Origin of the sequence: Luteimonas rhizosphaericola (assembly GCF_029888045.1) — a bacterium.
Taxonomy (GTDB): Bacteria; Pseudomonadota; Gammaproteobacteria; order Xanthomonadales; family Xanthomonadaceae; genus Luteimonas; species Luteimonas rhizosphaericola.
Genome location: NZ_JARXRN010000016.1, coordinates 228,547 through 342,685 on the forward strand (window position 1 = coordinate 228,547; position 114,139 = coordinate 342,685).

The window sequence follows — 114,139 nt, forward strand, 5'->3', positions numbered from 1 at the left end:
CCTGGCCGGTGGCGGTGGTGGTGCACGCCAACCATGCCCACGAGTTCGACCCCGCCGTCGACGCGGCGATGGCGCGGCTGCGAGGCGCCGGCGCCAGCCTGCTCAACCAGGCGGTGCTGCTGCGCGGGGTCAACGACAGCCTCGACGCCCAGGCCGACCTGCACGAGCGCAGCTTCACCGCCGGGGTGCTTCCCTACTACCTGCACCAGCTCGACCGCGTCGCCGGCGCAGCGCATTTCGAGGTGCCCGACGATCAGGCACGCGCCTTGCACGCGGCCATGCGCGCGCGCCTGCCGGGCTACCTGCTGCCGCGGCTGGTGCGCGAAGTCGCGGGCGACGCGTCGAAACGCCCAATGTGAGCCACGCCATGGACGCGACCGGCGGTGCCGTGGCATAACCCCGCTTCCACGCGGAGGACTGCATGTCGAAGAAGCCTGACAACGCGCTGCGCCTGCTGATCGTCGACGAACGCGTCGAGGATGCCGAGGCGCTGGTCAGCGGGCTGCGCAATGCCGGGATCGCGGTGCGGCCGGTGCGCGCGGCCACTCCGGAGGAACTCTCCGCGGCCCTGGCGGGCCCGTCGGACCTGGTCCTCGCGGCGCTGGCGACGCAGTCGCTGGCGTTCGAAGACACCATGCAGCTGGTCACCGCCACCGGCAAGGACCTGCCGGTGATCGCCATCGCCGAACAGCTGGACGAGGCGCAGTACGACGCGGTGCTGACCGCCGGCGCGCGCGCGGTCGCACTGCGCCACCGTCCGCAGCAGGTGCTGTCCCAGGTCCGCAACGAGTGGGACGACCTCGAGGCGCGGCGCGCGCAGCGCCGGCTCGAGGCCCGGGTGCGGGAGACCGAACGCCGCTGCGACGCGCTGATCGAGTCCTCGCGCGATCCGATCGCCTACGTCCACGAAGGCATGCACATCCGCGCCAACAGCGCCTACCTGGAGATGTTCGGCTACGACAGCTTCGAGGACATCGAGGGCATGTCGCTGCTGGACATGGTGGGCCCTCAGCACGTGGACGAGTTCAAGCAGCTGCTCAAGTCGCTGGCCAGGGGCGAGGCGCCGCCGCCGCGCTACGAACTGGAGGCGCGCGACCTGGAGGGCAACGCGTTCCCGGCCTCGATGGAGTTCACCCAGGCCCAGTACGAGGGCGAGCCCTGCCTGCAGGTGGTGTTCCGCCGCCAGGAGTTCGACCCCGAACTGGCGCAGGAGCTGGAGGAGCTGCGCCAGCGCGACCAGGTCACCGGCCTGCTCAACCGGCCGACGTTCCTGCGTTCGCTGGAAGACGCGGTCGACGACGCCGGCCAGCACAAGGGCCACCACGGCCTGCTGCTGATCCAGCCCGACCACTACCAGCGCCTGCTGCAGGACATCGGCCTGGATTCGGCCGACGCGCTGATGGCCGCGATCGGCCACCGGCTGCAGGACGTGCTGCGCGACGAGGGCCTGGATGGCCGCGCGACCGGTGCCCGCTTTGCCGAACACACCCTGGCGGTGCTGCTGCGCGGCAGCGACTACGCCGCGACATCGGCGCTCGCGGAGCGCATCCTGGCCGCGTTCTCGGCCGACGTGTTCTCGATCGGCACCCGCTCCAGCGTGATCACCGCCAGCATCGGCGGCGTGCAGATCGGCGAGAAGATCGCCAGCGTCTCGCAGGTGCTGGCCAAGGCCACGCAGGGCGTCGAGTCGTCGTCCGGCGTGGGCGGCAACCGCTACGAGATCTTCGACCCCGCGGCGATGGACCGCGCCGAGGAAGAACACGTGCGCGCGTGGGTGGCGCGCCTGCGCGACGCGCTCGACCACCACCGCTTCGTGCTGCATTACCAGCCGATCATCAACCTGCAGGGCGACACCGGCGCCACCTACGAGGCGCTGATGCGCCTGGACCCAGGCGACGGCCAGCTGATCTCGCCCTCGAACTTCATGCAGATTGCCGAGGACCATGCGCTGCTGAGCGAGATCGACCGCGCGGTCATCGGCCAGGCGATCTCGGTGCTGGGCCAGCGCATCGCCGCCAACCGGCCCACCACCCTGCTGGTGAAGGTGACCCAGGCGGCGCTGGACGACAGCGGCCTGGCGGCCTTCATCGGCGAACAGCTGCAGGCGCACGGCGTGCCCGGGGAATACCTGGTGCTGGAGCTGCCCGAAGCCAAGGTGTTCACCCACCTCAAGGCGACCCAGGCCTTCGCCGACGCCATCGGCCGCTACGACTGCCGCCTGGCGCTGGAGCAGTTCGGCGTCGGCCTGGACTCGTTCCAGCTGCTCACGCACCTGAAGCCGAACATGCTCAAGGTCGACCGCAGCTTCATCGAGGACCTCCCGCGCAACGAGGAGAACCAGGCGCGCGTGCGCGAGATCGCCAAGCGCGCCCGCGAGCTCGGCATCCGCACCATCGCCGAATACGTGCAGGACGCGGCCAGCATGTCGATCCTGTTCTCCTCGGGCGTCGACTACGTCGAGGGCCACTTCCTGGCGACCGCCAGCCCGGTGATGAACTACGACTTCGAGTGAGCCCGGCGCGGCCGCCGGCCGGCGCGCCGCGAATCGGGACATCGACAGCGGAAAGGCGCGGAACCCCGCGCCTTTCCGCATTCCGGGGCGACCGGCGCCAGCGACCGGACGCTCCCGTCACGTGTCGCCGGCCATCAGGCAGCTCAGGCCAGCACGCCCTCGCGCAGCGTCTCCGGCGGCGCGTTGCGCAGCGCGGCGATGCGCTCTTCCAGCGGCGGGTGGCTCATCAGCAGCCGCTTGAGGCCGTGGCCGATGCCGCCGCTGATGCCGAACGCGGCGATCTGCTTGGGCAGCGTGTTCTGGCCGTGGTTCTGCGCCAGGCGCTCCAGCGCGGCGATCATCTTGGGCCGGCCGGCCAGCGCGGCACCGCCGGCGTCGGCGCGGAACTCGCGTTGGCGCGAGAACCACATCGCGATCATGCTCGCGAACAGGCCGAAGATCATGTCCAGCACGAACACCACGGCGAAATAGGCCATCCCGCCCATGTCGCGGCCCATGTACTGGCTCAGCGCGCGTGCCACGACCCGGGCCAGCACGATCACGAAGGTATTCAGCACGCCCTGCAGCAGGGCCATCGTGACCATGTCGCCGTTGGCCACGTGGGCCACCTCGTGCGCCAGCACCGCCTCGGCCTCGTCGCGGTCCATCGAGCGCAGCAGCCCGGTGGAGACCGCGACCAGCGCGTTGTTGCGGTTGGCGCCGGTGGCGAAGGCGTTGATCTCGGGCGCGTCGTAGACCGCGACCTCGGGCATGCCGATGCCGGCGGCCTGCGCCTGGCGCTTGACCGTCTCGACCAGCCAGCGTTCGACCTCGTTGCGCGGCTGCTCGATCACCTGCGCGCCGCTGAAGCGCTTCGCGGTCCACTTGGACATGAACAGCGAGATCAGCGACCCGCCGAAGCCGAACAGCGCGGCGAACACCAGCAGGCCGCCGAAGGTGGAGGGGTTCACGCCGAAGATGGCCATGACGATGCTGACCAGGGCCAGCACCGCGAGGTTGGTGAGCAGGAACAGGGTGATGCGCTTGAACATGGGGGTTCTCGTCGGGGCGGGCGTCGTCGGGCGCCCGTCCTGTTCCATTATGGTTGGCGCAGATGAATTTCAAGTCGCGCCCGGGCCCCGTCGCCGGGGTGTCCCGCCCCCGCATCCTCCCGTCCACCCGCCCGCATGCCCGCACCCGTCCCCTACCGCGGCCGATTCGCACCCTCGCCGACCGGGCCGCTGCACCTGGGATCGCTGGTCGCCGCGCTCGGCAGCTGGCTCATGGCACGCCTGGCCGGGGGCCAGTGGCTGCTGAGGGTGGAGGACCTGGACCCGCCGCGGGAAGTTGCGGGTGCCGCGCAGGCGCAGCTGCATACCCTGGCCGCGTTCGGCCTGTGGCACGACGACGGCGTCGAATACCAGAGCACCCGTGGCGCGTACTACACGGCCGCTCTGGCGCGGCTGCTCGACGCGGGGCACGCATTCGAATGTCACTGCAGCCGCGCCGACCTCGCCGCGCGCGGCGGCATCCATCGCCGCTGCTCCGCCGGCGCGCGGCGCGCCCATCCCGCGGTCCGGCTGCGCGTGCCCGACGGCAGCGTGGTCGGCTTCGACGACGCGGTGCACGGGCGCGTGGTCCAGGACGTGGCGACCGCGGTCGGCGACGTGGTCCTGCGCCGCGCCGACGGGCTGTGGGCCTACCAGCTGGCGGTGGTGGTGGACGATGCCGCGCAGGGCGTCACCGAGGTGGTGCGCGGCGCCGACCTGCTGGACTCCACGCCCCGCCAGATCCTGCTGCAGCAGTGCCTGGGCCTGCCGACGCCGCGCTATGCCCACCTGCCGCTGGTGGTGGACCGCGCGGGCCGCAAGCTGTCGAAATCGCTGGCCGCGCTGCCGGTGGACGCGGCGGCGCCGCTGCCCTCGCTGGCCGCGGCGTGGCTGATGCTGGGCCAGGATCCCGACGCGGTCGCCCCGGCCACCTGTCCAGCCGGATTCCTCGATCGCGCACTCGCCGCGTTCGATCCGGCGCGCATCCCGACCGGCCCGGTGCGCCTCCCCGCCGCGATGCACAACGCACCTGCCACGCGCGGCGACTAGACTGTCCCGGTGCCGCGGGTGGCGGCGAAACACAGGAAGCAAGGACATGACGACTCGGGTGGCTCTGGTGACCGGCGGTACCGGCGGTATCGGCACGGCGATCTGCAAGAAGCTCGCGGACCAGGGCCACAAGGTGGCCACCAACTACCGCAGCGAGGAGAAGGCCCGCGCGTGGCAGGCGCAGATGAAGGCCGACGGGTACGAGTTCACCCTGGTCAAGGGCGACGTCACCTCGCCGGAGGAGGCCGCGGCGATGGTGCGCGAGGTCGAGAAGACGCTCGGCCCGGTCGAGATCCTGGTCAACAACGCCGGCATCACGCGCGACGGCACCTTCCACAAGATGACCGCGCAGCAGTGGAACGACGTGATCAACACCAACCTCAACTCGGTGTTCAACGTCACCCGGCCCGTGATCGAAGGCATGCGCGATCGCAAGTGGGGCCGCATCATCCAGATCAGCTCGATCAACGGCCTGAAGGGCCAGTACGGCCAGGCCAACTACGCCGCCGCCAAGGCCGGCATGCACGGCTTCACCATTTCGCTGGCGCGCGAGAACGCCAAGCTCGGCATCACCGTCAACACGGTCTCGCCCGGCTACGTGGCCACCGACATGGTGATGGCGGTGCCGGAGGAAGTGCGGGCCAAGATCGCCGCCGACATCCCGACCGGGCGCCTGGGCAAGCCGGAGGAAATCGCCTACGCCGTGGCCTTCCTGGTCGACGAACAGGCGGCGTGGATCACCGGCTCGAACCTGGACATCAACGGCGGCCACCACATGGGCTGGTAGCGCCTGACCCAACGGAGTGCACCCGAAGGCCGGCCATGCCGGCCTTTTTGTTGGATCGGCCTGTGGACCCATGCCCACGGCAGGCGCGTCCACCCGTCCGGGCCGCGCCGCTTCCGCGGCAATCGCGACCCGCCGCGCACCCGGCGTCCCGCGCACGCCCCGCCGCGACCATGAACGACCCGGACGCCCCGGCGCTGCAGCGCCGCCCGCCCCCGGCACGGCCGGAACTCGGCTTGCAAGCCGTGCTGCGCTGCGCCATGCTGCGCGGCACCATCCCTCGGGCACCTGCTCCATGGCCGCGACCCGGATCATCAAGAAGTATCCCAACCGTCGTCTCTACGACACCGAGATCTCCAGCTACATCACGATCGAGGATGTGCGCCAGCTGATCGTCGACGGCGAGGAGTTCGAGGTCCGCGACGCCAAGTCGGGCGAGGACCTGACCCGCTCGGTGCTGCTGCAGATCATCGCCGAGCACGAATCGGACGGCGAGCCGATGCTCTCGACCCAGCTGCTGAGCCAGATCATCCGCTTCTACGGCGATTCGCTGCAGGGGTTCATGGGCAACTACCTCGAGCGCTCGATGCAGGTCTTCCTCGACCAGCAGCAGCAGTTCCGCCAGCAGATGGGCGGGATGCTCGGGCAGACGCCGTGGGCGATGATGAACCAGCTCACCGAGCGCAACATGGAAATGTGGAAGGAATTCCAGAAGAACCTGACCGGCAGCGTCGGCCAGAAGCCCGATCCCGACCGGCGCCCGCCGGACAAGCGCGGCCGCTGAGTCCCGCCCTGCGCATCCCGGCACGCGCACGTCGCTGCGCCGCGCCCTTCTTTCCAGCTCCCGGATCCACATGGACAAGCGTACGGCCGTCGTCACCGGCGGCATCGGCGGGCTCGGCACCGCCATCTGCATCGCGCTCGCGCGCGCCGGCCGCCGCGTGGTCGCCGCGGACCTGGGCGGGCATCCCGAACGCGTGGCGCGCTTCCAGGCCGAAGTCGACGGGCTGGACGTGCGCTTCGCGCCGCTGGACGTCTCCGACTTCGACGCCTGCGGCGAGTTCGTGCGGGGGATCGAGACCGCGGGCCAGGGCCCCGACATCCTGGTCAACGCCGCCGGCATCACCCGCGATACCACCCTGCGCAAGATGGACCGCGGGCAGTGGGAATCGGTGCTCTCGGTCAACCTCGACAGCGTGTTCAACCTGTGTCGGCACGCGATCGACGGCATGACCGGACGCGGCTTCGGCCGCATCGTGAACATCAGCTCGGTCAACGGCCAGACCGGCCAGTTCGGCCAGACCAACTACTCCGCGGCCAAGGCCGGCATGCACGGCTTCACCATGGCCCTCGCCCGCGAGGTGGCGCGCAAGGGCGTGACCGTCAATTCGGTGTCGCCCGGATATTGCGAGACGGCGCTGGTGGCGGCGATCCCGGACGAGATCCGCCAGGGCATCGTGGACAAGGTACCGGTCGGACGCCTCGGGCACCCGGACGAGATCGCGCGCACCGTCGCCTTCCTCAGCGACGACGAGGCCGGCTACATCACCGGCGCCAACATCCCGGTCAACGGCGGCCTGTACATGGCGTTCTGATCCCGGCCCGGGCTGCCGAGACGGGGTCGCATCCGGACTTCGCGCGGCAACCGTCAGCGCGCGGCGCCTGCCGTGGTCGCGGCCCCGGTGGCCGCGTTGCCGCAGAAACGTTCGCGGTACTCCAGCGCCTTGGGCATCAGCGATTCCAGGTTCGCGATCCGGGTGCCGGGATTGGGATGGGTCGACGAGAATTCAGGCGGCGCCTGGCCGCCGCTGGCTTCGCCCATGCGCTCCCACAGCGGCACCGACTCGCGCGGATCGAAGCACGCCGCCGCGGCCAGCATCAGCCCGACCTCGTCGGCCTGGGTCTCGTGCTTGCGCGCGTACGGCAGCAGGTAGCCGTAGCCCATCGCGGCCATGATCATCTGCTGCTGCTGCGGATCCATGCCGCTCATCGCGCCGGCCATCTGCCCGACCTGGCTCAGCTTCTGCTGCGCCATGCGCTGGGCGCCGTGGCGCAGCAGCGCGTGCGCGATCTCGTGTCCCATCACCACCGCCATCGCGTTCTCGTTCTGCGCCACCGGCACCAGGCCGGTGTAGACCGCCATCTTGCCGCCCGGCAGGCAGAAGGCGTTGGCCTGCTCGGATTCGATCACGTTGACCTCCCACTCGAAGCCGCGGGAGAAGGTCGGCGCCGGCTGCCCGTTCTCGGCCGCCAGCGCGGCCTCCACCTCGGGCACCTTCGCCACCAGCCGCTCGGCGATGCCGCGCACCTGCTGCGCGATCGGGGAATTCGGGTCGACCGGCTGCTCCTGCTGCAGGATCTCCTGGTAGGCCTGCAATCCGAGCGCCTTCTCGTCCTCGATCGACAGGCCCTTGTCGATCAGCACCGACTCCCCGGTCACCGCGTCCACCGACTGGTTGGAAAACCAGTAGTACACGCCGTAGCCGGCGAACAGCAGCAGGATGATGAAGCGCGGGTTGATCCCGCGCCGGCGCGTGGCCGGCTGCCCCGCGTGGCGCCCACCGAACGGATCGCGTCGCATCAGTGTCTCTCCCCGGTCCTACAGATCGCGGACGACCCGGAACCCGAGCCGCGCATTGGTGGTGTCGACGTTCGCCGGGGCGCGCCACGCCGAACGCGTCTGCGCCGGCGAGCTTGCCCAGGAGCCTCCGCGGATGACCTGGTCGCGACATCCGGGGTTGACCCACGCCGAACCGTCCCCGGGCGCCCGCCGGTAGCCATCATGCCAGCAGTCGGCCACCCACTCGCTGACGTTGCCAGCCAGGTCGTGAAGGCCCCATGCATTCGGTTCCATCCGCCCGACCGGGGCCGGACCCCAGTAGCCGTCGCCGTAGCCGCCGAACGCATTGGCCCAGGTGCGCCCGGCCGGGGACCGGTCCAGTGCACCGGTGGTATTGGCCACCCGCCGCGGCGGCTCGCCCTCGCCCCAGGGATAGCGCCCGCGGCTCCCGGCGCGCAGCGCGTACTCGAATTCCGCCTCGCTCGGCAGGCGGTAGCGCTGGCCGGTCTGCGCCGCCAGCCATTCGGCATAGGCCTGGGCGTCGCGTGCGCTCACGTGCAGCACCGGCAGGCCATCGTCCGCCGGGCGCCCGAGGTAGTCCGAATGCCAGTCGACACCGCTGCGACGGACGAAGTTGCCGCTGCGCTCGTCGTACACCATCGAGAACCCGCGCCGCGCGGCACGCGTGCGGTGGCCGGTGGCCGCGATGAAGCGGCGGAACTCGCCGACCGTGATCTCGCGGATGGCCATGCCGAAGCCGCGCTCGAAGCGGATCGGATGGGCGGGACGCTCGTAGTCGCTGGCGTCCACCTCGCCCTCGGGCGCGCCCATGGTGAACGCCCCGTGCGGCACCACGGCCATCTGCGGGCCACGTCCGCCGTTGGCCAGGGCATCGGTGAACACCTGCCCCGGCGCGTAAAGGCCGTAGTGCACCGCCAGGTCGATGCGTTCGCGCAGTTCGGAGGCGGCCGGATCGCCCGGCCGCGCAATGCGCAGCAGTTCGGCCAGGTGCCGGCGCGCGACGTCGACGCCGCCGAACTTCGGCAGCGCCATGATGCCGAGGTCGCGCAGGCGCGCGATGCGCGTGGCGCGCAGCCGGTCCACCCGCGCGTGCGCGTCGACCACGGTCTCCAGTCCCTGGTCGGGGCGGACCTCGGCGGCGAACGCGAGCCAGCGCCGGGCGAGTTCGAACTCTCCCTCGTCGGCGGCGTCTTCGGCGCGACGGATCATCGCGCTTTCCACCGCCGCCATGCCCTGCCGCGCGCGCGGCTGCGCCGGCTGCAGTTCGAGCGCATCGCGGAACGCGCCGAGCGCGCCGCCGCCACCTTCGCCCAGCCGGCCCTCGGCCAGCGCCCGCTCGCCGGCGACGTTGAGCGCGGTCACCCGCTCCGCCAGATCGACGCGCTGCAGGAAATCGACCACCCCGGGATCTTCGCCGTCGACCGCGCGGGCCACGGCGGCCAGCCCGCGCGCGCGCGCAAGCGCATCGGCCTCGTCGTCCACGGCCGCCAGCGCCGCGTCCCCCTGCCGCAGCACGCGCTGCAGCGCGCGGCGCAACCCGGCTTCCGCGTGGCGGCTGTGCTCGGGCAGCGTCGAGAGGGCCAGGTAGAGCGGGATCGCCGCATCCGCGTCCTCGTGCAGTCGCCCCGCCTCGAGCGCGTCGTCGGCGCGGCGGCGCAGCGCCTGCGGGTCCGCATCGGACAGGTCCACCGCCGGCACCTGCCAGGTCAGGCTGCCGGCGGCACTGTCGTCGCCGCTGATGGTGACACTGCCCGAGCCGGCGCCGGCCACGTCGGCCGCCGCAGGCGTGGCGCCGGCATCGGTGTCCGCGCCGGGTTCGCGCGAACATCCGGCCACGGACACGGCGCACACCGCCAGCGCGATCCAGGCCCCACGCAAAGCGGACATCGTCGACGGCATCGGCACCAGATTAAGCCATCGCGACCGGCGAGGCGACGCGCGCGCGGGGCATCGCGCGGCTGCGCAAGGATTGCCACCGCGCCCCGGCGGCCGGTAGGCTGCCGTCCATGTCGTCATCGCCCGTGCACTGGGTCACCGAACCCGCCGTCCTGCGTCCGCATCTCGAAACCGTCTCCACCCGGGTCGCGATCGACACCGAATTCATCCGCGAACGCACCTACTGGCCGCAGCTGTCGCTGGTCCAGGTCGCGCTGGAGTCCGCCGCGCCCGCGCCTCCGGTGATCCTGCTGCTGGACATGCTCGCGCCCGGCATGCCCGAAGCGCTCGCGCCGCTGCTGCGCGACCGCGCCGTGACCAAGGTGATGCACAGCGCGAGCGAAGACCTGGTCGCGCTGCGGCGCAGCTGCGACGCCCTGCCCGAGCCGCTGTTCGACACCCAGATCGCCGCCGGCCTGGCCGGCATCGGCGCGGGCCTCGGCTACCAGCGGCTGGTGCAGGAACTGCTCGGCGTGGCCGTGGACAAGGGCGAAACCCGCTCGGACTGGATGAAGCGGCCGCTCTCGCCCTCGCAGCTGGCCTACGCGGCCGAGGACGTGCGCCACCTGTTCGCGCTGCACGACGCGTTGTCCGGACGGCTGGACGCACTCGGACGCCGGGAATGGTTCGAGGAGGACTGCGCGCGTCTGCTGGAGAACGCGCGCGACGACGAGGGCGAGCGCTGGCCGCACCTGTCGCTGCGCAGCGCACAGTTCCTCGACGCCGCCGGTCAGCGCCGCCTGCTGCGCCTGCTGCGCTGGCGCGACGCCCAGGCGCGGCGCAGCGACCGTCCGCGCACCTGGGTGCTGGACAACGATCTGGCCACGACGCTCGCGCGCGAGGCGCCCGCGGACCGTGGCGCGCTCGACCGCCTGTTCGAGACGCACCCGAAAGCGCCGCGCAAGCTGGCCGGCCCGGTGTTCGAAGCGCTCGGGACACCGCTGCCCGACGAAGCCGACGCGCCCGCGCCGCGCACCAGCGAGCGCGACCGCAAGGCGCTGCGCCGGCTGCAGGACGCGGTCGCCGCCCGCAGCGGCGAACTGGGCCTGCCCGACGGGGTGCTCGCCTCGCGGCGCTGGCTGGAATCGCTGCTCGACGGCGAGGACTGGCCCGGCGTGCTCTCGGGCTGGCGCCGGGCCGAGCTCGAACCCGCGCTGGCGCCGCTGCTGGAACCGGCTGGCGACGGCGCCGCGACATCCGTATAATCGCCGTCCTCACGTGGGGCCATAGCTCAGCTGGGAGAGCGCGTCGTTCGCAATGACGAGGTCGGGAGTTCGATCCTCCCTGGCTCCACCACTCGATCCGCATGGAACAGGCCGGCCGCAAGCCGGCCTTTTTCATGGCTGCGCCAGCGCCCCGCGCGACGTGGGCCGCCTGCGCCCGCGGCCGCTTCAGCTGGCGACAGGACGACGGCCGCTATGCTCGCCGCGGTGCCCTCCGCCTCACGCCAGATGCCTTCGACTCCCCGCCGGACCCGCCTTCGCCTGGGCGCGCCGCTGCTGGTCACCCTGCTTGCCGCCTGCGGCGGCGGCGCCGCGGTGCAGGAGCCGCCGCCCGCCCCGCGCCCGGTCGCGCCCGAAGCGCCGGTTCCGGCCCCGAAGATCGGATTCGCGCTGGGCGGCGGCGCGGCCAAGGGGTTCGCCCACATCGGCGCGATCAAGATGCTCGAGGCCAACGGCATCCGCGCCGACGTGGTGGCCGGCACCAGCGCCGGCAGCGTGGTCGGCGCGCTCTACGCCAGCGGCATGGACCCGTTCCGGATGCAGGAGCGCGCGGTGGCGCTCGACGAATCGACGCTGCGCGACGTGCGCCTGTTTTCCGGCGGCCTGGTCCAGGGCCAGGCGCTGCAGGACTACGTGAACACCGAAGTCGGACGGCGGCCGATCGAACGCATGTCCAAGCCGTTCGCCGCGGTGGCCACGCGCCTGGATACCGGCGACCGCGTGGTGTTCGTGCGCGGCAACACCGGCCAGGCGGTACGCGCCTCGAGCAGCGTGCCGGGCGTGTTCGAACCCACCCGCATCGGCCAGCACGCCTACGTCGACGGGGGCGTGGTCAGCCCGGTGCCGGTGGATGCCGCGCGCCAGCTCGGTGCCGACCTGGTGATCGCCGTCGATATCTCCAGCAAGGCCGGCGGCCGCACGCCGACCGGGATGGCGGGAATCGTCAACCAGTCGATCACCATCATGGGCCAGACGCTGGGACGGCAGGAGCTCGAACGCGCGGACGTGGTGATCCGGCCGCAGGTCAACGAGATCGGCCCGGTGAGCTTCGAGCAGCGCAACGCCGCGATCCTCGAGGGCGAACGCGCCGCACTCGCGGCCCTGCCCGCGATCCGGACGCGCCTGGCGCAGATCGAACGCACGCGCCGCGATACCGCCAGCCGCGAGGCCGCGGCACGCGCCGCGCGCGAAGCGCCGGCGGACATCGACTGCGGCGACAGCTGGGTGCGCAGGCTCAATCCGTTCGCCAAGGAGCAGCCCTGCGGCTGACGCGGACGCGGCTTGATCCAGGTCAAGCGCTTCCGCGATCGGGTCCGCGAAACAGGCCCCGGCCCGGAGCCGGTTGACGCCGGTCAAGGGAACCGCGTGCATGCGGCGCCACGATGCCTCCAGACCCACGGAGGACATCGAGGAGAGCCTCTCATGACACTGCTGACATCCAGCCTGATGGCGTCCGCGCTCGCACTTGCGCTCGCCGGCGGCGTTCCCGTTCCCGCATCTGCGACCGACGCACCCGAGCTGGTGACCGCCACGCTCGACCAGGCGTCCGACCTCGCCGCGCTGCCGCGCCAGCAGGTCGCGCTCAAGCGTCCTCCCCTGGTGCACGACCATGACCAGGTCGCCAGCGGTGGGCCGAAGGTGGTGCAGTTCACCTTGCCGATCGTCGAACAGGAGATCACCATCGACGGCGAAGGCACGAAGATGCACGCCATGACCTTCGGCGGTTCGATCCCCGGGCCGATGATGGTGGTGCACGAGGGCGACTACGTCGAGGTCACCCTGGTCAACCTGGCGGGCAATTCGATGCCGCACAACATCGACTTTCATTCCGCCACCGGCGCGATGGGCGGCGGCGACCTGACCGTGGTCCAGCCGGGCGAGCAGGTCACCCTGCGCTGGAAGGCCACGCGTCCGGGCACCTTCGTCTACCACTGCGCGCCGGGCGGCCCGATGACGCCGTGGCACGTGGTCTCGGGCATGCATGGCACGGTGATGGTGCTGCCGCGCGATGGCCTGAAGGACGGCGACGGCAAACCGCTGCGCTACGACCGCGCGTTCTACATCGGCGAAACCGAGTTCTACATCCCGCGCGACGCGGACGGCGGCTTCAAGTCGTACGGGTCGCACGCCGAGTCGCTGCCGGAGACGCTGGCGGCCATGCGCGGACTGGCGCCGTCGCACGTGGTGTTCAACGGCGCGGTCGGCGCGCTCACCGGCGGCAACGCACTGCGCAGCAAGGTCGGCGAGACGGTGCTGTTCGTGCACTCGCAGGCCAACCGCGATACCCGCCCGCACCTGATCGGCGGCCACGGCGACCACGTGTGGGAGGAAGGCAAGTTCAACAACGCGCCCCTGCGCGACCTGGAGACCTGGTTCATCCGCGGCGGTTCCGCGGGCGCGGCCCTCTACACCTTCCGCCAGCCGGGCATGTACGCCTACGTCAACCACAACCTGATCGAGGCGGTGCTGCTGGGTGCGGCGGCGCACATCATGGTCGAAGGCGATGCCTGGGACCACGACCTGATGACCACCCCATCGCCGGTCGGCGCGATCGCGGCGGACACGGACCTGGCGCTGCCCTCCAGCGACTGATCCGGCGTCTCCCCGTCGCCGGAAGCCCCCGCGCACGCGGGGGCTTTTCTTTGCGAATGCCTGGCCGCCGCCGCGCATGCCTCGCGGCGCCGGGTGCGTGACAGGCCGGGGGGCTCGCGATCGCCTTCCGCCGGACTGTCCGCAGGCGCTTCCCCGGGACCCACCGAGCGCCTACCCTCGTCGCCGAGCCCCGGCGAACGGACCATGACCTCCACCTTCATCGCGATCATCGACTTCATCGGGACGTTCGCGTTCGCGATCAGCGGCGCGCTGGTAGCGGTGCGCCACCGGCTGGACCTGTTCGGCGTGCTGGTGCTGGCGTTCGCGGCGGCGACCGCCGGCGGCATCGTGCGCGACGTGCTGCTGGGCGCGACCCCGCCGGTGTCGGTGCTGGACTGGCGCTATCTCGCGGTGTCGAGCGCCGCCGGCCTGCTGACCTTCTACCGGCACGAACAGGTCGAGCGGATGCGCAACCCGGTGCAGCTGTCCGACGCGGTCGGGCTGTCGCTGTTCGCGGTGCTGGGCGCGGACAAGGCGCTCGACGCCGGCCTGGGCGCGACCGGGGCGATCATGCTCGGCATCCTGTCCGGGGTCGGCGGCGGGATCGTGCGCGACGTGCTGGTGGCGCAGGTGCCGAGCGTGCTGCAGCGCGAGCTGTACGCGATCGCCGCCTCCGTCGGCGCGACCGTCGTGGTGGCCGGCGACGCGCTGGAGCTGCCGCCGGCCCCGGTCGCGGTGGGCGGCGCCGCGGCCTGCTTCGTGCTGCGCTGGCTGGCCATCCGGCGCGGGTGGCGCTTGCCGGTGTCGCGCGGGGGCGACGCCCCGTAGCCGACGGACGCGCTCCGGAACCGATCCGACGACGTCACCCAATCGCACTCGCTGAAGGCCCACGCATCTTCGCAGCGCGAAGGCCCGGGCCCGCGCCGTCGGCCGCCCGCGCTCAGCCCTCCGCGGCGGCCTGCCGCGGGATCGCGACCGGCGGCAGCGCACGGACGACCAGCGCCGCCAGCACGACGAACGCGCCGGAGATCGCCAGGCACGCGCCCAGGCCCGCCGCCTGGAACACCCAGCCCGACAGCACCGTGCCCAGCAGCCGGCCCATCGCGTTGGCCATGTAGTAGAAGCCCACGTCCAGCGACACGCCATCGCGCGCGGCGTGGCCGACGACCAGGTAGCTGTGCAGCGAGGAATTGACCGCGAACACGAGGCCGAACAGCGCCAGCCCGCCGACCAGCACCGGCTGCGCGTCGATTCCGGCCGCGAGCATGGCCGCCATCATCAGCGGCACCACGGCGAGCGCCAGCCCCCACGCCGCCGCCGCACCGCCGCCCGGCATGCGCGCGTCGCGCGCCCCGGTGAGCGCGGGCGCCAGCGCCTGCACGACCCCGTAGCCCATCAGCCACGCCGCCATGAACCCGCCCACCTGCCAGAAATCCCAGCCCAGCGTGGTGGACAGGTAGACCGGCAGCGCGACCACGAACCACACGTCGCGCGCGCCGAACAGGAACATCCGCGCCGCCGAGAGCCGGTTGATCGCGGCGCTCTTGGACAGCAGGTCGCGGAACTTCGGCCGTGCGCTGGCACGGCCGAGCGAACCGCGCAACAGGAACAGCCCCGCCACCCACACCAGCAGCAGCACGGCCGCCATCCCCGCCACCGAGGCCCGGAACCCGAACAGCGTCAGCAGCGCGCCGCCGAGGAAGAAGCCCACGCCCTTGAGCGCGTTCTTCGACCCGGTCAGCGCCGCGACCCAGCGGTACAGCGCGCCCTGGCGCGCATCGGCCACCAGCAGCTTGATGCTGCTCTTGGCGCTCATCTTGTTGAGGTCTTTCGCAATCCCCGACAGCGCCTGGGCCGCCATCACCCAGGCCACCGTCAGCCACGGCGCCGGCACCAGCAGCATCGACAGTGCCACCACCTGCAGCGCCAGCCCGATCTGCATGGTGCGCTCGAGCCCGATGCGCGCACCCAGCCAGCCGCCGACGAGGTTGGTCACTACGCCGAAGACCTCGTAGAACAGGAACAGCATCGCGATCTGCAGCGGGCTGTAGCCCAGCTGGTGGAAATGCAGCACCACCAGCATCCGCAGCGCGCCGTCGGTGAGGGTGAAGGCCCAGTAGTTGCCGGTGACCAGCAGGTACCGGCGCACCTCGGGCGACAGCTGCCTGAGCATGGTCACCCTGCCGCGCCGACCAGCCGCACCAGTTCCACCGTGCGGTTCACGTAACCCCACTCGTTGTCGTACCAGGCGTAGACTTTCACCTGGGTGCCGTTGACCACCATGGTGGAGAGCGCATCGACGATCGACGAACGCGGATCGTGCAGGAAATCGATCGAGACCAGCGGCCGCGTCTCGTAGCCGAGGATGCCGGCCAGCGGACCCTCGGCCGCCGCGCGCAGCAGGCCGTTGACCTCGTCCACGGTGGTCGCGCGCTCGAGCTCGAACACGCAGTCGGTGAGCGAGGCGTTGGTGAGCGGCACGCGCACCGCGTGGCCGTCGAGGCGCCCGCGCAGCTCGGGGAAGATCTCGGCGATCGCGGTGGCCGAACCGGTGGACGTCGGGATCAGGCTGCTGCCGCAGGCGCGCGCGCGCCGCAGGTCCTTGTGCGGGGCGTCGACGATGACCTGGGTATTGGTCAGGCTGTGGATCGTGGTCAGGCTGCCGTGGCGGATGCCCAGGCCCTCGTGCAGCACCTTGACCACCGGCGCCAGGCAGTTGGTGGTGCACGAGGCGGCCGAGACGATGCGGTGCAGCGCGGGATCGAAGCGCTGGTGGTTCACGCCCATGACGATGTCGAGCGTGCCGGCCGCCTTGATCGGCGCGGTCACCACCACCCGCGCCACGCCCTGGTCGAGGTAGGGCTGGAGGACGTCGGGTTTGCGGAACTTCCCCGAGGCCTCGATGACCACGTCGCAGCCCGACCAGTCCGTGGCGGCGAGTTCTCGGTGGCGCGTGACCGGGACGCGCACGCCGCCGACGAGCAGCGCCTCATCGGCCGCCTGGACGTCCACGTCCCAGCGCCCGTGCACCGAATCGAACTGCAGCAGGTGCGCCAGCGTGGCCGGATCGCCGGCCGGATCGTTGATGTGCACGAACGACAGCGCCGGGTCGCCCCACGCCGCGCGCAGGGACAGGCGCCCCATCCGTCCGAAGCCGTTGATGCCGATGCGAATACGCATGTGTCCCCCGTTGGATGGAAAGAAGCGAAAAAGTGGGTTCGGTGTTCAGCCGCGGCCGATCTCGCGCACCCGGCGTTCCAGCACCAGCCGGTCCAGCGCGTCGATCCTCAGCGCCGCCAGCAGGTGGATGCGCTGCTGCAAGGCGAGCAGGGTCTGGGCGAACGCCTTGCGCACGGCCTCGTCGCTGCCGGTGGCGGCGACCGGATCGGGGAGGCCCCAGTGCGCGATGACCGGTTGCCCCGGCCACGCCGGGCACGCTTCGCCCGCCGCGCGGTCGCAAACGGTGATGACCAGGTCCATCTCCGGGGCGCCCGGCCGCACGAACTCGTCCCAGGACTTGCTGCGCAGTCCGTCGGTGGGGAAGCCGGCTTCCCGCAGCACCTGCAACGCGATCGGATCGACCTGCCCGCGCGGACGGCTGCCCGCGCTCCAGGCGGTGAAGCGCCCATGGCCCAGTTCGTTGGCCAGGACCTCGGCCATGATGCTGCGCGCCGAATTGCCGGTGCACAGGAACAGCACGTTGTAATGCCCTTGCATGACCGTCTCCACGTGCAGGGAAAGGGGCTAACCGCGCGCCTCGTACCAGCCACGGGACGCGTTGACCACGCGCACCAGCGACAGCATCACCGGGACTTCGACCACCACCCCCACCACCGTCGCCAGTGCCGCGCCCGACTCGACGCCGAACAGCACGATCGCGGTGGCGACGGCGAGTTCGAAGAAATTGCTTGCGCCGATCAGCGCCGAGGGACCGCCGATGCAGTGCGGCGTGCCGAACCTGCGGTTGAGCCAGTAGCCGACGCCGAACGTGAGGTAGGCCTGGACCAGGATCGGCACCGCCAGCAGCACGATCATCAGGGGCTGGCGCAGGATCTGCCCGCCCTGGAAGCCGAACAGCAGCACCAGCGTGCCCAGCAGCGCGCCGATCGACCACGGACCGAGCCGCTCCAGCGTCCGCTCCAGCGCGGGAGCGCCTCCCCGGCGCAGCAGCGCACGCCGCAGCCAGACCGCGGCGGCGAGCGGGATCAGGATGTAGATCGCCACCGACAGCAGCAGCGTGTCCCACGGCACCCGGATCGCGGAGATGCCCAGCAGCAGCGCGACGATCGGTGCGAACGCGACCACCATCACCGTGTCGTTGAGCGCCACCTGCGACAGCGTGAACTCCGGATCGCCGCCCGACAGGTGGCTCCACACGAACACCATTGCCGTGCACGGGGCGGCACCGAGCAGGATCAGCCCGGCAACATAGGCGTCCACCTGGTCGGCCGGCAGCCAGCGCGCGAACAGCACCCGCAGGAACAGCCACGCCAGCAGCGCCATCAGGAACGGCTTGAACAGCCAGTTGACCCCGAGCGTGACCCCGATGCCCCGCCACTGCCGGCCCACCTTCCCCATCGAGGCGAAGTCGACCTTCAGCAGCATCGGCACGATCATCAGCCAGACCAGCACCGCGACCGGCAGGTTCACGCTTGCGAGTTTCATCCTCCCCATCGCGGAGAACGCGCCGGGCAGCAGCCATCCGGCCGCGGTGCCGACCACGATGCACACCAGCACCCACAGGCTCAGGCCCCGCTCGAACGGGCCCATGCCGTGACCCGCCTGGCCGGGCCCCGCGTCGTTGGGCGCGGGTGCGCTCATGCCGCCGGCGACTTTCGACGCCCGACACCCGGCGCGGATCGTGCCGGCCGACACGCCGCCGCGTCGCCGCCGCAGCAGTTGTGGGTCAGGAACCCGATCAGGTCCTGCATCGCATCGAAGTCGGCGCGGTAGTGGATCGAGCGGCCCTGCGGCATCGCGACCACCAGTCCCGCGGACCCCAGTTCCTTCAGGTGGAAGGACAGCGTGGCCGGTGGAACCGACAGGGTGTCCGAGATCACGCCGGCCGCGAGTCCGGCGGGGCCGGCTTCCACCAGCAGGCGAAACACCGCCAGCCGGGTGTCCTGGCCAAGCGCGGCCAGTGCGGTGGTTGCATCTTTCATTTCCATATTTCTAGAATAGTCGAAACATCATGACCGCTTCAACACAGCCATGCCCATGACCGACCTGCCCAACCTCGCGTTCGACACGCTCGAGCGCCCCGACCCGGCCCGGCTGGATCCAGCGGGCACAGCCCACCCGCCCCGGATCCTGCTGCTTTACGGGTCGCTGCGACCGGCGTCCTACAGCCGCAAGCTCGCGCTGGAGGCCGAACGCCTGCTGCGCGCGATGGGCGCCGAGACCCGCGTGTTCGACCCGCAGGGGCTGCCGCTCCAGGGCAGCACCCCGGCCGACCATCCCAAGGTGCAGGAGCTGCGCGCGCTCTCGCTGTGGTCCGAAGGCCAGGTGTGGGTGAGCCCGGAGCGCCACGGCAGCCCGACGGCGGTATTCAAGAACCAGATCGACTGGCTGCCGCTGGAGGAAGGCGGGGTGCGCCCGACCCAGGGGCGCACGCTGGCGGTGATGCAGGTCTGCGGCGGCTCGCAGTCGTTCAACGTGGTCAATGCGCTGCGCGTGCTCGGGCGCTGGATGCGCATGTTCACCATCCCCAACCAGTCCTCGGTGCCCAAGGCCTGGCAGGAGTTCGACGAGGACGGGCGAATGAAGCCGTCGCCGTACTACGATCGCGTGGTCGACGTGATGGAGGAGCTGGTGAAGTTCACCCTGATGGTCCGTGGCCGCAGCGACTACCTCACCAGCCGCTACAGCGAGCGCAAGGGCGCAGTTGCGGCCACGGCCCTCGCCCAGGCCTCGGACGCGGTCGAACGCCCACCGGTCGTGCCGGCGCCGCCCGCCGTGGCGGCGCAAGCGACGGCCGGTCCGGCCTGCTGCCGCTGACGGCCGGCATGATGCGCGCCGTGATCTATCACAACCCCGCCTGCGGCACGTCGCGCAACACGCTGGCGCTGGTCCGGCACGCCGGCATCGAGCCGCAGGTGATCGACTACCTGCGCGAGCCGCCCACGCGCGAACGCCTGCGCGAATTGATCGCCGGCGCCGGACTGTCCGTGCGCGACGCGCTGCGCCGCAAGGGCACGCCGTGGCTGGAGATGGGGCTCGATGACCCTTCGCTGGACGATGAGGCCCTGCTCGACGCGATGCTCGCAGAACCGGTGCTGATCAACCGCCCGTTCGTGGACACCGACCGCGGCATCCGGCTGTGCCGGCCCTCGGAGACGGTGCTCGACCTGTTGCCGCCGGTGGCCCGCCCCTTCACCAAGGAGGACGGCGAGGTGGTGATCGACGCGCAGGGGCAACGCGTGCGTTGAACGACGTCGCGCCCCTGCCGCAGACCGCGTCGCCGCCGCCGGGCTCCGCTCGCGACGTGTTCCGGACCTTCCTGCGCCTGGGCCTGACCTCGTTCGGCGGCCCGGTCGCGCACATCGGCTACCTGCGGCGCGAATGCGTGGGCCGGCGCGGGTGGCTGGACGATGCGCGCTTCGCCCAGCTCGTCGCGGTGTGCCAGTTCCTGCCGGGACCGGCCAGCAGCCAGCTCGGATTCGCGCTCGGGCTGGTCCGTGCCGGCTGGCGGGGTGCGCTGGCGGCGTTCGTCGCGTTCACCCTGCCCTCGGCGCTGCTGCTGTTCGCGTTCGCGACCCTGCTGCCGCGGCTGGCCGGACAGGCCTGGCTGCCGACGGCGCTCCATGGTCTGAAGCTGGTCGCGGTGGCGGTGGTCGCGCACGGGCTCATCGGCATGGCGCGGCGGCTGACGCCGGACGCGCCACGGATCGCGATCGGTCTGGGCGCGGCGGCGCTGGTGGTGCTCACCGGCAACGCCTGGTCGCAGCTGGCCGCGATCGCGCTTGGCGGAATCGCCGGATGGCTCGCATGCCGCGGCGAGGCGGCAGTCCCGTCGCCGCCCCTGCCGCTGCCACACCGCAGGCGGATGGGAGCATGGCTGCTCGCCGCCTGGCTCGCGCTGCTCGCGGTCGCGCTGTTGGTGCCCGCGCTGGGCGTGGACGGCACCGCCGGTGTCGCCGCCGCGTTCTACCGCGCCGGCGCGCTGGTGTTCGGCGGCGGGCACGTCGTGCTGCCGCTGCTGCAGGACGCGGTGGTGACGCCGGGCTGGGTCGATGCCGACACCTTCCTCGCCGGCTACGGCGCCGCGCAGGCGGTGCCGGGGCCGATGTTCACCCTCGCCGCATTCCTCGGCGCGCAGAGTCCGTCGGCGCTCGCACCCGGCCTGGTCGCGAGCCTCGCGGTGCTGGCGATCTTCCTGCCGGGCCTGCTCCTGCTGGCCGCGGTGCTCCCGTTCCAAGCGGCGTTGTCGCAACATCCGGCCGCCGCGCGCACCATGGCCGGCATCAATGCCGCGGTGGTCGGCCTGCTCGCCGCGGCCTTCATCGATCCGGTCCTGCGCGAAGGGATCCGCGGCCCGGTCGACCTGATGGTGGCCGCAGTGGCGCTGGCGCTTCTGGCCAGCGGCAGGGTGCCGGTGCTGGTGGTGGTCGCCGGCTGCGTGACGGCGGCGCTCGCGGCGCCCGCCGCCGCGTGAGGCGCAGCGATCAACCGAGCAGGTACAGCGCGCCCAGCGGATGATGCGTCCGCGCGATGAAATACACCTGCGCGAATACCAGCAGCGCCGCGGCATAGCACGCCGCCCGAATGCCGCCGGTGCGCCCGCGCCGGAACGCGAACACGCCCAGCACGACGTACAGCACGATCAGCACCAGCTTCATCGCCAGCCAGCCGTTGGCGTACAGGGCGCCGGGCAGGATGGTCAGCAGCATCAGCGCCGCGGTGAGCAGCGCGGTGTCGACGATGTAGCTGAGGTAGCGCACCGGCGCCGCATCGGGCCAGCGCATGCCGGCGAGCAGCATCATCCCGCGCAGCGCGAACAGGCCGCCGCTGAGCAGGGCCAGGCCGATATGGGCGTGCTTGATCTGGGGGTAGTACTCGATCATTCGACGGTCCCTTGTGACGCGGAAGGCGATTGTCGCCTGTCCCGCGGATTGCCGGAGCACTGCCGGGCGCGGCCGCGGTCGCAGCCTCATCCAGGCTTGCCATCGACGCGCGGCGCCAGGTAGATGCGCCCGATCCGAAAAACCCACGGCGACAGCGCCACAAGCCAGGCGATCGCGGACAGCGCCTGCCATGCCAACGGATCCGGGACCAATTCGGCAGCGACCCGCATCACCGCGGCCACCTGGATGCCGACGAACGCCCACCAGGCCAGTCCGTACATCCGCAGAGGCCGCCCCGAGTGCCCCTGCGTCACCCGGCTCACCATCGCCACCAGCACGCTGCCGAACAGACCGATGAACAGGGCGTGCGCCGGCGCGCGCCCAAGCAAGAACGCGCCCGTCACCAGGTACAGCAGGCTCTGCAGCGAGAACAGCGCGAACGTCACCGGCCACCAGGCCAGCCCCACGAACAGCACCTGCAGCAGGCCCGGTGCGCGTCCGCGCGGCCACCAACGCCACAGCGCCAACAGCGACAGCGCCAGCATCGGCGCGTCCGCCAGCCACAGCCAGGCGTATGCGTGCAGCAGTTCCAGGGCCAGGTGCGCCATCGCCAGGGTCCACACGGCCGCGAGGAGCCACATCGGCCGCCACGCCACATAGCCCGGGACCGCATTGCCGGCGAAGAACGGGAACATCCGGTGGGCGACCGTCAGATACACCGGCAGCAGCAGGCCGAAGGTGCCCAGCTTGATCGCCACCATCGCCCACCACGGCGAACCGGTGAGCAGGAAGGCGCCGAAGCAGAGCACGCCCAGCAGGCCCAGCCCCATCGCGGCCAGGCATGACCGTGCATGCCAGGTGCGCCCACGCTCGGCCAGCACCAGCCGCGCCAGGATCGACGTGCCGCTCAGCCATCCGGCCAGGGTCATGAGCAACCCCGCCACCAGTGCCGCCTCCAGCCCCAGCGCGCCCAGCAGCATCGCGGCCTGGCCGCCGAACATGCCCACGCCGACCGGCACATAGCGCCAGCGCGGCACCTCCGGCAGTGCCATCCAGCGCGGGAAGACGGTCAGCAGGAAGCCTAAGAAGAAGCTCGGCAGCACCTGGTACTGCATCACGAAGGCGTGCAGCCAGCCCGGAACCGTGGCGGCCTGCGGCACCTGCAGCAGGCCGGGCCAGCGCTGCGCCGCCAGCCACGCCGCCCACCAGGCCATCGCCAGGAGCAGGTTGCCGGCGCCGATGAAGAACATCAGACGGTGCGGCGCGGCCGCTAGCAGGCCGGGAGATGGAAGTGCGGGCGTGGTGGTCGTGCTGTTCATGGCGCCATCTTCGATCGCACTCGCGCCGCGGGCGATGACATGGATCAAGCGGGATCGCGCCCGTCGCCGTGGCTGTGCCGGCCGCGCCGCTGCATCGGCCTGGGGAGGTCAGTCACCTCGCAGGAGTGCGGCTGCAGCGCGCCATCGCGATCGACCACCAGCCGCACCCGCCGCTGGCCGTGATAGAAGCTGGCGCGGTACAGGCCGGCGTCGACGCCCGTCCCCCGTTCGCACAGCACGGCGATGCGATGCGTGTCCATCAGGCGCCGGAAGGCTTCGGGCGCGAGGCCGAGGCCGCGCGCCACCAGGGCCGCGTCGATCTCGACCTCGGGGGCGTCCGCCACGGCGATGGGAATGGTCCGGAGCGTCATCCTGGTGTCCGTTTGCGGGCGCGCGCGGCGCCGTCCCCGATGCGGGAGCGCCGTCCGTCCCTGCTCAGGCCGCCGCCTCGGCCGCGTCGACCGTCGCCGGCGCGGGCACCGCAAGGCGCGGCGCGATCCACAGCCGCAGCATGAACCACGCCAGCGCCAGCGCGCCCACGCTGAAGATCGTGTCGCCCGGCACGCGCAGCCACACCAGCAGGTCGATCAGCGGCTGCTGCATGAACTCGGCCGAACGCGCGTACCAGTAGCCGTGCGTCAGCGCCGCGCGCAGCTGCAGGATGCCGATCGGCAGCAGGGTCAGCAGCGCCATCCCGGCCAGGCCGATGTTGAAGGCCCAGAACGAGAGCTTCAGCGCGCCCTCGTTCCACTGCGCCTCCGGCCTGATCCCGCGCAGGCAGAACAGCATCAGCCCCACGCCGAGCATCCCGTACACGCCGAACAGCGCGGTATGTCCGTGCAGCGGCGTCAGGTTCAGGCCCTGCATGTAGTACAGCGGCAGCGGCGGATTGATCAGGAAGCCGAACAGCCCCGCGCCGACCAGGTTCCAGAACGCCACGGCGATGAAGAACATGATCGGCCAGCGGTACCTGGCCATCCAGGGCGTGGCCTTGCCCAGCTTGTAGCTCTGGTAGGCCTCGAAGCCGACGTAGGCCAGTGGCACCACCTCCAGCGCCGAGAAGCTCGCGCCCAGCGCGATCACCGCCGTGGGCGTGCCGGTGAAGTACAGGTGGTGCAGGGTGCCGAGCACGCCGCCGGCGAGGAACACGATGGTGGCGAACAGCACCGCGATGGTCGCGGACTTCACCTGCAGCAGCCCCAGCCGGGTGAACAGGAAGGCGATCACCGCCACCGCGAACACCTCGAAGAAGCCCTCCACCCACAGGTGCACCACCCACCAGCGCCAGTACTCGACCATCGACAGGTGGGTGTGCTCGCCCCACATCAGCCCGGCCGCGTAGAAGATGCCGATCGCCACCACCGACAGGAACAGCAGGCTGACGATCGACTTCGATTCGCCGCCGCCACGGATCGCCGGCCACAGCGCGCGGCCGACCAGGGTGAGCCACAGGATCAGCCCGACGAACAGGAACCACTGCCAGAAACGGCCGATGTCTACGTATTCCCAGCCCTGGTGGCCGAACCAGAAGTTGTGCGCCAGCCCCAGTTTCTGCATCACCGCGAACCACTGGCCGGCGAAAGATCCCACCACGATCACCAGCAGGCAGGTCCAGAGCACGTTCACGCCCAGCCGCTGGAACCGTGGCTCGTGCCCGGAGATCGCCGGCCCGATGTACAGGCCCATGCCCAGCCACGCGGTGGCGATCCACAGCACCGCCAGCTGCGTGTGCCAGGTGCGGGTGAGCGAGTACGGAAGGATGTCCGCCAGCGCGAAGCCGTAGGCTTCCTGGCCCTCGACCTGGTAGTGCGCGGTGGTCGCGCCGAGCAGGATCTGCACCAGGAACAGCGCCATCACCACCCAGAAGTACTTCGCGGTGGCGCGCATCGACGGCGTGATCGTGATGTTCGCCAGCGGGTCGGACGCCGGCAGCACCGGCGCCATCTCGTCGCCGTGGCTGACCGCGTAGTGCCAGCCGAGCAGGCCGACGCCCGCGATCAGGAACAGCACGCTGAACACCGTCCACAGCAGCGCGCTGGGCGGCGGCGTGTTGCCGACCAGCGCGTCGGCGGGCCAGTTCGCGGTATAGCTGATCGCCTGGTCCGGGCGCTCGGTCACCTGCGACCAGGCGACCCACCAGAAGAACGCGGTGAGCGATTCGCGATGCGCCGGGTCGGCGACCGTGTCGTTGCGCATCGCGTAGGCCTCGCGCAGCGGGGCGGTCTCGGGCGCGTTGCCGAACAGGCTGGTGTAGTGCGCGGCCACCGCGGCGATGGCTGCGGCGCGGTCGGCACCGATGGTGATCGTGCCGGCTCCGGCGTTCCACGTGTTGGGCCGCAGCAGTGCCTGCACGCGCGCGGCGTAGGCCGCCTGCGTGGGCGCATCGAGCGCGCGATAGCCGTCGAGGCCATGTTCGCGCGCCGCCCATCCGTCCAGGATCGCCTCGGCCTCGCGATGCATCCAGTCCGCGCCCCAGTCCGGGGCGACGTAGGCGCCGTGGCCCCAGATCGAACCCAGCTGCTGGCCGCCGATCGACTGCCAGACCTGGCGGCCGCGTTCGATGTCCGCGCGGGTGAACACCACGGCACCGTCGGTGGTGACCACGCGCTCGGGCATCGGCGGCGCCTGCCGGTGCACCTCGCTGCCCACCCACAGCAGCACGGCGAAGGAGGCCACCAGCAGCAGCGCCAGGCCGGTCCAGAGCTTGCGTGTCGAATCCATGTCGCGGGTCTCGTCGGGAGTCCGCGGCATCGTCACGTGGCGCCGTCGCCGGCACCTTGACATGGGTCAAGCGGGGTCGGGACTCACCCGCGCAGCACGTGGTGCGCCAGCGCGTCGAGCGCCGCGGGCTGCAGGATCTCCATGTCGCGACGCTCCACCCGCAGCACGCCCTCGTCCTGCAGCCGGCGCAGCACCCGGCTGACGGTTTCCGGCGCCAGGCGCAGGTAGTTGGCGATGTCGGTGCGGGCCATGGTCAGGCGCATGCGCGTGGCCGAGAAGCCGCGCTCGGCGAAGCGCCGCGACAGCAGCACCAGGAACGCCGCCAGGCGCTCGTCGGCGCTGAAGTTCCCCGCCAGCAGCGAGGCCTTGCCGATGTCCTGGCTGAGCAGGTTGAACAGGTGCCGCTGCAGCCCGGGCATGCGGCCGGCCAGCGTGGCCATCATCGGGAACGAGAACCGGCACAGCATCACCGTGTCCAGCGCCACCGCGTTGCAGGGATAGCGCGAGGTGGCGATGGCGTTGAGCCCGATCACCTCGCCCGGCAGGAAGAAGCCCAGCACCTGCTCGCGACCGCTGGCATCGGTGACATAGGTCTTGACCGTGCCCGCGCGGACGGCGGCGATGGCGTTGAACGGGTCGCCCTCGCGGAAGATGTGGTCGCCTTCGCGGAACGGGCCGACGTGCTCGACCAGCACGTGCAGGTCGCGCAGCTGGCCCTTGTCGTAGCCTTCGGCCAGGCACGCGGCCGAGAAGGCGCAGGTGCTGCAGAAGTGGAATTCGTCGCCGTCGTCCGCGATCGGCGTGCCCGACACCACCTTCAGTTCATGATCTCGCACGCGCACCGCCCCGTTGCCAGTCAGATGGTCCGGGAATAGCGCGCTCCTTCACCCTGGTTCCCGAGATACCGGTCGAAACACATGGCGATGATACGCAACAGGGCCCGCCCGCGGGGCGTGGCGCGGATTCGCCCCGGCGGACACTGCACGAGGCCGTCGTCCTGCAGCGGCCGCAGCGCGGCCAGCGCGTCGCTGAAGTACTCTCCGAAGCGGATGCCGTAGGCCCTCTCCACCTTGCGCGTGTCGATCTCGCCCTGGCACATGAGCTGCTGGATGAGGTCGGCGCGAAGCACGTCGTCGCGGCCCAGCACCAGGCCGCGCCAGATCGGCAGCCGGCCCTGGTCGAGCGCGATCTCCCACCCCGCCAGGTCGCGGTGGTTCTGGGTGAAGCTGTCGCCGACGTGGCTGATCGCGCTGACGCCGAAGCCGACAAGGTCGGTCTGGGCGTGGGTGGTGTAGCCCATGAAGTTGCGATGCAGGCTGCCCTCGCGCTGGGCACGCGCCAGCTCGTCGCCCGGCAGGGCGAAGTGGTCCATGCCGATGTAGTCGTAGCCGGCCTCGCCCAGCCGCTCGACCGCGAGTTCCAGCAGGGCCAGCTTGGCCTCCGGGTCCGGCAGGTCCTCGTCGCGGATCTGCCGCTGGGCCTTGAACAGGCGCGGCATGTGCGCATAGCCGTAGATCGCCAGCCGGTCCGGGCGTGCGGCGATCACGGTGTCCAGGGTGCGTCCGAAGCCTTCCAGCGTCTGCCTGGGCAGGCCGTAGATCAGGTCGACGTTGACCGAGCGCATGCCGAACCGCCGGCAGGCGTCGATGATCGCGAGCGTCTCGTCCACGCCCTGTTCGCGGTTGATCGCCTGCTGGACCGCCGGGTCGAAGTCCTGCACCCCGAGGCTGGTGCGGTTGAAGCCGATTGCCGAGAGCAGCCCGATGTCATCGGGGGTGACGAAGCGCGGATCGAGTTCGATCGAAATGTCGCGGTCGAGCGCGCCGCTGAAGCTGAAATGGCGCGCAAGGCTGCCCACCAGTTCGCCAAGCAGGCGGGGCGACAGGAAGTTGGGGGTGCCGCCGCCCAGGTGCAGCTGCACCACCTCGCGGTCGCGGTCGAACAGCGGCGCGACCAGGGCGATCTCGCGCTGCAGGCGGTCGAGGTAGATCCGGCCCTTCGCCTCGTCCCGGGTGATGATCCGGTTGCAGCCGCAGTAGAAGCACGGGCTCTGGCAGTACGGGATGTGCACGTACAGCGAGAGCTGTCGCGGGATGGGGTCGTCGTTGCTGCGCCGGGCGATGTCGCGGAAGTCCTCCTCGCCGAACCCTTCCGCGAAATGCGGCGCGGTCGGATAGGAGGTGTAGCGCGGCCCGGGCCGGTCGTAGCGCCGCAGCAGCTCGGCGTCGAAGCGCCAGTTGCGCAGCGGCTGCACGGTGGGGGTGGTCGTCGTCTGCATGGCGGGAAGTATCGGAGGGGTGCTGCCGGCCGGCCTTGACCCGGATCAAGGCCGGCGATGCGGGCGGGAGGACGCACCCTTGCACGCGGGCCGCGGAACCGCGTTGATCTGGATCAACGACGCCCTGGGGGCATCCGCCTAACCTGCGCGGCATCCGGAAGGCGGGGCAGGTCCATGCAGCAGGCGGCAACGACGTACAACGACAAGGTGGTGCGGCAGTTCGCGGTGATGACCGTGGTCTGGGGCATCGTCGGCATGCTGGTGGGCGTGGTGATCGCCGCCCAGCTGTACTGGCCCGACCTCACCCACGGCATCGAATGGCTCGGCTACGGCCGGCTGCGGCCGCTGCACACCAATGCGGTGATCTTCGCCTTCGGCGGCTGCGCGCTGATGGCCACCAGCCTGCACGTGGTGCAGCGCACCTGCCACGTGCGCCTGCTGTCGGACCGGCTGGCGGCCTTCGTGTTCTGGGGCTGGCAGGCGGTGATCGTGGCCGCCGCCGTCACCCTGCCGCTGGGCTGGACCCAGGGCAAGGAGTACGCGGAACTCGAATGGCCGATCGACATCCTGATCGCGGTGGTCTGGGTGGCCTACGCGGTGCTGTTCCTGGGCACGATCGCGGTGCGCAGGGTGCGCCACATCTACGTCGCCAACTGGTTCTACGCCTCGTTCATCATCGCGGTGGCGCTGCTCCACATCGTCAACAACATCTCGATGCCGGTCGCCGCGGGCAAGTCGTACAGCATCTACACCGGCGCGGTCGACGCCATGGTGCAGTGGTGGTATGGCCACAACGCCGTCGGCTTCTTCCTGACCGCCGGCTTCCTGGGGATGATGTACTACTTCGTGCCCAAGCAGGCCGGGCGCCCGGTGTATTCGTACCGGCTGTCGATCGTGCACTTCTGGGCGCTGATCGCGGTGTACATGTGGGCCGGTCCGCACCACCTGCAGTACACCGCCCTGCCCGACTGGGCGCAGTCGCTGGGCATGGTGTTCTCGCTGATCCTGCTCGCGCCCAGCTGGGGCGGCGCGATCAACGGCATCATGACCCTGTCGGGCGTGTGGCACAAACTGCGCACCGACCCGATCCTGAAGTTCCTCATCGTCGCGATCAGCTTCTACATGATCGCCACGTTCGAGGGGCCGATGATGTCGATCAAGACGGTCAATTCGCTTTCCCACTACACCGACTGGACCGTCGGCCACGTGCACGCCGGCGCGCTCGGCTGGGTGGCGATGATCTCGATCGGCTCGATCTACGCGCTGCTGCCGCGGCTGCTGGGCCTGCGCGAGATGTATTCGACGAAGTGGATCGACCTGCATTTCTGGCTGCACACCATCGGCGTGGTGCTGTACATCGCCTCGATGTGGATCGCCGGGGTGATGCAGGGCCTGATGTGGCGCGCCACCAACGACGACGGCACGCTCACCTACAGCTTCGTCGAGGCCCTCAACGCGACCTACCCCTACTACCTGGTGCGCCTGCTCGGCGGCGTGGTGGTGCTGTCGGGCATGTTCCTGATGGCCTTCAACGTGTGGAAGACCTACCGCGCCGGCCAGGCGGTGGCGGCCGACCAGCCGGTGCTGGAACCCGATCCCTCACAGAGCCTGGCGCCGCTGGCGCAGGCGCGCGCAGGAGCGCAGGCATGAGCGAACACAACGCCCACGAGAAGGTCGAGAAGAACATCGGCCTGATGGCGGTGCTGATCGCGGTGGTGGTCTCGTTCGGCGGCCTGGCGGAGATCGTGCCGCTGATGTACCAGGCCGAGGCGATCGAGCCGCTGCCCGGGGTCGAGCCCTACCCGCCGCTTGAGCTGGCCGGCCGCGACGTCTACGTGCGCGAGGGCTGCTACAACTGCCACTCGCAGATGGTGCGCACCCTGCGCTTCGAGACCGAGCGCTACGGCCACTACTCGCTGGCCGGCGAATCGGTGTACGACCGGCCGTTCCAGTGGGGTTCCAAGCGCACCGGGCCGGACCTGGCCCGGGTCGGCGGCCGCTATTCGGACGACTGGCACCGCGTGCACCTGCTCAATCCGCGCGACGTGGTGCCCGAATCGAACATGCCCGCCTATCCGTGGCTGGCCGCACGCACCGTCGATCGCGACCAGGTGACGCGCAGCATGCGCGCGCTGCAGCGCATCGGCGATCCCTACAGCGACGAGCAGATCGACGGCGCCGCGGAGGCGCTCGCCGGCAAGACCGAACTCGACGCCGTCGTGGCCTACCTGCAGGGCCTCGGCCGCCACGCACCGAAAGCCGGAGAAACCCCATGATCTCGGGAATCGTCACCGCCATCCTGCTGCTGTGCTTCCTGGGTGGCTGGATCTGGGCCTGGAGTCCGCGCCGCAAGCGCGATTTCGAGGACGCCGCCCGCCTGCCGCTGGACGACGACCAGGAGCCGACGCGATGAGCACCGGCTGGTCGTGGTACGTCATCGCCCTGGTGGTGCTCAACATCGCCGGCTGCGCCTGGCTGCTGTGGTGGACCGCGCGCCGCCGGCCCGGCGACCCGAAGCCGGAGGACACCAGCCACGTCTGGGACGGCGACATCACCGAGTACAACAAGCCGCTGCCGAAGTGGTGGATCAACCTGTTCTACATCACCATCGTCTTCAGCATCGGCTACCTGGTCTGGTATCCGGGCTTCGGCAACTTCGCCGGCGCCAGCGGCTGGACCTCCGCCGGCGCCCACGACGCCGAAAAGGCGCGCCGCGACCGCCAGCTGGAGGAAACCTTCGGGGTCTACGCCAACCAGCCGCTGCCGCAGCTGGCGGGCGATCCGCAGGCGATGGCATTGGGTCGCTCGATCTTCGCCAACACCTGCGCCGCCTGCCACGGCTCGTCCGCGCAGGGCGCGCCCGGCTATCCGAACCTCACCGACGCCACCTGGAACTGGGGCGGCGATCCCGAGCGCATCCTGCAGACCGTGCTCGACGGCCGCGAGGGCGTGATGCCGCCGCTGGGCACGGTGCTCGAAGGCATGGGCGGCGACGTCGCCATCACCCAGGCCGCGGCCTACGTGCGCGCGCTGCGCTCCGAGGACATCGAGGCCACGCTGCGCAACGACTACATGGCCGCGCGCGGCAAGAAGTACTTCGACGGCCTGTGCGTGGCCTGCCACGGCCCCGACGGTCGCGGCAACACGGAGCTGGGCGCGCCGGACCTGACCGTGCGCAACACGCTGTACCCCAACACCCTCGAGAGCATCCGCACCACCATCATCGAAGGCCGCCACGGGGTGATGCCCGCCCACCGCGCCCTGCTGGGCGAAACTCGCGCCCGGCTGGTGGCCGCGTACGTGTGGTCGCTGTCGAACGCCCCCGCCGGCGCGCCACCGGAACGGCAGTGACCGACTTCACCCAGCCACGCTTCGACCATCCACCGCGTCCGCTGGCGCAGCGGATCGGCGCGATCGCGTGGCCGAGCTTCTTCACCGCCGGGGTGTGCACGATGGTGTTCTTCGCCTTCGTCGACCCGATCGCGCTGCGCGACCTCACCTTCCCCGGCCTGCCGGTCACGCGCGAGCTCGGCTACACGCTGGGCTTCTTCGTGTTCTGGCTGGCGACGGCGGCCTCGAGCCTGTTCACCTGGATCCTGCTGCGCCCGGCGAGCCGCTTCAACCGCCCGCTGCCGCCGGAGTGACGCGATGAGCCGGGACATCCCCATCGACGTCGTCGACCCGGGCGGCGGTTCGCTGTACGTCAAGGAGCGCAAGGTCTACCCGCGCGACGTGAGCGGACGCTTCGACCGCCTGCGCGTGGCCGCGGTCGCCTGGCTGCTGGGGATGTTCTACCTGTTCCCGTGGCTGCGCTGGGACGGCCGCCAGGCGGTGCTGTTCGACCTGCCGGCGCGCAAGTTCCACGTCTTCGGCCTGACGTTCTGGCCGCAGGACTTCCTGTTCCTGGCCCTGCTGCTGATCATCGCCGCGCTGGCGCTGTTCTTCTTCACTGCTCTGGCCGGACGCCTGTTCTGCGGCTACGCCTGCCCGCAGACGGTGTGGACGGAGGTGTTCCTGTGGATGGAGCGCTGGACCGAGGGCGACCGGCCGAAGCGGATCAAGCTCGACGCCGGGCCGTGGACGCGCGAGAAGCTGCTGCGCAAGGGCGCCAAGCACGCGCTGTGGATGGTGTTCGCGTTGTGGACCGGCTTCACCTTCGTCGGCTTCTTCACCCCGATCACCGACCTCGGCGCGCGCCTGGCCACCCTGTCGTGGGGCGGATGGGAAACGTTCTGGGTGCTGTTCTACGCCCTCGCCACCTGGGGCAACGCCGGCTTCCTGCGCGAGCAGGTGTGCAAGTACATGTGCCCGTATGCGCGCTTCCAGAGCGCGATGTTCGACCGCAACACCCTGATCATCGCCTACGACCCGCTGCGCGGCGAGCCGCGCGGCCCGCGCAAGCGCGGCCTGGCCAGCGTGCTCGAGCGCGCCCGCGGCCTGCTCGACCAGGCCACCGCGTACGACTACGTGTTCCGCGCCGGCCGGCATCCCTCCGCCGCCACCCAGGCCGCGCACGCCAAGGGCACGATCACCTGGGACGGCGACCTGGGCGAGGTGCAGCCGCTGCCGAAGTTCGCCTTCGAGCAGCTGGGCGACTGCATCGACTGCACCATCTGCGTCCAGGTCTGCCCCACCGGCATCGACATCCGCAACGGCCTGCAGTACGAGTGCATCGCCTGCGGCGCCTGCATCGACGCCTGCGACGCGGTGATGGACAAGATGGGCTACCCGCGCGGGCTGATCCGCTATTCGACGCAGAATGCGATCGACGGCCGGCCGACGCGCGTGCTGCGGCCGCGGATCGTGGTCTACGGGCTGCTGCTGGCGGGCTTCATGGTCGCCTGGGCGGTGGGCGTGGGTACCCGCGCCGACCTGATCGTCGAGGCGCTGCGCGACCGCAACGCGCTGTATCGCGAGACCGCCGACGGCGCGGTGGAGAACGGCTACACCCTGAAGCTGGTGAACAAGGCCGATGCCGACCGGCGCTTCCGCATCGCGCTCGAGGACGCGCCGGGCCTGCAACTGCGCGACAATGCCGGTCTCGTGCAGGCGCCCGCGGGCGCCGTGGTGTCGATCCCGGTGACGGTGGTCGCACCCGGTGGCGCGAGCGGGCGCCGCGCGATCCGTTTCGTGGTCGAGAGCGAGGACGGCGCCGCCCGCGAAGTGGTCGACAGCAGTTTCTTCGGACCGATGTAGATGGACGCACCACGACACAGGCCGTTCTGGAAGATGCCGATCATGTGGCTGGTGATCGGGCTGCCGCTGGCGTCGGTGGTCGCCGGCATCGCGCTGGTGACGATCGCCACCCGCAGCGGCGGCGCCGACGTGGTGCGCGACGACGTGCGCCGGGTGTCGCAGATCCAGACCGCCGACATCGGCCCAGATGCGCGGGCCCGCAGCCTCGGGCTGAGCGCGGTGCTGCGCACGGACGACGGCGTGCTCGAGGTCATCCCCGCCACCGGCGAGTACGCGCGCACCGCGCCGCTGCGCCTGCTGCTGCAGCATCCCAGCCGCGAGGCGGACGACATCGAACTCGACCTCGCGCCCAGCACGACCGGCTGGCGGGCCGAGCGGACGCTCGACGCCAGTCACGACTGGGTGGTCCAGCTCGCGCCCGGCGACGGCGCCTGGCGCCTGCACGGGCGCCTGCCCCGCCAGCAGCACGCGACGCGCCTGGCGCCGTCGCTGGCGCAGTAGCGGCCCGCCGTGCGCGGCCGATCCGCGACGCGCCGATGCCGGCCATGACGTACCCCGCCTCGACCACCCTCGACACGGACGACGCGCGCGTCGCCGCCGCCAGTGCCCCCGCCTGCCACCACTGCGGCGAGCCGGTGCCGCGCGCGCCGTCGCAGCGCGTCACCGGCGACGATGGCCAGCCCTACTGCTGCGACGGCTGCGCCGCGGCCGCGCGCTGGATCCGCGACGCCGACTTGGGCGACTACTACCGCCTGCGCACCGCCGCGGCCGCCGGCCGCGTCGGCACCGACGCCATCGACCTGTCGGTGTGGGACCGCGAGGACGTGCTGCGCGAGCACGCGCATCCGGTCGACGGCGGGCGCCGCATCACCCTGCTCACCGACGGCATGCGCTGCGCCGCCTGCGCCTGGCTGATCCAGAAGGCGCTAGCGCGCGAACCCGGGGTGCGCGAGGTGACCGCGAACGCGGTCACCGGCCGCCTGCGGATCGACTGGGACCCGGCACGCACCCCGCTGTCGGCGGTGCTGCGGCGGCTGTCGTCGCTCGGCTACCGGCCCTACCTGGCCACCGGCGAGGCCCGCGAACGCGCCCGCATCGCCGAGCGCAACCGCTGGCTGCTGCGCCTGGGCGTGGCGGGCCTGGGCACCCTGCAGGCGATGATGCTGGCCGAGGCGCTGTACCTGGACTTCGACAACCAGATGCCGGCGGCCACGCGCGACTTCTTCCGCTGGATCGCGTTCCTGCTGTCCACGCCGGTGGTGTTCTACTCCGGATGGCCGTTCCTGTCGGGCATGTGGCGCGAACTGAGGATGCGCCACGTCGGGATGGATACGCTGATCGCGGGTTCCACCCTGCTCGCCTACTTCGCCAGCCTGGTCGAGACGCTGCGCGGCGGCGCGCACGTGTGGTTCGACGCCGCGGTGATGTTCGTGTTCCTGCTGCTGGCCGCGCGCATGCTCGAACAGCGCGCGCGCAACGTCGCCAGCGCCCAGGTCGATGCCCTGGCGCGGGCGCGCCCGGCGTTCGCCACCCGCGAGACCGCGGACGGGCGACGCGAAGCGGTGCCGGTGACGGACCTGCGCGTGGGCGACGTGGCCTGCGTGGCCGCCGGCGAGCCGGTGCCGGCGGACGGCCAGCTGCTCGGCGACGGCGCGTGGCTGGAGGAATCGCTGCTCACCGGCGAGGCGGGCGCCGTGCGCAAGCTGGCCGGCGACGCGGTCTACGCCGGCACCGTCAACCGCGAAGCGCCGGCGCGGCTGCGCGTGACCGGGACCGGCCCGCAGACGCGGCTGTCCCAGCTCACCCGGCTGGTCGAGGAAGCGCAGTCGCACCGGCCCGCGCTCGCGCGCGCGGCGGACCGGGTCGGCGGCCGCTTCGTGGTGGGCCTGCTGTGCGTGGCCGCGCTGGTCTGGCTGGGCTGGCGCCTGCACGACCCGTCGCGCGCGTTCGAGGTGACGCTCGCGCTGCTGGTGATCAGCTGCCCCTGCGCGCTGTCGCTGGCGGTGCCGACCGCGCTCGCCACCGCGCATGGCGCGCTCGCCCGCGCGGGCGTGCTGGCCACGCGCGCCGACGCGCTCGATACCCTCGCCGGCGCGACCGACCTGGTGTTCGACAAGACCGGGACACTCAGCGACGAGCGCCCGGGGCTGGCCGACGTCTCCACGTTCCACGGCGTGTCCCGCGACGATGCCCTGGCGATCGCGGCGGCGCTCGAATGCGACGCGGGCCACCCGATCGCGGCCGCGTTCGCGCGCGCCGACGCCGGCCTGCCGGTGTCCGCGGTGCGCACCGTGCCGGGCCTGGGCGTCGAGGGCCTGGTCGCGGGCCGCGCCTGGCGGTTGGGCCAGGCGGGCTTCGCCTGCGCCGGCGATGACGACGGTGCGCTGTGGCTCGGCGACGGCCGCATGGCGGTCGCCCGCTTCGAACTGCGCGAAGCCCTGCGCCCCGACGCGGCCGACGCGGTGCATGCGCTGCGCTCGCTCGGGCTGCGGCTGCACCTGTGCAGCGGCGATGCGCCGGCGCCGGTCCGGGCGGTCGGCGATGCCCTCGGCATCGAGGCCGTGCACGCGCGCCAGCGCCCGGAGGACAAACTTGCGATGGTGCGCGCGCTCCAGGCCCAGGGACGCGTGGTCGCCATGGTCGGCGACGGCCTGAACGATGCCCCCGTGCTGGCCGGCGCCGACGTGTCGCTGGCGATGGATCGCGGCGCGGCGCTGGCGCAGCGTGCCGCCGACCTGGTGATGACCGGGCCGACCCTGCTGCGGATTCCCGCCGCAGTCGCGCTCGCGCGCCGCACCCGGCGCGTGGTGCGACAGAATTTCGGCTGGGCGCTGGGCTACAACCTGGTGGCGGTGCCACTGGCCGCGGCCGGGCTGGTCACGCCCTGGATCGCCGCGCTGGGCATGGCCGGCTCGTCGCTGGTGGTGACGCTCAACGCGCTGCGCCTGGCGCGGAGCACGCCATGAGGATCCTGCTGCTGCTGGTGCCGATCAGCCTGGTGCTGCTGGGGCTGGCGGTGTGGGCGTTCGTGTGGGCGGTGCGGCGTGGCCAGTTCGACGATCTGGACACGCCGGCGCTCGACATCCTCACCGACGACGACGACGCGCCGCGCCGTCCACCGACGCGCACGGGCCCTTCACCGTCGTCTCCGACCGACGGCCGGACGCGCGATGCCGGTTGACTGGCTGGTGCTGCTGGCCGCGCTCACCGCCGGGCTGCTTGGCGGGCTCCACTGCGCGGCGATGTGCGGCGGGATCGCGACCGGCCTGTCGGCGACCGCCCCCGGCGGCGGCTGGGCCGGCGCGCTGCAGCTCAATCTCGGCCGCATCGGCGGCTACGCGCTGGCGGGGCTCGCGGTGGGCGCGTTCGGCCACGGGCTGGTGTCGCTGCTCGCCGATCCCTGGCTCGGGATCGCCCTGCGCACGCTGGCAGGGGCGGCGCTGGTGGTGGTCGCGCTGCGGCTGCTCGGCGTGCGCGCACTGCCCGGGTTCCTGTCGCGCCCCGGGACCCGCGCCTGGGCCTGGCTGCGCCCGCTGCAGCGGCGCCTGCTGCCGGCGGACACCCTGCCGCGGCGGCTCGGCATCGGCGCCCTCTGGGGCTGGCTGCCCTGCGGACTGAGCTTCAGCCTGCTGACGGTGGCCTGGCTGCAGGCCCACCCGCGCAACAGCGCACTGACCATGCTCGCGTTCGGACTCGGCACGCTGCCGGTGATGCTGCCGCTGACCTGGTCGGGCCAGCGCATTGGCGGCTGGCTGCAGCGCCCACGGCTGCGCACCGCGGCCGCGCTGCTGGTGCTGGCGCTGGGACTGCTTGCGATCGCCGCGCCCTGGCTGATGCGCGTGCCCGCGCTGCACGGCGTGCTGGCGGCGCTGGGCTGCCGGCCGCTGCCGTGAGCCGCGCCGGGTGATCCAGGTCAAGACGCGCGCGGGCCAGGTGCGCGACAATGGCGTCGACAAGAACGACCCACCTCCCACGGAGTACGCCATGCACGTCCACACCTCCCTGCTCGCCCTCGCCCTGCTCGCCTGCGCCGGCGCGGCGCAGGCCGCGCCCAACTGCGCGATCAAGCTCAAGGGCGGCGACAACATGCAGTTCGACCAGAAGAGCGTCAGCGTCTCGGCCGGCTGCAAGTCGATCACGATCGAATTCGAGCACACCGGCAAGCTGCCGGTGGCCGCGATGGGCCACAACGTCGTCATCACCGCCACCCCGGATGCCGATGCCGTGGCCAAGGACGGTATCAAGGCCGGCGCGGCGGCGAACTACGTGCCGGCCGGCGACGCGCGCGTGCTGTTGGCCACCAAGCTCGTCGGCGGTGGCCAGTCCACGACCGCCTCGCTGCCCGGCAGCAAGCTCAAGCCCGGCGGCGCCTACACGTTCTTCTGCTCGTTCCCGGGGCACTCGTCGCTGATGCGCGGGACGGTGACCGTCACGCCCTGAATCGCGTTGCCGGTTCCGGACGCAGGTTCCCCCGAGGCCCGCATCTGCGGGCCTCGCTGCATCCGGGCTGCGCCGTCGCCCGCACCCGCGCCGCCGGTTTTGGGTTTGGTCCTCCGGCCATGCGAAAATGCGCGCACTGCTGCCCCCGTAGCTCAGCTGGATAGAGCGTCCCCCTCCTAAGGGGAAGGTCGTGCGTTCGAATCGCGCCGGGGGCGCCACCATCACACGCGCCCGCTGCCGCTCCGCGGCCCCGCGGCGCACCAGGAGTCCGCATCGCCATGACCCATCCCGTCCTCACCGCGCTCGGCCTCACCGCCGAGGAATCCGGCACCTATCTCGGCAACGGCGAATGGTCCGACACCGCCGGCGCCCGCATGATCGAGCCGGTCAATCCGACCACCGGCGAGGTGCTGGGCCGGGTCAGCGCGTCCTCGCAGGCCGACTACGCGCTGATCGTCGAGCGCGCGCAGGACGCGTTCAAGGTCTGGCGCACCACGCCGGCGCCGCGCCGCGGCGAGGCCATCCGCCTGTGCGCCGAAGCGCTGCGCACGCACAAGGACGCGCTGGGCTCGCTGGTGGCGCTGGAGATGGGCAAGTCCAAGCCCGAGGGCGACGGCGAGGTGCAGGAGATGATCGACATCGGCGAGTTCGCCGTCGGCCTCTCGCGCCAGCTCTACGGCCTGACCATGCACTCCGAGCGCCCGGGCCACCGCATGTACGAGCAGTGGCACCCGATCGGACTGGTGGGCATCATCAGCGCGTTCAACTTCCCGGTCGCGGTCTGGGCCTGGAACGCGTTCGTCGCCGGCGTGTGCGGCGACATCTGCATCTGGAAGCCCTCGCCGAAGACGCCGCTGTCGGCGATCGCCTCGATGAAGATCTGCAACGAGGCGCTGCGCAAGGGCGGCTTCCCGGACCTGTTCTTCCTGTTCAACGACGCCGGCAGCGAGCTGGCCCAGCAGTTCGTCGACGACCGTCGGATCGCGCTGGTGAGCTTCACCGGCTCGACGAAGGTGGGCCGGATGGTCGGCGAGCGCGTCGCGCGCCGCATGGGCCGCAGCCTGCTGGAACTGGGCGGCAACAACGCGATCATCGTCGACGAGACCGCCGAGCTGAAGCTCGCGATCCCGGCGATCGTGTTCGGCGCGGTCGGCACCGCCGGCCAGCGCTGCACCACCACCCGCCGCCTGTTCGTGCACGAGTCGGTGTACGACGACGTGCTGGCCAAGCTGGTCACCGCCTACAGGCAGGTGGAAACCAAGATCGGCGACCCGACCGACCCGGCCAACCTGATGGGCCCGCTCAACAGCCCCGAGAGCGTGCAGGCCTACCTGGATGCGGTCGAGAAGGCCAAGGCGGCCGGCGGGAAGATCGAGACCGGCGGCGCCGCGCTGACCGACCGCAAGGGCTACTTCGTGCTGCCGACGATCGTCACCGGGCTGTCGAACGATGCCGAGATCGTCCAGCACGAGACCTTCGCGCCGATCCTGTACGTGATGAAGTACCGCGAGCTGGACGAAGCGATCGCGATGCAGAACGACGTGCCGCAGGGCCTGTCGTCGGCGATCTTCACCACCAACCTCAAGCGCGCCGAGCAGTTCCTGGCGGCCTGGGGTTCGGACTGCGGCATCGCCAACGTCAACATCGGCACCTCGGGCGCGGAGATCGGCGGCGCCTTCGGCGGCGAGAAGGAGACCGGCGGCGGCCGCGAGTCGGGCTCGGATGCGTGGAAGGCCTACATGCGCCGGCAGACCAACACCATCAACTACTCCGACGCGCTGCCGCTGGCCCAGGGCATCAAGTTCGACCTCTGACCGGCGGCGCGCGATGCGCATCGCGGTCGTCTCGGACGTCCATGGCAACCTGCCCGCGCTGCGGGCAGTGCTGGACGACATCCGGGGCCGCGGTTGCGACGCCATCGCCAACCTCGGCGACCTCGCCTCCGGACCGCTGTGGCCGGCCGAGACGCTGGCGCTGCTGATGGACCTGCCGGCGGTGACCATTCGCGGCAACCACGAGCGCCAGCTGCTGGAGACCGATCCGGCGGCGATGGGCGCCTCGGACCGGTTCACGCACGGCACCCTGGCGCCGGCGCATTTGGATTGGATGGCGGCGCTGCCTGCGCAGGCGTGGATCGACGGCGAGGTGCTGCTGCTGCACGGAAGCCCCGCCAGCGACGTCGGCTACCTGTCCGAACGCGTGGACGCCTCCGGACCCCGCGCCGGCACGCCCGACGAGCTCGCGGCGGACCTGGCTGGCCTCGAGGCGCGCGTGGTGCTGTGCGGTCACACCCACGTGCCTCGTGCGTTGCCGCTCGGCGACGGCCGGCTGTGCGTGAATCCCGGCAGCGTCGGCCTGCAGGCGTTCCGGGGCCGCAGCCCGCACCCTCACGTGATGCAGAGCGGGACTCCCGCCGCGCGATATGCGATGCTGCAGCGCGACAGCGGTTCCTGGCACGCGCAGCTGCTCGCCGTCGAATACGATCCCGCCCCGGCGGCCGCGCTGGCCCGCGAGCGCGGCTTCGACGAGTGGGTCGGGGCGCTGCGCGACGGCCGCCTGCCGCCCTGACCTCCCCCCCGATCGAACGCACGCGGAGCCGACATGAGCCTGCCCCCCCGCCAGACCAGTGGACTTGCGATCACCAGCCTGATCTCCGGCATCCTGGGCTGGACCCTGGTCCCGTTCATCGGCAGCGTGGTCGCGATCGTCACCGGGCACCTGGCGCGCGGCGAGGTACGTCGCGCACCCGATCGCCTGGAGGGCGACGGCCTGGCGCTGGCGGGCCTGATCCTGGGCTATGCGATGCTCGCGCTGAGCCTGGTCGGACTGGTGGTGCTGTTCGCCTTCTTCGGCGGCCTGGTCTGGCTGGGCTTCAACAGCTGACATGTACGGCCTCGCGCGCCCGCTGCTGTTCGGGCTGGACGCCGAGCGCGCCCACGGGTTCGGCCTGCGCGCGCTCGACGCCGCGCATGCGACGGGCCTGACGCGGCTGCTCGGCGCGCGTGCGCGGCCCTTCCCCACCCCGCTGCTGGGGCTCACCTTCCCCAATCCGGTGGGGCTGGCGGCGGGGCTGGACAAGAACGGTGCCCACATCGACGCGCTGTTCGGGCTGGGCTTCGGCTTCGTCGAGATCGGCACCGTCACGCCGCGCCCGCAACCGGGCAATCCGAAGCCGCGGATGTTCCGGCTGCCGCGCCATCGCGCGCTGATCAACCGCCTGGGCTTCAACAACGACGGCGTCGATGCGCTGGTGCGCAACGTCGAGCGCGCGCGCCGGCGCAGCGGCCCGCTCGGCATCAACATCGGCAAGAACAAGGACACGCCCAACGAATCGGCCGACCGCGACTACCTGCACTGCCTGGAGCGCGTGTACCCGCTGGCCGATTACGTCACCGTCAACATTTCCTCGCCCAACACCGCCGGCCTGCGCGAACTGCAGGAAGAGCAGTCGCTGCGCCGGCTGGTCTCGACCCTGCGCGAGGCGCAGGAGAAGCTGGGCGCGCGCCACGGCAAGCGCGTGCCGATGCTGGTCAAGATCGCGCCCGACCTGTCCGACGACGACGTGCACGCCGCCGCCCGGGTGCTCACCGACCTGCACGTGGACGGCGTGATCGCCACCAACACCACGGTCTCGCGGATCGCGGTGCAGGACGATCCGCTCTCGCGCGAGACCGGCGGCCTGTCCGGCGAGCCGTTGATGAACAAGTCCACCGCGGTCCTGCGCATGCTGCGTACGCGCATGCCCGAGGCGGTGCCGCTGGTGGGCGTGGGCGGGATCCTGTCGGGCGCCGACGCGGTGAAGAAGATGGCCGCCGGTGCGTCCCTGGTGCAGATCTACACCGGGCTGATCTATCGCGGCCCCGAGCTGATCGGCGAATGCGTCGAGGCGATCCGCCGGCGCAAGGAAGCCCCGAGCCGCGGCAACCTGCCCAGCCTGTGAGCGATCGATGAGCGACGCCATCCGCGTGACCCGTGGCGCCGACCTGCGCGCGCGCAACACCTTCGGCGTGGGCGCGCGCGCGCCGCTGCTGGTGGAAGTGGCGGCGCTGCCTGCGCTCGGCGACGCGTTGGCCGGGCTGCCCGCCGGCGCCCCGCTGCTGCTCGGCGGCGGCAGCAACCTGCTGTTCGCCGGCGATCCGGAAGCGGCGGTGCTGGCGATCCGCGCCGCCGACGTCACGGTGCTGGAGGAAGACGGCGCGCAGGCGCGCGTGCGCGCCGAGGCCGGCGCGGACTGGCACGCATTCGTGCGCCGGACGCTCGAGCTCGGCCTGTGCGGGCTGGAGAACCTGGCCCTGATTCCCGGTACCGTCGGCGCGGCGCCGATCCAGAACATCGGCGCCTACGGCGTGGAAGTCGGCGAGTTCGTGGACGTGGTCGAGGCGTTCGAACCCGCCACCGGGCGCCTGCACCGGCTGTCGGCGGCGCAGTGCGCCTTCGCCTATCGCGACAGCCTGTTCAAGCGCGAAGCGGGCCGCTTCATCGTCGCCGCGGTGGAGTTCCGGCTGCCGCGCGCTGCCGCGCCGCGGATCGACTACGCCGGCGTGCGCGAAGCCCTGGCGGCCGACGGCATCGACGCACCCACCCCGCGCCAGGTATTCGACGCGATCTGCGCGCTGCGCCGGCGCAAGCTGCCCGACCCGGCGGTCATCGGCAACGCCGGCAGCTTCTTCAAGAATCCGGTGGTGCCCGCGCAGCAGGCGCTCGCCCTGGCCGACGCGCATCCGGGCCTGGCGGTGTTCCCGGGTGGGGATGCGGACAGTCGCAAGCTCTCGGCGGCGTGGCTGATCGATGCCTGCGGCTGGAAGGGCCACCGCGACGGCGACGCCGGCGTCTCGGCGCAGCACGCGCTGGTGCTGGTCAACCACGGCGCGGCCACCGGCGCGCAGCTGCTGGCGCTGGCGCGTGCGATCGCCGGCTCGGTGGGCGCCCGCTTCGGCGTGGCGCTGGAGCCGGAACCGCGGATCGTCGGCGCATCGTGGTGAGCGGCCTGCCCGCCCGCCTGTGGCCGCGTTCGGTGTACGGCCGCGCAGCGCTGCTGATGCTCGGCAGCACGCTGTCGTTCGCGATGATGGCGCTGGCGATCCGCTTCGCCACCGCGACCGTGCCCACCACCGAGATCGCGTTCTTCCGCAACCTGTTCGGGCTGCTCGCGCTGCTGCCGCTGATCCTGCGCCGCGGCAAGCCGCTGCCGCGCACGCGCCACGTGGGCCGCTACCTGGTGCGCACCAGCGTCGGACTGGTGGCGATGCTGTGCGGCTTCTGGTCGGTCGGACACCTGCCGCTGGCGCAGGCGATCTCGCTGTCCTATGCCACGCCGCTGTTCGTCACCATCGGCGCGGTGCTGTGGCTGGGGGAGTCGGTGCGCATCCGCCGCTGGATGGCGGTGGCGGCCGGTTTCGCGGGGGTGCTGGTGATCCTGCGCCCCGGCGCGGACTTCAGCCCGGGCATGATCGTCGCGCTGCTGGGCGCGCTGTTCTCCGGAATCGTCGCGATCCAGATCAAGCAGCTCTCGCGCTTCGACGCGCCCGACACCGTGGTGTTCTACACCTACGTATTCTGGGTGCCGATGTCGCTGGTGCCGGCGCTGTTCCAGTGGGTGTGGCCGTCGCCGGTGGCGTGGGCGTGGCTGGTCGCCACCGGCGTGCTCGGCACGTTCGGCCAGCTGCTGTGGACGCGCGCGATCGCGCTGGGCGAGGTCTCCGCGCTGCAGCCGATCAGCTTCGTGCAGCTGCCGGTGCTGGTGGCGCTGGGCTGGTGGCTGTTCGGCGAGACGGTCGACGGCTGGACCATGCTCGGCGCCGCGATCGTGCTGGGCGCCAACGGCTATATCGCGCACCGCGAGGCGATGCTGCTGCGGCGCGCCGCGACGCGGGCGCCGGTGGAAGCGGCCAAGCCCGCCGAATAGGCGTCGCCGGCGTCAGCGTCGCTGCGCGACGTCACCGGCGTCGTCGGCGAGCGCCTCGGCGATCGCCTCGCGCAGCCGTTGCTGGCGCGGATCCAGGTTCGAAGGATCCGCCGCGAGCAGCGGATCGACCAGCCGCGCCTGCAGCGCATCCGCCTCGGCCCTGGCGGACGGCCCGGTCTCGCGCAGCACGCCGATCAGCGACCACGCCGTGTCGACGACCGGGTGCGAACCGGCAGGCTGGAACTGCTCGCGCAGGGCGAGCGCCGCGCGCAGCTGGCCGGCGGCGCCCGCAAGGTCGCCGGCGTCGTGCAGCGCATTGCCCCAGGCCACCATCGCCAGCTGGTACTGCGGATGCTTGGTGCCCATCACCTCCAGCGCGCGCGGCATCGTGTCCGAGAACAGCGCCCGCGCCTGCTGCAGGCGACCGGCCCGGGTCAGGGTCATGGCGTGGTTGAGCGCCACGAACAGGGTGTCCGGATGGTCGGCGCCCAGCAGCCGCGTCCGCGCCTGCAGCACCTGGCTCTCCAGCGGCAGCGCACCTTCGAAGTCGTCGAGCCGCGCGCGCAGGCTGGCCAGGTTGAGCAGGCCGCGCAGCGTCATCGGATGCGCCTCGCCGAGCACCCGTCGTCGCGCCTCGGCCACCGCCGCAGCCTCGCCGATCGCTTCCTCCGTGCGGCCCATGTCGCTGAGCATGTTGGCCAGGTTGCCGCGCGCGCCGAGCGTGTCGGGATGCTCGCTGCCCAGCCGGCGCCCCTGCACCGCCACCACCGTACGCTGCAGTTCGACCGCCGGCACCAGGTCGCCCTGCATCGCCATCGCGGTGGCCAGCGCGCTCATGCTCGCGACCGTGTCATCGTGTTCGTCGCCGAGCGCGCGGCGGCGGCCGGCGAGCACCTCCTCGAGCAGGCGCCGGGCCTCGGGCAGGTCGCCCGAGCGGGCCATTTGCATGGCCAGCCCCGACTTGAGCTTCAGCACCAGCGCGTCCTCGTCGCCACGCGCCGGCCGCACGCGCTCCAGCAGCGCGCGTCGCGCGGCCACCGCTCCGGGCAGGTCGCCCTGCAGCCCCTGCACTTCGGTCAGTTCGAGTTCGATCAGCGCGCGGGTCTCGTCGTCCGCGGGCCGCCCGTCGGCATCCGCGAGTGCGGATGCCAGGACGGCGCGGGACTCGTCGTAGCGCGACAGCTGGCGCAGTGCCTCCGCTTGCGCCAGACGCGCCCGCAGCGTCGCCGGATCGCGCGGCCCGAGCGCGGCCATGCGCCATTCCGCGACGGCGGCGTGCGCCCGTTCGGCGCTGTCGTACAGGCCCATCGCGCCGTGGACCCGGCCCGAGGCCTCGCGCAGGTCGGCGGCCAGGGCCGGCTGGTCGGCGAAATCGCGCTCGATCGCGTCCTCCGCGCGCGCCAGCACGCCGGTGTCCATCAGCGACCGCGCCAGGTCGGCCGCGCTCACCTTCGCCAGCACCTGTTCGAGCCGTTCGGCCATCTCCGGCGCGCTGCGTCCCACCTGGGCGCGCAACTCCTGACCCAGGCGCAGCCCCATCGCCTCCACGTCGATCTCTTCCAGCATCGACTGCTGGAACGTGGCGACCCGCTCGAGCTGGGCGCTGCGCTGCTCGGCGATCGCGCGCTGGGTGCGCGCCTGCATCAGGCCATGCAGCGACAGCGCCAGCCCGCCGACCAGGGCCACGACCGCGATCGCCGCGGCGGCCATGCCGGCGCGATGGCGCAGCGCGAACTTGCGCCACGCGTACAGGCGCGAGGCCGGCACCGCCAGCACCGGGCGCCCTGCCAGGAACCGGCGCAGGTCCTCGGCCAGCGCCGCGGCGGAGGGATAGCGGTCGGCGCGGTCGTGCGCCATCGCGCGCGCGACCACCCAGTCGAGTTCCCCGCGCAGCACGCGGCGCATCGCGCGCAGGCGCTGTCCGCGCGCCTGCGCGACGCGCGCGGCTTCATCGGGTCCGAGGGTGTCGAGTTGTGCCGAAGGCAGGCGCAGGCTGCGCGGGCGGTCGGTGACGGTTTCGCCCGCAACCGTCGGACGCTGGCCGGTCAGCAGTTCGCTCAGCACCACGCCCAGCGAGTAGACGTCGCTGCGGGTGTCGAGCAGGGCCGGATCGCCCGCGGCCTGCTCGGGACTCATGTAGTCCGGCGTGCCGGCGATCTCGTGCGCGCCCGACAGGCGCGAGGCGGTGGCGATGCCGAAGTCGATGATCTTCGGCCGCGGGCGGCCGTCGACCTCGTCGACCAGCAGGTTGCCCGGCTTGAGGTCGCGATGGATCACGCCCTTCTGGTGCGCGTGCTGCACGCCTTCGCACACCAGGATGAACAGCTCCAGGCGACGTGCCAGCGGCAGCGCGTGGGCTTCGCAATAGGCGATGATCGGCGCGCCATCGATGAATTCCATCGCGAAGAACGGATGGCCGTCGGCGGTGGTGTCGGCGTCGTGGATCTGCGCGATCGCCGGATGCCGCATCTGCGCCAGCACCTGGCGCTCGATCTCGAAGTGCGCCTTGCGCCGCGCGTCGAGCGTGCGCCCGCGCAGCAGCTTCAGCGCCACAGTGCGCCGGACCGGCTCGAGCTGCTCGGCGCGGTACACCTCGCCCATGCCGCCGCGGCCGAGCAGCGCCTCGATGCGGTAACGTCCCAGGCGCGTGCCGCGTGACAGCCCCTCCGCACCGTCCGGCTCTCCGGGCGCGCGCGTGTCCAGTAGTTCGGTGCGGTCCGGATCCCGCTCGTCGATCGACATCGTGATGGCGTCTCCCCCGACGGCCATGTCCGCGCGCATGGTAGCGGAGGCACGCCCGCGACGGCGACCGCCCGCAGCGACCGGGTACACTTCCGCCACACTCGCTGTCGCCGACATGTCCGCTTCCGACGACCAGGCCAACACCACCCAGCGCACGATGCTCAGCGGCGGTCCGCACCGCCCGGGGCCGCGTGCGGCCTGCCTGGTGGTGATCCTCGGCGAAGGACTCGGGCGTCGCGTCGACATCGGCGAGGCGCCGCTGCTGGTCGGCCGCTCGCAGGAAGCCGACCTGGTGCTCAACCACCGCAGCGTCTCGCGCGCCCATTGCCGGATCTGGTTCGACGGCACCAGCTTCCGCATCCGCGACCTCGGCGCCACCAACCGCACCCGCGTGAACGACGCCCAGGTCGAGGAAGCCGTGCTGGTCGACGGCGACCACATCGTGGTCGGCGACAGCCTGCTCAAGTTCATCGGCCAGACCAGCGTCGAGGCGAGCTACCACGAGGAGATCTACCAGCTCGCCACGCTCGATGCGCTGTCGGGCCTGTGGAACCGGCGCCACTTCATGGAGACGCTGGACAAGGAGATCGCCCGCGCGCAGCGGCACGAGCGCGAGCTGGCGCTGTGCATCGTTGACGTCGACCTGTTCAAGCCGGTCAACGACACCTACGGCCACATCGCCGGCGACGAGGTGCTGCGCCATATCGCCGCGATCATCCGCGAGCACGTGCGCGGCGAGGACATCGCCGCGCGCATCGGTGGCGAGGAGTTCGCGGTGCTGCTGCCGGAGGGTGGGCTGGCGGCCGCGCGCACCCTGGCCGAACGGCTGCGGGTGTCGGTGTCCGAAGCGGCGTTCGCGCCCGGCGGCGTGCCGCGGCGTATCACGGTGAGCGTGGGCGTGGCCGCGCTGCCGATGCCCGACGGCACCCGTTCGCAGCTGCTGGCGGCCGCCGACGCGGCGCTGTACCGGGCCAAGCACGGCGGCCGCAACCAGGTCTGCATCGGCGGCTGACCTGTCCGGCCGGACGCTGCGGCGTGTACGCGCCGCGCCTGTCTCTGGACGAACGAAGGGCCGGTCGCCCGGCCCTTCGCATGGATCAGCCTGCCACGAGGGGCACCGGCGTCACGGCGTCACCGTCAGCCGGATCGCCGCGGCACGCTTGGGCGAGACCGGATCGTTGCTGCCGACGCAGTAGAACGCGTCGCGCACCCCGGTCGGCAGGCCGGCGGCGCTGAGCTGGATCCGGGTCGCGCGCGAGGCGCCCGGCGCCAGCGTGCCCATCGGCGGCGTCGCCGCGCCCATCCAGGGCGCGCCGCAGGCCACCTCGCCGACCACCCGCATCGCCAGGCCCGGGAAACCGGGGTTCGCGGTCCAGGTGCCGGCGCCGGCGGTGGTCAGGTTCAGGCCGGCGAAGCCGCCGTCGCCGAGCGTGGTCGAGGCGTACCAGGCCCAGCGGTTGGCGAAGGTGGAGTTGGTGTGCACCAGCAGCCAGTAGCGCCCGGGCGCGAGGTCCACCGACTGGCCCGCGGCCGCGAGGTCGAGCGTGATCGCGGCGCCGGCCGTGTCCACGCCCGCCGAACTGGCCGCGGCGGTATAGCTCCATGCCGCCGCACCGGGTGAGCGCACTGGATCGCCGGCCGGCACGCCGCCGGCATCGGGATAGATCGCCCACGTCAGCGTCGGCGACACCGCGGCAAGCGCCGAGCCGCTGACCACGAAGCCTTCCGTGCGCAGCGACAGCAGTCGCGTCTGCGCCGCCAGCGTGAAGTCGTCGGCGGAGAACTGCGCCGCGAACCCGGCCACGGCCGGATCGGCATAGCGCGTGGCGCGGAAGCCGCTGGTCGCGTTCTGGCCGAGCGTGTCGGCCACGCCCGCCAGCCCGGAGCCGGTGTTGTCGAAGCCGTAGTCGAGCGGCGAGCCACCGGCGTTCGCCACCGTGGTCGTGGCCGCCCCGGAGCGTCCGGTCTTGAGCGTCAGCGACACCAGGTCCGGCAGCTGGATCACCGGCGGCGGCACCACCACGGCAACCGGCAGGCGCAGCACCGGCGTGGTGGCGGCGGACGACACCGGCGTCAGCACCAGCTCGCCGAAATTCCAGCTGCCGTCGGCCGGCAGCGCGCGGCCGTCGACCACCACCCGCACCGACACCGTGCCGCCGGCCGGCACCTTCACGTTGGCCGGCGTCACCCGCGCCGGCAGGCCCTCCACGCTGGCGCGGTAGCCCTGCGCGATGGCGCGCGTGTTGCGGAAGGTGCGCACGAAGGTGCACTGCGGCGAGCAGTTGCGGCGGATCATGTTCGGCTGGTTGAGCGCCGCCGGATCGCCGCCGGTCGCGGGATTGGCCGCGGCGTAGCCGGCCGCGGTCTCGTGCATCACCAGGCCGGCGGCCATGGCGAGGTCGACGCGGATGCGGCCGGAGCCTCCGGCATGCGGATCGGCCGGGGTCGTGCCGTCCTCGAGCAGCACCGTGCGTTCGGCCGTCATCGCCAGCGCGGACTTGATCTCCGGCGGCGTCCAGCCCGGCCGCGCCTGCCGGAGCAGGCCCGCCGAGCCGGCCTGGTGCGGCGAGGCCATCGAGGTGCCGTTGTACAGCGCGACGTCGTTCTCGAACCCGGTGATGGTGGTGCCCGCGACCGCCGCGAGGATGCGCACGCCGGGCGCGGTCACGTCGGGCTTGAGCAGGTCGAACGTGCCCGCCGGGCCACGCGAGCTGGACGCCGCCAGCACGTCGGGCTGGTTCTCGAGGATGATCGCCGGATACGGCACACCGGCGGTGGCGCCCGGGTTGGCCGTCGTGAAGTCGCGCAGCGCATTGCCGTCGGCCTGCAGGATGCCGAACGCCGGCACCGTGGTCCCCGGCACCGACGGGATGATCCCGCCAGCGGCGTTGTTGGCGATCACCACCGCCACCGCGCCGGCAGCGGCGGCATTGCCGACCTTGATCGAGAACGAACAGGTGCCGCGGCGCACCACCGCGATCGCGCCGGCGAAGGTGCCGGCCGGATACGCCGCGCAGCCGTCGTCGACCGCGTCGATCGCCGGACTCACCACCAGCGGCGTATCGCCCGGGATCGCGGCCTCCTGCACGACGCCGTTGCTGCCGGGCGCCATCTCGATCGCGGTCAGCGCCTCGGGCACCGGCTGCGGGCCGGTCACCTGCAGCACTACCACGAAATCGCCGCGCCCGTGCTGGGCCGAGGCGGTGGACGACACCCACGGCTCGACGTGGCCCAGCGTGTTCGGCGCCGGCCCGCTGTTGCCGGCCGAGGCGGCGATGTAGATGCCGGCATCGACCGCGCCGAGGAACGCCTGCGACACCGCCTCGCTCCAGGGCGAGGCGCCGCCGCCGATCGAATAGTTGATGACGTCGACCACGCCGTCGGCGATCGCCTGGTTCACCGCCGCCACCGCCGACACGTTCGGGCACAGGCCCTGGCCCGTGGCGGTGTTGGTGTAGCAGATGTCGAACGCGACGATGTTGGCGCGCGGCGCCACGCCGGAGATGCGGCGTACGTTGCCCAGCAGCTCGACGTCGCGGCGGTTGCCGGCGGCCGTCGAGGCCACGTGGCTGCCGTGGCCGTTGGTGTCGCCGAAGCCGGGTTCCTCGCGGATGTTGGCCGCGCCGCAGGTGTTGCCGGGCGCGTTGCAGACGAAGTCGTAGCCGCCGATCAGCTTGTCGTTGCAGCGGCCCTCGTCGATCCCGCCCGCGGCGCAGGTGCCGAGGTAGTTGCCCCCGCCCAGCGGATTGGCGTGGGCGTAGCCGTCGATCGGATCGACCGCCGCGAACGACGGGCTGCCGAAGTTGATGCCCGAGTCGAGGATGCCGAACACGATGCCCTCGCCCTGGTGTTCGTTGCCGTTGTCGGCCTCGCCCGACCACACCGCGGGCGCGCCGATCAGCGCGGGGCCGGTATCGGTGTCGAGCGCGTATTCGCGGTATTCGTCCACCAGCAGCACCTCGCCCAGCGCGCGCACGCGCTCGGCTTCGGCCGGGCCGAGTTCGGCGACCACGCCGTTGACCGCGTGCTGGAAGCGCTGCGAGACCTGCGGCTGGCGCCCGATCGCGCGCGCGATGTCGCCCTCGATCCGGTGCTGGCGATCGAGCAGGTAGCGCGCATAGGCGCGCGCCTGGGGGCTGCGCATGTCGGCGCGCGACACGCCGGCCGCGCTGGTGCGCTTCGCCGGCGCGGCGAGGCCCAGGACGCCGCCGCGATACCCGGACACCGCCGGCTCGCGGAACAGCACGATATAGGTGCCGCGGGCGGATGCCTCGTCGCTGCTGCGGGCCGCGGCGCTCGCCACCACCCCACGGGGCACTGCTGCCACCGTTCCTGCGGCTACCGTGCCCGGGGCGGCCGTCGCCGCCTGCACCGCCGACTGCCATGCGCGGCCGATGCCGCCCCCGTCCGCGGTCGCGACCACCGCCAGCGCCGCAGCGCCGGCCATGCACAGTCCGACCACGAGTCCCCAACGCGCCCTGCCGTCCATGCCGCCTCCGGAATTCGTCGATGCCCCTGGGAGATCGACGATGGCCACCGCGCAACGCCCGGGCCATCGCCGAAGCTGTCGCGGAGCGCCAGGAGCGTGCGTGCGGCAGGAGGCCCCGGTTTGCCCGGAGTCCCCTGCACAACCGCCCCTGTCCGATTGCGCAATCCCTGTGCCCTGCCCCGCGGACTCTACGCCTGTTGGTGGCGCGTGCAACCATTCGCCGCCGGAGGGTGCGGAGCGGGCCCGCTGCGGCCCGGCCGGCGGCCGCAGGCGGCGTCAGCTCCGGGCGCCGGGCGCGGCGCCGCGATGCACCAGCAGGTGCGCGCCCACGGTCCAGATCGCGGCCGCGGCCCAGCCGGCGAGGATGTCGGAGGGGTAGTGGACGCCCAGGTAGACGCGCGACAGCCCCACCATCGCCACGAACACCGCCATCGCCGCCGCCACCCACCAGCGCGCGCGGGTGGGCCAGGCCAGCAGCACCAGCACCAGGGCGAGGGTCATCGAGCCCATGGCGTGGCCGCTGGGGAAGCTGTAACTGGTCTCGGGCGCGATCGATTCCCACAGCGTGGGCCGGTCGCGCGCGAACAGCTGCTTGGTGGCGATGTTGAGCAGCGCCGAGCCGCCGGTGGAGATCGCGGCGAACGCGGCGTCGCGCCAGCGCCGGAACGCGGCCAGCCCCACGACCAGGGCGATGTCGACCGGCACCACGCCCCAGGCGTAGCCGATCTGCGAAAAGAACAGGAACACGCGGTCGAAGCCGTCGTGCGCGACCGCCTGCGCGAAGCGCAGCAGCGGTTCGTCGAACGGGATCGTCTCGGCCTCGTGGACCTCGTCGGCGAGTTCCATGAACGCCCACATCGGCAGCAGCACGCCGGCGAACAGCAGCACCAGCTTCCAGCCGTGGCGGCGCGCGATGGCGCCGCAGGCGGTGGCGGCCTCGTGCCGCCAGTTCCAGTCAGGCATCCGCGCGTGGGCCCCAGGTGCGGTCCACGTAGTCGTCCACCAGGGCGACGAAGTCGTGCGCGATGCGTTCGCCGCGCAGCGTCACCGCCTTCTGCCCGTCGATGAACACCGGTGCCGACGGCGCCTCGCCCGTGCCCGGCAGCGAGATGCCGATATTGGCGTGGCGCGACTCGCCGGGTCCGTTCACCACGCAACCCATCACCGCCAGGGTCATGTTCTCCGCGCCCGGGCGGGTCACCTTCCACTCCGGCATCTTCGCGCGCACATGCTCCTGCACCACCTGCGCCAGTTCCTGGAAGAACTCCGACGTGGTGCGGCCGCAGCCTGGGCAGGCGGTGACCATCGGCGTGAACGCGCGCAGGCCCATGGTCTGCAGCAGTTCCTGCGCCACCACCACTTCCTGCGTGCGCGGCGCGCCCGGCTCGGGCGTGAGCGAGATGCGGATGGTGTCGCCGATGCCTTCCTGCAGCAGCACGCCGAGCGCGGCGCTGGAGGCGACGATGCCCTTGCTGCCGATGCCGGCCTCGGTCAGGCCCAGGTGCAGGGCGAAATCGCTGCGCCGCGCGAGGTCGCGGTACACCGCGACCAGTTCCTGCACGCCGCTGACCTTGGCGCTGAGCACGATCTTCTCGCGCGCCAGACCCAGTTCCACCGCGCGCTCGGCCGAATCGAGCGCGGAGCGGATCAGCGCCTCGCGCAGCACGCGGCCGGCGTCCCACGGCTCGGCGCGGCGCGCGTTCTCGTCCATCAGCTGCGCAGCGAGCGCCTGGTCGAGCGAGCCCCAGTTGGCGCCGATGCGCACCGGCTTGTCGTGGCGCGCGGCGAACTCGATCAGCTGCGCGAACTGGGTGTCGCGCTTCTTGCCGAAGCCGACGTTGCCGGGGTTGATCCGGTACTTGGCCAACGCCCGCGCGCAGGCCGGCTCGCGTTCCAGCAGCTGGTGGCCGTTGTAGTGGAAATCGCCGATCACCGGCACCTCGATGCCCTGCATCGCCAGGCGCTCGACGATCCGCGGCACCGCCGCGGCGGCCTCGTGGGTGTTGACGGTGATGCGTACCATCTCGGAACCCGCGCGCCAGAGTTCGGCGATCTGCTTCGCGGTGCCGGCGACGTCGGTGGTGTCGGTATTGGTCATCGACTGCACCACCACCGGCGCGTCGCCGCCCACGGCCACGCCACCGATCCGCACCTGGCGCGTGGCGCGGCGCGGCTGCGGCCCGTACGCGGGGAGCGCCGGATCGACGTGGCAGGGAGGCAGCGGCTGCGGCTGTGCGGACATGCGCGCAGTTTACCCGGGCGGGCGTGAGGCCGGCCTGTCGCGTCGGTGGCCGACGCGGCGCGGCGTCCCGCTCCCGCGAGCGGTGCCGGCCCCGGGCGGCCGCCGGCGGCAGCGCGGCGGCCACCGTGCCGTGCCGCCCCGCCAGGCACGGGCGGCCGCGGCGCCCCACGCTATCCTGCGCCGCATGACCGACGCGATCACCGGCGAGATCCTCAGCCCCAGCCAGCTCAACACCCTGGCGCGCAGCCTGCTGGAAGACACGTTCCCGCTGGTGTTCGTCGAGGGCGAACTGGGCAACGTCTCGCGCCCGGCCTCGGGCCACCTGTACTTCACCCTCAAGGACGCGCGCGCCCAGGTGCGCTGCGCGATGTTCAAGCCCAAGAGCCAGTGGCTGTCGTTCCAGCCGCGCGAGGGCCTGCAGGTGCTGGCGCGCGGCCGGCTGACGCTGTACGAGGCGCGCGGCGACTACCAGCTGATCCTCGACTCGCTGGAGGAATCGGGCGAAGGCGCGCTGCGGCGCGCGTTCGACCAGCTCAAGGCCCGGCTGCAGGCCGAGGGGCTGTTCGATGCCGCGCGCAAGCGCCCGCTGCCTGCGTTCGTGCGCCGGCTGGCGGTGATCACCTCGCCCTCCGGCGCCGCGGTGCGCGACGTGCTGAGCGTGCTCGCGCGCCGCTTCCCGCTGTTGCCGGTCGACATCCTGCCGGTCCCGGTGCAGGGCGCCGGGGCCGCCGCGCAGATCGCGGCCACCCTGCGCCGCGCCGCCGCGGGCGGGCGCCACGACGTGATCCTGCTCGCGCGCGGCGGCGGCTCGCTGGAGGATCTGTGGGCGTTCAACGACGAGGCCCTCGCCCGGGCGATCGCCGATGCGCCGGTACCGGTGGTGTCCGCGATCGGCCACGAGACCGACTTCAGCCTGTCGGATTTCGCCGCCGACCTGCGCGCACCCACGCCGTCGGCCGCGGCGGAACTGCTGGTGCCCGACCGGATCGATCTCGGCCAGCGCCTGGCGGGGCTGCAGCGCCGGCTGGCGGGTCTGCAGGACCACCACCTGCGGCAGCTCGCGCAGCGCACCGACCGCGCCGCCCTGCGCCTGAACGCGCTGCGCCCGCAGGCACGGCTGCAGGCCAGCGTGCAGCGCCGCGAGGAAGCGCTGCGCCGGCTGCGGTCGGCATGGACCCAGCGGCTGGCGGCCCATGCGGCCAGCCTGCGCCACGCCCGCGCCGTGCTCCAGGCCACCCGCCCGCAGCGGCGGCTGCAGGCCCTGCACGAACGCCTGGCGGCGCTGGGGCCAAGGCCACAGGCGGCGATCGCGCGCCGGCTCCAGCGCGACGCGCTGCACCTGCGCGGACTGGCGCGTTCGCTCGAGGTCGTGAGCCCGCTGGCCACCGTCGCCCGCGGCTACAGCATCCTGCAGCGCGAAGACGGCGCCGTCGTGCGCCGCACCGGCGACGTGGCCCCGGGCGAGGCGCTGACCGGGCGCCTGGTCGACGGCCGCGTGCGGCTGCGGGTGGAGGCGCCCTCCCCGGCCGCCGGCGCATCCAGCGAGGACTGACGCACCCGGGTCTCGCACGCGACGACGGTCGCGGCGTGCGCGTCCATCGCACTGCACCGTCCAGCGTGCGCGCGCAGCCGACGGGAATGCAGCGTTGCGCAGGCTGGACATCCCTGTCACGCACCCCGTGCGAGACTGCGTCGCGATGACCAAGGCCTCCGATCTGTTCGTCCAGGCGCTCGAAGCCGAAGGCGTCGACCACGTGTTCGGCATCCCCGGCGAGGAAACGCTGGCCCTGCTCGAATCGCTGCGCGACTCCGGGATCCGGCTCGTCCTCACCCGCCACGAGCAGGCGGCCGGCTTCATGGCCGCCACCTGGGGCCGGCTCACCGGCCGCACCGGCGTGTGCCTGGCCACGCTCGGCCCCGGCGCCACCAACCTCGTCACCGCCGCCGCCTACGCGCAGCTCGGCGCCATGCCGATGCTGATGATCACCGGGCAGAAGCCGATCCGCAGCGGCAAGCAGGGGCATTTCCAGATCGTCGACGTGGTCGACATGATGCGGCCGCTGACCAAGTACACCCGGCAGCTGGTGTCGGCCGACGCCATCCCCGCGCAGGTGCGCGAAGCGGTGCGGCGCTCGCAGGAAGAACGCCCCGGCGCGGCGCACCTGGAGCTGCCGCAGGACGTGGCCAGCGACGAGACCGATGCCATCGTGCTGCCGCCGGTCTACAGCCGCCGGCCGCTGGCCGAGCACAAGGCGCTCGACGCCGCCGCCGACGCGATCCGCCAGGCGAGGCACCCGCTGCTGATGATCGGTGCCGGCGCCAACCGCAAGACCACCGCGAAGATGCTGCATGCGCTGGTGGAGAAGCTCGGCATCCCGTTCTTCAGCACCCAGATGGGCAAGGGCGTGCTCGACGAGACCGGGCCGCTGTGGCTGGGCACGGCGGCGCTGTCGGACGGCGACTACGTGCACCGCGCGATCGACAACGCCGACTGCATCGTCAACATCGGCCACGACGTGATCGAGAAGCCGCCGTTCTGGATGCAGCGCGGCCGGCGCACGGTGATCCACGTCAACTACTCGCCCGCGGTGGCGGACCAGGTGTATTTCCCGCAGATCGAGGTCGTGGGCGACATCGCGAATTCGGTGTGGCAGCTGGCCGAGCGCCTCGAGCCGCAGGCGCACTGGGAGTTCGCCCTGTTCGACCGGGTGCGCACCGCGCTGTGCGACAACATCGCCACGCTCGCCGCCGACGACCGCTTCCCGCTCGCGGCGCCGCGGCTGGTCGCCGAACTCGGCCGCCAGCTGGCGCCGGGCGACATCACCTGCCTGGACAACGGCCTGTTCAAGCTCTGGTTCGCGCGCCATGCGCGCTGCCGCCTGCCCAATACGCTGCTGCTGGACAACGCGCTGGCGACGATGGGCGCAGGGTTGCCGTCCGCGATCGCCGCGGCGATCGCCCGGCCGGGCCACAAGGTGGTCGCGGTGTGCGGCGACGGCGGCTTCATGATGAACTCGCAGGAACTCGAGACCGCGATGCGGCTGCGGCTGGACCTGGTGGTGCTGGTGCTGCGCGACGACGCCTACGGCATGATCAAGTGGAAGCAGTCGCACGAGGGCTACCCGGAATACGGCATGGACTACGGCAATCCGGATTTCGTGCGCTACGCCGAAAGCTATGGCGCGCGCGGCCATCGGGTCGGCGCGCTGGCCGAATTGCCCGGCGTGCTGCGCACCGCGCTCGACACCCCGGGCGTGGACCTGGTGGAGATCCCGGTCGACTACGGACGCGACGACGACCTGCTCAATCGCCAGATCCCGGAAGGTGCGGCCGCGGTCGGCTGAGCGCGCCACGGCATCCCGGACAACCCAAAGGACCCCCGCATGGCCCGCAAGACCGGCCCCGGCAAGAAGACCCGCTCCGGCAAGCGCGCGCTCGCCAAGCGCTATCCCTGCTACCTGGCGAATGCGCCGATCCAGCCCAACGAGGACCTGGAGGTGCTGGACAAGTACACCGGCAAGGTCGCCACCCGTACCGCGTTCGTCGGCGCGGGTGTGGTGCGCAAGGCGATCGTGGCCGCCCACCAGGCGCGCGGCGCGATGGCGGACTTCGCGCCCGACCGCCGCCGCGACGTGCTCGAACACTGCGTGCGCCGGTTCCGCGAACGCAGCGAGGAACTGGCGCTGGCGCTGTGCATCGAGGCCGGCAAGCCGATCGGCGACGCGCGCGGCGAAGTCGAGCGGCTGATCGACACCTTCCGCATCGCCGCCGGCGAAGCCACCCGGATCGAGGGCGAGACGGTGGAGATGCGCATTTCCGAGCGCACCCGGCCCTACCGCGGCATCGTCAAGCGGGTGCCGATCGGCGCCTGCAGCTTCATCACGCCGTTCAACTTCCCGCTCAACCTGGTCGCGCACAAGGTGGCGCCGGCGATCGCGGCCGGCTGCCCGTTCGTGCTCAAGCCCGCGGCGAAGACGCCGGTGGGCGCGCTGATCATCGGCGAGATCCTGGCCGAGACCGACCTGCCGCGCGGCGCGTTCTCGATCCTGGCCTGCAGCAACGAGGACGCGGCCGCCCTGACCGAGGACGAGCGCATCGCCCTGCTCAGCTTCACCGGCGGCCTCGTCGGCTGGGACCTCAAGGCGCGCGCCGGCCGCAAGAAGGTGACGCTGGAACTGGGCGGCAACGCCGCCTGCATCGTCGACGCCGATCCGGGGATCGGGCTCGATGCGCTGGTCGACCGGCTGGTGTTCGGCGCATACTACCAGTCCGGCCAGAGCTGCATCAGCGTGCAGCACATCCTGGTGCATCGCGACCTGTACGAGACGCTGCGCAAGAAGCTGCGTGCGCGCGTGCGCGGACTGGTGATGGGCGATCCGCGCAAGGAAGACACCTTCATCGGCCCGGTGATCGACGAGGATGCGGCGAAGCGCATCGAGTCGTGGATCGAGGCGGCGCGCAAGGGCGGCGCCAAGGTTCTCGCCGGCGGACCGCGCGAGCGCAACATGCTGCCCGCCACGCTGATGGAAGGCGTGCCGCGCGACAGCGACCTCTACCGCAAGGAAGTCTTCGGCCCGGTGGCCTGCCTGCAGCCGTTCGAGGATTTCGAGTCCGCGCTGGACACCGTCAACGCCAGCGACTTCGGCCTGCAGGCGGGCGTGTTCACCGCCAGCCTCGCGCACTCCATGCTGGCCTGGGACCGGCTGGAGGTGGGCGGCGTGGTGGTCGGCGACGTGCCGAGCTTCCGCGTCGACAACATGCCCTACGGCGGGGTGAAGCTTTCGGGCCTCGGCCGCGAGGGCGTCAGGTACGCGATCGAGGACATGACCGAGCCGCGCCTGCTGGTCATCCGCGAGCCGCACTGAGCGCATGTGCCTGATCGCCGTCGCCTGGCGCGCACATCCGCGCTGGCCGCTCGCCCTGATCGCCAACCGCGACGAACTGCACGCGCGGCCCACTGCCGAGGCCGGCTTCGACCCGGAGGCGCCGGAGGTCTACGGCGGCCGCGACCTGGTGCAGGGAGGCGGCTGGCTGCAGGCATCCACGCGCGGGCGCCTGGCCGCGGTGACCAACGTCCGCGACGGCCTGGCGGCAGAGGCGGCGCCGCGTTCGCGCGGCTGGCTGGTGCGCGACGTCGTCCGCGGCCAGGACAGCGCGTCTGCCAGCGTCGCGGCCGCGATGGCGCAGGCCCGCGACTATGGGCGCTTCAACCTGCTCGCTTGGGACGGCGATGCGCTGCACTTCGCGAGCAACCACCCCGGGCCGGCCGCGTTCGCGGTCGCGCAGGGCCTGCACGCGATGTCCAATGGCGCGTTCGACGCACCCTGGCCCAAGAGCACGTTCGCGACCCGCGCGCTGGAAGCGTGGCTGCGGTCGCCGATGGCCGACGCCTGCGTCGCGTCGTTCGAGGAGGCGATCGAGCCACTGTTCGCGGCCCTGCGCGACACCACCCGCGCGGACGACGACGCGCTGCCCGACACCGGCGTCGGCCGTGCGCTGGAACGCGCGCTGTCGCCGCCGTTCGTGCTCGATCCGCATTACGGCACCCGCTGCAGCAGCGTGGTGCTGGCGGGAGACCGGCAGTTGCTGTTCGCGGAGCGCCGGTTCGACGCCGGCGGGGCGGCCACGGGAACCTCCTACCAACGGCTTTAACTGGAGGCGGTCCGCTGAGGCAAAGGCGGGAAGCAAGCCGCCACGGCGTCGCGGTGCGGCGCACGCCGCCTCCGAGAGTCCGACAGTGGCACCGCCCCGCGGTGCCCATGTTCTATCCCTGCCCCGAAGCCCGCGCGCGTTACGGCGGCGCGGTCGACTGCTCCGTACACGCGACCGGGGCGTCGTTCTCCAGTCGCTGCTGCCAGCCGTTGGCATCACGCGTGGCGATGGTCCCGTTGATGCAGGCTTCGGGCGCGCCATCGCGCCGGGCGACGATCGCCCCCGGCAGGACGGGCACCGCGGGATCAGGCGTGGATGCGAAGACTGCCGCTGACTCGGGCGGTGCGGAAGTCCCGTTCTGGATCGCGGCAATGTCGGAATTCGGGCTCACGTCACCGGCGACCGGCGGCACCCCGGGTCCGGACCTGACTGCATCGCCATCGGCGCCAGGCACCGTAACCGGGCCGGCAGAAGTGCCAGCCGGTCCACCCGTGTCCGCCTGGCCCATGTCCTGGGGTGCGGGCTGCACAGGGTCGGACGGCGGGGCCGGCGCCGCGACGACCGGACGCGGCGCTTCTCCGGGACCGAATACCGCATCGATGCCGCGACCGATCAGACCGGCCGCCACACCACCCACGATCACCGCAAGCGTCACCGGCAGGAAGAACGACCAGGGGGCCACGTCGTCACGGATGCCGCCTTCGCGCATGCGCCTGCTCCCGAACTGCCGTGAATCCGATGGAGGACATCATCGCCGAGATTGCGTCGATATGCTGCGACCGCCGGATGCAGGTGCAATCCCGGTGGCAGGGCGGCCCCGCGATCGCCCAGGCGGCCACACGCCGCATGCACTCGGCCGGCGACAGCCGGACAAGCAGAAGGCCCAGTCTTCCGGTCTGACCCGGTCGGCTGAGCCTTCCTTGCCGAAGCGATTGCTTCCGGCTTTCGCCTTCCGCTTTTTCTTCGACACGCAAAGGTTACCGCCACACTGGTTAGCGTCGCGTCCACCATCCGTTAGCGAAATGTCATTACCCGACCGCTCGTCGGCGACGCAGTTCCCGCGGCCGGCGTCATCCCGGCCAAGGCCACCAGCCACGGCCCGTACGCGCGTAGCGGTCGGCTGCGCGCTCGAAACGGTTGCGCACGCTGATGCCGCCGCAGGCCAGGTACAGCGGCAGGAACAGCGGTCCCAGCGCCATGTACTGGTACACGTGCGCACGCTCGTGGTCGCCGAGCACGATGATGGGATCCTCGCACAGGCCGGCCCGATGGGCATAGGTGGCGCACGACACCTCGAGCGTCTCGCCGGTGTGCAGGATCACGTTGCCCAGCGTCATCGCACCTCCCGGCCCCCAGGGCCAGCGGTGGAAGACCAGCGCGCAGGTCCGCCGGTCGAGTCGCGCCCGCGCGCCGAATGCCAGCCCGGCGCCCCCGGCGACGAGCCCGAGCAGCGTGTTGGGCAGCGCCCAGGCGACGCCCAGCGATCCGAGCACGGCGCGACGCGCCACTCCGGCACGCGGCGGCGACCCGATCAGTCGTTGCCTTCGGGAATCAGCAGCCACAGCACCAGATAGACCAGGATGCCCGGGAACGCGGCGGACAGGACCGAACCGAGCACGTACAGCACGCGCAGCAGGGTCGGGTTCCAGCCGTAGCGGTGCGCGATCCCGCCCACCACGCCGGCGAGCACGCGGTCGTGGATCGAACGGGTCAGCCCGGCGGGCTTGGCGGTGGTGGTCTGGCTCATGGCGGCCCCCGTGGATGCTGGGCGCAGTCTAGCGCCGCGATCGTGAAGGATTCGCGGCGGTCCGGCACTCCGCCTGCGTCCGCAACGCTGGGGGCCCGCGCAAGGCGGCGTGGAGCGCGCAGGTCAGCGCGCGCGCGCCGCCAGCCAGTCGTGGATCGCCGTGGGCACTTCCTTCTGCGCGCGCCCGGACACGTAGATGCCGATGTGGCCGCCGCGGAACGAGACCTCGGAATAGTCGTCGCTGCCGACCACGTCCTTGAGCGCGCGCGAAGCGTCCGGCGGCACCAGGTGGTCCTGCTCGGCGTAGATGTTCAGCACCGGCATGTCGACGAAGCCCAGGTCCACCTCGCGCTCGCCGATGGTGATGCCCCCATTGATGAAGCCGTTGCCCTGGTAGAACTGCTTGATGAACTGGCGGAAGGCCTCGCCCGCCTGGTCGGGCGAATCGAAGATCCACTTCTCCATGCGCAGGAAGTCCTCCATCGCCTTGCGGTCGTCGAGGATGTCCACCAGGCCCACGTACTTCTGCACGAACAGCCGCCACGGCTTCAGCGTGAGGTAGCAGAAGTTCATCATGTCGGCCGGTACGTTGCCCAGCGTGTCGACGAACAGGTCCACGTCCAGCTCGCGGGTCCAGTTCGAGAGCATGTTGTCCTCGGTGTGGAAATCCACGGGCGTGACCATGGTGACCAGGTTCTTGACCTTGTCGGGGTGCAGCGCGGCGTAGCACAGGGAGAACGCCCCGCCCTGGCAGATGCCCAGCAGGTTGACCGCCTCGCGCCCGCTGCGCCGGCGCAGCACGTCGACCGCGCCGCCGAGAAAGCGCTCGATGTAGTCCTCCAGCGTGAGGTAGCGATCGGAGCGGTCGGGATAGCCCCAGTCGATGATGTACACGTCCTCGCCGCGTTCGAGCAGCCCGCGCACCAGCGAGCGGTCGGACTGCAGGTCGACCATGTACGGGCGGTTGACCAGCGCGTAGCACACCAGCAGCGGCACCTTCGCCGTCGGCGTCTTCGCGCCCACGTACCGGTACAGCACCGTCTTGCCGTCGCGCCAGATCTCTTCCTTGCCGGTGGCGCCGTAGTCGTAGTCGCCGACTTCACGCAGCGTCTGCAGGCCGGCGGCGAGCTTGTGCTGCACGCGCATCGACTCGTTCGCGAGCCGGTCGGGGGTGATGGACAGGGGTCCGTGCATGTCAGGCTCCTTCCTGCCCGTCGCCGGGCATCGGCAGCGGCGCGTCGGGGATCGGGATACTGGACGAGAAGCCATTAGTCGGCGCACGGCGCGCGCTCACCGCGGGCCGCGCCGCCACCTTGCGCACGGGTCGCCGCGGCTTGCCGGTTGCGGACGGCTTGCCGCCCGCCGCGCCCTTCGAGCCGGCCGACCTGACCGGCGCGGCCTTGCCGGCGGCCGATGTGCCGGCAGGCGACTTCCGGGCAGGAGATGCGCTGACTTGCGCGTCGCGGGAAGGAGCGCCGGCCTGCTCCGCCCGGGGCGGAGAAGACTTCGCCGGAGGCGGCGACGCATCCGCACGCCGGCTGCGCGCGCCGCCAGGTGACGGGCGCTCGCGCGCCGGTCGCGGCGCCGTGGGCGCGGGACCACCCTCGGCCGCGTCGCGCAACCTGCGCATGGCGCGCTCGAGCTCGACGATCTTGCGGTGCGCGGCGTCGACCTCGGTACGCGTGGGCATGCCCAGCGTCGTGCAGGCCTGCTCCACTTCACGCTGCACGCCCGCGCGCAGCCGCATCTGCGCATCGACCAGCTGCGCATAGGCGTGGCGGAATTCCTGCGACAGCGCGATCTCGGCATACGCCTCCTCGGCCGCGTCGATCCACAGGTCGAACAGCGCACGCGGGGTCTCGATCTGGCGCCCGGGTTCCTCGTGCGCGGCCAGGCGTTCCTCGAAGATCCGGAACGCCTCCTGCGAGGCCTTGAGCATCAGCGCGTTGTACGCGGTGCTCGCCTCCTCGTACTCCAGCAGCGCCTGCGCCAACTGCTGCCAGCGTTCCTGGTGCTCGCGGCCGGCGCCGAACGCCGGCAGGCGCAGCCACGACATGCCCTCGCCGCGCACCGCATCCAGCCAGGGCGACGCATCCTCGACCCACTGGTCGAGCCCCGGAAGGCCGTGGCCGCGCAGCGAGCGCAGCATCTCCGGAAACGGGTTGGCGCCGGTCGCGCCCAGCGCCTGCTTCCAGGCCCGGGCGATGTCGCCGGCGGTGTGGTCGCGCCCGGCGAACTGCGCCGCCACCTGCTGCATGTGCCCGTACCAGTCGCGCGCCTGGGCGTTGAAGCGCTCGAGCGCCTCGTTCACGCCGCTGCGGCCGCCGTGGGCGTAGCGGGTCCACCAGTCGATCGCGTCCTGCCACGCGTGCATGCCGGACTGGCCCGCACCCGGCGCTGCGCCGCGCAGCGCATCGCCCCATGCCGCCCAGTACTGGCGGGCGAGCCGCTCGAAATCCTGCGCCTGCCCGGTGCCCGCGCCGAAACCCTGGTTGAACATGCCGTCCTCCTGCTGTCGTCCCGATCATAGCAACGGCAGGCGACGCTCCGGCGCCGGCGGACTCAGAACTTCGGGATGCGGATGGTCTTGCTGATCATCAGCGACCCCGACAGGGCGTAGACCAGCACCAGCGGATGCAGCTGCCAGGGGCCGAGCTGCCATTGGCCGAACCAGAGGGCGTCGCCGATCGCGCCCTGCCACGCGGCCACGCCGAGCAGGACCACGATCAGCAGGCTGGTCGGGATCGGCGTGCCCTCGAAGAACTTCACCTTGTCGCCGCCGTCGGCGAGGGTCTCGGCGGTGACGTTGTAGCGCGCCAGGCGGCTCACGCCGCAGCCGACGAAATAGCTCAGCACGATCCAGTCCCAGCCGCCCTGCATGCCGCAGGCGTAGGCCAGCGCCGCCGGCGCCAGGCCGAAGGAGATCACGTCCGCCAGCGAGTCCAGCTCGCGTCCCAGGGTGGAGGCCACCTTGCGCCAGCGCGCGACCCGCCCGTCGAGCGCGTCGAACACGAACGCCAGCGGGATCAGCGCCATGCCCACCATCAGGTCGCGCACCACGCCGTCCTGCAGGAAGCGCATCGCCGCGAACACCGCGCCGGTGCCGCAGAAGGCATTGGCCAGCGTGAACCAGTCGGCGAGCTGGAAGTCGCGCAGCATCGAGAAATGACGGGGTCGGGACATGTCCGGTCCTGCGGCGGGCGGGACCGGCAGAGTGCCAAATCCGGCGTGAGGATGACGGAAGCACGCAAGGCGCTGCGTCCACGCGGACCCGTAGCCCGGACAAGCGCAGCGCATCCGGGGCGCATCGGCGCGGCTGGATTCCCGCGCCGATCCTGCGCACCCGGAAACGAGAACCCGCCCTCGGCGCGACGCCTCGGCCCCGTCCGCCGCTCCGATGCGCCCCGCAAGCGATCCCGCGTCGCCCGGATAAGCGCAGCGCATCCGGGACGCCACGGCGCCTGTGGTCTCAGGGGGTCGATCCCGGGTTGCGGCAACTGCGTCCGATCGCGACTCGCGAAACAGCCTGGCCACCCGGTGCACCTCAACGCGGCGGACGCCTTCGGTGCAGGCTGAGGAATGGCGCGCGGACCGACAGGACGCGGGGATCGGATCGGATCCCGGATGCGCTGCGCTTATCCGGGCGACAGGGATGCGGGTCACGGATCAGGCGGGCAGCGCGAGATGGTCCGCCTGCAGCGCGACGCCGGCGCCGCGCGGGCGTGCCGCGATCACCGCGTCCGTCGGCAGCGGCCCGCTGCCGTCGAGGTACGCCTCCACGCGATCCAGCGCCGCGTACACGTAGGGCAGCAGCGGCAGGTAGCGCGCGCCGTAGTCGGGCAGCCCCAGGAACGCGTCGAAATGCTGGACGTGGCGCACCTGCCAGAAGCGCACGTCGCGCCCCGCCGCATGCGCCGCGGCCACGTACGGCGCGCTGCTGAAGTCGATCGGCACCAGGCCGTCGTCGCGGCCGTGCACGATCATCACCGGCAGGCCCTGGCGGGGCGGCGATGCGCGCGTCGCATCGATGCCGGCGCGCACGCGCCGCGCGTGTTCGCCGGAACCCTCGTGCAGCGCGCGCAGGCACTGCAGGCCGGGCGGCGCCGCACCGACACATGCGCCATCGCCCGCCTCAACCAGGTCCAAGCCCGCCCCCGGCGGGATGCCGCTGGCGTCGCTCCACCACGCGGCGCGCTCGGCCGCCGTCGCCGCGCGTGGCGTGCCGTCGGTCTGCCGGGCCGCGAACGCGAACCCGCAGGGATGCTCGCCCACGCCGAAACGGCCGTAGGCCGAGGCGTAGGTGGCCGCCACCGCGCGCCACAGGTCGAAGCCGGTAGAGAGTGCGCCGGCGCGGATCGACGCCTCGCTCCAGCCGCCGGCGCGCAGGCGCTCGAACGCCGACCGGGCCTGCGCCGCCGGATCGACGCCGTCGACCACTCCCGCCGCCTGCAGGGCTTCGCAGCGCAGCCGCCCGGCCGCCTCGGCCTGGTCCCGCGCCGGCGGCTGCGGCAACCCGTCCAGGTGCAGCAGCGCACAGGGCATCAGCAGCGCCGCCTCGGTGGTGTAGTCGTAGAGCGACCGGCCGCCGTGCCCGTCGACGAAGACGTTGGGTTCGCCGGCCACCACCGCATCCAGCCAGTCGCCCTCGAGCTCGGCCGCGCGCAGCACCGCCCCGCCGCCGTTCGACAACCCGACCGCGATCACGCGGGTGTTGGCGAAGGTGAACGGCGCCGCATGCGGCAACGCCTCGTCCAGGGCCTGCAGCGCGAACTCCGCGGCCTGGCGTACGTGCCGGCCCCAGTCTGCCTCGGGGTTGTCGCGCGAGTGCGCGTGCTTGATGGCGACCCCCGATCCTGCGGTCGTGTCCGGCGCGAACGCGAGCATTCCCCCGTCGAGCGCGCGGGGCGTGCCGTCGATGCCGACGCCCCGGCCGGCATCGCGATCGACATAGTCCGTGCCCGCGCCCTTGTCGGTGTACGCGACCGCGCAGCCCCGCGGCAGCCCCCATGCCCCTGCGACCGCGATCGCGCCGTAGATCCCGCGTGACCCGGACGAGGCCGACACCAGCAGGCAACGGCGACGCAGGTCGAAGGCGTCCGGCACCTGCAGCAGCACCCGGTGCGGCTGCGAGGCGCCCGGCAGGGTGGCGAACGCGTGGAACTCGCGTCCCGGCACCGGCCCCGACCGTCCGTAGACGTCGCCGAACCCACCGCCCGGCGCAAGGTCGGCGATGCCGCGCCAGTTGCTCCACAGCGCCCGCCGCCGCAGTTCGCCGGGCGTCGGCCGCTGCGGATCGGCGAACGCGGGCGGCAGCGTCGACCGCAGGCCCTCGAGCCCCAGCCCGCCGGTGAGGAGGTCGTCGCGGTCGCGATGGTCGCTGGCGAAGGCGGCGGTGAACATTCGAGCCTCTCCGGTGCTCGGAACGCGGGATCTCGGGCCGTCTTCGGTTCGGCCGCGGATGCGGGCACGCTCGCCCCGCATCCATGGGGATGGCGCCTGGCCTGGTCCGAGGATCGGCTGCGTGTGCATCCTACGCTGGCGCCAAGCCGCCGATCCGGGTGGGCCTGCGCCTGGCGATGTGCGGGCGCGCTGCGACGCGTTCATGGCCGACGAGGGATGGTCGCGGATCAGGGCGAGACCGGGCGCGTGCACGGCCGGTTCGTGGGCGGGATCGAGGATCGCGTCCTGGTGCCGACGGAATGCATGTTGCGGGTTTCGCTGCGGCTGGACTGAGCCCGCACACTCCGGGCACCGCTCCCGGCGCCGACGGCGGGAGGCGCCGATACCGGGCTGTACGACGAAACGTGCCTGCCCTGCGCCAGGCTGCAGCCCATGACGCGCAGGCAGCGGTAGCATGACGCCGTTGCGCCCGGATGCCCCGCCGATGTCGATCGCCCTGCCCCGCACGCTGGAGGCCCCGCGCCAGCAGCTGTTCTGGCTGCTGCACCTTGGCGGCTGGGGCGCGTATTTCGCCCAGGGCTGGCTCTATGCCGTCGCCCACGGCAAGCCGTCGGGGTACTGGGTGGTTCCGGCGACCGCGGCGACCACCGGCGCGCTGGCGACGCTGGGGCTGCGCTACCTGCTGCGCGCCTGGTGGGGCCTGCCGCCGCGGCGCCTGCTGGCGACGATGGTGGTGCCGGTGCTGGCGAGCTCGGCGCTCATCGATTTCGCCACCCGCGCGGTGCTCGTCGACTTCTGCGAGACCTGCAAGCCGGCCAACCACATGGCGTTCGTCGCCTACTCGCTCAGCTACATCTACGTGGTGCTGGCCTGGGTCGGCCTGTACCTGGGCATCAAGTACTACCGGCAGTTCCAGAGCGAGACCGAGCGCTCGCTGGCCGCGCGCGGCATCGCCCACCAGGCGCAGCTGAAGATGCTGCGCTACCAGCTCAACCCGCATTTCCTGTTCAACACCCTCAACGCGATCTCCACCCTGATCCTCGACCGCGACACCGGCACCGCCAACCGCATGGTGCAGGGACTGTCGGCCTTCCTGCGCCACTCGCTGGACAACGATCCGATGCAGCGCGTCACCCTGCGCCAGGAACTCGACGCGCTCACGCTCTATCTCGACATCGAGAAGATCCGCTTCGCCGAACGCCTGCGCATCGAGACCGACATCGCCGAGGACTGCTGGCGCGCGCTGCTGCCCAGCCTGCTGCTGCAGCCGCTGGTGGAGAACGCGATCAAGTACGCGGTGGCGCGCCAGGTGGCGGGCGGCCTGCTGCGGATCAGCGCCCGGCGCGACGGCGCGCAGCTGGTGCTGGCCGTGGCCGACGACGGGCCGGGATGCGACGCGCTCGCCGAAGGCACCCCGCCGCCGGGCAAGGGCGTGGGCCTGCGCAACACGCGCGAACGTCTGGCGGTGCTGTACGGCGATGCAGGATCGTGCCACATCCGCCACCTGGAGCCCGGCGTGGAGGTCACGCTGCGCCTGCCGTTCGAGACCGCGCCGGGGATCGGCGGATGAGCGTCGCGGATGACAGGGCGCCAGCGCCCCTTCCGCGCGCCGCGCCGCGGCTGCGCGCCATGATCGTCGACGACGAGCCGCTCGCGCGGCGCGGGCTGGAGATCCGGCTGCAGGCGCACCCGGACGTGTCGATCGTGGGCCAGTACGGCGACGGCGCGTCCGCGATCGCGGCCCTGCGCGTGGACCGGCCGGACCTGGTGTTCCTGGACGTGCAGATGCCGGGGCTGGACGGGTTCGAGACCCTGCGCCGGATCCCCGCCAGCGCGATGCCGCTGGTGGTGTTCGTCACCGCCTACGACCACTACGCGATCCGCGCCTTCGAGGCCTCGGCCGCCGACTACCTGCTCAAGCCGGTCGACGATGGCCGCCTGGCGCAGGCGCTGGCGCGGGCGCGGCAGCTGCGCGCGCAGCGCGCCGCGGACGCGCACTGCGGGCAGTTGCTGGAACTGCTGGGCGAACTGAGCGGCCAGGCGCCGCTGCGGCTGGAGGACGCGCTGCAGCCGGACGCGATCGAGCGCCTGCGACGCGAGGAGCGGCTGGCCGTGCGCGACGGCCACCGCACGGTGCGCGTGGACCTGCGCCGGATCCGCTGGATCGACGCCGCCGGCGATTACATGTGCCTGCACCTGGACGGCGCCGGCGAGGCCGGCGAGACCCTGGTCCTGCGCGCCACCATGCGCGAACTCGAACGCCAGCTCGACCCGCGCCGCTTCCCGCGCATCCACCGCTCGACGATCGTCAACGCCGCGCGCGTGGTCGAACTGCGCCCGCACAGCAACGGCGAGAGCTTCCTGCGGCTTGACTGCGGACAGGAGCTCAAGCTCTCGCGCAGCTATCGCGACAGGCTCCCCGTTTTGCTCTGATCCGACGCACGCCGCGCCTCGTCGCGGCGTCGCCACGCTTCGGCGCAGATCGCGCCGGCGCATGACTTCCGGGCCATCGCCGCCGTACGAACGCGGCGCATCGTGCGCACCGCCACCTTCGCGGACGCACCCATGACGCTCACCGACGCCTCGCTGCGCAACCCCGCCGCCGTCGCCGTCGCGGTGGTCCTGGTGTGCGCGTTCGGCCTGCTCAGCCTCGGCCGCCTGCCGCTGCAGCTGTTCCCGGACATCGAGCGCCCGCAGATGTCGGTGCAGAGCGCGTGGCGCGCGGCGTCGCCGCAGGAGATGGAATCGGAGATCGTCGAGCCGATCGAGACCGTGCTGCAGGGCCTGCCGGGTCTCGAGGAGATCGCCTCGAACGTCAATTCCGGCAATGCCACGATCAACCTCACCTTCGCCGTGGGCAGCGACATGGACGCGATGCTGGTGGAGGTGCTGGCGCGCATGAACCGCCTGCCGCCGCTGCCGCGCGACGCGGTGCCGCCGGTGGTGCGCTCCGGTTCGGACGACGCCAACAACTCGCTCACCTACTTCTTCGTGCAGCAGCTGCCCGGGACCGCCGGCGACATCGTCGACTACCGGCAGTTCATCGAGGATCGGATCGTGCCGCGGCTGACCGCGATCGACGGCGTCGCCGGTGTGGACATCAACGGCGGCACCCCGGAGGAGCTGACCATCACCCTGGACCTGGCGCGCGCGGCGTCGCTCGGCATCGGCGTGCCGGACGTCGCCGCGGTGGCCGCGCGCGCGACCGACGCCTCCGGCGGCGTGGTCGAGGCCGGCCGCCGCGAATACGTGCTGCGCTTCGCCGGCCGCTATTCGCCCGACGCGCTGGACGGGCTGATCCTGGCCTGGCGCGAGGGCCGGCCGGTGCGGCTGGCGGACGTGGCCACGGTGGAGGTGCGGCGCCCGCAGCAGCGCTTCTTCGCCTACCAGAACGGCAATCCGGCGATCGGACTGCGGATCCTGCGCACCCACGATGCCAACGTGCTGGCCACCCTGGACGAGGTCAAGCGCGTGGTCGCCGATGTCCGCGAACAGGATCTGCGGCCGCTGGGCCTGGACATCGCCCAGAGCTTCGACGCCTCGGTGTTCATCCATCGCGCGATCGGGCTGCTCTCGGGCAGCCTGCTGGCCGGTGTGCTGCTCGCGGTGGGCTGCCTGTGGTGGTTCCTGCGCGACCTGCGCGCGACCGCGCTGATCGCATGCGCGATCCCGATCTGCCTGCTGGCGACCTTCATCGTGCTGCAGCTGACCGGCCGCAGCCTCAACGTGATCTCGCTGGCGGGCCTGGCGTTCGCGGTCGGCATGGTGATGGACGCGGCCGTGGTGGTGGCCGAGAACATCGTGCGCCTGCGCGAGACGGGGATGCCGGCCGCGCGCGCCGCGCTGGAGGGCACGCGCCAGGTCGGCGGCGCGCTGTTCGCCTCGACCCTCACCACGGTCGCGGTGTTCGTGCCGGTGATCTTCATGCGCGACGTCGAAGGCCAGCTGTTCGCCGACCTGGCGCTGACGATCTCGATCGCGGTGGGCCTGTCGCTGCTGGTCGCGCTGACCGTGCTCCCGGCCGCCGCCGGCCGCTGGCTGCGGCCGCAGCCGGGCGCCAGCGCGCACCATCGCGCCTGGTCGCGGATCGGCGCCTGGGCGCTGGGCGCCACGCGCACCCGGCGCCAGCAACTGGGATGGGTCGGCGCACTGGTGCTGGGCCCGGTGCTGGCGACCGCCGCGCTGCTGCCGCAGATCGACTACCTGCCGCCGGTCAAGCGCGCGGCGGTGGATGCCTTCTTCACCTTCCCGCCCGGCATGAGCCCGGAGCTGGTGAATCGCGAGATCGTGCCGGTGCTGCTTGAGCGAATGCGGCCCTACATGGACGGCGAACGCGCGCCGCAGCTGAGCAACTGGTACGTCAACCTGTGGCCGGGGGCCGGCTCGCTGGGTGCGCGCGTGGTCGATCCGGACGACATCGGCGAACTCGAGCGCATCGTCCGCGACGAGGTCGTCACCGGCCTGCCCGACACCCGCGCGTTCGCCAGCGAGGGCGAACTGTTCGGCGGCTTCGGCGGCTCGCCGCGCGCGATCGCGATCCATCTCCAGCACGGCGACGGCGACGCGCTCGCGGCCGCGGCCGAAGCCGGGCGGCAGGCGCTGTCCATGCACTTTCCCGGCGCCAACGTGCAGGCCTGGCCGAACGCGGACGCCGGCACGCCGGAGCTGCGCGTGGCCCCGGACGACCGCCGCCTCGCCGAGGCCGGCTGGCAGCGCAGCGAACTGGCCACGGTGGTGCGCGCGCTCGGCGACGGCCAGTGGCTGGGCGAGTACTTCGACGGCGACCGCCGGCTGGCGATCCTGCTGCGCGGCGCGCGCCAGGACGGGCTGCCGCTCGAGGCCGCGCCGCTATCCACGCCGGCGGCGGGCGTGCTCGCGCTGGGCGAACTGGCACGCGTGGACACCGTGCTGGCGCCGAACCAGCTGCGCCGCATCGACCGCCGCCGCACGTTGACGCTCACCGTCGATCCGCCGCCGGCGATGTCGCTGGAGCAGGCGCTGGAGATCGTCGACGGCCGCATCGTGCCGGCCCTGCGCGAAGCACTGCCGGCGGATGCGTCGATCCGCGTCGCCGGCAGCGCCGACCGGCTCGACCAGGTGGTGGGCGCGATGGGCGCGAACTTCGCGATGGCGCTCGGGGTGCTGTTCCTGCTGCTGGCCGCGATGTTCCGCTCGCTGCGCGACAGCGCGTTCGTGATGGCGACCCTGCCGATGGCGGTGTTCGGCGGCGTGCTGGGCCTGCGCGCGCTCGACCTGGCCGTCGGCCAGACGCTCGACCTGCTGTCGATGATCGGCTTCATCCTGCTGCTGGGGATGGTGATCAACAACGCGATCCTGCTCGTCGCCCAGGCGCGCGAAGCGCAGGCCGCCGGCGCCACGCTCGACGACGCCCTGCGCCAGGCGCTGGACCAGCGGCTGCGGCCGATCCTCATCGCCGCGCTGACCGGCGTGCTCGGCGCGCTGCCGATGGCGATCAATCCCGGGCCGGGCGCGGTGATCTACCGCGGGCTGGCCGCGGTGTCGGTCGGCGGCGTCGCGCTCAGCCTCGTGTTCACCGTGGTGCTGGTGCCCGCGCTGATGCGACTGGCGGACCGCCGTCCGCGGCCCGCGCCCGACGACCTGCGCGACATCGTCCCCCTGCCCGCCTGATCCGCCCGCACCGGAGTCCTGCCATGCGTCCCCTGACCACGTCCCTGTTCGCCGCCGCCCTCATCGGCACCACCGCGCTCGCGCTGCTCTCGCGCGGCACCGGCGCCGGTGCCAGCGAGGCCGCTCCCGTCCCCGCGCCTGCGCCCGAAGCCGTGGTGCAGGTAGCGCCCGCGGTCCGCACGGAATTCTCGCCGCGCCACTGGGCCCCCGGCAGCGTGGTCAGCCGCCACGATTCGCGCGTGGCCGGCGAGGTGTCGGGCCGCGTGCTGCGCATCGCCGAGGTCGGCGACACGGTGCGCGCCGGCGCACCGCTCGCGGTGCTCGACGACACCGCGGTGCGCCTGGCCGAAGCCGAACACCTGGCGGCGATCGCGCGTGCGCAGTCGCTGCTGCAGCTGGCGCAGGCGCAGGAGCGCCGCTACGCCGCGCTGTCCGCGCAGCAGGCCATCGCCCGGGCCCAGTACGAACAGCAGCGCGTGGATCGCGAGGTGCTCGCGCAGGACCTCGCCGGCGCGCGCGCCGCGCTCGCGGTCACGCGCCACCAGCGCGAACGGATGGTGGTGCGGGCCCCGTTCGACGGCGTGGTCGCCGAGCGACTGGTGCAGCCGGGCGAACACCTTGCGGCCGGGGCGGCGGTGGCGCGCCTGGTCGATCCCGCGGCGCGCGAAGTGCGTGTGCATGCCCCGGTCGCGCTCGCCGGCCACCTGGCCGCGGGTGCGCGCGTGGTAGTGCGCAGCGACGACGACCTGCGCGACGCCGTGGTGACCGCGCTGGTGCCGGTCGGCGACGAAAGCTCGCGCCAGCTCGAACTGCGCGTGGCCGTCCAGGAGCAGGCGTTTTCCGTCGGCAGCGCGGTCACGGTCGGCCTGCCGAGCGCGCAGACGCGGGCGGTGCTGGCCGTGCCGCGCGATGCGGTGGTGCTGCGCCGGGAGGGCGATTTCGTGATGCGGGTGGACGCCGCCGGCAAGGCCGAGCGGCTGCCGGTGCGCACGGGCGCGGAACTCGACGGGCTGGTGGAAATCACCGGTGCGGTCGCCCCCGGCGACCGGCTGGTGGTGCGCGGCGCCGAGCGGCTGGAAGCCGGCCAGGCGCTGCGGATCGAGCCTGGCGTCGACGCGCTGGCCGCGCGCTGAAGGCGCGCGGATCAGATCCGCGTCACCCGCCAGGACTGCATGCGGCCATCGCGATACGGCATCACGCCGTGGAACGCGCGCGGATCGTCGTCGAACACCAGCGGCAGGAAGTGGCGGTCGCCCTCCCACAGGGGCAGGTCGAGCAGGCGCTCCACCTCCACCCACTCCAGCGTGCCCTCGGCATTGGACGTGAACGGCTCGCCCGAGTAGCGCGTGACCACGAACACGAAGCCGAACCAGTCCTCGCCCTGGCGGCCGAAGCCGGGCCAGCTGATCGTCCCGCGCAGCTGCAGTTCGTCGCAGTCGATGCCGGCTTCCTCGCGGATCTCCCGCCGCATGCCCGACACCACGTCCTCGTCGGCCTCGAGCTTGCCGCCCAGGCCGTTGTACTTGCCCAGGTGCTGGTCGCCGGGACGCGCGTTGCGGTGGATCATCAGCACCCGGCGCCGGTCGGGCGAGAGCACGTAGCCCAGCGTGGCGGCGATGGGGGTGTAGGGCATGGGCCGGCGCGGGCGATACGGGCCGGGCATGGTAGCGGAGCCGACGGTGCGAGATAGCACCACGGTGTCCGTGGCGGCCAATGAGCTGGGGGCCGGCCGCCGGGGCGCCGGGATGCACGGCCGCCTGTGCCGTGACGCCGGGCCCGGCCAGCCGCGGCCCATCGCGGACTGTGGCGACAGTCACAGCTTGGGCCGCCCATCGCCCGATACCCTTCGGCCAGGGGACCCATCCAGGATATCGACATGACGCCAGGCCTTTCACAGGCGGAGCGCACGCTGCTCGAGCGCGCGCACCGCCAGCGCTACAAGCTTGCCCGCGCCCCCCGCTTCCAGCCCGCTCCTGCGGCCACCTCCCCCCGCGCGGCTGCCGGGGCGGTGGCCGAAAAGTCGTCCCGGGGACGCCTGCTTACGCTGGCCAAGCCACCGTTCGCGGTACGCGTGCTCAACAAGATGAGCTACGGCGCCACGCCTGCGTCGATCGCCGAGTTCAACGCGCTCGGCAGCAGCGACGCTGCCCGGCTGACCGCATGGGTCGACCGCCAGCTCAGCCCCTCGGCGATCGACGACTCGGCCGTCGCCACCCGGCTGGCGAACGCGGGCTATACCACGCTCGGCAAGACGCTCGCCCAGCAGTGGTCCGAACACGTTCGCGCCAACGTGGAGTGGGCGGTGCGAATGCGCCCGGGGTGGGAAGTGCAGCGCGAAGCACTGGTGCGCGCGGTGTACTCCAAGCGCCAGCTCTTCGAGGTGACCACCGCGTTCTGGCACGACCATTTCAACGTCATGCTGAGCGACTACGACACCTGCCCGGTCTACGGTAGCTACGACCGTGATGTGATCCGCGCCAATGCGCTCGGCAACTTCCGCACCATGCTCGAGGCCGTGGCCAAGAGCACCGCGATGCAGATCTATCTCGACAACAAGTCGAACCGGCGCTCGGGGCCGAACGAAAACTTCGCGCGCGAGCTGCTGGAACTGCATACCTTCGGCGCCGAGAACTATCTCGGCTTCATGGATCCCTTCGAGGTGCCGCCCTGCCCCGAGGATCGCAATTACCCGATCGGCTACACCGACATCGATGTCTACGAGACCGCCGCCGCGTTCACCGGCTGGACGATCAACAACAACCACTGGGAATTCACCCACGCCAGGAAGGACGACGGCGGCTTCTACTACCACGCCGACTGGCACGATTCGGGCCCGAAGTTCGTGCTTGGCAACTTCATCTACCCCGAGCGGCCAGCGCTGCAGGACGGGCGCGACATCCTCGACCGCATCGCCAGCCATCCGCGGGTGGCGAAGTTCATCTGCCGCAAGCTAGTGCGCCGCTTCGTGGCCGACGATCCGTCCCAGTCGCTGGTCGACAGCGCCGCAGCCGTGTTCCGCAGCAACTGGCAGCATCCCGAGCAGATCAAGCGCACCCTGCGCCACATTCTGCTTTCCGACGAGGCGCAGCACGCCTGGGGCCGCAAGACCCGGCGCCCGTTCGAGGCGGTCGCGGCCTCGCTGCGCGCGCTCGGCTGCGAGTGGACCTACACCTTCGACGAGAACCGCAGCAACGACCTCAACTGGCGCATGGGCTTCACCGGCCACCAGCCCTACGACTGGCCCGCGCCCAACGGCTATCCCGACGTCGCCACCGCCTGGTCCGGCGCCAGCAGCTTCGGCATGACCTGGAAGCTGCTCAACTGGCTGACCGAAACCAACAATGTCGCCGGCGACGGCAAGCTGCTGCCGATCCTCCAGCTCACCCGCGCCGGCGTGCCGGCCAGCCAATGGACCGCGAACCGTCTGGTGGAATTCTGGTGCCGGCGCATCCTGGGCTACATGCCCAAGTCCCAGCGCGTGTCGGCGCTGCGCGCGTTCCTGGCCCAGAACGGCGACCCGGCGACCTACGTCATCGAGGACACCAACAGCTGGGCCCAGAACGACCTCAAGCGCCACTACAACCAGGAACGGCTGCGCAGCATGGTGTCGCTGATCCTGATGTCCCCCGAATTCCTGAGCCGCTGAGGACGACACCATGACCAGGATCGAACTCGACCGCCGCGAATTCCTCAAGGGCTGCTGCGCGACCGCCGCGGTCGGCGCCGCCGGCCCCGCCCTGCTGTTCGGCAGCCCCGCGCACGCGGCGGTCAACAGCTACGACACCGTCGTCCACGTGTTCCTGCGCGGCGGCATCGACGGGCTCAACCTCGTGCTGCCGGTCTCCGGCAACGACCGCACCTACTACGAGCAGGCGCGGCCGGACCTGCGGGTGCCGGTCAGCGGCGACAACGCCGCCCTGCCGCTCACGCTCGCCAACGGCAGTGCCACCGGCTTCGGCCTCCACGGCGCCGCGTCCGGGCTGCGCGACATCTGGAACGACGGCAAGCTGGCGATCGTGCATTGCTGCGGCCTGCTCACCACGGTCACCCGCAGCCACTTCGATGCCCAGCAGTACCTGGACTTCGGTACCCCCGGCAGCAAGGGAAACGGCACCGGCTGGATCGCGCGCGCATGGGGCACCCAGCCCGGCGCGTCCTCGTCCACGATCATGCCGGCGCTGGCGGTGAACAGCCGCATGCCCGCCAACCTGCTCGGTGCCACCCAGGCGCTGACCATGGGCAGCCCGAACGACTTCATGCTCAACAACGGGTCATGGGCCTGGCAGCAGGCCCGCGAGGGCTCGCCGGCGGGCTTCAAGGGAGTGAACGAAACCCTGGCCAGCATGTGGCAGGGCAACGTCGGCCTCGAGCACAGCGGCCGGGCGGCGGACGGTGCCCTGCGCACCGTCGCGAGCCAGCCCTACACGGGCACCCTCCCAGCCTCGTGGCCCACCACCAACGTCGCGCGCCAGCTGTGGACGGTGGCGCAGTCGATCCGCTTCAACCTGGGGCTGCGCTACGCCACCATCGACGTCGGCGGCTGGGACACGCACGACGGCCAGGGCAATGGCGGCGGCGGGTATTTCCGCGACCGAGTGGGCGAACTGTCGCAGGCGCTGGCCGCGTTCTACGCCGAGCTGAGCGGCACCGGCGAGATGGCGCGGGTGACGGTGGTGGTCCAGTCCGAATTCGGACGCCGGGTGCGCGAGAACGGCAGCGGCGGCACCGACCACGGCTACGGCAACCCGCTGCTGGTCCTCGGTGGCCCGGTCAACGGCCGCCGCTTCTACGGCAGCTGGCGCGGGCTCAATCCCGAGATCCTCTCGCCCTACTTCGGCGACGTGCCGGTGACCACGGACTTCCGTCGCGTGTTCACCGAACTGCTGCAGTCGCGCATGGGCCACACGCGCACCGCCGAGGTGTTCCCGGGCTACAGCGGCTACAGTCCGCTCGGCATGTTCGCGGGTGCGGGCGCTGCGGCAGCGGCGGGCGCGCCGGAACCCGTGCGCCAGACGTCGCAGCCGGCGTTGCGCAACCTGCGCACGACTCCGTCGGCCAACCCGGCCGGCTCCCCCGACAGCGGCGCGGCCGTCGCCGGTCCGATCCGCCACCGCCGCGGCACGGTCCGCATGCCGCCACGACTCGCGCAGCCGCTCCTGCGCCTGCGCCTGAAGCTGTTCCGCCTGATGCAACAGCACCGGCTGTAGCCGGCGAGCCGGGGACCGCTGTCCGCGTCGCCCCGGCCGCGTCGGGTGGGCAACGGCCCAGGTCCGTGCGGATCACGACCTGGATCGGTGCCGCGCGCCGGCACCAGGCCGTCCGGCCATCACCGTCGGGGCAACCGCATCGCCCTCCGGTTCGATCAGTGCGGAAACCACGCAGCCTCCCAGGCGAAAGGCTGCGGTGGGCCCGTCCGCGCGCCCCGAATGGCCCCCTGCGGGACCGGCGTCCGGGCAACGAAAAAGCGGGCCGAAGCCCGCTTTTCCGTATCGCGAAGGTGTGCCGCGCCGTCAGTCGGCCGACACGCCCTCGCCTTCCTCGATCGCCTTCATCGACAGGCGGATGCGGCCCTGCTTGTCGACTTCCAGCACCTTGACCTTGACCACGTCGCCTTCCTTGAGCACGTCGCTGACCTTCTCGACGCGATCGTTGGAGATCTGCGACACGTGCACCAGGCCGTCCTTCCCGGGGGAGATGGTGACGAACGCGCCGAAGTCCATGATCTTGGCGACCTTGCCCTCGTAGATCCGGCCCGGCTCGACGTCGGAGGTGATCTGCTCGATGCGCGACTTCGCGGCCTGGCCGGCCACGGCGTTGACCGAGGCGATCGTGATCGTGCCGTCGTCCTGGATGTCGATCTGGGTGCCGGTTTCCTTGGTGATCGCCTGGATCACCGAGCCGCCCTTGCCGATCACTTCGCGGATCTTGTCGGGGTGGATCTTGATCGTGATCAGGCGCGGCGCGAACTCGCTCAGCTCGGCGCGCGGCGCGGTCAGGGCGGCGGACATCTCCTTGAGGATGTGCAGGCGGCCCTGCTTGGCCTGCGCCAGCGCGACCTTCATGATCTCCTCGGTGATGCCCTGGATCTTGATGTCCATCTGCAGCGCGGAGATGCCGTTCTCGGTGCCGGCGACCTTGAAGTCCATGTCGCCGAGGTGATCCTCGTCACCGAGGATGTCCGAGAGCACGACGAACTCGTCGCCTTCCTTCACCAGGCCCATCGCGATGCCGGCCACCGGCGCCTTGATCGGCACGCCCGCGTCCATCAGTGCCAGCGACGAACCGCACACCGACGCCATCGACGAGGAACCGTTGGACTCGGTGATCTCCGAGACCACGCGGATGGTGTACGGGAACTGCTCCATCGTCGGCATCACCGCGAGCACGCCGCGCTTGGCGAGGCGGCCGTGGCCGATCTCGCGACGCTTCGGGCCCATCATGCGGCCGGCCTCGCCCACCGAGTACGGGGGGAAGTTGTAATGGAACAGGAAGTGTTCCTTGTACTCGCCGGCGACGGCGTCGATGATCTGGCCGTCGCGCGCGGTGCCCAGCGTGACCGCGACGATCGCCTGGGTTTCGCCGCGGGTGAACAGCGACGAGCCGTGCACGCGCGGCAGGATGCCGACCTTCGACGAGATCGGGCGCACCGTGTCCAGCGCGCGGCCGTCGATGCGGACCTTGGTCTTGAGGACCGAGTCGCGCATGGTCTGGTATTCCTGCTCGCCGAACTCCTTCGACAGCTCGCCGGTGGACCAGGCATTGGCTTCGGCCTGCGGGCTGAGGGCCTCGATGATCGCCTTCTTGACCTTGGAGATCGCGTCGCGGCGCTCGAGCTTGTCGCGCACCTGGAAAGCGCTGGCCAGCTGCTCGCCAACGGCGGTGCGGATCGCCGACACCAGGCCTTCGTTGGCGGCCGGCGGCTGCCAGTCCCACTTCGGCTTGCCGGCTTCGGCGACCAGTTCGTTGATGGTGGCGATCGCGACCTGCATCTGCTGGTGGCCGAACATCACCGCGCCCAGCATCACCTCTTCCGACAGCTCCTTGGCCTCGGACTCGACCATCAGCACCGCATTGGCGGTACCGGCGACGACCAGTTCCAGGTCGGACTCGGCCAGCTCGCTGGTGGTCGGGTTGAGCAGGTACTGGCCGGCCCTGTAGCCGACCTTGGCGGCGCCGATCGGGCCGTCGAACGGCGCGCCCGACAGCGACAGCGCGGCCGACGCGCCGATCAGGGCGAGGATGTCCCCGTCGATCTCCGGGTTCATCGACATCACCGTGGCGATGATCTGGACCTCGTTGCGGAAGCCGTCGGGGAACAGCGGGCGGATCGGCCGGTCGATCAGGCGCGAGATCAGCGTCTCCTTCTCGGTCTGGCGGCCTTCACGCTTGAAGAAGCCGCCCGGGATGCGGCCGCCGGCGTAGAACTTCTCCTGGTAATCGACGGTGAGCGGGAAGAAGTCCTGCCCCTCGCGCGCGGTCTTGTTGGCCACGGCGGTGACCAGCAGCACCGTGCCCTCGCACGAGACCATGACCGCGCCGCCGGCCTGGCGGGCGATCTCGCCGGTTTCGAGGGTGACCGTGTGATTGCCGAACTGGAAGCTCTTGGTAACTTTTGCCACGTGGGATTCCTTGATGACTCTTTCGATGGACCGGCCGGGACCCTTGCCCCGGTCGGGCGGCCGCGTCCACCACGGCCAAAAAAGAACCGCGGCGCATCACTGCGCCGCGGCGGTATTCGGGCTTAGCGTCGCAGACCGAGCTTCTCGATCAGCGCCTTGTAGCGGTTGGCGTCCTTGCGGTGCAGGTAGTCGAGCAGGCTGCGCCGGCGGTTGACCATCTGCAGCAGGCCGCGGCGGCTGTGGTGGTCCTTCTTGTGGGTCTTGAAGTGCTCGGTCAGGTGCACGATGCGGGCGGTGAGCAGGGCCACCTGGACTTCCGGCGAGCCGGTGTCGTTGGCGCCGCGCGCGTGTTCTTCGATGATCTTGCTGTTGTCGATGGACATGGAGTGCCTCGTAGTCGCGAAACCGGCAGAGGCGGCGCGGCGTCGTCAACGCCCGCGGCGCACCGCTCGGTTCGTCATGGATGGACGGGATACCGCCGCGTGGCGGCATTCCCGGCGGTTCGGAAGTGCTTGAAAAAAGCCGCGAAATTGTATCGGCTCAGGGCGCCGCGGACAAGCTCAGGCCGCAGGCGGCGCGGGAGCGCAGGCCCAGCTGAACAGCCGCTGCGGGCGCAGGCGCCCGTCCTCCACCTGACCCAGCCCCAGCGCGCGGCCGCCGGGGCCGTAGACGGCCACGCTGCCGGGCGGATGGAACGGACCGTCGACCGGCTGGCCCCGCCCCAGGCGCCGGGCCTGGGCGTCGTCCAGGTCCACCGGTGGCCACGAGGCCATGCCGCGCTCCAGCGGCAGCAGGCAGGCGAGCAGGCTCCGCTCCCCGCGCTCCGCCAGCGCCTGCAGTTCCTCCAGCGTCCACATCCGGGGTTCCCTGAACGGGTCGACCCACAGCCGCCGCAGTTCGGCCACGTGCGCGCCGCAGCCCAGCGCCTCGCCCAGGTCGCGCACCAGGGCGCGCACATACGTGCCCGAGCCGCATTCGACGTGCAGGCGCAGCTGGGGCGGAACGCCCTGCAGGTCGTCGAGCAGGTCCGCGGCCGACTGCAGTTCGAACGCGTGCACGTCGACCTCGCGTTCGTCGACCTCCACCACTTCGCCGCGCCTGGCCTTGGCATAGAGCGGCTCGCCACCGCGCTTGAGCGCGGAGTAGATCGGCGGCCGCTGCCGGATGCGCCCGGTCAGAGCGCGCAGCGCGGCATCGATCGCCGGGATCCGCAGCGGCGGGACCGGACGTTCGCGCAACGCCTGGCCTTCGGCATCGTCGGTATCGGTCACGATGCCCAGCCGGGCGACGGTGTCGTAGGCCTTGCGCGCGCCCAGCAGCCCCCCGGCGATCTTGGTCGCCTCGCCGAAGCAGACCGGCAGCAGGCCGGTGGCGAGCGGATCCAGGCTGCCGGTATGCCCGGCCTTCTCGGCGCGGAACAGGTGGCGCACGCGCTGCAGCGCCTGGTTCGAACTCAGCCCGCGCGGCTTGTCGAGCAGCAGGAGACCGTCGAGTTTCCTGAACTTCGTGCGTGGGCGGACAGTCATCGCCGTCATTGTAGGACGCCCGGGTCGACGCAGTGGCGTGATCGATGCCGCGCGGGCCTGCGCGCCGGCGCGGCGAACGATCGACCCTAGCTCGAGGAGTCGCTTCCGCCGACGTCGGGCAGGTCGCGCAGCAGCTGGTCGATGCGTTCGCCGCGGTCGACCGAATCGTCGTAGTGGAAATGCAGCTCGGGCACGTGGCGCAGCTTGACCGCGCGCGCCAGGCGGAAGCGGATCTCGTGCGCCACCGCCTTGAGCCCCTTCATCGCCTCGGCCGCCCGCTCGGGCTGCAGCGCGGTCACGAATACCTTGGCGTGCGCCATGTCGCGCGTGACTTCCACGTCCGACACGCTCACCGAGGGCAGGCCGTGCTCGGCCACCGCCTCACGCACCAGCGTGCCCAGTTCCCTGCGCAGCTGGGCGGACACGCGATCGGTACGGTGGAAGGACTTGGTGGGCACGGACTCGGACTCGAAATGGACCAGGACAGAAGGATACGGCGGAGCCGGGATGGACCCGCCCCGGACCCGCGACGCGCTTCGGCACATCGCGGATCCCGGGCCGGCGCGCGCCGCTACAGCGTGCGCTGCACCTCGATCCGCTCGAAGCACTCGATCTGGTCGCCCGGCTGCACGTCGTTGTAGGCCTTCACCGCGATGCCGCACTCGGTACCGTTGCGGACCTCGTCGACGTTCTCCTTGAAGCGGCGCAGCGATTCCAGCTCGCCTTCGAACACCACCGTGTTGTCGCGCAGCACGCGGATCGGCTTGGAGCGCTTGACCACGCCCTCGACCACCATGCTGCCGGCCACGGCGCCGAACTTCGAGCTGCGGAACACGTCGCGCACCTCGGCGATGCCGATGATCTCCTCGCGGATCTCCACGCCCAGCAGGCCGGACGCCACCTGCTTCACCTGGTCGATCACGTCGTAGATGATCGAGAAGTAGCGCAGGTCGAGGTTGCTGTTCTCGATGATCCGGCGCGCGGACGCGTCGGCGCGGACGTTGAAGCCGATGATCGTGGCCTTGGCGGTGGCCGCGGCGTTGGCATCGGATTCGGTGATGCCGCCCACGCCCGAGACGATCACGTTGATCCGGATCTGCTCGTTCGACAGCGCGGTCAGCGCCTGGCGCAGCGCTTCCACCGAGCCCTGGACGTCGGCCTTGATCACCAGGTTGAGCTGCTGCTGCGCCTCGCCCTGGCCCATCTGGGCCATGATGTCTTCCATGCGGTTGCCGGCGGCCTGCACCAGGCGCAGTTCGCGGCGCTTGGCCTCGCGCTGCTGCGCCACTTCCTTGGCCAGGCGCTCGTCCTCGACCACCACGAAGTCGTCGCCCGCGTCGGGCACGCCCGACAGGCCGAGCACCTGCACCGGGATCGACGGCCCCGCGGACGGCACCTGCGAGCCGGTCTCGTCGAACAGGGCGCGCACGCGGCCGTACTGCACGCCGCACACCAGGTAATCGCCCCTCGACAGCAGGCCCTGCTGCACCAGCACGGTCGCCACCGGGCCGCGGCCCTTGTCGAGCGAGGACTCGATCACCGTACCGGCGGCGCGGCCCTCGGCCACCGCCCGCAGTTCGAGCACCTCGGCCTGCAGCGAGATCGCGTCGAGCAGTTCGTCGACGCCCTGCCCGGTCTTGGCCGAGAGCTCGACCATCTGGGTGTCGCCACCGAACGACTCGGCCACGATGTCGTGCGCGAGCAGTTCGTTCTTGATCCGTTCCGGATCGGCACCGGACTTATCGATCTTGTTGATCGCCACGATCAGCGGCACCTTCGCCGCCTTCGCGTGCTGGATCGCCTCGACCGTCTGCGGCATCACGCCGTCGTCGGCCGCGACCACCAGGATCACGATGTCGGTCAGCTTCGCGCCGCGCGCGCGCATCGAGGTGAACGCGGCGTGGCCCGGGGTATCGAGGAAGCTGATGACGCCCTTGTCGGTCTCGACGTGGTAGGCGCCGATGTGCTGGGTGATGCCGCCCGCCTCGCCAGAGGCGACCTTGGTGCGGCGGATGTAGTCCAGCAGCGAGGTCTTGCCGTGGTCGACGTGGCCCATGATGGTGACCACCGGCGGGCGGGCGAGCTTCTCGCCCTGCACCTGCTCGGCGTGCGCCAGCAGCTCCGACTCGGCATCGTCGCTCTCGGCCGCGACCGCGCGATGACCCAGCTCCTCGACCACCAGCACCGCGGTGTCGTGGTCGATGGACTGGGTGATGGTCGCCATGACGCCCATCTTGAACAGCGCCTTGACCACGTCGCCGCCCTTGAGCGCGAGCTTCTGGGCCAGGTCGGCGACGGTGATCGCCTCGCCGATCGCGACCTCGCGCACCACCGGCGCGGTCGGACGCTCGAACCCGTGCGGACCGGCGCCGCTGCGCGACTGCTCCACGTGCCGACGCGACTTGGGCTTGCCGCGCGTGCTGCTGCGGCGCGCGCGTTCGGAAGCCGACAGGTGCAGCTGGCCGGCGAAGCGCGCGGTGCTGTCGTCGTCCTCGACCCCGGCCACCATCACGTGCGAGCCGCGGTTGCCCTTGTGCTTCGGGCCGAGCGAGCGGTCCTCGCTGCGCGGCGCGGCCGGCTTCGGATGGCCGTGCCCATGGCCGTGGCCGGCGGCCTTGCGCGCGGCGGCGGCCTCGTCCTCGGGCGGCGCGGCGGCGGCCAGCGCGGCCTCCTGGCGCGCGCGCTCGGCCTCGGCCTCGGCCTGGCGCTTGCGCTCGGCGGCCTCCTCGGCGCGGCGCTTGTCCTCCTCGGCCAGGCGCTGCTGTTCCGACAGGTTGCGCAGGCGCGATTCCTCGAGCTTGCGCAGGATCTCGGCCTGCTCATCGTCCACCGGCGCCTGCGCGGACGCGGCGCGTTCGGTCTCGCTCGGCTTGACCAGGGTCACCTTCTTGCGCACCACGACATCCACCGTGGCGCGGTTCTTGCCGCCGCCGACGGTGATCTCCTGCTTGCGCGTGCGGTTGAGCGTGATCTTCTTGGGCGCGACGGGATCTTCGGCCGGCTTCTCCGCCTTGCCGTGGGTACGGCGCAGGAAGCCGAGCAGCTTGACCTTCTCGGTGCTGGTCACGACCTGGTCGGGATCGTTGAACGCCATGCCCGCTTCGGACAACTGCTCGAGCAGCTTCTCCACCGGCGTATTGACCAGGGCGGCAAGCTTGCGGATGGTGGTTTGTTGCGACATTCGGATCCTATGCTCTGTGTGGCGCCCCCTCGCGCAGAGCAAGGGAAGCGCGGATTCTAAGCCCTGAGCGGCGCAGGGCGGCGTTCATCGCGGGGTCATTCGCCGCGCTCCAGGCGTGCGATCTCCTCGGCGCGGGCGGCCAGGATCAGCGCCGCGGCGCGTTCCCCGTCCAGCCCCTCGATGCCGAACTCGACCACCTCGTCCGCCGCCAGGTCGGACAGGTCCTCGCTGGTGCGCACGCCGTGCGAGGCCAGCGCGTACGCGGTCTCGTCGTCCATGCCCTCCAACGCGAGCAGGTCCTCGGCCGGCGCGTTCTCGTCCAGCTCCTCCTCGACCGCCAGCGCGTCGTTAAGCAGCGCGTCGCGGGCGCGGGCGCGCAGTTCCTCGACGATGTCCTCGTCGAAGCCCTCCACCGCCAGCAGTTCGCCGACCGGCACGTAGGCGATCTCCTCGACCGTGTTGAAGCCCTCGGCCACCAGGATGCCGGCGATCTCCTCGTCGACCTCGAGCTTCTCCTGGAACAGCGCGCGGGCGGCGGCCTGCTCGGCCTCCGACTTCGCCGCGACCTGGTCCTGGGTCATCACGTTGAGCTGCCAGCCCGACAGGCGGCTGGCCAGGCGCACGTTCTGGCCGCCCTTGCCGATCGCCTGCGCCAGCTTGTCCTCGGCCACCGCCAGGTCCATCGAGTGCTTGTCCTCGTCGACGACGATCGACTGCACTTCGGCCGGGGCCATCGCGTTGATCACGAACTGGGCCGGGTTGTCCGACCACAGCACGATGTCCACGCGCTCGCCGTTGAGTTCGTTGCTCACCGCCTGCACGCGCGAACCGCGCATGCCGATGCAGGCCCCGATCGGGTCGGTGCGGTTGTCGTAGGCGATGACGGCGATCTTGGCGCGGTCGCCCGGATCGCGCGCGCAGGCCTTGATCTCGACCAGGCCCTGGCCGACTTCCGGCACCTCGAGCTTGAACAGCTCCATCATGAATTCAGGCGCGGCGCGGCTGATGAACAGCTGCGGGCCGCGCGGCTCGCTGCGCACGTCGTAGAGGTAGCCGCGGATGCGGTCGCCGGCGCGCACGATGTCGCGCGGGATCGCCTTGTCCTTGGGGATGAAGGCCTCGGCATTGCCGCCCAGGTCGACGTAGACGTTGCCGCGTTCCACGCGCTTGACCACGCCGGTGACCAGCTCGCCGACGCGATCCTTCCACGCATCGACCACCTGCTGGCGCTCGGCCTCGCGCACGCGCTGCACGATCACCTGCTTGGCGGCCTGCGCGGCGATGCGGCCGAAGTCGACGTTCTCGATCTGCTCCTCGATGTAGTCGCCGACCTCGACGCCCTCGACCTCGTCGACCGCGTCCATCATCCGGATCTGGCGGTCGGGCGATTCCATGACCACGTCGTCGGCCACCACTTCCCAGCGGCGGAACGTCTCGTAGCTGCCGTCCTTGGGATCGATCGCGACCCGCGTCAGCACGTCCTGGTCCACGTACCGCTTCTTGGCGGCCGTGGCCAGCGCGGCCTCGATCGCCTCGAGGATCACGGACTCCGGGACGCCCTTTTCGTTGGCGACCGCATCCACCACCAGCAACAACTCTTTGCTCATCTGTGTCAGACCTTTTCGAAAACCGGCTTGATCCGTGTTCGTCCGCGCCGGGCGGTTGCCCGGCTCCATTCGGCGGCGTCCGCGCATGGCGGCGGACGCGATGCCTGAAACCCTCAGTCTTCCCGCGCCCTGCCCGCGCGCGCCTTGCGACCGGGCTTGCCCGGGCGCGCGTCGCCCCCGGGCAGGTCGCGCGCCGGCGCGAATCCGAGCGCCGCCCAATCGGGAACCAGCCGCGCCTTGTCGATGTTGTCGGCGGCCACCACGATCGGCTGCCCGTCGACATCGAACGTGATCGACGCCTCGTCCACCGACACGATCGTGCCGGTCAGCCGGCGACGCCCGTCCTGCGGCAGCTTCAGCCCGACCTTGGCGCGCTCGCCGGCGAACCGTGCGAACTGCGCGGCGGCGAACAGCGGCCGGTCCACGCCCGGCGAGGACACTTCCAGCGTGTAGTTGCCGGAGATCGGATCCTCGACGTCGAGCCGGGCCGAGACCTCGCGGCTCACCGCCTCGCAGTCCTCGATCGTCACGTGGCGCGTCTCGACTTCGGCGTCGGGCACGTCCAGGTACAGGCGCACCACCGAGCCGCCCGGCGCGGGCAGGTACTCGATGCCCAGCAGCTGCAGGCCCAGCGATTCCACCGTGGGCGCGAGCAGTGTCGAGAGCTGTGTCGCCTTGTCCGTCACGTCCTCGTCCGTTGCGCGTTCGACAATCTTCAAAAACAACAAGGGGCCCATCGGGCCCCTTGTCCTGAATGTCCGGCCATGCGGCCGGATTTCGGCATCGAGGCGAGCAGCCACCTCGATGAGCCCGGTTCCCCGGCATCCGTGGAAAGCCTCAACGCTTTCGACGACCCGGTGAAACTGGTAGCGGGGGCAGGATTTGAACCTGCGACCTTCGGGTTATGAGCCCGACGAGCTGCCAGACTGCTCCACCCCGCAACAGACGCGGAATTATGAAGATGCGCGGGCGTTTTGACAAGCCCGGGGTGCCACCCGGGCTGAACCGCGCATCGGGTCGATCAGGCGAACGCCTGCTGGCACCAGGCCATGATCGGGCTCCAGAACAGGCCCAGGCCCAGGAGTGCCAGCGCGTTTACCGCGAACACGCCCTGCAGCGCACCGCCACGGATCGTGATCGGCTCGCCGGCCGGCTGTTCGAAGTACATCACCTTGATCACGCGCAGGTAGTAGAACGCGCCGATCACCGCGAACACGATGCCCACGATCGCCAGCCACAGCAGGTCGCCCTCGAGCGCGGCGCGCAGCACCGCCAGCTTGGCCCAGAAGCCCAGCAGCGGCGGAACGCCGGCCAGCGAGGCCATCACCAGCAGCACCAGCCCGGCGATCCAGGGGCTGCGTGCGGCCAGGCCGCGGAAGTCCTCGATCCGGTCGGCCTCGAAGCCGCGCCGCGACAGCATCACGATCGCGCCGAACGCCGCCACCGACATGATCGCGTAGCTGATGGCGTAGAACATCGCCGCGGCGTAGCCGCCCTCGCCGCCCGCGGCCAGCCCCAGGAACAGGAAGCCGACGTGGGAAATGGTCGAGTACGCCAGCATCCGCTTGAGGTTCGCCTGCGCAATCGCGAACACGTTGCCCACCGCCAGCGACAGCGTCGCCAGCACCGCGAGCAGCAGCTGCGTCTGCTCGTGCGCCGGTCCCAGCGCGACCTCCAGCAGGCGCCAGGTCATGCCGAACGCGGCCAGCTTCGGCGCCGAGCCGATGAACAGCGTGATCGGGGTCGGCGCACCGTGGTAGGTGTCCGGCAGCCACATGTGGAACGGCGCCGCGCCGAACTTGAACGCGATGCCCACCACCACGAACACGGTGCCGGTCAGCAGCAGGATGCGATCCTCGCCGGCCACGCCCCAGGCCGCGTCGCGGATCGCGACCAGGTCGAGCGTGCCGGTGGCGCCGTACACCAGGGTCATGCCGTACAGCAGCAGGCCCGAGGCGAGCGAGCCGAGCACGAAGTACTTCATCGCCGCTTCGGAGGCGAGCGGGCTGTCGCGGTCGGTGGCGACCAGCGCGTAGGAGCACAGCGCCAGCAGTTCCAGGCCCACGTAGACCATGGTCAGGCTGCCCGCGGACACCAGCAGCATCATGCCCGCCACCGCGAACAGCACCAGCACCGCGACCTCGCCCTTGTACAGCCCGCGCTCGCGCAGGAACGGCCAGATGTAGGCCATCGCAGCGGCACTGACCACCAGCAGCACGAGCTTGAGCACGTCGGCACCCTCGTCGCGCACGAACATGCCCGAGAGCGTAGTGCCCTGCCCGCCGACGTCGAACCACAGCATCGCCGCGGCGACCAGGAGGGTGACGATCGCGAGCGCGTGGGTGACCACCCGGCGGCGCTCGTCCAGGAACAGGTCCAGCATCAGCAGCGCGAACGCGCCAAACACCACCACCAGCTCGGGCGCCAGGGGCGCGAGCTCGGCGAAGGAGCGGACGGGGGGCGGCGGCATCATGGCGGCGGTCATCGCGTGCGGTTCCTCAAAGCTTGCTCGCGGCGAGCTGGCCGGCCAGCTGGGCGATCGCCGGTTCCATCAGGTCGGTGAGCGGACGCGGCCAGATGCCGATCAGCAGGGTGCCGGCGGCGAACACGCCCAGCACCAGCCATTCGCGCGGGTTGATGTCCTTCAGTTCCGCGACGTGGGCGTTGGCCACCTCGCCGAACATCACCCGGCGCACCATCCACAGCGTGTACGCGGCGCCGATGATCAGCGTCATCGCCGCGGTGAAGGCGATCAGCGGATGGTGCTGGAAGCTGGCCAGGATCACCATGAACTCGCCCACGAAGCCCGACGTGCCCGGCAGGCCGGCATTGGCCATCGCGAACAGGACGATGAAGAAGGTGAACCAGGGCATGACGTTGGCCACGCCGCCGTAGTCCTTGATCATGCGCGTGTGCATGCGGTCGTACAGCACGCCGACGCAGGAGAACATCGCGCCGGAGATGAAGCCGTGCGAGATCATCTGCACCATCGCGCCCTGCAGGCCCAGCCGCGCCGCGTCGCCGCCGCCCGGCACGTCGCGCACCAGGGCGAAGGCGATGAAGGTGCCCAGGGTGACGAAGCCCATGTGCGAAACCGACGAATACGCGATCAGCTTCTTCATGTCTTCCTGGACCAGCGCCACCAGGCCCACGTAGACCACCGCGATCAGCGACAGCGCGATCACCAGCCAGGCCCATTCGTGGCCGGCGTCGGGCGTGATCGGCAGGCTGAAACGCAGGAAGCCGTAGCCGCCGATCTTCAGCATGATCGCGGCCAGGATCACCGAGCCGCCGGTCGGCGCCTCGACGTGCGCGTCGGGCAACCAGGTGTGCACCGGGAACATCGGCACCTTCACCGCGAACGCGGCAAGGAACGCGAAGAACAGCCACATCTGCTCGGTGGCGTTCAGCGGCAGGGCGTACAGGTCCGGCAGCTGCCAGCTGCCCGCCTTCAGGTACAGGTACACCAGCCCCACGAGCATGAACACCGAGCCGAGGAAGGTGTACAGGAAGAACTTGATCGACGCGTACACGCGCCGCGGGCCGCCCCAGACGCCGATGATAATGAACATCGGGATCAGCATGCCCTCGAAGAACACGTAGAACAGCAGCGCGTCGACCGCCGAGAACACGCCGACCATCAGGCCTTCGAGGATCAGCATCGCCGCGTAATACTGGTTCACGCGCCGGTCGATCGCCGTCCAGGCGCCTACCAGCACCAGCGCCGTGGTCAGCGTGGTCAGGATGATCAGCGCGACCGAGATGCCGTCCGCGCCCAGGTGGTACTGGATGTCGTAGGCCGGAATCCACGCCCGCCGCTCGACGAACTGCATGCCGACCGCGGCGTAGTCGAATCCGGTGAACAGGGGCAGGCTGAGCAGGAACACCGCCAGCGCGATCGCGAGCGACACCCAGCGGGCCACGCGCGCGCGCGATTCGCCGAGCGCGAGCACCAGCACGCCGCCGAGGATCGGCAGCCAGATCAGGAGACTGAGGAGGGGCCAGTTCTGCACGGGGTCAGGTCCAGTTGCGGATCAGGACGGCCAGCAGCACGATCAGGCCGACGATCATCGCGAACGCGTAGTGGTAGAGGTATCCGGTCTGCATGCGGCGCACCAGACCGGCGGTGAGTCCGACCAGCCGCGCCGCGCCGTTCACGAACAGCCCGTCGATCAGCCTGCCGTCGACCTCGCGCGAACCGCGCCCGATCATCAGCCCGCCACCGGCGAAGCCCTTGATCCACAGGTCGTCCATGCCGTACTTGTTCTCCAGGATGCGGATCGGCAGCCGCAGCGCGTGCGCCACCTTGGCCGGCAGCTCCGGCCTCCACAGGTACATCAGCGTCGCCAGCAGGAAGCCGGCGACCACCAGCCAGAACACCGGCGTCACGAAGGCATGCAGGCCCATCGCCACCGGCCCGTGCCACAGCTCTTCCTTCAGCCGCGCCATCACGTCGTGCCCGGCAAGCACCTCGATCACGCCGGCGAAGAACGCCGTGCCGTCGTGGTGGCCGCTCCAGTCGGTGCCGAACAGCATCGGGCCGGCGGTGAAGAAGCCGACCGCGATCGACGGGATCGCCAGCAGGATCAGCGGCAGCGTGACCACCCAGGGCGATTCGTGCGGCTCGTGCACGCCGTGGTGGGCATCGTGCGCGTGGTGGCCGTGGCCGTCGTCGTGCAGCGGCTCGTGGTGCGTTTCCTGGCCATGCTCGTCGTGGGTGGCGTGCGGATGGGACGGCGCGGCTTCGCGGAAGCGCTCCGGTCCGAAGTAGGTCATGTACAGCAGCCGGAAGCTGTAGAACGAGGTCACGAACGCGCCCAGCAGCACCGCCCAGTAGGCGTAGGTGCCGATCCAGCCGGCGCGCTCGGCGCCCAGCTTCGCGGCCTCGATGATCGAATCCTTCGAATAGAAGCCGCTGAAGAACGGCGTTCCGACCAGGGCCAGGGTGCCGATCACGCTGGTCCAGAAGGTGATCGGCATGTATTTGCGCAACCCGCCCATCTTGCGCATGTCCTGCTCGTGGTGCATGCCGATGATCACGCTGCCGGCGGCCAGGAACAGCAGCGCCTTGAAGAACGCGTGCGTCATCAGGTGGTAGACCGCCGCCGAATACGCCGATACGCCCAGCGCCACGGTCATGTAGCCGAGCTGCGACAGCGTCGAGTAGGCGACCACGCGCTTGATGTCGTTCTGCACCATGCCGATCAGGCCGGTGAAGAACGCGGTGGTGGCGCCGATGAACAGGACGAAGTTCAGCGCGGTGACGCTCAGCTCGAAGATCGGCGACATGCGCGCGACCATGAAGATGCCGGCGGTGACCATCGTCGCGGCATGGATCAGGGCCGAGATCGGGGTCGGGCCTTCCATCGAGTCGGGCAGCCACACGTGCAGCGGCACCTGGGCCGACTTGCCCATCGCGCCGATGAACAGGCAGATGCAGATCATGGTGGCCACGGACCACTCATGCCCGGCCAGCACCTCGATGCTGCGCCCGTCGAGCACGTCGCCGGCGTTGGCGAACACGGTGGCGTAGTCCAGCGTGCCGAAGTACCACAGCACCGCCGCGATCCCGAGCAGGAAGCCGAAGTCGCCCACGCGGTTGACCAGGAACGCCTTGAGGTTGGCGAACACCGCGCTCGGGCGCTTGAACCAGAACCCGATCAGCAGGTAGGACACCAGGCCGACCGCTTCCCAGCCGAAGAACAGCTGCAGGAAGTTGTTCGACATCACCAGCATCAGCATCGAGAAGGTGAACAGGCTGATGTAGCTGAAGAAGCGCTGGTAACCGTCGTCCTCGGCCATGTAGCCGATGGTGTAGACGTGCACCAGCAGCGAGACGAACGTCACCACCACCATCATCATCGCGGTCAGCTTGTCGACCATGAAGCCGACGTGCGCGGCGTAGTTGCCCACCTCGAAGAAGGTGTAGAGGTTCTGGTTGTACGGCGCCGCGCCCTGCGACACCAGCTGGTACAGCACGTAGCCGGAGAACGCGCAGCTGACCGCCACGCCGAGGATGGTGGCCGAATGCGCCCCCGCGCGCCCGACCTGGCGGCCGAGGAAGCCGGCCACGATCGCGCCCAGCAGCGGAGCCAGCACGATGATCAGCAGGTGGGTTGTCGAAATCGCCATGTCTCGTCCATTGCCGGCGCCATGCGGCCGCCCTTCACTGCCGCCCTGCGGCGACGTTGTGCCGGCGCGGGCCTCTGCCCATTGCCGTGCGTTGCATCCCGTTTTGTCATCACGCCATCCATGGCGGTAACACGTGGGCTCCGGAGAGACCCGGCCCGGCCGTCCTGGCCGGGCGTTCGCGGCAGCGCGAGCCAATGGCTCGCTCCCCGCGCATCGAATTTTCGTCACGCCATCCCTGGCGGTACTGCACGGGCTCCGGAGAGCCCCGGCCCGGCCGTCCTGGCCGGGCGTTCGGGCGGGCGCGAGGCAGTGCCTCGCAAACGCCCGCCCTCACCCCTTCAGCGAGTCGATTTCGGCGACGTTGATCGTGCTGCGGTTGCGGAACAGCGTGACCAGGATCGCGAGGCCGATCGCGGCCTCGGCCGCGGCCACCGTCAGGATGAAGAACACGAAGATCTGCCCCGCCTCGTCGCCGAAGTGGCGCGAGAAGGCGATGAAGTTGACGTTCACCGCCAGCAGCATCAGCTCGATCGACATCAGCAGGATGATGACGTTCTTGCGGTTGAGGAAGATGCCGGCGACGCTGATGCAGAACAGCGCGGCGCCGAGGGCGAGGTAATGGCCCAGCGCCAGGCCCTGGCCGAAGACTTCCATCACGGCGTCCCTCCTCCCTGCCCGTCCGCCGCGTCGATGCGCTTCTCGGCCGGCATGCTCACGATGCGCACGCGGTCGGCCGCGCGCACCCGCGCCTGCTCGCCCGGGTTCTGGTGCTTGGTCCCGGGCCGGCGGCGCAGCGTCAGGGTGACGGCAGCGATCACCGCCACGGTCAGGATCAGCGCGGCGACCTCGAACGGCAGCAGGAAGTCGGTGAACAGCCGGCGCGCGATCCAGCTCACGTTGTTGCCGCCCGCGGCCTCCACCGGGTCGGCGCCGAACGGCACCGTCCGCGCCTTGACCCCGATCAGGGTCAGCATCTCGATCAGCATCACCACCGCCACCAGCAGGCCCACCGGCAGGTAGCGCACGTAGCCTTCGCGCAGCGGCACCACGTCGATGTCGAGCATCATCACCACGAACAGGAACAGCACCATCACGGCGCCGACGTACACCAGGATCAGCGCCACGCCCAGGAACTCGGCGCCGGCCAGGATCCAGGTGCAGGCCACGGTGAAGAAGGTCAGCACCAGGAACAGCGCGGCGTGCACGGGGTTCTTGACGCTGATCACCGCGCCGGCCGAGGCGACGGCCACGGCGGCGAAGGCGAGGAAGGCGAGCAGTGCGAAATCCATGGGCGGTCGCTTATCGGAAGGCGGCGTCGGCGGCGCGGCGCTCGGCGATCTCGGCCTCGAGACGGTCGCCGATCGCCAGCAGCTTGGGCTTGGTGACGATGTTCTCGCCGCGGTGCTCGAAGTGGTACTCGTGCACGTGGGTCTCGACGATCGAATCCACCGGGCAAGATTCCTCGCAGAAGCCGCAGTAGATGCACTTGAACAGGTCGATGTCGTAGCGCGTGGTGCGGCGGGTGCCGTCCTCGCGCGGCTCGGAATCGATCGTGATCGCGAGCGCCGGGCACACCGCCTCGCACAGTTTGCACGCGATGCAGCGCTCCTCGCCGTTCGGATAGCGTCGCAGCGCATGCAGGCCGCGGAAGCGCGGCGACTGCGGCGTCTTCTCCATCGGGTACATCAGCGTGTACTTCGGACGGAACAGGTACTTGAGCGTCAACCCGAGGCCGCCGATCAGCTCCAGCAGCAGCAGGCTCCGCACCCACGACAAGAACTTGCCCATCACTGCCCCGCCTCGAACACGCCGAAATACGCCATCAACGCCACCACCACGATCCAGCCGATGCTCAGCGGGATGAACACCTTCCAGCCCAGCCGCATGATCTGGTCGTAGCGGTAGCGCGGGAACGAGGCGCGGAACCAGATGAAGCAGCTGGCGAAGAAGAACACCTTCGCGAACAGCCACCACCAGCCGTCGCCCAGGACGACGCCCAGCACCGGAACGTCCGGGATCCAGGCCGCGGGGATCGGCGAGAGCCAGCCGCCCAGGAAGAAGATCGGCGTCAGGAAGCTGACCAGGATCATGTTCGCGTACTCGGCCAGGAAGAACAGCGCGAACGCCGACCCCGAATACTCCACCATGTGCCCGGCCACGATCTCCGACTCGCCCTCGACCACGTCGAACGGCGCGCGGTTGGTCTCGGCCACGCCGGAGATGAAGTAGATGACGAACAGCGGCAGCATCGGCAGCCAGAACCACTCGAACAGGCCCGTGTCGCCGGACTGCGCCATCACGATCTGCGACAGGTTCAGGCTGCCCGCGCCCACCATCACGCCGACCAGGGCGAAGCCCATGGCGATCTCGTAGCTGACCACCTGCGCGGCCGAGCGCATCGCGCCCAGGAACGCGTACTTCGAGTTCGAGGCCCAGCCGGCGAGGATGATGCCGTACACGCCCAGCGAGGTCATCGCCAGCAGGTACAGCAGGCCGGCGTTGGCGTTGGACAGCACCAGCTGCGCGTCGAACGGCACCACCGCCCAGGCCGCAAATGCCGGCGCCAGGGTGATCAGCGGCGCCAGGATGTACAGCGCCTTCTGCGCGTTGGTCGGCTGGATGACTTCCTTGAACAGCAGCTTGAACACGTCGGCGAAGGCCTGCAGCACGCCCCAGCCGACGTACATCGGGCCATGGCGCACGTGCATCCAGCCGATCAGCTTGCGCTCCCACACCACGTAGAACGCGACCGCCAAGATCACCGGCACCGCGATCACCAGCACCTTCAGCACGATCCAGATGATCACGCCGATCGCGCCCAGCGACAGCAGCCAGTCGTGCAGCGGCGCGGTCCAGTCCGACAGCAGGGTGGCGGTATTGGTCGCGCTCATGCGGCCTCCACCCGGACGCGGCCGGCGCCCAGCGCGGCGGTCGCGCCATGGCCGGACTCGACCCATGCACAGCCGGCCGCCACCGCCTCGCTCAGGTGCACCTGCAGCGTCGCGGTACCCGCACCAGTGCTGACCTTCGCCATCGCGCCGGTCGCCAGGCCGGCCGCGCGCGCATCGTCGGGATGCAGGGTCACGCGCGGACCCACGTTGAGCGGATGCGCCTGCAGCGCCTGGGCGCGGCGGACGAGGCCGTCGACGCGATAGATCGCCTGCGACACGGCCAGTTCCAGGCCGTCGCCGGTCCCGGCCGCGGCCGCGGCCACGGGCGCGTCGCCGGCACGCGGCAGCGACGGCGTCCGCGCCACCAGCCCGGCGCGCAGTCCGGCCAGGTCGGTGAACTCGAAGCCGGGCAGCCCCAGTTCACCGGCCAGGGCGCGCAGCACCGTCCAGCCCTGGCGCGCCTCGCCCGGCAGCTTGCCGGCGGCAAAGGCGCGCTGGTCGCGGCCGTCGAGGTTGGTCAGGGTGGCGTCGTTCTCGAACAGGGTGGCGATCGGCAGGATCACGTCGGCCACGCGGCGGGTCGACTGGCAGGCGAAATGGCTGAAGGCCACCACCTGCGCGCCACCCAGCGCCTTGAGCGCGGCCGCCTGGTCGGCGAAATCCAGGCCCGGCTCGATGCCGTACAGCACATACGCGCTGCGCGGCTCGGCGAGCATCGCGCCGGCATCGCGCGCGGCCGGCAGCACGCCATGGCGGGCCAGCCCGAGCGCATTGGCGCCCTGCGGGATGCGGCACAGCGAGGCGCCGTGGGCGGCCGCGAAATCGGCCGCGGCGCGGCGGATCCCGGCGGCATGCGGGCCGTTCTCGGCCACCGCGCCGACGATCACCACGACGCGGTCGGAGCCCCGCACGGCCCCGGCCAGTTCGGCCGAACCAAGCGCCCCGGCGATCGCGGACGGCGCCACCAGCGCCTTCGAGGCGATGTCGAACGTGAACTCGAAATCGACCGGCCCCACCACGTGCACCTTCGCGCCGCGGGTGAACGCCTTGCGCACGCGCTGGTGCAGCAGCGGCACCTCGTGGCGCAGGTTGCTGCCGACGATGACGATCGTGTCGGCCTGCTCGATCTCCGCGACCGGCAGCGCGAACGCCTCGGCGACCGCGCCGTCGGACAGGTCGCGCTGGGCGATGCGGTGGTCGAGGTTGCCGGTGCCCAGGCCCTCGGCCAGGCGCGCGAGCAGCGCGCCCTCCTCGTTCGAGGTCGCCGGGTGCACCAGCACGCCGAGGTTGTCGGCGCCGTTGTCGCGCAGGATCTGCGCGGCCCTGGCCAGCGCCTCGTCCCACGTCGCCTCGCGCCAGTCGCCGTCGTCGCCGTTGGACGCCACGCGCAGCAGCGGCCGCACCGCACGGTCGTCGGCATACAGGCCCTGGTGCGAGTAGCGGTCGCGGTCGGACAGCCAGCACTCGTTGACCGCCTCGTTATCGCGCGGCACCGCGCGCATCACGTCGCCGCGGCGCAGGTGCAGGAACAGGTTGCTGCCGAGCGCGTCGTGGAAACCGAGCGACTCCTTCGCGATCAGCTCCCACGGCCGGGCGCGGAAGCGGAACACCTTGTTGGTCAGCGCGCCCACCGGGCAGACGTCGATGACGTTGCCCGACAGCTCCGTGGTCAGCGGCTTGCCGTCGTAGGTGCCGATCTGCAGGTTCTCGCCGCGCTGCATGCCGCCCAGCTCATAGGTACCGGCGACTTCGGCGGTGAAGCGCACGCAGCGCGTGCACTGGATGCAGCGGGTCATCTCGGTGGCGACCAGCGGCCCCATGTCCTCGTCGGCGACCACGCGCTTGCGCTCGACGAAGCGGCTGACCGAACGTCCGTAACCCAGCGACAGGTCCTGCAGTTCGCACTCGCCGCCCTGGTCGCAGATCGGGCAGTCGAGCGGATGGTTGATCAGCAGGAACTCCATCACGTTGCGCTGCGCCTTGAGCGCCTTCTCGTTGCGCGTGAAGACCTTCAGCCCGTCCATCACCGGCGTGGCGCAGGCCGGCGAGGGCTTGGGCGCGGAGCGGCCGCCGACCTCGGTGTCGACCAGGCACATGCGGCAGTTCGCGGCGATCGAAAGCTTGTCGTGGTAGCAGAAGCGCGGGATCGGGATGCCGGCCTTGTCGGCGGCATGGATGATCATCGAGCCCTTGGGCGCGGCCAGCTCCACGCCGTCGATGAAGACGGTGACGTGGTCGGGCGGCAGGTTCGGGTTGACCGGCTGTGCGCTCACGCGGCCACCTGCTCGGCCTGGACCAGGGTGCCGGCGAGCGCGTCGTCGACGTAGAAGCGCCTGTTCACGATGGCGTACTCGAATTCGTGCCAGAAGTGGCGCAGGAAGCCCTGCACCGGCCACGCGGCCGCCTCGCCGAACGCGCAGATGGTGTGGCCCTCGATCTGCCCCGCCGCCGCGCGCAGCATGTGCAGGTCGTCGAGCGTGGCCTGCCTGTTCACGATCCGCGTCACCATGCGGTACATCCAGCCGGTGCCTTCGCGGCAGGGCGTGCACTGGCCGCAGCTTTCCTTGAAGTAGAACCGCGCCACGCGCTGGCAGGCGCGGACCATGCAGGTGGTGTCGTCCATCACCACCACCGCCGCCGAGCCCAGGCCGGAGCCGGCCTTCTGCAGCGCGTCGTAGTCCATGGTCAGGCCCATGATCGTGTCGGCCGGCAGCACCGGCATCGACGAGCCGCCCGGGATCACGCCCTTGAGCTTGCGGCCGGGGCGCAGGCCGCCGGCGATGTCGAGCAGTTCCGCGAACGGCGTGCCCAGCCGCAGCTCGTAGTTGCCGGGCCGGGTGACGTGGCCGGAGACCGAGAAGATCTTGCAGCCGCCGTTGTTCGGCTTGCCCAGGCCCAGGAACCACTCGGCCCCATTGCGCACGATCGCAGGCACCGAGGCGAAGGTCTCGGTGTTGTTGATCGTGGTCGGCTTGCCGTAGAGGCCGAAGTTGGCCGGGAACGGCGGCTTGAACCGCGGCTGGCCCTTCTTGCCTTCCAGCGACTCCATCAGCGCGGTCTCTTCACCGCAGATGTAGGCGCCGGCGCCGAGCGCGTTGTACAGGTCGATGTCGATGCCCGAGCCGAGGATGTCCTTGCCCAGCCAGCCGTTGGCATAGGCCTCGCGGGTGGCTTCCTCGAGGTGCTCGAACGGCTCGTGGTGGAACTCGCCGCGCAGGTAGTTGTAGCCCACGCTGGCGCCGGTGGCGTAGCAGGCGATCGCCATGCCCTCGATCACCGAATGCGGGTTGTAGCGCAGGATGTCGCGGTCCTTCGCAGTGCCCGGCTCGGATTCGTCGGAGTTGCAGAGGATGTACTTCTGCATCTCGCCCTTGGGCATGAAGCTCCACTTCAGGCCGGTCGGAAAGCCCGCGCCGCCGCGGCCGCGCAGGCCCGACTGCTTGACCATCTCGATGATGTCGGCCGGCGGGATCTTCTCGGTCAGGATCCGGCGCAGCGCCGCATAGCCGCCGGTCTTGAGGTAGTTCTCGTACGACCACGGCTTGTCGAAATGCAGCGTGGTGTAGACGGCCTGGTGCTCCTTCGGCGCGGGGCCGACGGGGCCGTAGCCTTCGGAATAGTGCGAATGACCCGCCATCACTTCAGCCCGTCCAGCAGCTCGTCCACGCGCTCGGGCGTGAGCTTCTCGTGGTAATGCCCGTTGATCACGACCACCGGCGCGCCGCAGCACGCGGCCACGCACTCTTCCTCGCGCTTGAGGTAGACGCGCCCGTCGGCGGTGGATTCGCCCAGCCGGCAGCCGAGCTTCTTCTCGGCGTGCTCGACCAACTGCTCGGCCCCGTTGAGCCAGCAGCTGATGTTGGTGCAGAAGGCCACGTTGTGGCGGCCGACCTGTTCGGTCTCGAACATCGAGTAGAACGTCGCCACCTCGTAGGCCCACACCGGGGGCAGGTCGAGGTACTTCGCCACGCCGGCGATCAGCTCGTCGGTCAGGAAGCCCTGGTTCTGCTCCTGCGCCGCGAACAGGCCCTGCAGCACCGCCGAACGCTTGCGGTCCGGCGGGAACTTGGTGAGCCAGTGGTCGATGTGCGCGCGCGTGGCATCGCTCAGCACGACCATCGGGTCGACGTTGCGCGCATTCTCGAAATTGCCGGTCGCTTTCATCGCCTGCCTTACCTGTCGATCTCGCCGAACACGATGTCGTAGGTGCCGATCATCGCCACCACGTCGGCCAGCATGTGGCCCCGCACGATCTCGTCCATCGACGACAGGTGCGCGAAGCCCGGCGCGCGCAGGTGCACGCGGAAGGGCTTGTTGGCGCCGTCGCTGACCAGGTAGCAGCCGAACTCGCCCTTGGGCGCCTCGACCGCGCGGTAGGTCTCGCCGGCGGGCACGCAGTAGCCTTCCGAGAACAGCTTGAAGTGGTGGATCAGCGCTTCCATGTCGTCCTTCATCTCCTCGCGGGAGGGAGGCGCGACCTTGTAGTTGTCGACCATCACCGGGCCGGGGTTGGCCTTCAGCCAGGCCACGCACTGCTCGATGATGCGCACGGACTGGCGCATCTCGGCCACGCGCACCAGGTAGCGGTCGTAGCAGTCGCCGTTGACGCCGACCGGGATGTCGAAATCGACCGCGTCGTACTTCGCGTACGGCTGCTTCTTGCGCAGGTCCCAGGCCACGCCCGAGCCGCGCAGCATCGGGCCGGTCATGCCCCAGGCCAGCGCCTGCTCCGGCGGGATCACGCCGATGCCGACCGTACGCTGCTTCCAGATGCGGTTGTCGGTGAGCAGGGTCTCGTATTCGTCGACGCGCGCGGGGAAATCCTTCGCGAACGCCTCCAGGTAATCCAGCAGCGAGCCTTCGCGCCACGCGTTGAAGCGCGCGAGCTTGGCGCCCTTGCGCCACGGCGACTCGCGGTACTGCGGCATGCGGTCGGGCAGGTCGCGGTAGACGCCACCGGGGCGGTAGTAGGTCGCGTGCATGCGCGCGCCCGACACCGCCTCGTACACGTCCATCAGTTCCTCGCGCTCGCGGAACGCGTACAGGAACACCGCCATCGCGCCCAGGTCGAGCGCGTTGGAGCCGATCCACATCAGGTGGTTGAGGATCCGGGTGACCTCGTCGAACAGCGTGCGGATGTACTGCGCGCGCTCGGGCGCCTCGATCCCCATCAGGGTCTCGATCGCGAGCACGTAGGCGTGCTCGTTGCACATCATCGACACGTAGTCGAGGCGGTCCATGTAGCCGATCGACTGGTTGAACGGCTTGGACTCGGCCAGCTTCTCGGTACCGCGGTGGAGCAGCCCGATGTGCGGGTCGGCACGCTGCACCACTTCGCCGTCCATCTCCAGAATCAGGCGCAGCACGCCGTGCGCGGCCGGATGCTGGGGGCCGAAGTTCAGCGTGTAGTTGCGGATCTCCTGGCGGCCCTCGGCGGCGCTGCTGGCGAAGCCCTCGCTGGCCTGGTGCACGGGCGTGTGCGGAACGGCGCTCATTTCGCGTCTCCCGTGCGGCGCGCCATCTGCTCGCCGACCGCGGTCTGGTAGCGCGCGTCGTCGCGGATCACGCGCGGCACGTTCACCCGCGGCTCGACCGAGGTCACCGGCTCGTACACCACGCGCTTGCGGTCGGCGTCGTAACGGACCTCGACGTTGCCGATCAGCGGGAAATCCTTGCGGAACGGATGGCCGATGAAGCCGTAGTCGGTCAGGATCCGGCGCAGGTCCGGGTGGCCCTGGAAGATGATCCCGTACAGGTCGAACGCCTCGCGCTCGAACCAGTTCGCCACCGGCCACAGGACGGTCAGCGACGAGACCACCGGCAGGTCGTCGCTGGGGGCGACGCAGGTCACGCGCAGGCGCCGGTTGTGCTGGACCGACAGCAGCTGGGCGACCGCGGCGAAACGCCGCTGCGGCACGGGGATCGCACCCACGCCATCCGGTTCGTCGAGCTGCTGGGTGGTCGCCTCGCCGAAACGGAAGCGGCCCGGCCCCCGGCCTTCGACGCCGCGGCTGAAGCCTTCGGACGAGGTGTCGGTATCCCACTCGTCGCTGCCGTAGCCGAGGTAATCGATGCCGCACAGGTCGACCAGCGACTCGAACCCGAACTCGTCGCGCAGCGCGGTGCAGGTGTCGAGCCAGTCGCCGTCGGTGACGAGGCCCACCTCGCCGCGCGGCACGGCCATGGACACGGTGGCGTCGGGGAACCGCGCACGCAGGCGTTCGACGAAACTGGACAGCGGCTCGCTCATTCGCGCAGCCCCGTCTTCACGTCGCCGAAGTTGGTGGCGCGACGGATCTTCTTCTGCAGCTGCAGGATGCCGTACACCAGTGCCTCGGCCGTCGGCGGACAGCCCGGCACGTAGACGTCGACCGGCACGATGCGGTCGCAGCCGCGCACCACCGCGTACGAGTAATGGTAGTAGCCGCCGCCGTTGGCGCAGCTGCCCATCGAGATGACCCACTTCGGGTCCGGCATCTGGTCGTAGACCTTGCGCAGGGCCGGGGCCATCTTGTTGACCAGGGTGCCAGCCACGATCATCACGTCGGACTGGCGCGGCGACGGGCGGAACACCACGCCGTAACGGTCCAGGTCGAGGCGCGCGGCGCCGGCGTGCATCATCTCGACCGCGCAGCAGGCCAGGCCGAAGGTCATCGGCCACATCGAGCCGGTGCGCGCCCAGTTGAGCAGCACGTCGGAACTGGTGGTGACGAAGCCGCGCTCCAGCAGGGGGTTCTCCCCTTCCGGGCGCAGGATGTCGTCGAGCCGGCCTTCCGGCAGCGGATTGCTGGCCGCATCCGCCAGGCCGCGGACCGCCTGGATCACTCCCATTCCAGCGCTCCCTTCTTCCAGACGTAGACGAACCCGAGCAGCAGCATGCCCACGAAGATGCCCATCTCGACCAGGCCGAGCGGACCCAGTTCGCGGAACACCGTCGCCCACGGCACGATGAAGATGATTTCCAGGTCGAAGATGATGAACTGGATGGCGATCAGGTAGTAGCGCACGTCGAACTGCATGCGCGCGTCCTCGAACGCGGCGAAGCCGCACTCGTACGGCGACAGCTTCTCCGGCGAGGGCCGCTTGGGCCCGAGCAGGTTGCCGATGACCAGCAATGCGATGCCGATACCGGTGGCCACGATCAGGAACAGCAGGGTCGGCAGGTATTCGGCCAGCACGCGTTGTTCTCTCTCGGCTACTTGCCGCGTTGCCGCGGCCGTTGCTCGACGCGCCAGGCGCGCGAAACATCAAAAAAATGGTGCCCAAGGGGGGACTCGAACCCCCACGACCGAAGCCGCTACCACCTCAAGGTAGTGCGTCTACCAATTCCGCCACCTGGGCAAATTCTACGGCTGCCGCGCATGTGTCGTGCGGCATCGCGCAATTGTAAGCCTTCCTACTGCGTTTGCGCAGCGGGTTCGGACTCTTCCGCTGCGCCTTCGTCCGCGGGCGCATCGGCGGCCGGCGCTTCCGGCACCACCGCATCGGTGGCAGGAGCCTGCTGCGGGGCGGCCGGCACGCTCGCGTCGGCGGCAGGCGCCTGGGGCACGGCGACCGCGCCGGGCGCTGCCGGGGCGGCGGGCACCTGCGACATCACGCCCAGGTCGCTGGCGGCCTCCGGGCTCACCGCACGGTGCGTGGCGTACCACGCCATGAACAGGGTGATCGCGAAGAACGCGATCGCCAGCCACTTGGTGGCCTTGCTGAGGAAATTCGCCGAACCGCGCGCACCGAACACGGTGGACGACGCGCCGCCACCGAAACCGGACCCGGCGGAGGCGCCGGCGCCGCGCTGCATCAGGATCAGCGCGATCATCGCGATCGCGACCAGGACGAACAGGATGTTGAGGGTCAACAGCAGCATTGCGGCTTACTCGGGAGGGCTTGGGACCCGGCGTCAGCGGGCGGCCGCGCGGACGATGGCGAGGAAATCCGCCGCCACCAGCGAGGCGCCGCCGATCAGGCCGCCGTCGATGTCCGCCTGGGCGAACAGTTCGGCGGCGTTGGCCGGCTTCACGCTGCCGCCGTACAGGATCGGCAGCGAATCGCCGATTCTAGCATCCAGCGCCGCGACCTGGCCACGGATGAAGGCGTGCACCGCCTGCGCCTGCTCGGGGCTGGCGGTGCGCCCGGTGCCGATGGCCCAGACCGGCTCGTAGGCGACCACCGCGCCGGAGAAGCGGGCGATCCCGGCCAGTTCCAGCACCGGCTGCAGCTGGGACGCGATCACCGCCTCGGTCCGCCCGGCCTCGCGGTCCTCCAGGGTCTCGCCCAGGCACAGGATCGGCACCAGGCCGGCGTTGGAGGCGGCGAGGAACTTCTTCGCCACCAGTCCGCTGCTCTCGTGATGGTGCTGGCGGCGCTCGGAGTGGCCCACCAGGCCATAGCGGGCGCCGACGTCGAGCAGCATGCGTGCCGACACTTCGCCGGTATACGCGCCTTCCTCGTTGGGGCTGACGTCCTGCGCGCCGAAGGCGATCGGCCTGGCCTCGAAGTCCTCGACCAGGTCGCCCAGGTAGGGCATCGGCGGCAATACCACCACGTCCACCCCATCCACGGGGAGGCCGGCCGACACCTCGCACAGCAGGCGGGTGGCGAACTCGCGGGTGCCGTACAGCTTCCAGTTTCCGGCGACGATCCTGCGGCGCATCGGCGGCTCCGTTCCGGTCAGTGGCGGCGAGCATAGCCCATCGCGGGCGCCGGCCGATTCGACGTGCCGAACGTCCCGCCGGCACCGACCTACTTCAGCTTGATCTCGCGCAGGCGCTGCTCGAGGAAACCATGCGCGGTGATCGGCTCGGGGTAGCGGCTCGGGTTGTCGGCGCTGATGCAGGCCGGCAGCACGTCGATCAGGAAGTCGGGATTCGGGTGCAGGAAGAACGGTACCGAATAGCGCGGCTGGCGCGCCGCGTCGCCGGGCGGGTTCACCACGCGGTGGATGGTCGAGGGATACACGTGGTTGGTCAGCCGCTCGAGCATGTCGCCGATGTTGACCACGATGGTGTCGCCCTCGGAGGTGAACGGCACCCACTCGCCCTGCGTGGACTGCACCTCGAGCCCGGCGGTCGAGGCACCGACCAGCAGGGTGATGAAGTTGATGTCGCCGTGGGCGCCGGCGCGCACGTTGGGGATGTCGTCGGCGGTGATGGGCGGATAGTGGATCGGGCGCAGGATCGAGTTGCCGAAGTCGGTCTTGTCGGCGAAGAAATCCTGCGGCAGCCCGATGTGCAGCGCCAGCGCGGACAGCACGCGCGATCCCAGCGCGTCGAGCGCGTTGTACAGCGCCAGGCCGCGGGCGCGGAACTCCGGCACCTCGTCGGGCCACACGTTCGGCGGCATCACGTCACGGTACTTCGAGCCGTCGGGCAGCTCGCGGCCGACGTGGTAGAACTCCTTGAGATCGAAATGCTTCGAGCCCTTGGCGGTCTCGATGCCGAACGGCGTGTAGCCGCGCGCTCCGCCTTGCCCCGGCACGTGGTAGCGGCGCTTGACCTCGTCGGGCAGCGCGAAGAAGTCGCGGAACGCGGCGTAGGCGTCGTCGATCAACGCCTGCGCGATGCCGTGGTGGCTGATGCCGGCGAAGCCCCACTCGCGGTAGGCCGCACCGAGTTCGGCGACGAACGCGTCGCGGTCGGTGTCGAAGCGGCGGATGTCGAGGGTCGGGATTCGCGAACTCATCGTGGGCTCCGGAAATTGGCGGCGCGGGCGCCGCCGGGATCGCGTCCGCTCACGCGCCGGCCGCGTCGCGCACCGCGGCGGAAAGCGCCTCGAGCGTCGAGGCCACCAGCGCCTCGTCGTCGGCCTCGACCGTCACCCGCACCACCGGTTCGGTGCCGGACGGACGCAGGAACGCGCGGCCCCGGCCGTCCACCGCCGCCTGGGCGCGCGCCAGCGCGGCCTGCACGCTGTCGGCTTCGGCCGGCCTGGCGCCGTTGCCGTAGCGCACGTTCACGGTCCTCTGCGGCAGCTTGCGCACGCCGTCCAGCGCCTGCTGCAGGGTCAGGCCGCGGCGCTTGAGCACTTCCAGCACCTGCAGCGCGCTGATGATGCCGTCGCCCGTCGTGGCACGATCCAGGCACAGCAGGTGGCCGGAGGCCTCGCCGCCGAGGATGCCGTCGTGCTCGAGCAGCGCCTGGTGCACGTAGCGGTCGCCCACCTTCGTGCGCACGAAGCCGATGCCGGCGCGGTCCAGCGCCTGCTCCAGACCGTAGTTGGTCATGATCGTGCCGACCACCGGGCCGCGCAGGCGGCCGCTGGCCTGCCAGTCGGTCGCCAACAGGTACAGCAGGTTGTCGCCGTCGTGCACGGCGCCGTCGCTGTCGACGAACAGCAGGCGGTCGCCGTCGCCGTCGAAGGCGATGCCGAGGTCGGCACCGGTCTCGCGCACGCGTGCGGCCAGGCCTTCCGGATGCATCGAGCCCACGCCGTCGTTGATGTTGGTGCCGCTGGGATCGACGCCGATCGCGTCCACGCGTGCGTCGAGCTCCCGCAGCACCAGCGGCGCGATCTGGTAGGTCGCGCCGTGCGCGCAATCCACGACCACGTGCATGCCGCTCAGGTTGAAGCTGCGCGGGACGGAGCTCTTGCACGCCTCCACGTAGCGGCCGACCGCGTCGCGCGTGCGCACCGCCTTGCCCAGGCGCTCGGAGGCCACCGTGGCGAACGGCCGGTCGAGCGCGGCCTCGATCGCCAGCTCGGTGGCGTCGTCGAGCTTCTCGCCCTCGGCCGAGAAGAACTTGATGCCGTTGTCGTAGTGCGGGTTGTGCGAGGCGGAGATCACGATGCCGCCGTCGGCGCGCAGCGAGCGCGTCATGTGCGCGACCGCCGGCGTGGGCATCGGCCCCATCAGCTGCACGTGCACGCCGGCGGCGACCAGCCCCGCCTCGAGCGCGGCTTCGAACATGTAGTTGGAGATCCGCGTGTCCTTGCCGATCACCACCAGCGGCTTGCGCGCGTCGCCGCCGCGCTCGGCGGCCTCGCGCAGCGCGTGGCCGTAGGCGTTGCCCAGGCGCAGCACGAAATCGGCCGAGATCGGGCCCTCGCCCACCCGGCCGCGGATGCCGTCGGTGCCGAAGTAGCGACGGCTCATGCGGCCACGTCCTGCGGCACCGGCTGCCGGGTCATCATCGCCACCAGGGTGGCGATGCGGTCGCGCAGCTGGCGGCGGTCGCAGATCTGGTCGATCGCGCCGTGCTCGAGCAGGAACTCGGAGCGCTGGAAGCCCTCCGGCAGTGTCTCGCGCACCGTCTGTTCGATCACCCGCGGGCCGGCGAAGCCGATCAGCGCGTCGGGTTCGGCGATGTTGACGTCGCCCAGCATCGCGAACGAGGCCGACACGCCGCCCGTGGTCGGGTGCGTCATCACCGAGATGTACGGCAGGCCCGCTGCACGCAGGCGCCCCAGCGCGGCCGAGGTCTTGGCCATCTGCATCAGCGAGAACAGGCTTTCCTGCATGCGCGCGCCGCCGCTGGCGGAGAAGCACACGAAGCCCGAGCCCAGCTCCAGCGCGCGTTCGGCGCCGAGGGCGAAGCGCTCGCCGACCACCGATCCCATCGAGCCGCCCATGTAGGCGAAGTCGAACGCGGCGGCCACCATCGGCAGCCGCTTGAGGCTGCCCTCCACCACCACGAGCGCGTCGCGCTCGCCGGTCGCCTTCTGCGCCGCCTTGATGCGATCGCCGTAGCGCTTCTGGTCGCGGAACTTCAGTACGTCGGTCGGGCCCAGTGCGCCGCCGATCTCGCGCAGCGGGCCTGGGTCGAGGAAACCCTTCAGGCGCGCACGGGCGCGGATCGGACGGTGGAAGCTGCACTTCGGGCAGACCTCGAGGTTTTCCTCGAGCTCGGGTCCGTACAGGACGGCGCCGCAGCGGTCGCACTTCTCCCACAGGCCCTCGGGGACGCTGCGCTTGCGGGTGGCGGCGCTGTCGGTGCGGATGCGCGGGGGCATCAGTTTCTTCAGCCAGCTCATGCCTGGAATCGGATCCGGGGGCGGCCGCGGCCGCGGAAGGCGCGCAGTTTAGCGCAAGGCCCGTGTGCGGCCGCTGGCGCCCCCGCTTCTGCCGGGAAGTCGGGCGGCGACGCAGCCGTGGGCGAATTCATGTCGTCTTTCCACAACGCGGGGCCATCGGCGACGCCCGGCACCGCTGCGCGCTCATGACCACTTGACCGCCACGGCCACCGACACCTGGCCCGCTTCGCGTCCCGCCAGCCTCCGGATCGCGCATCGCAGCCGCTTCCCGCCTCCGTTTGTTGCTGGATGGTCGGGTCGGGCCAGCCGCATGCCGCCGCCGGCGGCGGCCCCACAGTCGCCGGCCCCGGTCGCACGCGGCGCCCACGGGCGCTGCCTTCCCGGCCGCAAGCGAGACGGTGCGCCCGCAGCGCGACACTAGTCTGCCCCGGGTGCGCTTCGCTTACCCGGGCTACGCGCAGGCCGCCGGGCTCAGTCCAGCGCCGCGCGCAGCGGGGCCAGGAAGTCCGTCGCCCGCCGGGCGGCCGTGTCGGGATCGCCGGCCTCGGCCAGGGCCGACACCAGCGCGCTGCCCACGACCACGCCGTCCGCGTCCCGCGCCATCGCCGCGGCGCCGGCCGCATCGCGGATGCCGAACCCGGCCACCACCGGGACCGGGCTGCCGGCGCGGATCCGGCGCAGGTGCTCGCCGGCGGCCGTCGTGTCCAGCCGGTCGGAGGCCCCGGTCACGCCGGCGAAGCTGACGTAATAGAGATAGCCGCGCGCGTTGGCCAGCAGCAGCGACAGGCGCGCGTCGGTGGTCGTGGGCGAGGCCAGCAGCACCAGGTCGATGCCGTGCGCGGCGAACGCATCGCGGAATTCCGGCGCTTCCTCCGGCGGCAGGTCGACCAGCAGCACGCCGTCGACGCCGGCCGCTGCCGCCTCGCGCGCGAACCGCTCAGCGCCGCGGATCTCGACCGGATTGAGGTAGCCCATCAGCACCACCGGGGTCGCATCGTCGCGCGTGCGGAACGCGCGCACCGCATCGAGCACCCAGCTCAGCCCCGCCCCACGCGCCAGCGCACGCTCGGAGCTGCGCTGGATCGTCGGCCCGTCGGCCATCGGGTCGGAAAACGGCACGCCCAGTTCGATCAAATCGACGCCGGATTCCACCAGTGCGTGCATGACCGGGACCGTCGCCTCCAGCGACGGATCACCCGCGGTGAGGAACGGGATGAGGGCCTTGCGGCCGCGCGTGGCGAGCTCGACGAATCGCTGCTGGATGCGGCTCATGGGGAATTGGTCCCGTGATCAGGCAGGATGGGGTGGTACGGAGTCATACGCAGCCCTCGCTCAACCTGACGGCATCGGCGCGGCCCCAGAGGATGACCTCCACTTCCGCATCAGGCAGTTCGACGCGCAGCGCGCGGTCGTGCGTCGCATCGCGCCAGGTGACGTAGAGCCCGGGCGGCCACGCGTGTTTGTGCATATCGACGTCGAGTCCTTCGGCAGGCAGGCGTGCGCCCGCTTCGGCCAGCGACATGCCGCGGCGGATCCCGAACGGGGCCACCGGCGACGGCACGTCGTCGCCGCCCGACAAACCGATCTCGAACCGCGCGACGCGCCCGTCGCGCAGCAGCATGCCGACGCCGTCGGGCAGGCTGCCGCCGGAGACCTGGGTACAGACTTCCGGATCCGGCCAGTCCTCCACCTGCCACCCGGCGTCCGGCGCATCCAGTGCGACCGGCTGGTCCAGGCAGAAGCCCGCCACGCAATCGAATTCCTGCGCGGCAACGCCGTGGGCCAACGCCAGCAGCAGGCCGGCGGCAAGCAGCATTCCGCGCATCAGACCTCCACTCCCTCGCGCGCGGCGATGGTGTGCACGTCCTTGTCGCCGCGGCCGGACAGGTTGCACAGCACCAGCGCATCCTTCGGCAGTTCGCGCGCCAGCTTGATCGCCTGGGCGACGGCATGGCTCGACTCCAGCGCCGGCAGGATGCCTTCGGTCCGCGTGAGGCGGTGGAACGCCGCCAGCGCTTCGTCGTCGGTGATGCCGACGTACTCGGCGCGGCCGCTGTCCTTGAGGAAGGCGTGCTCGGGCCCGACGCCGGGATAGTCCAGGCCGGCCGAGACCGAATGCGTCTCGATGATCTGGCCGTCGTCGTCGCAGATCACGTAGGTACGGTTGCCATGCAGCACGCCCACCCGCCCGGCCGCGAGCGACGAGGCGTGGCGGCCGGTCTCGATGCCCTCGCCCGCCGCCTCGGCGCCGACGATGCGCACGCCCGGATCGTTGAGGAAAGCGTGGAACAGGCCGATGGCGTTGCTGCCGCCGCCGACGCAGGCGGTGATCGCGTCCGGCAGGCGGCCGTAGTCCTCCAGCATCTGCGCACGTGCCTCGCGCCCCACCACCGCGTTGAAGTCGCGCACCATGCGCGGGTACGGGTCGGGCCCGGCCACGGTGCCGATGATGTAGAACGTGTCGCGCACGTTGGTGACCCAGTCGCGCATGGCCTCGTTAAGCGCGTCCTTGAGCGTGGCCGAACCGCTGGTCACCGGCACCACGGTCGCACCCAGCAGCTTCATCCGGTAGACATTGATCTTCTGGCGCTCGATGTCGGTGGCGCCCATGTACACCACGCACTCCAGCCCCAGGCGCGTGGCCACGGTGGCGCTGGCCACGCCGTGCTGGCCGGCGCCGGTCTCGGCGATGATCCGGGTCTTGCCCATGCGCGCGGCCAGCAGGGCCTGGCCGATGGTGTTGTTCACCTTGTGCGCGCCGGTGTGGTTGAGGTCCTCGCGCTTGAGCAGGATCTGCGCGCCGCCGACCTCCCGGCTCAGTCGCTCTGCGTGGTAGATCGGGCTGGGCCGGCCCACGTAGTGCTTCAGGTCCTTGTCGTAGGCGGCGATGAAGGCCGGGTCGACGCGCGCGGCGTCGTAGGCCGCCGCCAGTTCCTCCAGCGGCCCGATCAGGGTCTCGGCGACGAAGCGTCCGCCGTGGCGGCCGAAATGGCCGGCGGCGTCGGGGTAGGCGTGGAAATCGGCGGGCACGGGCATGGCGGTCGCTGGCGAAGGGCTGGGCAACAGCTTAGGACACATGCCGATGCCGCAAAACCGATAAGATCTGGCCCACCCGTCAGGAAAACTCACAATTGGCCAGTCGCGCCCTGCCCTCGCTCAACGCCCTGCGCGCCTTCGAGGCGGCGGCCAGGCTCGGAAGCCTCGGCCGCGCGGGCGACGAACTGCACGTCACCCATGGCGCGGTCAGCCGCCAGGTGCGGCTGCTGGAGGATGACCTCGGTATCGCCCTGTTCCTCAGGGAAGGGCGGGGGCTGCGGCTGACGCCGGCCGGCGAACGCCTGCGCGAGGCCGCGGGCACTGCCTTCGACCAGCTGCAGGCCACCGTCCGCACCCTGCGCCGCAACGACGGCGCGGCCACGCGCGCGATCGGTTGCCCGGGCAGCCTGCTGGCGCGCTGGATCATTCCGCGGCTGGAACGCCTGCACGCCGACCTGCCCGGGCTGCGCCTGCACTTCGCCCCGCAGGAATCGGAGCCCGACCCCGCCCTGCCCGGGCTGGACGCGGTGCTGCTGGCAGGCGCCCCGCCCTGGCCGCCGGGCTGGCGCGCGTGGGCGCTGGGGCCGGAGCGGATCGGCCCCGTGCTCAGCCCGCGGCATCCCGAGTTCGCTCGCCTGGCGGTGCAGGCGCCCGACGCACTGCTGCAGGAGGCCCTGCTGCACACGGCCTCGCGTCCGCAGGCCTGGCCGCAATGGGCGAAGCCATACGGGCTGGACCCGGAGCGGCTCCGGACCGGCGCCGGCTTCGAACACCTCTACTACCTGCTCGAGGCCGCTGTCGCGGGGCTGGGGATCGCGATCGCGCCGGCGCCGCTGGTCGCTGCCGACCTCGCCGCCGACCGGCTGGCGGCGCCCTGGGGTTTCGTGGATACCGGTGCGCAGTGGTGCCTGTGCACGCGCGCGGCCGAGGATGCGCAGCTCGACCGGCTCGCGGCCTGGCTGCGCGCGGAACTGGCGCAGAGGCCGCCCGGCTAGCGCGCGAAAGCGTTCGCCGTCGCACGCGGTCGGTGGCCGCGGCTCAGCCGCAGTCTGCGCGGCGCACTTCCTCGACGAACTCGCGCATCCGCGCACCGTCCTTGACTCCGGGCGCGTCTTGGTCGGCTTCGATCCCGCCGGACACGTCCACGCCCCAGGGGCGGGTGGTCACGACTGCCTCGTGGATGTTGCCCGGCGTCAGTCCGCCGGCCACCAGGATCGGCTTGGTCAGCCCGCGCGGCACCCGGGTCCAGTCGAACGCGCGACCGGTGCCGCCGGCCTCGCCGGGGACATGCGCGTCGAGCAGGAAGCCGGACGCGCTGGGAAAGCGCGAATGCAGGGCCAGCGGATCGGGCGGCGTGTCCGCGCCCATCGCCACCGCCTTGATGTACGGCAGCCCGAAGCTGCGGCAGAACGCCTCGTCCTCGTCGCCATGGAACTGCAGCAGCGACGGGCGCACGATCGACAGCACCTGGCGCACCTCGTCGGCGCTGCTGTCCATGAACAGTGCGACCGCGTCGACCATCGGCGCCAGCGCATCGCGCATCGCCGCCGCCTGCTCGGGTTCCACCCGGCGCCGGCTGGACGCGGCGAACACGAACCCCACCGCATCCACGCCGAGTTCGCCGGCCAGGCGGACGTCGCCGGGACGGGTCATGCCGCAGAACTTGATGCGGGTGCGGAACAGGGGCGGCGACATGGCGGGTTTCCTTGGAGGTGGTGCATTGTGCGGAATTCGCCGCGCTTGTGGGAGCGTCCGCGACGATGCGGTCGCGCACCGGTCCCGGCGGTGGCGCACGAGCCGCATCCCGGCCGCCGCCGCTCAGTCCGCGCAGACCTCGCCCGGCAGTCCGCACGCGCGCGGATACAGCGGCCCGACGAACACCAGCCCGGTCGGCGGCGCGGTCGGGCCGGCCAGGCGACGGTCGCGCCCGGCCAGCAGTCCGGCGATCCAGGCTTCATCGCGCGCGCCGGCGCCCACCTCCAGCAGGGAGCCGGTGATGTTGCGCACCATGTGGTGCAGGAACGCGTTGGCCTGCACGTCGATCGTGACCACGTCGCCCTCGCGCGACACCGCGATGCGCTGCAGGTCGCGCCGGCCGTGCGTGGCTTCGCATTCGGCCGAACGGAACGCGCCGAAATCGTGCTCGCCCACCAGCGCCTGCGCGGCGCGGTGCATGGTGTCGGCGTCGAGCGGCCGCCAGTGCCACGACAGCCACTGCCGCGCGAGCGCAGGCCGCACCTGGCGGTTGAGGATGCGGTAACGGTAGCGGCGCGCCACCGCCGAGAACCGGGCGTTGAAGTCGTCCTTGACGGGACGGCACCACACCGCGCTCACCGCGGGCGGCAGCCGGGTCGAGGTACCGAGGGTCCAGGCGCGCGGATCGCGCCGCGCTTCGCTGTCGAAGTGCACCACCTGGCACTGCGCGTGCACGCCGGCATCCGTGCGCCCGGCGCAGACGGTGGCCACCGGGGCGTCCGCGACCGAGGACAGCGCGGCCTCCAGCACGCCCTGGACGGTGGCCTCGTCGGCCACGCCGGGCGGCGTCAGGCGCTGCCAGCCACGGAAGCCGCCGCCGTCGTATTCGACCCCTATCGCGTAGCGCGGCACACCGCTCAGGCCAGTTCGCGCAGCAGTTGCCGGGCCGCGTCGCGGGCATCGGCATCGCCGGCGTCGGCGACTTCCTGCAGCAGGCTGCGGGCGGTGTCGGTATCGCCGAGATCGAGGTAGGCGCGGGCGAGTTCGATCCTCTCGTGCCCGGCAGAGGCAGGCGGGACGGTCTCCTGCGGGACCGATCCCTGCGCCTGGCCCTGCGACTGGGACTGATGCTGCGTCACCGCCTCGCGCACCGGCGCGGCCGTGGACGCGTCATCGGCCTCCGGCTCGCGGGTTTCGCCCGACGCGTGCCACGTGGGCGAGGCGCCCGACGCCGCAGCCGGCGGCGCCTGCCAGGTCGAGGCGCGCTCCACCGGGACCACCGGCGGATCGGCCGCCGGCGACGCGGGCGCGGCCGGCACGATGACCGCCCGCCTTGGAGTCGAGTTGCCGGGCGCGCTCGCGAAACTGGGGCCGCCCTTGCGCGCGGGCGTGGGGCGCCGGCGCGACACGAGCCAGGCGACCAGCAGCGCGGCGGCCACCAGCCCGAGCCCGATCCACAGCCACGGCAGCCCGGCGCTCGCCTCCGGACCCGGCGCAGCGTCGCCGACGCTGGTGGTCGGCCGGGCGTTGCTCTCGGCCAGGCGCTGCTGCGCGGCCGCGAGTTCGCTGTCCTTCATCGCGATCAGCTGCGCCTGCTGCTGCTGCAGCTGCTCGAGCTCGGCCAGGCGCGTCCTCAGCTCCTCGACCTCGGCGTCGCGCGCCGCGAGGGTTTCGCGGGTCTGGACCAGTTCCTGTTGCTGCAGCATGTCGCCCTCGCCCCCGGCGGCGGTGCCGGTTCGTGTTCCTGCGTTCGCACTTGCGCCCGCGGCGGCGGGCACGATCTCCAGCCGCGCCTCGGCGACGCGCCCCGCGTTCGCGGCGGAGGCGTCCGCCGGCGCGCCGTCGGCCTCCGCGGCCGGCGCCGGGGCGCCGGCCATCGAATCGGGTTGCGCCACCGGCCGGCGCAGCTCGCGCCAGCGGCTGACGTGGTCGCGGACCAGGGCGTTGGCCTCGGCCACGCTGGCATCGGACCAGGTTTCAGTCGCGGGCACGCGCAGCACCGCGCCCTGGCGGATCAGGTTGAGGTTGCCGCCGATGAACGCTTCGGGATTCTCGCGCAGCAGCGCCAGCATCACCTGGTTGAGGCTGTTGCCGCTGCCGGTCGACAGTTCCGAGGCGATCTGGCCCAGGGTCTGTCCGCGCTGCACCGGGCCGATCTCGCCCGGCGTCGTCGCGGCCACCGCTGCCGGCGGCGCGGACGGCACCGCCGGGGGCGCAGGCGCGGGTGCGGGCTGGGGCGCCGGCGCGTCGGAGGCGGAGTCGGCGACCGCGTCGTCGGCGCGCGCTTCCTCGGGTGTCGGCGCCGCGGTGTCCGCCGGCGCCGGCTCGGCCGGTGCGGCGACGGCCGGACGCTCGATCAGGTTCGATGGCGCCGCCTGCGGCGCCTGGATCGGCGGCTGCGCGGGGGCGGCGACGGTCTGCGGGGTGTCGACCAGCGCCGAGTACTCGCGCACCAGCCGGCCCTGGCCCCACTCCACCTCGACCAGGAAGTTCAGCACCGGCTGCTGCACCGGCACGTCGGTGGTGATGCGGATGACCGGGCGGCCCTGCGCGTCGAGCGCGACCGCGAACCGCAGGTCAGAGACCAGGCCGGTGGGCGGATCGAGTCCGATGCGGCGGAAGGTCTCCGGCGAGGCCAGGCGCGCCTGCAGGTTCTCCAGTTCGGCCGGATCGGTGGAGATGATCGGGATCTCGGCCAGCAGCGGCTCGCCGGCGCGCGAACGCACCTCGACCTGCCCCAGGCCGAGCGCCAGCGCCACCTGGCACTGGAGCAGCAGGCACAGTGCGGCCAGCCGGCCGGCCCACTTGATCACGAGTGCGCTCCCATCGATCCCCGTCTTCCCGATGTGTGGAAGGTTCCGCACGCAACGTATTGATTCACGTGGCGGCCGTCAAGCGCGGCCGCCGCCGGGCATCGGCGCTGCCTGGCGCCGGAAT

At 71.3% G+C, this 114,139-nt stretch carries 100 protein-coding genes and 4 tRNA genes (1 of these 104 cut by a window edge); 44 read left to right on the forward strand and 60 right to left on the reverse strand.

Annotated elements, in window-relative coordinates; translation table 11 throughout:
- A protein-coding gene (epmB, locus tag QFW80_RS02300) for an EF-P beta-lysylation protein EpmB (RefSeq protein ID WP_280599464.1) crosses the window boundary here: on the forward strand, window positions 1-359 show its final stretch. Its footprint begins 643 nt before the window's first position; the window shows 359 of its 1,002 coding nt (coding positions 644-1,002); its start codon lies off the left edge, out of view; it ends in the stop codon at window positions 357-359.
- A gap of 62 nt (window positions 360-421) precedes the next feature.
- Window positions 422-2,512, forward strand: coding sequence for an EAL domain-containing response regulator (locus QFW80_RS02305; RefSeq protein WP_280599466.1), 2,091 nt, complete (start codon window positions 422-424; stop codon window positions 2,510-2,512).
- A 143-nt stretch (window positions 2,513-2,655) separates the two neighbouring features.
- Here QFW80_RS02305 and htpX read toward each other — a convergent pair whose 3' ends face one another.
- Entirely contained in the window at window positions 2,656-3,543 is an 888-nt protein-coding gene (gene htpX / locus QFW80_RS02310; RefSeq protein WP_280599468.1) for a protease HtpX, read from the reverse strand.
- A gap of 135 nt (window positions 3,544-3,678) precedes the next feature.
- Between htpX and gluQRS the strand changes: the two genes are divergently transcribed.
- From gluQRS to phbB (QFW80_RS02330), 4 genes are all read left to right on the forward strand, one after another.
- On the forward strand, window positions 3,679-4,590 hold the full coding sequence (gene gluQRS, locus QFW80_RS02315; protein WP_280599469.1) for a tRNA glutamyl-Q(34) synthetase GluQRS: 912 nt from the start codon (window positions 3,679-3,681) through the stop codon (window positions 4,588-4,590).
- A 46-nt stretch (window positions 4,591-4,636) separates the two neighbouring features.
- Window positions 4,637-5,377: a beta-ketoacyl-ACP reductase gene (gene phbB / locus QFW80_RS02320; protein ID WP_280599470.1), complete on the forward strand. Its 741-nt coding sequence runs from the start codon at window positions 4,637-4,639 to the stop codon at window positions 5,375-5,377.
- Between the two features lie 292 nt (window positions 5,378-5,669).
- The gene (gene phaR / locus QFW80_RS02325; RefSeq protein ID WP_280599472.1) at window positions 5,670-6,158 is read left to right on the forward strand and encodes a polyhydroxyalkanoate synthesis repressor PhaR; all 489 of its coding nucleotides are present in this window, start codon (window positions 5,670-5,672) and stop codon (window positions 6,156-6,158) included.
- A gap of 70 nt (window positions 6,159-6,228) precedes the next feature.
- Window positions 6,229-6,969, forward strand: coding sequence for an acetoacetyl-CoA reductase (phbB, locus tag QFW80_RS02330; protein ID WP_280599474.1), 741 nt, complete (start codon window positions 6,229-6,231; stop codon window positions 6,967-6,969).
- 53 nt (window positions 6,970-7,022) lie between these two features.
- Here the strand turns inward: phbB (QFW80_RS02330) and QFW80_RS02335 are convergent, their stop codons facing one another.
- A complete protein-coding gene (locus tag QFW80_RS02335) occupies window positions 7,023-7,955 on the reverse strand; it encodes a M48 family metallopeptidase (RefSeq protein WP_280599475.1) in 933 nt (310 codons plus the stop codon).
- 18 nt (window positions 7,956-7,973) lie between these two features.
- Window positions 7,974-9,842, reverse strand: a complete 1,869-nt coding sequence (locus QFW80_RS02340) for a formylglycine-generating enzyme family protein (protein WP_280599476.1) — start codon at window positions 9,840-9,842, stop codon at window positions 7,974-7,976.
- Between the two features lie 119 nt (window positions 9,843-9,961).
- On the opposite strand from QFW80_RS02340, the gene rnd reads away from it, so the two are divergent.
- From rnd to QFW80_RS02365, 5 genes are all read left to right on the forward strand, one after another.
- A complete protein-coding gene (gene rnd / locus QFW80_RS02345) occupies window positions 9,962-11,095 on the forward strand; it encodes a ribonuclease D (protein ID WP_280599477.1) in 1,134 nt (377 codons plus the stop codon).
- A 15-nt stretch (window positions 11,096-11,110) separates the two neighbouring features.
- Window positions 11,111-11,186 (forward strand) — tRNA-Ala (locus QFW80_RS02350).
- Between the two features lie 155 nt (window positions 11,187-11,341).
- Window positions 11,342-12,382 (forward strand): patatin-like phospholipase family protein, encoded by a 1,041-nt coding sequence (locus QFW80_RS02355; RefSeq protein WP_280599479.1) that lies wholly within the window; start codon window positions 11,342-11,344, stop codon window positions 12,380-12,382.
- Between the two features lie 153 nt (window positions 12,383-12,535).
- Window positions 12,536-13,705: a copper-containing nitrite reductase gene (gene nirK, locus QFW80_RS02360; protein WP_280599481.1), complete on the forward strand. Its 1,170-nt coding sequence runs from the start codon at window positions 12,536-12,538 to the stop codon at window positions 13,703-13,705.
- Between the two features lie 204 nt (window positions 13,706-13,909).
- Window positions 13,910-14,533 (forward strand): trimeric intracellular cation channel family protein, encoded by a 624-nt coding sequence (locus QFW80_RS02365; RefSeq protein ID WP_280599483.1) that lies wholly within the window; start codon window positions 13,910-13,912, stop codon window positions 14,531-14,533.
- 112 nt (window positions 14,534-14,645) lie between these two features.
- On the opposite strand, the gene arsJ is transcribed toward QFW80_RS02365, so the two are convergent.
- From arsJ to QFW80_RS02390, 5 genes are read right to left on the reverse strand one after another with little or no spacing between them, the layout of a single operon-like run.
- Window positions 14,646-15,878, reverse strand: coding sequence for an organoarsenical effux MFS transporter ArsJ (gene arsJ / locus QFW80_RS02370; protein ID WP_280599485.1), 1,233 nt, complete (start codon window positions 15,876-15,878; stop codon window positions 14,646-14,648).
- A gap of 2 nt (window positions 15,879-15,880) precedes the next feature.
- Window positions 15,881-16,885, reverse strand: a complete 1,005-nt coding sequence (locus QFW80_RS02375; protein ID WP_280599486.1) for an ArsJ-associated glyceraldehyde-3-phosphate dehydrogenase — start codon at window positions 16,883-16,885, stop codon at window positions 15,881-15,883.
- 45 nt (window positions 16,886-16,930) lie between these two features.
- The gene (locus QFW80_RS02380; protein WP_280599488.1) at window positions 16,931-17,422 is read right to left on the reverse strand and encodes an arsenate reductase ArsC; all 492 of its coding nucleotides are present in this window, start codon (window positions 17,420-17,422) and stop codon (window positions 16,931-16,933) included.
- Between the two features lie 27 nt (window positions 17,423-17,449).
- Window positions 17,450-18,475: an ACR3 family arsenite efflux transporter gene (arsB, locus tag QFW80_RS02385; RefSeq protein WP_425603492.1), complete on the reverse strand. Its 1,026-nt coding sequence runs from the start codon at window positions 18,473-18,475 to the stop codon at window positions 17,450-17,452.
- A gap of 47 nt (window positions 18,476-18,522) precedes the next feature.
- Window positions 18,523-18,873 carry an ArsR/SmtB family transcription factor gene (locus QFW80_RS02390; protein WP_280599492.1) on the reverse strand — a complete coding sequence of 117 codons (351 nt, stop codon included), beginning with the start codon at window positions 18,871-18,873 and terminating at the stop codon, window positions 18,523-18,525.
- 43 nt (window positions 18,874-18,916) lie between these two features.
- Here QFW80_RS02390 and arsH point away from each other — a divergent pair, with 43 nt between their 5' ends.
- Genes arsH through chrA form a run of 3 tightly spaced genes read left to right on the forward strand, consistent with a single transcriptional unit; the run spans window position 18,917 to window position 21,359 of the window.
- Window positions 18,917-19,702, forward strand: a complete 786-nt coding sequence (gene arsH, locus QFW80_RS02395) for an arsenical resistance protein ArsH (RefSeq protein ID WP_280599494.1) — start codon at window positions 18,917-18,919, stop codon at window positions 19,700-19,702.
- Window positions 19,703-19,713: 11 nt separating this feature from the next.
- Window positions 19,714-20,133: an arsenate reductase (glutaredoxin) gene (gene arsC / locus QFW80_RS02400; RefSeq protein WP_280599922.1), complete on the forward strand. Its 420-nt coding sequence runs from the start codon at window positions 19,714-19,716 to the stop codon at window positions 20,131-20,133.
- A gap of 56 nt (window positions 20,134-20,189) precedes the next feature.
- On the forward strand, window positions 20,190-21,359 hold the full coding sequence (gene chrA, locus QFW80_RS02405; RefSeq protein ID WP_280599496.1) for a chromate efflux transporter: 1,170 nt from the start codon (window positions 20,190-20,192) through the stop codon (window positions 21,357-21,359).
- A 10-nt stretch (window positions 21,360-21,369) separates the two neighbouring features.
- Here chrA and QFW80_RS02410 read toward each other — a convergent pair whose 3' ends face one another.
- The 6 genes from QFW80_RS02410 to hemN form a co-directional block, all read right to left on the reverse strand.
- Window positions 21,370-21,768 carry a SirB2 family protein gene (locus tag QFW80_RS02410; protein ID WP_280599497.1) on the reverse strand — a complete coding sequence of 133 codons (399 nt, stop codon included), beginning with the start codon at window positions 21,766-21,768 and terminating at the stop codon, window positions 21,370-21,372.
- An 86-nt stretch (window positions 21,769-21,854) separates the two neighbouring features.
- Window positions 21,855-23,087 (reverse strand): NnrS family protein, encoded by a 1,233-nt coding sequence (locus QFW80_RS02415; protein ID WP_280599499.1) that lies wholly within the window; start codon window positions 23,085-23,087, stop codon window positions 21,855-21,857.
- A gap of 44 nt (window positions 23,088-23,131) precedes the next feature.
- On the reverse strand, window positions 23,132-23,458 hold the full coding sequence (locus QFW80_RS02420; protein ID WP_280599500.1) for a DUF6522 family protein: 327 nt from the start codon (window positions 23,456-23,458) through the stop codon (window positions 23,132-23,134).
- Window positions 23,459-23,522: 64 nt separating this feature from the next.
- Window positions 23,523-25,808 (reverse strand): nitric-oxide reductase large subunit, encoded by a 2,286-nt coding sequence (locus tag QFW80_RS02425; RefSeq protein WP_280599502.1) that lies wholly within the window; start codon window positions 25,806-25,808, stop codon window positions 23,523-23,525.
- Between the two features lie 83 nt (window positions 25,809-25,891).
- Complete coding sequence (locus QFW80_RS02430) at window positions 25,892-26,644, reverse strand: cyclic nucleotide-binding domain-containing protein (protein WP_280599503.1); 753 nt, start codon at window positions 26,642-26,644, stop codon at window positions 25,892-25,894.
- Between the two features lie 20 nt (window positions 26,645-26,664).
- Window positions 26,665-28,086 (reverse strand): oxygen-independent coproporphyrinogen III oxidase, encoded by a 1,422-nt coding sequence (hemN, locus tag QFW80_RS02435; protein WP_280599504.1) that lies wholly within the window; start codon window positions 28,084-28,086, stop codon window positions 26,665-26,667.
- A gap of 174 nt (window positions 28,087-28,260) precedes the next feature.
- On the opposite strand from hemN, the gene ccoN reads away from it, so the two are divergent.
- The 18 genes from ccoN to QFW80_RS02525 all read left to right on the forward strand — a co-directional run bounded on the left by ccoN (window position 28,261) and on the right by QFW80_RS02525 (window position 43,627).
- Window positions 28,261-29,736, forward strand: a complete 1,476-nt coding sequence (gene ccoN, locus QFW80_RS02440; protein WP_280599505.1) for a cytochrome-c oxidase, cbb3-type subunit I — start codon at window positions 28,261-28,263, stop codon at window positions 29,734-29,736.
- Window positions 29,733-30,362 carry a cytochrome-c oxidase, cbb3-type subunit II gene (ccoO, locus tag QFW80_RS02445; protein ID WP_280599507.1) on the forward strand — a complete coding sequence of 210 codons (630 nt, stop codon included), beginning with the start codon at window positions 29,733-29,735 and terminating at the stop codon, window positions 30,360-30,362. Before ccoN ends, ccoO begins: the two co-directional genes overlap by 4 nt.
- The gene (locus tag QFW80_RS02450) at window positions 30,359-30,499 is read left to right on the forward strand and encodes a cbb3-type cytochrome oxidase subunit 3 (protein WP_280599509.1); all 141 of its coding nucleotides are present in this window, start codon (window positions 30,359-30,361) and stop codon (window positions 30,497-30,499) included. The genes ccoO and QFW80_RS02450 overlap by 4 nt, the downstream gene beginning before the upstream one ends.
- A complete protein-coding gene (ccoP, locus tag QFW80_RS02455) occupies window positions 30,496-31,437 on the forward strand; it encodes a cytochrome-c oxidase, cbb3-type subunit III (protein ID WP_280599510.1) in 942 nt (313 codons plus the stop codon). The genes QFW80_RS02450 and ccoP overlap by 4 nt, the downstream gene beginning before the upstream one ends.
- Complete coding sequence (locus QFW80_RS02460; protein WP_280599511.1) at window positions 31,434-31,730, forward strand: hypothetical protein; 297 nt, start codon at window positions 31,434-31,436, stop codon at window positions 31,728-31,730. The genes ccoP and QFW80_RS02460 overlap by 4 nt, the downstream gene beginning before the upstream one ends.
- A 4-nt stretch (window positions 31,731-31,734) precedes the next feature.
- Window positions 31,735-33,282, forward strand: a complete 1,548-nt coding sequence (locus QFW80_RS02465) for a 4Fe-4S dicluster domain-containing protein (RefSeq protein ID WP_280599513.1) — start codon at window positions 31,735-31,737, stop codon at window positions 33,280-33,282.
- Window positions 33,283-33,783: a FixH family protein gene (locus tag QFW80_RS02470; RefSeq protein WP_280599515.1), complete on the forward strand. Its 501-nt coding sequence runs from the start codon at window positions 33,283-33,285 to the stop codon at window positions 33,781-33,783.
- Window positions 33,784-33,827: 44 nt separating this feature from the next.
- Entirely contained in the window at window positions 33,828-36,248 is a 2,421-nt protein-coding gene (locus QFW80_RS02475; protein WP_280599516.1) for a heavy metal translocating P-type ATPase, read from the forward strand.
- Window positions 36,245-36,463: a cbb3-type cytochrome oxidase assembly protein CcoS gene (gene ccoS, locus QFW80_RS02480; protein WP_280599518.1), complete on the forward strand. Its 219-nt coding sequence runs from the start codon at window positions 36,245-36,247 to the stop codon at window positions 36,461-36,463. The genes QFW80_RS02475 and ccoS overlap by 4 nt, the downstream gene beginning before the upstream one ends.
- Window positions 36,453-37,175: a sulfite exporter TauE/SafE family protein gene (locus tag QFW80_RS02485; protein WP_280599519.1), complete on the forward strand. Its 723-nt coding sequence runs from the start codon at window positions 36,453-36,455 to the stop codon at window positions 37,173-37,175. Before ccoS ends, QFW80_RS02485 begins: the two co-directional genes overlap by 11 nt.
- 10 nt (window positions 37,176-37,185) lie before the next feature.
- Complete coding sequence (azu, locus tag QFW80_RS02490) at window positions 37,186-37,722, forward strand: azurin (RefSeq protein ID WP_280599520.1); 537 nt, start codon at window positions 37,186-37,188, stop codon at window positions 37,720-37,722.
- Between the two features lie 141 nt (window positions 37,723-37,863).
- A tRNA-Arg gene (locus QFW80_RS02495) sits at window positions 37,864-37,940 on the forward strand.
- 60 nt (window positions 37,941-38,000) lie between these two features.
- Window positions 38,001-39,536: an L-piperidine-6-carboxylate dehydrogenase gene (amaB, locus tag QFW80_RS02500; protein WP_280599522.1), complete on the forward strand. Its 1,536-nt coding sequence runs from the start codon at window positions 38,001-38,003 to the stop codon at window positions 39,534-39,536.
- Between the two features lie 13 nt (window positions 39,537-39,549).
- Window positions 39,550-40,290: a metallophosphoesterase family protein gene (locus QFW80_RS02505; RefSeq protein ID WP_280599524.1), complete on the forward strand. Its 741-nt coding sequence runs from the start codon at window positions 39,550-39,552 to the stop codon at window positions 40,288-40,290.
- A gap of 33 nt (window positions 40,291-40,323) precedes the next feature.
- Window positions 40,324-40,605 carry a DUF4190 domain-containing protein gene (locus QFW80_RS02510; protein WP_280599526.1) on the forward strand — a complete coding sequence of 94 codons (282 nt, stop codon included), beginning with the start codon at window positions 40,324-40,326 and terminating at the stop codon, window positions 40,603-40,605.
- Window position 40,606: 1 nt separating this feature from the next.
- On the forward strand, window positions 40,607-41,662 hold the full coding sequence (locus QFW80_RS02515; RefSeq protein WP_280599528.1) for a quinone-dependent dihydroorotate dehydrogenase: 1,056 nt from the start codon (window positions 40,607-40,609) through the stop codon (window positions 41,660-41,662).
- Between the two features lie 7 nt (window positions 41,663-41,669).
- Entirely contained in the window at window positions 41,670-42,704 is a 1,035-nt protein-coding gene (murB, locus tag QFW80_RS02520) for a UDP-N-acetylmuramate dehydrogenase (protein ID WP_280599530.1), read from the forward strand.
- A 56-nt stretch (window positions 42,705-42,760) separates the two neighbouring features.
- Complete coding sequence (locus QFW80_RS02525) at window positions 42,761-43,627, forward strand: DMT family transporter (RefSeq protein ID WP_280599924.1); 867 nt, start codon at window positions 42,761-42,763, stop codon at window positions 43,625-43,627.
- 12 nt (window positions 43,628-43,639) lie between these two features.
- Here the strand turns inward: QFW80_RS02525 and QFW80_RS02530 are convergent, their stop codons facing one another.
- Window positions 43,640-46,396: a serine/threonine-protein kinase gene (locus QFW80_RS02530; RefSeq protein WP_280599531.1), complete on the reverse strand. Its 2,757-nt coding sequence runs from the start codon at window positions 46,394-46,396 to the stop codon at window positions 43,640-43,642.
- Between the two features lie 88 nt (window positions 46,397-46,484).
- Between QFW80_RS02530 and QFW80_RS02535 the strand changes: the two genes are divergently transcribed.
- Window positions 46,485-47,381, forward strand: a complete 897-nt coding sequence (locus QFW80_RS02535; RefSeq protein WP_280599532.1) for a GGDEF domain-containing protein — start codon at window positions 46,485-46,487, stop codon at window positions 47,379-47,381.
- 111 nt (window positions 47,382-47,492) lie between these two features.
- On the opposite strand, the gene QFW80_RS02540 is transcribed toward QFW80_RS02535, so the two are convergent.
- The 3 genes from QFW80_RS02540 to ispG form a co-directional block, all read right to left on the reverse strand.
- Window positions 47,493-50,858 carry a S8 family serine peptidase gene (locus QFW80_RS02540; protein ID WP_425603486.1) on the reverse strand — a complete coding sequence of 1,122 codons (3,366 nt, stop codon included), beginning with the start codon at window positions 50,856-50,858 and terminating at the stop codon, window positions 47,493-47,495.
- A gap of 276 nt (window positions 50,859-51,134) precedes the next feature.
- Window positions 51,135-51,821, reverse strand: coding sequence for a phosphatase PAP2 family protein (locus tag QFW80_RS02545; RefSeq protein WP_280599534.1), 687 nt, complete (start codon window positions 51,819-51,821; stop codon window positions 51,135-51,137).
- Window positions 51,814-53,100, reverse strand: a complete 1,287-nt coding sequence (gene ispG, locus QFW80_RS02550; RefSeq protein ID WP_280599535.1) for a flavodoxin-dependent (E)-4-hydroxy-3-methylbut-2-enyl-diphosphate synthase — start codon at window positions 53,098-53,100, stop codon at window positions 51,814-51,816. The genes QFW80_RS02545 and ispG overlap by 8 nt, the downstream gene beginning before the upstream one ends.
- Before the next feature lie 184 nt (window positions 53,101-53,284).
- On the opposite strand from ispG, the gene xseA reads away from it, so the two are divergent.
- The 4 genes from xseA to QFW80_RS02570 all read left to right on the forward strand — a co-directional run bounded on the left by xseA (window position 53,285) and on the right by QFW80_RS02570 (window position 58,752).
- Window positions 53,285-54,652, forward strand: coding sequence for an exodeoxyribonuclease VII large subunit (gene xseA, locus QFW80_RS02555; RefSeq protein WP_280599537.1), 1,368 nt, complete (start codon window positions 53,285-53,287; stop codon window positions 54,650-54,652).
- A gap of 145 nt (window positions 54,653-54,797) precedes the next feature.
- Complete coding sequence (locus QFW80_RS02560) at window positions 54,798-56,444, forward strand: acetolactate synthase large subunit (RefSeq protein WP_280599538.1); 1,647 nt, start codon at window positions 54,798-54,800, stop codon at window positions 56,442-56,444.
- Window positions 56,445-56,483: 39 nt separating this feature from the next.
- Window positions 56,484-57,965, forward strand: a complete 1,482-nt coding sequence (locus QFW80_RS02565; RefSeq protein ID WP_280599540.1) for an aldehyde dehydrogenase family protein — start codon at window positions 56,484-56,486, stop codon at window positions 57,963-57,965.
- Between the two features lie 4 nt (window positions 57,966-57,969).
- A complete protein-coding gene (locus QFW80_RS02570) occupies window positions 57,970-58,752 on the forward strand; it encodes an NRDE family protein (protein ID WP_280599541.1) in 783 nt (260 codons plus the stop codon).
- A 139-nt stretch (window positions 58,753-58,891) separates the two neighbouring features.
- Here QFW80_RS02570 and QFW80_RS02575 read toward each other — a convergent pair whose 3' ends face one another.
- The 7 genes from QFW80_RS02575 to QFW80_RS02605 form a co-directional block, all read right to left on the reverse strand.
- Window positions 58,892-59,461 (reverse strand): hypothetical protein, encoded by a 570-nt coding sequence (locus QFW80_RS02575; RefSeq protein WP_280599543.1) that lies wholly within the window; start codon window positions 59,459-59,461, stop codon window positions 58,892-58,894.
- Window positions 59,462-59,822: 361 nt separating this feature from the next.
- A complete protein-coding gene (locus tag QFW80_RS02580; RefSeq protein ID WP_280599544.1) occupies window positions 59,823-60,260 on the reverse strand; it encodes a hypothetical protein in 438 nt (145 codons plus the stop codon).
- 23 nt (window positions 60,261-60,283) lie between these two features.
- Window positions 60,284-60,499, reverse strand: a complete 216-nt coding sequence (locus QFW80_RS02585; RefSeq protein ID WP_280599545.1) for a PspC domain-containing protein — start codon at window positions 60,497-60,499, stop codon at window positions 60,284-60,286.
- A 123-nt stretch (window positions 60,500-60,622) separates the two neighbouring features.
- A complete protein-coding gene (locus QFW80_RS02590; RefSeq protein ID WP_280599546.1) occupies window positions 60,623-61,693 on the reverse strand; it encodes a class III poly(R)-hydroxyalkanoic acid synthase subunit PhaC in 1,071 nt (356 codons plus the stop codon).
- Between the two features lies 1 nt (window position 61,694).
- Window positions 61,695-62,999 (reverse strand): class III poly(R)-hydroxyalkanoic acid synthase subunit PhaE, encoded by a 1,305-nt coding sequence (gene phaE / locus QFW80_RS02595; RefSeq protein WP_280599547.1) that lies wholly within the window; start codon window positions 62,997-62,999, stop codon window positions 61,695-61,697.
- Between the two features lie 62 nt (window positions 63,000-63,061).
- Entirely contained in the window at window positions 63,062-63,682 is a 621-nt protein-coding gene (locus tag QFW80_RS02600; protein WP_280599548.1) for a CDP-alcohol phosphatidyltransferase family protein, read from the reverse strand.
- Window positions 63,683-64,165: 483 nt separating this feature from the next.
- On the reverse strand, window positions 64,166-65,899 hold the full coding sequence (locus QFW80_RS02605; RefSeq protein WP_280599550.1) for a 3-hydroxybutyrate oligomer hydrolase family protein: 1,734 nt from the start codon (window positions 65,897-65,899) through the stop codon (window positions 64,166-64,168).
- Window positions 65,900-66,383: 484 nt separating this feature from the next.
- On the opposite strand from QFW80_RS02605, the gene QFW80_RS02610 reads away from it, so the two are divergent.
- The 4 genes from QFW80_RS02610 (at window position 66,384) to QFW80_RS02625 (ending at window position 72,681) form a co-directional block, all read left to right on the forward strand.
- Window positions 66,384-67,469 carry a sensor histidine kinase gene (locus QFW80_RS02610; RefSeq protein WP_280599552.1) on the forward strand — a complete coding sequence of 362 codons (1,086 nt, stop codon included), beginning with the start codon at window positions 66,384-66,386 and terminating at the stop codon, window positions 67,467-67,469.
- 59 nt (window positions 67,470-67,528) lie between these two features.
- Window positions 67,529-68,332 carry a LytR/AlgR family response regulator transcription factor gene (locus QFW80_RS02615; RefSeq protein ID WP_280599554.1) on the forward strand — a complete coding sequence of 268 codons (804 nt, stop codon included), beginning with the start codon at window positions 67,529-67,531 and terminating at the stop codon, window positions 68,330-68,332.
- Between the two features lie 132 nt (window positions 68,333-68,464).
- On the forward strand, window positions 68,465-71,548 hold the full coding sequence (locus QFW80_RS02620) for an efflux RND transporter permease subunit (RefSeq protein ID WP_280599556.1): 3,084 nt from the start codon (window positions 68,465-68,467) through the stop codon (window positions 71,546-71,548).
- Window positions 71,549-71,571: 23 nt separating this feature from the next.
- Window positions 71,572-72,681 carry an efflux RND transporter periplasmic adaptor subunit gene (locus QFW80_RS02625; RefSeq protein WP_280599557.1) on the forward strand — a complete coding sequence of 370 codons (1,110 nt, stop codon included), beginning with the start codon at window positions 71,572-71,574 and terminating at the stop codon, window positions 72,679-72,681.
- Between the two features lie 11 nt (window positions 72,682-72,692).
- Here QFW80_RS02625 and QFW80_RS02630 read toward each other — a convergent pair whose 3' ends face one another.
- Window positions 72,693-73,181, reverse strand: a complete 489-nt coding sequence (locus QFW80_RS02630) for an NUDIX hydrolase (RefSeq protein ID WP_280599558.1) — start codon at window positions 73,179-73,181, stop codon at window positions 72,693-72,695.
- 243 nt (window positions 73,182-73,424) lie between these two features.
- Between QFW80_RS02630 and QFW80_RS02635 the strand changes: the two genes are divergently transcribed.
- Together QFW80_RS02635 and QFW80_RS02640 are read left to right on the forward strand one after the other, a co-directional pair.
- Window positions 73,425-75,194: a DUF1800 domain-containing protein gene (locus tag QFW80_RS02635; RefSeq protein WP_280599559.1), complete on the forward strand. Its 1,770-nt coding sequence runs from the start codon at window positions 73,425-73,427 to the stop codon at window positions 75,192-75,194.
- A 10-nt stretch (window positions 75,195-75,204) separates the two neighbouring features.
- Entirely contained in the window at window positions 75,205-76,755 is a 1,551-nt protein-coding gene (locus QFW80_RS02640) for a DUF1501 domain-containing protein (protein WP_280599561.1), read from the forward strand.
- Window positions 76,756-77,058: 303 nt separating this feature from the next.
- On the opposite strand, the gene pnp is transcribed toward QFW80_RS02640, so the two are convergent.
- The 31 genes from pnp to trpB all read right to left on the reverse strand — a co-directional run bounded on the left by pnp (window position 77,059) and on the right by trpB (window position 109,507).
- Window positions 77,059-79,167, reverse strand: a complete 2,109-nt coding sequence (pnp, locus tag QFW80_RS02645; RefSeq protein WP_280599563.1) for a polyribonucleotide nucleotidyltransferase — start codon at window positions 79,165-79,167, stop codon at window positions 77,059-77,061.
- Between the two features lie 122 nt (window positions 79,168-79,289).
- Window positions 79,290-79,550, reverse strand: coding sequence for a 30S ribosomal protein S15 (gene rpsO, locus QFW80_RS02650; protein ID WP_280578436.1), 261 nt, complete (start codon window positions 79,548-79,550; stop codon window positions 79,290-79,292).
- A 177-nt stretch (window positions 79,551-79,727) separates the two neighbouring features.
- A complete protein-coding gene (truB, locus tag QFW80_RS02655) occupies window positions 79,728-80,693 on the reverse strand; it encodes a tRNA pseudouridine(55) synthase TruB (RefSeq protein WP_280599565.1) in 966 nt (321 codons plus the stop codon).
- 86 nt (window positions 80,694-80,779) lie between these two features.
- Entirely contained in the window at window positions 80,780-81,151 is a 372-nt protein-coding gene (gene rbfA, locus QFW80_RS02660) for a 30S ribosome-binding factor RbfA (protein ID WP_280599566.1), read from the reverse strand.
- Window positions 81,152-81,264: 113 nt separating this feature from the next.
- Complete coding sequence (infB, locus tag QFW80_RS02665; protein WP_280599568.1) at window positions 81,265-83,874, reverse strand: translation initiation factor IF-2; 2,610 nt, start codon at window positions 83,872-83,874, stop codon at window positions 81,265-81,267.
- 95 nt (window positions 83,875-83,969) lie between these two features.
- Complete coding sequence (nusA, locus tag QFW80_RS02670; RefSeq protein ID WP_280599569.1) at window positions 83,970-85,481, reverse strand: transcription termination factor NusA; 1,512 nt, start codon at window positions 85,479-85,481, stop codon at window positions 83,970-83,972.
- A 113-nt stretch (window positions 85,482-85,594) separates the two neighbouring features.
- Window positions 85,595-86,167 (reverse strand): ribosome maturation factor RimP, encoded by a 573-nt coding sequence (gene rimP, locus QFW80_RS02675; RefSeq protein ID WP_280599925.1) that lies wholly within the window; start codon window positions 86,165-86,167, stop codon window positions 85,595-85,597.
- A 178-nt stretch (window positions 86,168-86,345) separates the two neighbouring features.
- Window positions 86,346-86,422: transfer RNA gene (locus QFW80_RS02680), tRNA-Met, on the reverse strand.
- 80 nt (window positions 86,423-86,502) lie between these two features.
- A complete protein-coding gene (gene nuoN / locus QFW80_RS02685; protein ID WP_280599927.1) occupies window positions 86,503-87,954 on the reverse strand; it encodes an NADH-quinone oxidoreductase subunit NuoN in 1,452 nt (483 codons plus the stop codon).
- A gap of 25 nt (window positions 87,955-87,979) precedes the next feature.
- The gene (locus QFW80_RS02690; RefSeq protein WP_280599570.1) at window positions 87,980-89,494 is read right to left on the reverse strand and encodes an NADH-quinone oxidoreductase subunit M; all 1,515 of its coding nucleotides are present in this window, start codon (window positions 89,492-89,494) and stop codon (window positions 87,980-87,982) included.
- A 4-nt stretch (window positions 89,495-89,498) separates the two neighbouring features.
- Window positions 89,499-91,613 (reverse strand): NADH-quinone oxidoreductase subunit L, encoded by a 2,115-nt coding sequence (gene nuoL, locus QFW80_RS02695; RefSeq protein WP_280599571.1) that lies wholly within the window; start codon window positions 91,611-91,613, stop codon window positions 89,499-89,501.
- A 330-nt stretch (window positions 91,614-91,943) separates the two neighbouring features.
- Window positions 91,944-92,267, reverse strand: a complete 324-nt coding sequence (gene nuoK / locus QFW80_RS02700; RefSeq protein ID WP_280599929.1) for an NADH-quinone oxidoreductase subunit NuoK — start codon at window positions 92,265-92,267, stop codon at window positions 91,944-91,946.
- Window positions 92,267-92,902, reverse strand: a complete 636-nt coding sequence (locus tag QFW80_RS02705) for an NADH-quinone oxidoreductase subunit J (protein ID WP_280599573.1) — start codon at window positions 92,900-92,902, stop codon at window positions 92,267-92,269. The genes nuoK and QFW80_RS02705 overlap by 1 nt, the downstream gene beginning before the upstream one ends.
- 10 nt (window positions 92,903-92,912) lie before the next feature.
- A complete protein-coding gene (gene nuoI, locus QFW80_RS02710) occupies window positions 92,913-93,401 on the reverse strand; it encodes an NADH-quinone oxidoreductase subunit NuoI (protein ID WP_280599574.1) in 489 nt (162 codons plus the stop codon).
- Window positions 93,401-94,504 carry an NADH-quinone oxidoreductase subunit NuoH gene (gene nuoH / locus QFW80_RS02715; protein WP_280599575.1) on the reverse strand — a complete coding sequence of 368 codons (1,104 nt, stop codon included), beginning with the start codon at window positions 94,502-94,504 and terminating at the stop codon, window positions 93,401-93,403. Before nuoH ends, nuoI begins: the two co-directional genes overlap by 1 nt.
- Entirely contained in the window at window positions 94,501-96,777 is a 2,277-nt protein-coding gene (gene nuoG, locus QFW80_RS02720; RefSeq protein ID WP_280599576.1) for an NADH-quinone oxidoreductase subunit NuoG, read from the reverse strand. Before nuoG ends, nuoH begins: the two co-directional genes overlap by 4 nt.
- Window positions 96,774-98,141, reverse strand: a complete 1,368-nt coding sequence (gene nuoF, locus QFW80_RS02725) for an NADH-quinone oxidoreductase subunit NuoF (protein WP_280599578.1) — start codon at window positions 98,139-98,141, stop codon at window positions 96,774-96,776. Before nuoF ends, nuoG begins: the two co-directional genes overlap by 4 nt.
- Window positions 98,141-98,668 (reverse strand): NADH-quinone oxidoreductase subunit NuoE, encoded by a 528-nt coding sequence (nuoE, locus tag QFW80_RS02730; RefSeq protein WP_280599579.1) that lies wholly within the window; start codon window positions 98,666-98,668, stop codon window positions 98,141-98,143. The genes nuoF and nuoE overlap by 1 nt, the downstream gene beginning before the upstream one ends.
- An 8-nt stretch (window positions 98,669-98,676) precedes the next feature.
- A complete protein-coding gene (locus QFW80_RS02735; RefSeq protein ID WP_280599580.1) occupies window positions 98,677-99,999 on the reverse strand; it encodes an NADH-quinone oxidoreductase subunit D in 1,323 nt (440 codons plus the stop codon).
- Window positions 99,996-100,754 carry an NADH-quinone oxidoreductase subunit C gene (locus QFW80_RS02740; protein WP_280599581.1) on the reverse strand — a complete coding sequence of 253 codons (759 nt, stop codon included), beginning with the start codon at window positions 100,752-100,754 and terminating at the stop codon, window positions 99,996-99,998. Before QFW80_RS02740 ends, QFW80_RS02735 begins: the two co-directional genes overlap by 4 nt.
- Window positions 100,751-101,335: a NuoB/complex I 20 kDa subunit family protein gene (locus QFW80_RS02745; RefSeq protein ID WP_280599582.1), complete on the reverse strand. Its 585-nt coding sequence runs from the start codon at window positions 101,333-101,335 to the stop codon at window positions 100,751-100,753. The genes QFW80_RS02740 and QFW80_RS02745 overlap by 4 nt, the downstream gene beginning before the upstream one ends.
- Window positions 101,326-101,682: an NADH-quinone oxidoreductase subunit A gene (locus tag QFW80_RS02750; RefSeq protein ID WP_280599583.1), complete on the reverse strand. Its 357-nt coding sequence runs from the start codon at window positions 101,680-101,682 to the stop codon at window positions 101,326-101,328. The genes QFW80_RS02745 and QFW80_RS02750 overlap by 10 nt, the downstream gene beginning before the upstream one ends.
- Window positions 101,683-101,760: 78 nt before the next feature.
- Window positions 101,761-101,845 (reverse strand) — tRNA-Leu (locus tag QFW80_RS02755).
- A 55-nt stretch (window positions 101,846-101,900) separates the two neighbouring features.
- Window positions 101,901-102,368 (reverse strand): preprotein translocase subunit SecG, encoded by a 468-nt coding sequence (secG, locus tag QFW80_RS02760; protein ID WP_280599584.1) that lies wholly within the window; start codon window positions 102,366-102,368, stop codon window positions 101,901-101,903.
- Between the two features lie 33 nt (window positions 102,369-102,401).
- Window positions 102,402-103,154 (reverse strand): triose-phosphate isomerase, encoded by a 753-nt coding sequence (gene tpiA, locus QFW80_RS02765; protein WP_280599585.1) that lies wholly within the window; start codon window positions 103,152-103,154, stop codon window positions 102,402-102,404.
- 89 nt (window positions 103,155-103,243) lie between these two features.
- Entirely contained in the window at window positions 103,244-104,182 is a 939-nt protein-coding gene (locus tag QFW80_RS02770) for an isopenicillin N synthase family dioxygenase (protein ID WP_280599586.1), read from the reverse strand.
- A gap of 49 nt (window positions 104,183-104,231) precedes the next feature.
- The gene (gene glmM / locus QFW80_RS02775; RefSeq protein ID WP_280599588.1) at window positions 104,232-105,593 is read right to left on the reverse strand and encodes a phosphoglucosamine mutase; all 1,362 of its coding nucleotides are present in this window, start codon (window positions 105,591-105,593) and stop codon (window positions 104,232-104,234) included.
- Window positions 105,590-106,471, reverse strand: coding sequence for an acetyl-CoA carboxylase, carboxyltransferase subunit beta (accD, locus tag QFW80_RS02780; protein WP_280599590.1), 882 nt, complete (start codon window positions 106,469-106,471; stop codon window positions 105,590-105,592). The genes glmM and accD overlap by 4 nt, the downstream gene beginning before the upstream one ends.
- A gap of 471 nt (window positions 106,472-106,942) precedes the next feature.
- The gene (gene trpA / locus QFW80_RS02785) at window positions 106,943-107,743 is read right to left on the reverse strand and encodes a tryptophan synthase subunit alpha (RefSeq protein ID WP_280599591.1); all 801 of its coding nucleotides are present in this window, start codon (window positions 107,741-107,743) and stop codon (window positions 106,943-106,945) included.
- A gap of 43 nt (window positions 107,744-107,786) precedes the next feature.
- Window positions 107,787-108,287, reverse strand: coding sequence for a hypothetical protein (locus QFW80_RS02790; protein WP_280599593.1), 501 nt, complete (start codon window positions 108,285-108,287; stop codon window positions 107,787-107,789).
- A gap of 8 nt (window positions 108,288-108,295) precedes the next feature.
- Window positions 108,296-109,507: a tryptophan synthase subunit beta gene (gene trpB, locus QFW80_RS02795; RefSeq protein WP_425603487.1), complete on the reverse strand. Its 1,212-nt coding sequence runs from the start codon at window positions 109,505-109,507 to the stop codon at window positions 108,296-108,298.
- A 95-nt stretch (window positions 109,508-109,602) separates the two neighbouring features.
- Here trpB and QFW80_RS02800 point away from each other — a divergent pair, with 95 nt between their 5' ends.
- Window positions 109,603-110,502: a LysR family transcriptional regulator gene (locus tag QFW80_RS02800; protein ID WP_280599596.1), complete on the forward strand. Its 900-nt coding sequence runs from the start codon at window positions 109,603-109,605 to the stop codon at window positions 110,500-110,502.
- Window positions 110,503-110,545: 43 nt separating this feature from the next.
- On the opposite strand, the gene QFW80_RS02805 is transcribed toward QFW80_RS02800, so the two are convergent.
- From QFW80_RS02805 to QFW80_RS02815, 3 genes are all read right to left on the reverse strand, one after another.
- Window positions 110,546-111,202, reverse strand: a complete 657-nt coding sequence (locus QFW80_RS02805; RefSeq protein ID WP_280599598.1) for a phosphoribosylanthranilate isomerase — start codon at window positions 111,200-111,202, stop codon at window positions 110,546-110,548.
- Window positions 111,203-111,325: 123 nt separating this feature from the next.
- Window positions 111,326-112,114 (reverse strand): tRNA pseudouridine(38-40) synthase TruA, encoded by a 789-nt coding sequence (truA, locus tag QFW80_RS02810; protein ID WP_280599600.1) that lies wholly within the window; start codon window positions 112,112-112,114, stop codon window positions 111,326-111,328.
- 5 nt (window positions 112,115-112,119) lie between these two features.
- Window positions 112,120-114,015, reverse strand: coding sequence for a FimV/HubP family polar landmark protein (locus tag QFW80_RS02815; protein ID WP_280599602.1), 1,896 nt, complete (start codon window positions 114,013-114,015; stop codon window positions 112,120-112,122).
- Between the last annotated feature and the right edge of the window lie 124 nt (window positions 114,016-114,139).

Bases quoted from the DNA above. Each gene is read 5' to 3' on its own strand.
- QFW80_RS02305 (WP_280599466.1), top strand. From the start codon at position 422: ATGTCGAAGAAGCCTGACAACGCGCTGCGCCTGCTGATCGTCGACGAA.
- htpX (WP_280599468.1), bottom strand. From the start codon at position 3,543: ATGTTCAAGCGCATCACCCTGTTCCTGCTCACCAACCTCGCGGTGCTG.
- gluQRS (WP_280599469.1), top strand. From the start codon at position 3,679: ATGCCCGCACCCGTCCCCTACCGCGGCCGATTCGCACCCTCGCCGACC.
- phbB (WP_280599470.1), top strand. From the start codon at position 4,637: ATGACGACTCGGGTGGCTCTGGTGACCGGCGGTACCGGCGGTATCGGC.
- phaR (WP_280599472.1), top strand. From the start codon at position 5,670: ATGGCCGCGACCCGGATCATCAAGAAGTATCCCAACCGTCGTCTCTAC.
- phbB (WP_280599474.1), top strand. From the start codon at position 6,229: ATGGACAAGCGTACGGCCGTCGTCACCGGCGGCATCGGCGGGCTCGGC.
- QFW80_RS02335 (WP_280599475.1), bottom strand. From the start codon at position 7,955: ATGCGACGCGATCCGTTCGGTGGGCGCCACGCGGGGCAGCCGGCCACG.
- QFW80_RS02340 (WP_280599476.1), bottom strand. From the start codon at position 9,842: ATGTCCGCTTTGCGTGGGGCCTGGATCGCGCTGGCGGTGTGCGCCGTG.
- rnd (WP_280599477.1), top strand. From the start codon at position 9,962: ATGTCGTCATCGCCCGTGCACTGGGTCACCGAACCCGCCGTCCTGCGT.
- QFW80_RS02355 (WP_280599479.1), top strand. From the start codon at position 11,342: ATGCCTTCGACTCCCCGCCGGACCCGCCTTCGCCTGGGCGCGCCGCTG.
- nirK (WP_280599481.1), top strand. From the start codon at position 12,536: ATGACACTGCTGACATCCAGCCTGATGGCGTCCGCGCTCGCACTTGCG.
- QFW80_RS02365 (WP_280599483.1), top strand. From the start codon at position 13,910: ATGACCTCCACCTTCATCGCGATCATCGACTTCATCGGGACGTTCGCG.
- arsJ (WP_280599485.1), bottom strand. From the start codon at position 15,878: ATGCTCAGGCAGCTGTCGCCCGAGGTGCGCCGGTACCTGCTGGTCACC.
- QFW80_RS02375 (WP_280599486.1), bottom strand. From the start codon at position 16,885: ATGCGTATTCGCATCGGCATCAACGGCTTCGGACGGATGGGGCGCCTG.
- QFW80_RS02380 (WP_280599488.1), bottom strand. From the start codon at position 17,422: ATGCAAGGGCATTACAACGTGCTGTTCCTGTGCACCGGCAATTCGGCG.
- arsB (WP_425603492.1), bottom strand. From the start codon at position 18,475: ATGGGCCCGTTCGAGCGGGGCCTGAGCCTGTGGGTGCTGGTGTGCATC.
- QFW80_RS02390 (WP_280599492.1), bottom strand. From the start codon at position 18,873: ATGGAAATGAAAGATGCAACCACCGCACTGGCCGCGCTTGGCCAGGAC.
- arsH (WP_280599494.1), top strand. From the start codon at position 18,917: ATGCCCATGACCGACCTGCCCAACCTCGCGTTCGACACGCTCGAGCGC.
- arsC (WP_280599922.1), top strand. From the start codon at position 19,714: ATGCGCGCCGTGATCTATCACAACCCCGCCTGCGGCACGTCGCGCAAC.
- QFW80_RS02410 (WP_280599497.1), bottom strand. From the start codon at position 21,768: ATGATCGAGTACTACCCCCAGATCAAGCACGCCCATATCGGCCTGGCC.
- QFW80_RS02415 (WP_280599499.1), bottom strand. From the start codon at position 23,087: ATGAACAGCACGACCACCACGCCCGCACTTCCATCTCCCGGCCTGCTA.
- QFW80_RS02420 (WP_280599500.1), bottom strand. From the start codon at position 23,458: ATGACGCTCCGGACCATTCCCATCGCCGTGGCGGACGCCCCCGAGGTC.
- QFW80_RS02425 (WP_280599502.1), bottom strand. From the start codon at position 25,808: ATGGATTCGACACGCAAGCTCTGGACCGGCCTGGCGCTGCTGCTGGTG.
- hemN (WP_280599504.1), bottom strand. From the start codon at position 28,086: ATGCAGACGACGACCACCCCCACCGTGCAGCCGCTGCGCAACTGGCGC.
- ccoN (WP_280599505.1), top strand. From the start codon at position 28,261: ATGCAGCAGGCGGCAACGACGTACAACGACAAGGTGGTGCGGCAGTTC.
- ccoO (WP_280599507.1), top strand. From the start codon at position 29,733: ATGAGCGAACACAACGCCCACGAGAAGGTCGAGAAGAACATCGGCCTG.
- QFW80_RS02450 (WP_280599509.1), top strand. From the start codon at position 30,359: ATGATCTCGGGAATCGTCACCGCCATCCTGCTGCTGTGCTTCCTGGGT.
- ccoP (WP_280599510.1), top strand. From the start codon at position 30,496: ATGAGCACCGGCTGGTCGTGGTACGTCATCGCCCTGGTGGTGCTCAAC.
- QFW80_RS02465 (WP_280599513.1), top strand. From the start codon at position 31,735: ATGAGCCGGGACATCCCCATCGACGTCGTCGACCCGGGCGGCGGTTCG.
- QFW80_RS02470 (WP_280599515.1), top strand. From the start codon at position 33,283: ATGGACGCACCACGACACAGGCCGTTCTGGAAGATGCCGATCATGTGG.
- QFW80_RS02475 (WP_280599516.1), top strand. From the start codon at position 33,828: ATGACGTACCCCGCCTCGACCACCCTCGACACGGACGACGCGCGCGTC.
- ccoS (WP_280599518.1), top strand. From the start codon at position 36,245: ATGAGGATCCTGCTGCTGCTGGTGCCGATCAGCCTGGTGCTGCTGGGG.
- QFW80_RS02485 (WP_280599519.1), top strand. From the start codon at position 36,453: ATGCCGGTTGACTGGCTGGTGCTGCTGGCCGCGCTCACCGCCGGGCTG.
- amaB (WP_280599522.1), top strand. From the start codon at position 38,001: ATGACCCATCCCGTCCTCACCGCGCTCGGCCTCACCGCCGAGGAATCC.
- QFW80_RS02505 (WP_280599524.1), top strand. From the start codon at position 39,550: ATGCGCATCGCGGTCGTCTCGGACGTCCATGGCAACCTGCCCGCGCTG.
- QFW80_RS02510 (WP_280599526.1), top strand. From the start codon at position 40,324: ATGAGCCTGCCCCCCCGCCAGACCAGTGGACTTGCGATCACCAGCCTG.
- QFW80_RS02515 (WP_280599528.1), top strand. From the start codon at position 40,607: ATGTACGGCCTCGCGCGCCCGCTGCTGTTCGGGCTGGACGCCGAGCGC.
- murB (WP_280599530.1), top strand. From the start codon at position 41,670: ATGAGCGACGCCATCCGCGTGACCCGTGGCGCCGACCTGCGCGCGCGC.
- QFW80_RS02525 (WP_280599924.1), top strand. From the start codon at position 42,761: ATGCTCGGCAGCACGCTGTCGTTCGCGATGATGGCGCTGGCGATCCGC.
- QFW80_RS02530 (WP_280599531.1), bottom strand. From the start codon at position 46,396: ATGGCCGTCGGGGGAGACGCCATCACGATGTCGATCGACGAGCGGGAT.
- QFW80_RS02535 (WP_280599532.1), top strand. From the start codon at position 46,485: ATGTCCGCTTCCGACGACCAGGCCAACACCACCCAGCGCACGATGCTC.
- QFW80_RS02540 (WP_425603486.1), bottom strand. From the start codon at position 50,858: ATGGACGGCAGGGCGCGTTGGGGACTCGTGGTCGGACTGTGCATGGCC.
- QFW80_RS02545 (WP_280599534.1), bottom strand. From the start codon at position 51,821: ATGCCTGACTGGAACTGGCGGCACGAGGCCGCCACCGCCTGCGGCGCC.
- ispG (WP_280599535.1), bottom strand. From the start codon at position 53,100: ATGTCCGCACAGCCGCAGCCGCTGCCTCCCTGCCACGTCGATCCGGCG.
- xseA (WP_280599537.1), top strand. From the start codon at position 53,285: ATGACCGACGCGATCACCGGCGAGATCCTCAGCCCCAGCCAGCTCAAC.
- QFW80_RS02560 (WP_280599538.1), top strand. From the start codon at position 54,798: ATGACCAAGGCCTCCGATCTGTTCGTCCAGGCGCTCGAAGCCGAAGGC.
- QFW80_RS02565 (WP_280599540.1), top strand. From the start codon at position 56,484: ATGGCCCGCAAGACCGGCCCCGGCAAGAAGACCCGCTCCGGCAAGCGC.
- QFW80_RS02570 (WP_280599541.1), top strand. From the start codon at position 57,970: ATGTGCCTGATCGCCGTCGCCTGGCGCGCACATCCGCGCTGGCCGCTC.
- QFW80_RS02575 (WP_280599543.1), bottom strand. From the start codon at position 59,461: ATGCGCGAAGGCGGCATCCGTGACGACGTGGCCCCCTGGTCGTTCTTC.
- QFW80_RS02585 (WP_280599545.1), bottom strand. From the start codon at position 60,499: ATGAGCCAGACCACCACCGCCAAGCCCGCCGGGCTGACCCGTTCGATC.
- QFW80_RS02590 (WP_280599546.1), bottom strand. From the start codon at position 61,693: ATGCACGGACCCCTGTCCATCACCCCCGACCGGCTCGCGAACGAGTCG.
- phaE (WP_280599547.1), bottom strand. From the start codon at position 62,999: ATGTTCAACCAGGGTTTCGGCGCGGGCACCGGGCAGGCGCAGGATTTC.
- QFW80_RS02600 (WP_280599548.1), bottom strand. From the start codon at position 63,682: ATGTCCCGACCCCGTCATTTCTCGATGCTGCGCGACTTCCAGCTCGCC.
- QFW80_RS02605 (WP_280599550.1), bottom strand. From the start codon at position 65,899: ATGTTCACCGCCGCCTTCGCCAGCGACCATCGCGACCGCGACGACCTC.
- QFW80_RS02610 (WP_280599552.1), top strand. From the start codon at position 66,384: ATGTCGATCGCCCTGCCCCGCACGCTGGAGGCCCCGCGCCAGCAGCTG.
- QFW80_RS02615 (WP_280599554.1), top strand. From the start codon at position 67,529: ATGATCGTCGACGACGAGCCGCTCGCGCGGCGCGGGCTGGAGATCCGG.
- QFW80_RS02620 (WP_280599556.1), top strand. From the start codon at position 68,465: ATGACGCTCACCGACGCCTCGCTGCGCAACCCCGCCGCCGTCGCCGTC.
- QFW80_RS02625 (WP_280599557.1), top strand. From the start codon at position 71,572: ATGCGTCCCCTGACCACGTCCCTGTTCGCCGCCGCCCTCATCGGCACC.
- QFW80_RS02630 (WP_280599558.1), bottom strand. From the start codon at position 73,181: ATGCCCTACACCCCCATCGCCGCCACGCTGGGCTACGTGCTCTCGCCC.
- QFW80_RS02635 (WP_280599559.1), top strand. From the start codon at position 73,425: ATGACGCCAGGCCTTTCACAGGCGGAGCGCACGCTGCTCGAGCGCGCG.
- QFW80_RS02640 (WP_280599561.1), top strand. From the start codon at position 75,205: ATGACCAGGATCGAACTCGACCGCCGCGAATTCCTCAAGGGCTGCTGC.
- rpsO (WP_280578436.1), bottom strand. From the start codon at position 79,550: ATGTCCATCGACAACAGCAAGATCATCGAAGAACACGCGCGCGGCGCC.
- truB (WP_280599565.1), bottom strand. From the start codon at position 80,693: ATGACTGTCCGCCCACGCACGAAGTTCAGGAAACTCGACGGTCTCCTG.
- infB (WP_280599568.1), bottom strand. From the start codon at position 83,874: ATGTCGCAACAAACCACCATCCGCAAGCTTGCCGCCCTGGTCAATACG.
- nusA (WP_280599569.1), bottom strand. From the start codon at position 85,481: ATGAGCAAAGAGTTGTTGCTGGTGGTGGATGCGGTCGCCAACGAAAAG.
- nuoN (WP_280599927.1), bottom strand. From the start codon at position 87,954: ATGATGCCGCCGCCCCCCGTCCGCTCCTTCGCCGAGCTCGCGCCCCTG.
- nuoL (WP_280599571.1), bottom strand. From the start codon at position 91,613: ATGGCGATTTCGACAACCCACCTGCTGATCATCGTGCTGGCTCCGCTG.
- nuoK (WP_280599929.1), bottom strand. From the start codon at position 92,267: ATGGAAGTCTTCGGCCAGGGCCTGGCGCTGGGCCATTACCTCGCCCTC.
- QFW80_RS02705 (WP_280599573.1), bottom strand. From the start codon at position 92,902: ATGGATTTCGCACTGCTCGCCTTCCTCGCCTTCGCCGCCGTGGCCGTC.
- nuoI (WP_280599574.1), bottom strand. From the start codon at position 93,401: ATGGGCAAGTTCTTGTCGTGGGTGCGGAGCCTGCTGCTGCTGGAGCTG.
- nuoH (WP_280599575.1), bottom strand. From the start codon at position 94,504: ATGAGCGCGACCAATACCGCCACCCTGCTGTCGGACTGGACCGCGCCG.
- nuoF (WP_280599578.1), bottom strand. From the start codon at position 98,141: ATGGCGGGTCATTCGCACTATTCCGAAGGCTACGGCCCCGTCGGCCCC.
- nuoE (WP_280599579.1), bottom strand. From the start codon at position 98,668: ATGAAAGCGACCGGCAATTTCGAGAATGCGCGCAACGTCGACCCGATG.
- QFW80_RS02735 (WP_280599580.1), bottom strand. From the start codon at position 99,999: ATGAGCGCCGTTCCGCACACGCCCGTGCACCAGGCCAGCGAGGGCTTC.
- QFW80_RS02740 (WP_280599581.1), bottom strand. From the start codon at position 100,754: ATGAGCGAGCCGCTGTCCAGTTTCGTCGAACGCCTGCGTGCGCGGTTC.
- QFW80_RS02745 (WP_280599582.1), bottom strand. From the start codon at position 101,335: ATGGGAGTGATCCAGGCGGTCCGCGGCCTGGCGGATGCGGCCAGCAAT.
- secG (WP_280599584.1), bottom strand. From the start codon at position 102,368: ATGCTGCTGTTGACCCTCAACATCCTGTTCGTCCTGGTCGCGATCGCG.
- tpiA (WP_280599585.1), bottom strand. From the start codon at position 103,154: ATGCGCCGCAGGATCGTCGCCGGAAACTGGAAGCTGTACGGCACCCGC.
- QFW80_RS02770 (WP_280599586.1), bottom strand. From the start codon at position 104,182: ATGAGTTCGCGAATCCCGACCCTCGACATCCGCCGCTTCGACACCGAC.
- glmM (WP_280599588.1), bottom strand. From the start codon at position 105,593: ATGAGCCGTCGCTACTTCGGCACCGACGGCATCCGCGGCCGGGTGGGC.
- accD (WP_280599590.1), bottom strand. From the start codon at position 106,471: ATGAGCTGGCTGAAGAAACTGATGCCCCCGCGCATCCGCACCGACAGC.
- trpA (WP_280599591.1), bottom strand. From the start codon at position 107,743: ATGAGCCGCATCCAGCAGCGATTCGTCGAGCTCGCCACGCGCGGCCGC.
- QFW80_RS02790 (WP_280599593.1), bottom strand. From the start codon at position 108,287: ATGCTGCTTGCCGCCGGCCTGCTGCTGGCGTTGGCCCACGGCGTTGCC.
- trpB (WP_425603487.1), bottom strand. From the start codon at position 109,507: ATGCCCGTGCCCGCCGATTTCCACGCCTACCCCGACGCCGCCGGCCAT.
- QFW80_RS02805 (WP_280599598.1), bottom strand. From the start codon at position 111,202: ATGTCGCCGCCCCTGTTCCGCACCCGCATCAAGTTCTGCGGCATGACC.